The organism is uncultured Roseobacter sp. (assembly GCF_947501835.1).
Lineage (GTDB): Bacteria > Pseudomonadota > Alphaproteobacteria > Rhodobacterales > Rhodobacteraceae > Roseobacter.
Genome location: NZ_CANMXR010000012.1, coordinates 1 through 115343, shown reverse-complemented (window position 1 = coordinate 115343; position 115343 = coordinate 1). Strand labels below are relative to the sequence as shown.

The 115343-nt window shown below is 60.8% G+C and carries 113 protein-coding genes (1 of these 113 running past the window's edge); 68 read left to right on the top strand and 45 right to left on the bottom strand.

Features of this window, described 5'->3' with window-relative positions; genetic code table 11:
- From Q1A20_RS21355 to Q1A20_RS21295, 13 genes are all read left to right on the top strand, one after another.
- Positions 1-906, top strand: the 3' portion of a protein-coding gene (locus Q1A20_RS21355; RefSeq protein ID WP_299410163.1) for an aminotransferase class I/II-fold pyridoxal phosphate-dependent enzyme. The gene continues 1845 nt to the left of window position 1, outside the view; the window shows 906 of its 2751 coding nt (coding positions 1846-2751); the start codon falls outside the window, past its left edge; the stop codon is at positions 904-906.
- A gap of 23 nt (positions 907-929) precedes the next feature.
- Positions 930-2381, top strand: a complete 1452-nt coding sequence (locus Q1A20_RS21350; RefSeq protein ID WP_299410162.1) for a biotin carboxylase — start codon at positions 930-932, stop codon at positions 2379-2381.
- A gap of 21 nt (positions 2382-2402) precedes the next feature.
- On the top strand, positions 2403-3374 hold the full coding sequence (locus Q1A20_RS21345) for a C45 family peptidase (protein WP_299918597.1): 972 nt from the start codon (positions 2403-2405) through the stop codon (positions 3372-3374).
- A gap of 125 nt (positions 3375-3499) precedes the next feature.
- Positions 3500-5080, top strand: coding sequence for an ABC transporter substrate-binding protein (locus tag Q1A20_RS21340; protein ID WP_298975422.1), 1581 nt, complete (start codon positions 3500-3502; stop codon positions 5078-5080).
- A gap of 107 nt (positions 5081-5187) precedes the next feature.
- Positions 5188-6753, top strand: coding sequence for an ABC transporter substrate-binding protein (locus Q1A20_RS21335; RefSeq protein WP_299410158.1), 1566 nt, complete (start codon positions 5188-5190; stop codon positions 6751-6753).
- A 52-nt stretch (positions 6754-6805) separates the two neighbouring features.
- On the top strand, positions 6806-7786 hold the full coding sequence (locus tag Q1A20_RS21330) for an ABC transporter permease (RefSeq protein WP_298975418.1): 981 nt from the start codon (positions 6806-6808) through the stop codon (positions 7784-7786).
- Positions 7786-8742 carry an ABC transporter permease gene (locus Q1A20_RS21325; protein ID WP_298975417.1) on the top strand — a complete coding sequence of 319 codons (957 nt, stop codon included), beginning with the start codon at positions 7786-7788 and terminating at the stop codon, positions 8740-8742. The genes Q1A20_RS21330 and Q1A20_RS21325 overlap by 1 nt, the downstream gene beginning before the upstream one ends.
- Before the next feature lie 11 nt (positions 8743-8753).
- Complete coding sequence (locus tag Q1A20_RS21320) at positions 8754-9209, top strand: DUF2059 domain-containing protein (protein WP_298975416.1); 456 nt, start codon at positions 8754-8756, stop codon at positions 9207-9209.
- Positions 9210-9211: 2 nt separating this feature from the next.
- Positions 9212-10192, top strand: coding sequence for an ABC transporter ATP-binding protein (locus Q1A20_RS21315; RefSeq protein ID WP_299410156.1), 981 nt, complete (start codon positions 9212-9214; stop codon positions 10190-10192).
- Positions 10192-11154, top strand: a complete 963-nt coding sequence (locus Q1A20_RS21310; RefSeq protein WP_298975414.1) for an ABC transporter ATP-binding protein — start codon at positions 10192-10194, stop codon at positions 11152-11154. Before Q1A20_RS21315 ends, Q1A20_RS21310 begins: the two co-directional genes overlap by 1 nt.
- Positions 11151-12269, top strand: a complete 1119-nt coding sequence (locus tag Q1A20_RS21305) for a CaiB/BaiF CoA-transferase family protein (RefSeq protein WP_299918594.1) — start codon at positions 11151-11153, stop codon at positions 12267-12269. Before Q1A20_RS21310 ends, Q1A20_RS21305 begins: the two co-directional genes overlap by 4 nt.
- A complete protein-coding gene (locus Q1A20_RS21300; RefSeq protein WP_299918592.1) occupies positions 12266-13519 on the top strand; it encodes a flavin-dependent oxidoreductase in 1254 nt (417 codons plus the stop codon). Before Q1A20_RS21305 ends, Q1A20_RS21300 begins: the two co-directional genes overlap by 4 nt.
- Positions 13520-13585: 66 nt before the next feature.
- Positions 13586-14308 (top strand): SDR family NAD(P)-dependent oxidoreductase, encoded by a 723-nt coding sequence (locus Q1A20_RS21295; protein ID WP_298975410.1) that lies wholly within the window; start codon positions 13586-13588, stop codon positions 14306-14308.
- Here the strand turns inward: Q1A20_RS21295 and Q1A20_RS21290 are convergent.
- A complete protein-coding gene (locus Q1A20_RS21290) occupies positions 14305-15057 on the bottom strand; it encodes an MBL fold metallo-hydrolase (RefSeq protein ID WP_299918591.1) in 753 nt (250 codons plus the stop codon). The genes Q1A20_RS21295 and Q1A20_RS21290 overlap by 4 nt on opposite strands.
- A 49-nt stretch (positions 15058-15106) precedes the next feature.
- Here Q1A20_RS21290 and Q1A20_RS21285 point away from each other — a divergent pair, with 49 nt between their 5' ends.
- Positions 15107-16234 carry a pyridoxal phosphate-dependent aminotransferase gene (locus tag Q1A20_RS21285; RefSeq protein ID WP_299918588.1) on the top strand — a complete coding sequence of 376 codons (1128 nt, stop codon included), beginning with the start codon at positions 15107-15109 and terminating at the stop codon, positions 16232-16234.
- Between the two features lie 3 nt (positions 16235-16237).
- On the opposite strand, the gene Q1A20_RS21280 is transcribed toward Q1A20_RS21285, so the two are convergent.
- From Q1A20_RS21280 to Q1A20_RS21250, 7 genes are all read right to left on the bottom strand, one after another.
- Positions 16238-16801: an ABC-type transport auxiliary lipoprotein family protein gene (locus tag Q1A20_RS21280; protein WP_299918586.1), complete on the bottom strand. Its 564-nt coding sequence runs from the start codon at positions 16799-16801 to the stop codon at positions 16238-16240.
- A 1-nt stretch (position 16802) separates the two neighbouring features.
- Positions 16803-18887 (bottom strand): MlaD family protein, encoded by a 2085-nt coding sequence (locus Q1A20_RS21275; RefSeq protein ID WP_299918584.1) that lies wholly within the window; start codon positions 18885-18887, stop codon positions 16803-16805.
- Complete coding sequence (locus tag Q1A20_RS21270) at positions 18871-19485, bottom strand: paraquat-inducible protein A (protein WP_299918615.1); 615 nt, start codon at positions 19483-19485, stop codon at positions 18871-18873. The genes Q1A20_RS21275 and Q1A20_RS21270 overlap by 17 nt, the downstream gene beginning before the upstream one ends.
- Before the next feature lie 11 nt (positions 19486-19496).
- The gene (locus Q1A20_RS21265; RefSeq protein ID WP_299918582.1) at positions 19497-20129 is read right to left on the bottom strand and encodes a paraquat-inducible protein A; all 633 of its coding nucleotides are present in this window, start codon (positions 20127-20129) and stop codon (positions 19497-19499) included.
- Positions 20130-20188: 59 nt separating this feature from the next.
- Entirely contained in the window at positions 20189-21583 is a 1395-nt protein-coding gene (gene gndA, locus Q1A20_RS21260; RefSeq protein WP_299918579.1) for an NADP-dependent phosphogluconate dehydrogenase, read from the bottom strand.
- Positions 21580-22476, bottom strand: a complete 897-nt coding sequence (locus tag Q1A20_RS21255; protein WP_299918577.1) for an SMP-30/gluconolactonase/LRE family protein — start codon at positions 22474-22476, stop codon at positions 21580-21582. The genes gndA and Q1A20_RS21255 overlap by 4 nt, the downstream gene beginning before the upstream one ends.
- Before the next feature lie 87 nt (positions 22477-22563).
- Entirely contained in the window at positions 22564-23595 is a 1032-nt protein-coding gene (locus Q1A20_RS21250; protein WP_299918575.1) for an L-idonate 5-dehydrogenase, read from the bottom strand.
- Positions 23596-23705: 110 nt separating this feature from the next.
- Between Q1A20_RS21250 and Q1A20_RS21245 the strand changes: the two genes are divergently transcribed.
- From Q1A20_RS21245 to bchJ, 4 genes are all read left to right on the top strand, one after another.
- Positions 23706-24464: an SDR family oxidoreductase gene (locus Q1A20_RS21245; protein WP_299740157.1), complete on the top strand. Its 759-nt coding sequence runs from the start codon at positions 23706-23708 to the stop codon at positions 24462-24464.
- Between the two features lie 94 nt (positions 24465-24558).
- Positions 24559-25911: an oxygen-independent coproporphyrinogen III oxidase gene (gene hemN, locus Q1A20_RS21240; protein WP_299918573.1), complete on the top strand. Its 1353-nt coding sequence runs from the start codon at positions 24559-24561 to the stop codon at positions 25909-25911.
- A 105-nt stretch (positions 25912-26016) separates the two neighbouring features.
- Entirely contained in the window at positions 26017-27642 is a 1626-nt protein-coding gene (bchE, locus tag Q1A20_RS21235) for a magnesium-protoporphyrin IX monomethyl ester anaerobic oxidative cyclase (protein WP_299410140.1), read from the top strand.
- Entirely contained in the window at positions 27635-28231 is a 597-nt protein-coding gene (gene bchJ, locus Q1A20_RS21230; RefSeq protein WP_299410139.1) for a bacteriochlorophyll 4-vinyl reductase, read from the top strand. Before bchE ends, bchJ begins: the two co-directional genes overlap by 8 nt.
- Before the next feature lie 40 nt (positions 28232-28271).
- Here the strand turns inward: bchJ and Q1A20_RS21225 are convergent, their stop codons facing one another.
- The 8 genes from Q1A20_RS21225 to Q1A20_RS21190 form a co-directional block, all read right to left on the bottom strand.
- Positions 28272-28838: a TetR/AcrR family transcriptional regulator gene (locus Q1A20_RS21225; RefSeq protein ID WP_299410137.1), complete on the bottom strand. Its 567-nt coding sequence runs from the start codon at positions 28836-28838 to the stop codon at positions 28272-28274.
- A 15-nt stretch (positions 28839-28853) separates the two neighbouring features.
- Positions 28854-29900, bottom strand: coding sequence for an FAD-dependent oxidoreductase (locus tag Q1A20_RS21220; protein ID WP_299410135.1), 1047 nt, complete (start codon positions 29898-29900; stop codon positions 28854-28856).
- Positions 29901-29993: 93 nt separating this feature from the next.
- Positions 29994-30662, bottom strand: a complete 669-nt coding sequence (locus Q1A20_RS21215; protein ID WP_299410134.1) for a cupin domain-containing protein — start codon at positions 30660-30662, stop codon at positions 29994-29996.
- Between the two features lie 33 nt (positions 30663-30695).
- On the bottom strand, positions 30696-31316 hold the full coding sequence (locus Q1A20_RS21210; protein ID WP_299410132.1) for a glutathione S-transferase: 621 nt from the start codon (positions 31314-31316) through the stop codon (positions 30696-30698).
- A 273-nt stretch (positions 31317-31589) separates the two neighbouring features.
- Positions 31590-32039, bottom strand: coding sequence for a YeeE/YedE family protein (locus Q1A20_RS21205; RefSeq protein ID WP_299410131.1), 450 nt, complete (start codon positions 32037-32039; stop codon positions 31590-31592).
- A gap of 3 nt (positions 32040-32042) precedes the next feature.
- A complete protein-coding gene (locus tag Q1A20_RS21200; RefSeq protein WP_299410129.1) occupies positions 32043-32474 on the bottom strand; it encodes a YeeE/YedE thiosulfate transporter family protein in 432 nt (143 codons plus the stop codon).
- Positions 32475-32477: 3 nt separating this feature from the next.
- Entirely contained in the window at positions 32478-32690 is a 213-nt protein-coding gene (locus Q1A20_RS21195; protein WP_299410128.1) for a DUF2892 domain-containing protein, read from the bottom strand.
- Positions 32691-32774: 84 nt separating this feature from the next.
- Positions 32775-33443 (bottom strand): Crp/Fnr family transcriptional regulator, encoded by a 669-nt coding sequence (locus Q1A20_RS21190; RefSeq protein ID WP_299410127.1) that lies wholly within the window; start codon positions 33441-33443, stop codon positions 32775-32777.
- Positions 33444-33561: 118 nt separating this feature from the next.
- Between Q1A20_RS21190 and Q1A20_RS21185 the strand changes: the two genes are divergently transcribed.
- From Q1A20_RS21185 to Q1A20_RS21165, 5 genes are read left to right on the top strand one after another with little or no spacing between them, the layout of a single operon-like run.
- Positions 33562-34074 carry a hypothetical protein gene (locus Q1A20_RS21185; protein WP_298975384.1) on the top strand — a complete coding sequence of 171 codons (513 nt, stop codon included), beginning with the start codon at positions 33562-33564 and terminating at the stop codon, positions 34072-34074.
- Positions 34075-34131: 57 nt separating this feature from the next.
- The gene (locus tag Q1A20_RS21180) at positions 34132-34839 is read left to right on the top strand and encodes an ABC transporter ATP-binding protein (RefSeq protein WP_299410123.1); all 708 of its coding nucleotides are present in this window, start codon (positions 34132-34134) and stop codon (positions 34837-34839) included.
- Between the two features lie 6 nt (positions 34840-34845).
- Positions 34846-37209, top strand: coding sequence for an FtsX-like permease family protein (locus tag Q1A20_RS21175; protein WP_299410121.1), 2364 nt, complete (start codon positions 34846-34848; stop codon positions 37207-37209).
- A 3-nt stretch (positions 37210-37212) separates the two neighbouring features.
- Positions 37213-38424: an HlyD family efflux transporter periplasmic adaptor subunit gene (locus Q1A20_RS21170; RefSeq protein WP_299410120.1), complete on the top strand. Its 1212-nt coding sequence runs from the start codon at positions 37213-37215 to the stop codon at positions 38422-38424.
- Positions 38421-40073, top strand: a complete 1653-nt coding sequence (locus Q1A20_RS21165) for an alpha/beta fold hydrolase (protein WP_299410118.1) — start codon at positions 38421-38423, stop codon at positions 40071-40073. Before Q1A20_RS21170 ends, Q1A20_RS21165 begins: the two co-directional genes overlap by 4 nt.
- Here Q1A20_RS21165 and Q1A20_RS21160 read toward each other — a convergent pair.
- Positions 40070-40423 carry a phasin family protein gene (locus tag Q1A20_RS21160; RefSeq protein WP_299410117.1) on the bottom strand — a complete coding sequence of 118 codons (354 nt, stop codon included), beginning with the start codon at positions 40421-40423 and terminating at the stop codon, positions 40070-40072. The genes Q1A20_RS21165 and Q1A20_RS21160 overlap by 4 nt on opposite strands.
- Before the next feature lie 131 nt (positions 40424-40554).
- Here Q1A20_RS21160 and Q1A20_RS21155 point away from each other — a divergent pair, with 131 nt between their 5' ends.
- Entirely contained in the window at positions 40555-43131 is a 2577-nt protein-coding gene (locus tag Q1A20_RS21155) for an HAD-IC family P-type ATPase (RefSeq protein ID WP_299410116.1), read from the top strand.
- On the opposite strand, the gene Q1A20_RS21150 is transcribed toward Q1A20_RS21155, so the two are convergent.
- The 3 genes from Q1A20_RS21150 to Q1A20_RS21140 form a co-directional block, all read right to left on the bottom strand.
- The gene (locus Q1A20_RS21150) at positions 43119-44156 is read right to left on the bottom strand and encodes a hypothetical protein (protein WP_299918566.1); all 1038 of its coding nucleotides are present in this window, start codon (positions 44154-44156) and stop codon (positions 43119-43121) included. The genes Q1A20_RS21155 and Q1A20_RS21150 overlap by 13 nt on opposite strands.
- Positions 44157-44230: 74 nt before the next feature.
- Positions 44231-44677: a universal stress protein gene (locus Q1A20_RS21145; protein ID WP_299918564.1), complete on the bottom strand. Its 447-nt coding sequence runs from the start codon at positions 44675-44677 to the stop codon at positions 44231-44233.
- A 37-nt stretch (positions 44678-44714) separates the two neighbouring features.
- On the bottom strand, positions 44715-45152 hold the full coding sequence (locus Q1A20_RS21140) for a host attachment protein (RefSeq protein WP_299918562.1): 438 nt from the start codon (positions 45150-45152) through the stop codon (positions 44715-44717).
- Between the two features lie 129 nt (positions 45153-45281).
- Between Q1A20_RS21140 and Q1A20_RS21135 the strand changes: the two genes are divergently transcribed.
- On the top strand, positions 45282-46835 hold the full coding sequence (locus tag Q1A20_RS21135; RefSeq protein WP_298975372.1) for a PAS domain S-box protein: 1554 nt from the start codon (positions 45282-45284) through the stop codon (positions 46833-46835).
- On the opposite strand, the gene Q1A20_RS21130 is transcribed toward Q1A20_RS21135, so the two are convergent.
- Positions 46802-47575, bottom strand: a complete 774-nt coding sequence (locus tag Q1A20_RS21130) for a response regulator transcription factor (protein WP_299918560.1) — start codon at positions 47573-47575, stop codon at positions 46802-46804. The genes Q1A20_RS21135 and Q1A20_RS21130 overlap by 34 nt on opposite strands.
- 172 nt (positions 47576-47747) lie before the next feature.
- On the opposite strand from Q1A20_RS21130, the gene Q1A20_RS21125 reads away from it, so the two are divergent.
- The 3 genes from Q1A20_RS21125 (at position 47748) to Q1A20_RS21115 (ending at position 49966) form a co-directional block, all read left to right on the top strand.
- A complete protein-coding gene (locus Q1A20_RS21125) occupies positions 47748-48422 on the top strand; it encodes a helix-turn-helix domain-containing protein (RefSeq protein ID WP_299410109.1) in 675 nt (224 codons plus the stop codon).
- A gap of 162 nt (positions 48423-48584) precedes the next feature.
- Positions 48585-49070, top strand: a complete 486-nt coding sequence (locus Q1A20_RS21120) for an Hsp20/alpha crystallin family protein (RefSeq protein WP_299410108.1) — start codon at positions 48585-48587, stop codon at positions 49068-49070.
- 56 nt (positions 49071-49126) lie between these two features.
- A complete protein-coding gene (locus Q1A20_RS21115) occupies positions 49127-49966 on the top strand; it encodes a universal stress protein (protein ID WP_299410106.1) in 840 nt (279 codons plus the stop codon).
- On the opposite strand, the gene Q1A20_RS21110 is transcribed toward Q1A20_RS21115, so the two are convergent.
- Entirely contained in the window at positions 49956-50666 is a 711-nt protein-coding gene (locus tag Q1A20_RS21110) for an endonuclease/exonuclease/phosphatase family protein (protein WP_299410105.1), read from the bottom strand. The two genes, Q1A20_RS21115 and Q1A20_RS21110, sit on opposite strands and share 11 nt — an antisense overlap.
- 53 nt (positions 50667-50719) lie before the next feature.
- Here Q1A20_RS21110 and Q1A20_RS21105 point away from each other — a divergent pair, with 53 nt between their 5' ends.
- From Q1A20_RS21105 to Q1A20_RS21085, 5 genes are all read left to right on the top strand, one after another.
- Complete coding sequence (locus Q1A20_RS21105; RefSeq protein WP_299918556.1) at positions 50720-51376, top strand: hypothetical protein; 657 nt, start codon at positions 50720-50722, stop codon at positions 51374-51376.
- A gap of 100 nt (positions 51377-51476) precedes the next feature.
- Complete coding sequence (locus tag Q1A20_RS21100; RefSeq protein ID WP_299918554.1) at positions 51477-52919, top strand: YfcC family protein; 1443 nt, start codon at positions 51477-51479, stop codon at positions 52917-52919.
- On the top strand, positions 52916-54139 hold the full coding sequence (locus tag Q1A20_RS21095) for an arginine deiminase (RefSeq protein WP_299740178.1): 1224 nt from the start codon (positions 52916-52918) through the stop codon (positions 54137-54139). The genes Q1A20_RS21100 and Q1A20_RS21095 overlap by 4 nt, the downstream gene beginning before the upstream one ends.
- A gap of 4 nt (positions 54140-54143) precedes the next feature.
- On the top strand, positions 54144-55145 hold the full coding sequence (gene argF, locus Q1A20_RS21090) for an ornithine carbamoyltransferase (protein WP_299918552.1): 1002 nt from the start codon (positions 54144-54146) through the stop codon (positions 55143-55145).
- Positions 55146-56090 (top strand): carbamate kinase, encoded by a 945-nt coding sequence (locus Q1A20_RS21085; protein ID WP_299918550.1) that lies wholly within the window; start codon positions 55146-55148, stop codon positions 56088-56090.
- Positions 56091-56104: 14 nt separating this feature from the next.
- Here Q1A20_RS21085 and Q1A20_RS21080 read toward each other — a convergent pair whose 3' ends face one another.
- From Q1A20_RS21080 to Q1A20_RS21050, 7 genes are all read right to left on the bottom strand, one after another.
- Positions 56105-56404, bottom strand: coding sequence for a chaperone modulator CbpM (locus Q1A20_RS21080; protein WP_298975356.1), 300 nt, complete (start codon positions 56402-56404; stop codon positions 56105-56107).
- Between the two features lie 316 nt (positions 56405-56720).
- Complete coding sequence (idi, locus tag Q1A20_RS21075; protein WP_299918547.1) at positions 56721-57260, bottom strand: isopentenyl-diphosphate Delta-isomerase; 540 nt, start codon at positions 57258-57260, stop codon at positions 56721-56723.
- The gene (locus Q1A20_RS21070) at positions 57257-58435 is read right to left on the bottom strand and encodes a geranylgeranyl diphosphate reductase (RefSeq protein ID WP_299918545.1); all 1179 of its coding nucleotides are present in this window, start codon (positions 58433-58435) and stop codon (positions 57257-57259) included. The genes idi and Q1A20_RS21070 overlap by 4 nt, the downstream gene beginning before the upstream one ends.
- A gap of 3 nt (positions 58436-58438) precedes the next feature.
- Complete coding sequence (locus Q1A20_RS21065; RefSeq protein ID WP_299918542.1) at positions 58439-59728, bottom strand: BCD family MFS transporter; 1290 nt, start codon at positions 59726-59728, stop codon at positions 58439-58441.
- Positions 59725-60633 (bottom strand): chlorophyll synthase ChlG, encoded by a 909-nt coding sequence (gene chlG / locus Q1A20_RS21060; RefSeq protein ID WP_299918539.1) that lies wholly within the window; start codon positions 60631-60633, stop codon positions 59725-59727. The genes Q1A20_RS21065 and chlG overlap by 4 nt, the downstream gene beginning before the upstream one ends.
- A 63-nt stretch (positions 60634-60696) precedes the next feature.
- A complete protein-coding gene (gene ppsR, locus Q1A20_RS21055; RefSeq protein ID WP_299854991.1) occupies positions 60697-62055 on the bottom strand; it encodes a transcriptional regulator PpsR in 1359 nt (452 codons plus the stop codon).
- Between the two features lie 59 nt (positions 62056-62114).
- On the bottom strand, positions 62115-62894 hold the full coding sequence (locus Q1A20_RS21050) for a B12-binding domain-containing protein (protein WP_299410091.1): 780 nt from the start codon (positions 62892-62894) through the stop codon (positions 62115-62117).
- 315 nt (positions 62895-63209) lie between these two features.
- On the opposite strand from Q1A20_RS21050, the gene bchF reads away from it, so the two are divergent.
- The 15 genes from bchF to Q1A20_RS20975 all read left to right on the top strand — a co-directional run bounded on the left by bchF (position 63210) and on the right by Q1A20_RS20975 (position 79436).
- Positions 63210-63722 carry a 2-vinyl bacteriochlorophyllide hydratase gene (bchF, locus tag Q1A20_RS21045; protein ID WP_299918536.1) on the top strand — a complete coding sequence of 171 codons (513 nt, stop codon included), beginning with the start codon at positions 63210-63212 and terminating at the stop codon, positions 63720-63722.
- Positions 63719-65005: a ferredoxin:protochlorophyllide reductase (ATP-dependent) subunit N gene (locus tag Q1A20_RS21040; RefSeq protein ID WP_299410088.1), complete on the top strand. Its 1287-nt coding sequence runs from the start codon at positions 63719-63721 to the stop codon at positions 65003-65005. The genes bchF and Q1A20_RS21040 overlap by 4 nt, the downstream gene beginning before the upstream one ends.
- A complete protein-coding gene (bchB, locus tag Q1A20_RS21035) occupies positions 65002-66564 on the top strand; it encodes a ferredoxin:protochlorophyllide reductase (ATP-dependent) subunit B (RefSeq protein ID WP_299918534.1) in 1563 nt (520 codons plus the stop codon). Before Q1A20_RS21040 ends, bchB begins: the two co-directional genes overlap by 4 nt.
- On the top strand, positions 66554-70126 hold the full coding sequence (locus Q1A20_RS21030) for a magnesium chelatase subunit H (RefSeq protein ID WP_299918532.1): 3573 nt from the start codon (positions 66554-66556) through the stop codon (positions 70124-70126). Before bchB ends, Q1A20_RS21030 begins: the two co-directional genes overlap by 11 nt.
- A gap of 94 nt (positions 70127-70220) precedes the next feature.
- Complete coding sequence (bchL, locus tag Q1A20_RS21025) at positions 70221-71120, top strand: ferredoxin:protochlorophyllide reductase (ATP-dependent) iron-sulfur ATP-binding protein (RefSeq protein WP_298975341.1); 900 nt, start codon at positions 70221-70223, stop codon at positions 71118-71120.
- Complete coding sequence (gene bchM / locus Q1A20_RS21020; protein ID WP_299410083.1) at positions 71120-71863, top strand: magnesium protoporphyrin IX methyltransferase; 744 nt, start codon at positions 71120-71122, stop codon at positions 71861-71863. The genes bchL and bchM overlap by 1 nt, the downstream gene beginning before the upstream one ends.
- Positions 71860-73302 carry a PucC family protein gene (locus Q1A20_RS21015; protein WP_299410082.1) on the top strand — a complete coding sequence of 481 codons (1443 nt, stop codon included), beginning with the start codon at positions 71860-71862 and terminating at the stop codon, positions 73300-73302. Before bchM ends, Q1A20_RS21015 begins: the two co-directional genes overlap by 4 nt.
- Before the next feature lie 22 nt (positions 73303-73324).
- On the top strand, positions 73325-74092 hold the full coding sequence (gene puhA, locus Q1A20_RS21010) for a photosynthetic reaction center subunit H (RefSeq protein ID WP_298975335.1): 768 nt from the start codon (positions 73325-73327) through the stop codon (positions 74090-74092).
- Positions 74093-74165: 73 nt separating this feature from the next.
- Positions 74166-74825, top strand: a complete 660-nt coding sequence (puhB, locus tag Q1A20_RS21005; RefSeq protein WP_299410081.1) for a photosynthetic complex putative assembly protein PuhB — start codon at positions 74166-74168, stop codon at positions 74823-74825.
- A gap of 6 nt (positions 74826-74831) precedes the next feature.
- On the top strand, positions 74832-75299 hold the full coding sequence (gene puhC, locus Q1A20_RS21000; RefSeq protein ID WP_299410079.1) for a photosynthetic complex assembly protein PuhC: 468 nt from the start codon (positions 74832-74834) through the stop codon (positions 75297-75299).
- A gap of 19 nt (positions 75300-75318) precedes the next feature.
- Positions 75319-75615 carry a hypothetical protein gene (locus Q1A20_RS20995; protein WP_298975331.1) on the top strand — a complete coding sequence of 99 codons (297 nt, stop codon included), beginning with the start codon at positions 75319-75321 and terminating at the stop codon, positions 75613-75615.
- Positions 75612-76760: a magnesium-protoporphyrin IX monomethyl ester (oxidative) cyclase gene (gene acsF / locus Q1A20_RS20990; RefSeq protein WP_299410078.1), complete on the top strand. Its 1149-nt coding sequence runs from the start codon at positions 75612-75614 to the stop codon at positions 76758-76760. The genes Q1A20_RS20995 and acsF overlap by 4 nt, the downstream gene beginning before the upstream one ends.
- 163 nt (positions 76761-76923) lie before the next feature.
- Complete coding sequence (gene puhE / locus Q1A20_RS20985) at positions 76924-77745, top strand: putative photosynthetic complex assembly protein PuhE (RefSeq protein WP_299918527.1); 822 nt, start codon at positions 76924-76926, stop codon at positions 77743-77745.
- Positions 77735-78949 (top strand): 5-aminolevulinate synthase, encoded by a 1215-nt coding sequence (hemA, locus tag Q1A20_RS20980; protein WP_299410074.1) that lies wholly within the window; start codon positions 77735-77737, stop codon positions 78947-78949. The genes puhE and hemA overlap by 11 nt, the downstream gene beginning before the upstream one ends.
- A 73-nt stretch (positions 78950-79022) precedes the next feature.
- Positions 79023-79436, top strand: a complete 414-nt coding sequence (locus Q1A20_RS20975) for a c-type cytochrome (RefSeq protein ID WP_298975325.1) — start codon at positions 79023-79025, stop codon at positions 79434-79436.
- Between the two features lie 159 nt (positions 79437-79595).
- On the opposite strand, the gene Q1A20_RS20970 is transcribed toward Q1A20_RS20975, so the two are convergent.
- On the bottom strand, positions 79596-80054 hold the full coding sequence (locus Q1A20_RS20970; RefSeq protein WP_299918525.1) for a type II toxin-antitoxin system death-on-curing family toxin: 459 nt from the start codon (positions 80052-80054) through the stop codon (positions 79596-79598).
- Positions 80055-80309: 255 nt separating this feature from the next.
- Positions 80310-80990, bottom strand: coding sequence for a hypothetical protein (locus tag Q1A20_RS20965; RefSeq protein ID WP_299918523.1), 681 nt, complete (start codon positions 80988-80990; stop codon positions 80310-80312).
- A gap of 516 nt (positions 80991-81506) precedes the next feature.
- On the opposite strand from Q1A20_RS20965, the gene Q1A20_RS20960 reads away from it, so the two are divergent.
- Positions 81507-82811: an AAA family ATPase gene (locus Q1A20_RS20960; protein ID WP_299918522.1), complete on the top strand. Its 1305-nt coding sequence runs from the start codon at positions 81507-81509 to the stop codon at positions 82809-82811.
- A complete protein-coding gene (locus Q1A20_RS20955; RefSeq protein WP_299918519.1) occupies positions 82808-83866 on the top strand; it encodes a ParB N-terminal domain-containing protein in 1059 nt (352 codons plus the stop codon). Before Q1A20_RS20960 ends, Q1A20_RS20955 begins: the two co-directional genes overlap by 4 nt.
- Here Q1A20_RS20955 and bchO read toward each other — a convergent pair.
- The 4 genes from bchO to crtA are packed head-to-tail and all read right to left on the bottom strand — an operon-like array spanning position 83863 to position 88098.
- Positions 83863-84726 carry an alpha/beta fold hydrolase BchO gene (bchO, locus tag Q1A20_RS20950; RefSeq protein ID WP_299918517.1) on the bottom strand — a complete coding sequence of 288 codons (864 nt, stop codon included), beginning with the start codon at positions 84724-84726 and terminating at the stop codon, positions 83863-83865. The genes Q1A20_RS20955 and bchO overlap by 4 nt on opposite strands.
- Positions 84727-84731: 5 nt before the next feature.
- On the bottom strand, positions 84732-86384 hold the full coding sequence (locus tag Q1A20_RS20945) for a magnesium chelatase subunit D (protein WP_299918513.1): 1653 nt from the start codon (positions 86382-86384) through the stop codon (positions 84732-84734).
- A complete protein-coding gene (gene bchI, locus Q1A20_RS20940; protein ID WP_299918511.1) occupies positions 86381-87385 on the bottom strand; it encodes a magnesium chelatase ATPase subunit I in 1005 nt (334 codons plus the stop codon). Before bchI ends, Q1A20_RS20945 begins: the two co-directional genes overlap by 4 nt.
- Positions 87382-88098, bottom strand: coding sequence for a spheroidene monooxygenase (gene crtA / locus Q1A20_RS20935; protein ID WP_299505751.1), 717 nt, complete (start codon positions 88096-88098; stop codon positions 87382-87384). The genes bchI and crtA overlap by 4 nt, the downstream gene beginning before the upstream one ends.
- A 106-nt stretch (positions 88099-88204) precedes the next feature.
- Between crtA and Q1A20_RS20930 the strand changes: the two genes are divergently transcribed.
- The 3 genes from Q1A20_RS20930 to Q1A20_RS20920 are packed head-to-tail and all read left to right on the top strand — an operon-like array spanning position 88205 to position 91271.
- A complete protein-coding gene (locus Q1A20_RS20930) occupies positions 88205-89749 on the top strand; it encodes a phytoene desaturase (RefSeq protein WP_299918508.1) in 1545 nt (514 codons plus the stop codon).
- Positions 89746-90783, top strand: a complete 1038-nt coding sequence (gene crtB, locus Q1A20_RS20925; protein ID WP_299918506.1) for a 15-cis-phytoene synthase — start codon at positions 89746-89748, stop codon at positions 90781-90783. The genes Q1A20_RS20930 and crtB overlap by 4 nt, the downstream gene beginning before the upstream one ends.
- Positions 90784-90788: 5 nt before the next feature.
- Positions 90789-91271: a TspO/MBR family protein gene (locus Q1A20_RS20920; RefSeq protein ID WP_299410190.1), complete on the top strand. Its 483-nt coding sequence runs from the start codon at positions 90789-90791 to the stop codon at positions 91269-91271.
- 1 nt (position 91272) lies between these two features.
- Here the strand turns inward: Q1A20_RS20920 and crtC are convergent, their stop codons facing one another.
- Entirely contained in the window at positions 91273-92145 is an 873-nt protein-coding gene (gene crtC / locus Q1A20_RS20915; RefSeq protein WP_299410188.1) for a carotenoid 1,2-hydratase, read from the bottom strand.
- Positions 92142-93692 carry a 1-hydroxycarotenoid 3,4-desaturase CrtD gene (crtD, locus tag Q1A20_RS20910; RefSeq protein WP_299410058.1) on the bottom strand — a complete coding sequence of 517 codons (1551 nt, stop codon included), beginning with the start codon at positions 93690-93692 and terminating at the stop codon, positions 92142-92144. Before crtD ends, crtC begins: the two co-directional genes overlap by 4 nt.
- Positions 93693-93786: 94 nt before the next feature.
- Between crtD and Q1A20_RS20905 the strand changes: the two genes are divergently transcribed.
- From Q1A20_RS20905 to dxs, 14 genes are all read left to right on the top strand, one after another.
- Positions 93787-94671, top strand: coding sequence for a polyprenyl synthetase family protein (locus tag Q1A20_RS20905; RefSeq protein ID WP_299410056.1), 885 nt, complete (start codon positions 93787-93789; stop codon positions 94669-94671).
- Positions 94664-95785, top strand: coding sequence for a methyltransferase (locus Q1A20_RS20900; protein ID WP_299410055.1), 1122 nt, complete (start codon positions 94664-94666; stop codon positions 95783-95785). Before Q1A20_RS20905 ends, Q1A20_RS20900 begins: the two co-directional genes overlap by 8 nt.
- Positions 95786-95918: 133 nt before the next feature.
- Positions 95919-96860: a chlorophyll synthesis pathway protein BchC gene (bchC, locus tag Q1A20_RS20895; protein WP_299918503.1), complete on the top strand. Its 942-nt coding sequence runs from the start codon at positions 95919-95921 to the stop codon at positions 96858-96860.
- A complete protein-coding gene (locus tag Q1A20_RS20890) occupies positions 96857-97891 on the top strand; it encodes a chlorophyllide a reductase iron protein subunit X (RefSeq protein WP_299410052.1) in 1035 nt (344 codons plus the stop codon). Before bchC ends, Q1A20_RS20890 begins: the two co-directional genes overlap by 4 nt.
- Before the next feature lie 16 nt (positions 97892-97907).
- A complete protein-coding gene (locus Q1A20_RS20885) occupies positions 97908-98039 on the top strand; it encodes a hypothetical protein (protein ID WP_298975305.1) in 132 nt (43 codons plus the stop codon).
- A 141-nt stretch (positions 98040-98180) separates the two neighbouring features.
- Positions 98181-99692: a chlorophyllide a reductase subunit Y gene (bchY, locus tag Q1A20_RS20880; RefSeq protein ID WP_299410187.1), complete on the top strand. Its 1512-nt coding sequence runs from the start codon at positions 98181-98183 to the stop codon at positions 99690-99692.
- Positions 99693-99888: 196 nt separating this feature from the next.
- A complete protein-coding gene (gene bchZ, locus Q1A20_RS20875; RefSeq protein ID WP_298975302.1) occupies positions 99889-101364 on the top strand; it encodes a chlorophyllide a reductase subunit Z in 1476 nt (491 codons plus the stop codon).
- Positions 101361-101606 (top strand): cytochrome PufQ, encoded by a 246-nt coding sequence (gene pufQ / locus Q1A20_RS20870; RefSeq protein ID WP_366142092.1) that lies wholly within the window; start codon positions 101361-101363, stop codon positions 101604-101606. Before bchZ ends, pufQ begins: the two co-directional genes overlap by 4 nt.
- A 182-nt stretch (positions 101607-101788) precedes the next feature.
- On the top strand, positions 101789-101941 hold the full coding sequence (gene pufB / locus Q1A20_RS20865) for a light-harvesting antenna LH1, beta subunit (protein WP_195822146.1): 153 nt from the start codon (positions 101789-101791) through the stop codon (positions 101939-101941).
- 12 nt (positions 101942-101953) lie between these two features.
- Complete coding sequence (pufA, locus tag Q1A20_RS20860; protein WP_013984575.1) at positions 101954-102112, top strand: light-harvesting antenna LH1, alpha subunit; 159 nt, start codon at positions 101954-101956, stop codon at positions 102110-102112.
- Between the two features lie 260 nt (positions 102113-102372).
- Positions 102373-103221 carry a photosynthetic reaction center subunit L gene (gene pufL, locus Q1A20_RS20855; protein WP_298975301.1) on the top strand — a complete coding sequence of 283 codons (849 nt, stop codon included), beginning with the start codon at positions 102373-102375 and terminating at the stop codon, positions 103219-103221.
- Between the two features lie 2 nt (positions 103222-103223).
- Entirely contained in the window at positions 103224-104216 is a 993-nt protein-coding gene (gene pufM, locus Q1A20_RS20850) for a photosynthetic reaction center subunit M (protein ID WP_299410049.1), read from the top strand.
- 3 nt (positions 104217-104219) lie between these two features.
- A complete protein-coding gene (gene pufC, locus Q1A20_RS20845; protein ID WP_298975299.1) occupies positions 104220-105335 on the top strand; it encodes a photosynthetic reaction center cytochrome PufC in 1116 nt (371 codons plus the stop codon).
- Between the two features lie 228 nt (positions 105336-105563).
- Positions 105564-107510 carry a 1-deoxy-D-xylulose-5-phosphate synthase gene (gene dxs, locus Q1A20_RS20840; protein WP_299410048.1) on the top strand — a complete coding sequence of 649 codons (1947 nt, stop codon included), beginning with the start codon at positions 105564-105566 and terminating at the stop codon, positions 107508-107510.
- Positions 107511-107519: 9 nt separating this feature from the next.
- On the opposite strand, the gene Q1A20_RS20835 is transcribed toward dxs, so the two are convergent.
- From Q1A20_RS20835 to Q1A20_RS20800, 8 genes are all read right to left on the bottom strand, one after another.
- Positions 107520-108314, bottom strand: a complete 795-nt coding sequence (locus tag Q1A20_RS20835) for an alpha/beta fold hydrolase (protein ID WP_299918499.1) — start codon at positions 108312-108314, stop codon at positions 107520-107522.
- Complete coding sequence (locus Q1A20_RS20830; protein ID WP_299918496.1) at positions 108307-109296, bottom strand: P1 family peptidase; 990 nt, start codon at positions 109294-109296, stop codon at positions 108307-108309. Before Q1A20_RS20830 ends, Q1A20_RS20835 begins: the two co-directional genes overlap by 8 nt.
- A 69-nt stretch (positions 109297-109365) precedes the next feature.
- Positions 109366-109716 (bottom strand): cupin domain-containing protein, encoded by a 351-nt coding sequence (locus Q1A20_RS20825; RefSeq protein ID WP_299918493.1) that lies wholly within the window; start codon positions 109714-109716, stop codon positions 109366-109368.
- Positions 109713-110459, bottom strand: coding sequence for an SDR family oxidoreductase (locus Q1A20_RS20820; RefSeq protein WP_299918490.1), 747 nt, complete (start codon positions 110457-110459; stop codon positions 109713-109715). Before Q1A20_RS20820 ends, Q1A20_RS20825 begins: the two co-directional genes overlap by 4 nt.
- 12 nt (positions 110460-110471) lie before the next feature.
- Positions 110472-110969: an N-acetyltransferase gene (locus Q1A20_RS20815; protein WP_299918487.1), complete on the bottom strand. Its 498-nt coding sequence runs from the start codon at positions 110967-110969 to the stop codon at positions 110472-110474.
- Positions 110962-112575, bottom strand: a complete 1614-nt coding sequence (locus tag Q1A20_RS20810) for an ABC transporter ATP-binding protein (RefSeq protein ID WP_299918484.1) — start codon at positions 112573-112575, stop codon at positions 110962-110964. Before Q1A20_RS20810 ends, Q1A20_RS20815 begins: the two co-directional genes overlap by 8 nt.
- A complete protein-coding gene (locus tag Q1A20_RS20805) occupies positions 112572-113387 on the bottom strand; it encodes an ABC transporter permease (protein ID WP_299410027.1) in 816 nt (271 codons plus the stop codon). Before Q1A20_RS20805 ends, Q1A20_RS20810 begins: the two co-directional genes overlap by 4 nt.
- Positions 113384-114331 carry an ABC transporter permease gene (locus Q1A20_RS20800; RefSeq protein WP_299410185.1) on the bottom strand — a complete coding sequence of 316 codons (948 nt, stop codon included), beginning with the start codon at positions 114329-114331 and terminating at the stop codon, positions 113384-113386. Before Q1A20_RS20800 ends, Q1A20_RS20805 begins: the two co-directional genes overlap by 4 nt.
- A gap of 77 nt (positions 114332-114408) precedes the next feature.
- Between Q1A20_RS20800 and Q1A20_RS20795 the strand changes: the two genes are divergently transcribed.
- The coding region (locus Q1A20_RS20795) for an acetoin utilization protein AcuC (protein WP_299410025.1) at positions 114409-115343 on the top strand (935 nt) is incomplete at its 3' end.

The following is a 115343-nucleotide window of genomic DNA, read 5'->3' as shown; positions in this document are numbered from 1 at the left end:
GTTGGTCGTCGGCAGGTTGAGCTGGAAGGCTATGAATTCGTGCAGCGCCAGATTGAGGCCGCCATGTCGATGCGGCGCGCAATCATGACCCATCCGCTCTTGAAGAAGTATTTCAAGGTTTTGACGGCGGGCGACATGATCCCGGATTTTCACCGTCAATCCGGGGTGACCAGCTATTATGATGCGGAGCAGGGCTGGACCGATATGTGGGATTGCTGGGAGCAGGACGATTTCGTGCTCGATGCGACCCGTGTGACGCTCTGCGTTGGCGGTACCGGTTGGGATGGCGATACCTTCAAGACCGATATCCTCATGGATAAATACGGCATCCAGATCAACAAGACGTCGCGCAATACCGTGCTCTTCATGACCAACATCGGGACAACCCGGTCGTCTGTGGCCTATCTGATCGAAGTGCTGGTGGAGATTGCCAAATCGCTGGATGAACGGCTTGACGATGCCAGCCGGATGGAGCGTTTGTCGTTTGATCGGCGCATTCAGAACCTGATGGAAGACCTGCCGCCTTTGCCCGATTTCAGCCGGTTCCACGATGCGTTCCGGCAATGCGACGTGACGGGCGAAGGGGATATCCGGTCCGCCTTCTTTCTCGCCTATGACGAAGAGAAATGCGACTACCTCGACATCAACGGATCGCTTGGCGCGGCGCTGGAGGCAGGCGAGGAGGTCGTCTCCGCCAGTTTCATCATACCCTATCCGCCGGGTTTTCCGATCCTGGTGCCCGGTCAGGTGGTCAGCAAAGAAATTCTCGCTTTCATGCTGGCGCTCGATGTCAGCGAAATCCACGGCTACCGGCCCGATCTGGGCCTGCGGGTTTTCACCCAGGAAGCGCTGCAAGCGCTTGTCGATTCAAAAACCGATACAAAACTGGCCCCTGCGGCCGAATAAAACCAACAGAGAGGACATAAGACATGGCTGCTACGGTTCTGAAGAACATCTCGGAGATCCGCCGCTATTTCCACCGCAACGAGGACCCGGTCTATTTCATCTCGGCCACGAATTTCAATCTGTTGGGGCTGGACGAATGGGTGAAGAATTTCAAATACATCTGCTACATTGATTGCTACGGCGGCAAGCACCCGAATGTGTTCTGCCCCTCCGAGCAGCCGCATGCGGAATTCCAGTCCATCGAGGACATCAACAACTACCTGCTGCAGCACAAGGAGGTGATTGATTTCATCAAGCGGCGCGGCGGCAAGCCGAAATTCGTCTTCCTGATGTTCGATGCGGAGACGGAGCGGCTGTCGAAGGAGTTGGGGGCGGATGTCTGGTTCCCCAAGGCCAAGCTGCGCACCAAGATGGACAACAAGATCGAAACAGTACGGATTGGCAACAAGGCGGGTGTGCCGTCGGTGCCGAATGTTCTGGCGGAAGTGAAAGACTATGAAGACCTGAAGAAGACCTGCGAAAAGGCCAAGATCGGGCATGATCTGGTGCTGCAATCGGCCTTTGGCGATAGTGGCCACACGACGTTCTTCATCAAGTCCGAGGCCGACTTCCGGCGGCATGAGCATGAAATCGTCGGCGAAGGCGAAATCAAGATCATGAAGCGGATCGATTGCCGCGGATCAGCCATTGAGGCCTGCGCCACCAAGGAAGGCACCATCGTTGGCCCGCTGATGACGGAATTGGTGGGCTTCAAGGAGCTGACACCCTATCGCGGCGGCTGGTGTGGCAACGAGATCCTGTCGACCGCCTTCCCGCCGAAAGTGCGTCAGAAGGCGCGTGATCTGACCTTCAAATTCGGCGAGCAACTGCGCAAGGAAGGGTACCGTGGCTATTTCGAGCTCGATTTCCTGATCGACAAGAAGACCGGCGATCTGTGGCTGGGTGAACTCAACCCGCGGATCACGGGCGCGTCCTCCATGACCAATCACGCGGCCTTTGCCCATGCGGATGCGCCGCTTTTCCTGTTCCACCTGCTGGAATTCTCGAAAAAGAAATTCAACCTGGATGTAGATGAGCTGAATGCCCGCTGGGCCGACAGTGCCAACATCGATTCATGGTCACAGATGGTGATCAAACATACCGATGATAGTGTGGACATCTGCACTGGCAGCCCGGAGACCGGCATTTACAAGATGCTGGAGGATGGTCGCGTGGTCTATGACCGTTTCGATTATCACCGTCGGGCGGTGGAAAGCGAGAACGAAGCGTTTTTCCTGCGCATCCTGCAACCGGGTGATTATCGCTATGAAGGAGCAGACATCGGCATTCTTGTCACGCGGGGACGGTCGATGACCAAGAATTTCCGGTTGAATGAACGGGCTAAAAAGTGGATCCACGGGATCAAGCAAACTGTGACGGCAAAACCGCTGCCCACCGCGACGGCTTTGGCTGATCCGGCGTTCAAAATCCTCTGACCGGAAAGGACCGCGCACCCCATGTTATGGCGCGCCGTAAGTGAAGAAACGCCCGGGCCGAAATGGTCCGGGCTTTTCGCCGAATACTGGCCGGATTATAAACGCTGGTGGTTGAAGGAGGGCGAGACCGCGCGCCCGACCTATGCGGAATCTCACCGTGCGCTCAAGCAGCACATGCGGGAAATCGTACCGCTCTACGAAGAGCTCTGCGAATTGGCGGGCGGCAGCGATCTGGCTGCTCGGTTCCTGTCATTTTATTGCCCGCCGCCGTATCTGGCGGGGTGTAGCCAGGCGATCTGGACCGGCAAACAGCCGGTAATGGTGCGCAATTATGACTACAATCCCAATGCCTTCGACAGTCTTGTGCTGCACAGCAATTGGCAGGGGCGTCAGGTCATGGGCACCTCTGACGGGCTGTGGGGGCTGGTCGATGGGGTGAATGACGCAGGCCTTAGCATTTCACTGACGTTTGGCGGCAGGCGGGTGGTGGGCGACGGGTTCGGCGTGCCCCTGATCCTGCGATATGTGCTGCAGACCTGCGATACGGCCGAAGAAGCTGGCGATGTGCTGGCGCGGGTGCCGACGCATATGAGCTACAACGTGACCGTGCTGGACAAAAAACGTCGCTATCTGACGGCTATGATGGCGCCCGACCGGCCCGCCTTGATCACCCACGCGGCGGTGGCCACCAACCATCAGGAAAACGTGGAATGGGTCAGCCATGCGCGGTTCACGGCAACGGTGGAACGCGAAAGGTTTTTATTACAAAGACTTGCACTGCACCGTGACCCCGAAGAGAAGTTCATCAGTGCCTTTCTAAAACCGCCGCTTTACTCGACCGCGTTCAACGCGGGCTTCGGGACACTCTATACGGCTGTCTACCGCCCGCGACGGTTGGAGATGGAGTTGCGTTGGCCAGGCACGGTCTGGCCGCTGTCGATGAAAGCCTTTGAAGAAGGCGGGCGGCAGATTCTGATCCCGGGCGCTGCCTGAATTCTAAGCATCGTTAAATTTTTCCCAATAGTATCAATAACATTCCCGTTTAGATTGCAGAAGGGGCTTGCCAAATGCAGCCCCGTCCCAAAGATTGGCACCAGAAAAAAACAGGGGAGATCACCATGAAAATTACGACCTCACTTTTGTCCGTCGCCCTGCTGCTGTCGAGTACGGCACTGGCCAGCGCAGAGACGCTGCGTTGGGCGCGCGCGGGCGATTCACTGACACTTGATCCACATGCTCAAAACGAAGGGCCAACATCGACGCTGGCCCATCAGATCATGGAACCACTCGTTCACCGCGATCATGCGGGCACGATTGTGCCAGCGCTGGCCACCGAATGGGCGCCGTCCGAAGACGACCCGAACGTCTGGACCTTCACGCTGCGCGAAGGCGTTACGTTCCATGACGGCTCAGCCTTTGACAGCTCCGATGTCAAATTCAGCCTCGAACGCGCGATGACGGAAGATTCCGACTATAAGGAACTGCTGGCTTCTGTTGCGGAAGTGCGTGCGCCGGACGCCTACACCATCGAGATCGTGACCAATGGTCCGAACCCGATCATGCCCAACAACCTGACCAACATGTTCATCATGGACAAAGACTGGGCCGAGGCGAATAACGCCGTCAAAGTTCAGGACTATGAGGGAGGCGAAGATACTTTTGCTGCCAAAAACGCCAACGGCACAGGGCCTTACAGGGTGGTCAGCCGCGAGCCGGATGTGAAAACCGTACTGGCGCTGAACGAAAACTACTGGGGCATTGGTGAATTTCCGCTGGAAGTGACCGAGATCATCTACACGCCAATCCAGAACGCAGCGACCCGTGTCGCGGCACTGCTGTCGGGCGAGGTGGACTTCATCCAGGACGTGCCGGTGCAGGATCTGGGCAGGGTGGCAGAAACCGATGGTCTGGATGTACGCACGGCACCGCAGAACCGTGTCATCTTCTTTGGCATGAACGTGGGCGATGAAGACCTCGCCAATGACAGCGTCGATGGTGCAAATCCTCTGGCGGATGTGCGCGTGCGCGAAGCCATGAACCTTGCGATCAACCGTGATGCCATCCAGCAAGTGGTGATGCGCGGGCAGTCCGCGCCTGCGGGCATGATCGCGCCGCCCTTCGTGAACGGCTGGGATGAGACGATGGACGCGTCTTCCACGACCGATCTCGATAAGGCCAAGACCTTGATGGGCGAGGCTGGCTATGGCGACGGCTTCTCGATCCAGCTCGACTGCCCGAATGACCGCTACATCAACGACGAAGCGATCTGTCAGGCGGCTGTTGGTATGTTGGCGCAAATTGGGGTCACCGTGAACCTTGACGCCAAGCCCAAGGCGCAACACTTCCCGCTGCTGAGCAATCTGGAGACGGATTTCTACATGCTGGGCTGGGGTGTGCCGACCTACGATTCCGAATACATCTTCAACTTCCTCGTACATGGTCGTGACGACAAATACGGATCGTGGAATGCGACGCGCTACACCAACGATGATCTGAACGCGAAAATCCAAAGCCTCGCCTCCAATACCGATCTGGAAGCGCGGGACGCGGATATCGCGGCAATCTGGCAGGTCGTTCAGGATGAAAAACTGTACATCCCGATCCACCACCAGGTGCTGAACTGGGGCATGAAATCCAATGTCGACACGGTTGTCGAGGCGGAAGATTCCCCGAAAATCAAGTACTTCAAGCTGAACTAAGAGATATGCGCCCGATCTTTGGGCGCGATCTCTTCAAAATCATGGCGCAGGCTCGCGTGGCCTGCGCCGCCCCGCTTTTCTGACACAATATCGCAAAGGGTCCCGTCATGCTCCGCTCTGTTCGAATTGCCGCTGCTGCTCTCGCACTTGCTTCTGTCGCCAATGCCGAAGAATTCACCTGGGCAGAGACAACGGATCCTCAGACCATGGACCCGCATGCGGTAAACTCGGCGCCGGTACTGGGGTTTTTGAACAACGTCTACGAAGGTCTGGTCAGGCGCGGCAAGGACATGAGTATCGAGCCCGCGTTGGCGACGGCCTGGGAACCCATCGGTGCCGGTGAGGGCTGGCGCTTCACCCTGCGGGAAGGCGTCACCTTCCACGATGGCAGCACATTTGACGCGCAGGACGTTCTTTTTTCCTACGAACGGGCCTCTGATGAAGGCTCCGATACCCGCAGCTGGTTTGCGCCCGTGTCCGAAGTGCGCGTGGTGGACGACTATACTGTCGACATTCTGACCAGCGCGCCAAATCCGATCTTTCCCGACAGCATCGCGAACTGGATGATTCTCGATTCCGGCTGGGCGGAGGCCAACAATGCGGTGCGACCCGACAAGGACAATGGCAACTATGCCACCCTGAACACAAATGGCACGGGTGCTTTCAAGGTGGTCGCGCGCGAGCCCGGTTTGCGCACCGTTCTGGAACCCTTTGACGGTTGGTGGGACGAGGCGACGCATAATGTGACGCGCGCGGAACTGACGCCGATCCAGAACCCGGCGACAGCCGTTGCCGCGCTGCTCTCAGGGGATGTGGATTTCATCAATCCGGTGCCCATTCAGGATACCGCGCGACTGGCCTCGAACGAAAAGGTGAAGGTCATCCAGGGGATTGAGGCACGCGTCATCATGCTGGGGTTTCCGCATGAGGCCGAGGCGCTGAAGTATTCGGGCGAAACCTCGGATGCCAACCCCTTTGCCGATGTGCGGGTCCGTCAGGCCGTGGCCCATGCGGTCAACGTGCCTGCGATCCTGCAAACGATCATGCGCGGTAATGCTGAAGAGGTGAGCCAATTGGTCAGCCCGGCGATGCGTGGCTATAGCGCGTCGATGGCAGACCGTCCTGCCTACGATCCGGAAAAGGCGCGCGCGCTGCTCGCCGAGGCGGGGTATGCCGACGGGTTCTCGCTGGGTCTGAAATGCCCCAACGATCGCTATCTGAATGACGAGGCCGTGTGTCAGGCGGTCACCGGCATGTTGGCGCAGGTCGGCATCAAGGCGACGCTGGATGCGATGCCGGTTCAGAACTACTGGCCCGAATTGCGGGCCGACAACTATGATATGTACCTCTTGGGCTGGTCGCCCGGCACCTTCGATGCAGAGCACCCGATCCGTTTCCTGGCCAGCACACCCAATGAGGAAAAGAAGCTGGGGTCGTGGAACTTTGGCGGGTTTTCCAATGCGCGGATTGACGAGCTGTTGCCGATGATCCAGTCGGAGATCGATGACAGCAAGCGCCAGGCCATGCTGGACGAAAGCACCAAGATCCTTCAGGATGAGGTCGCTTATGTGCCGCTCTACGTGCAGCCCCTGGTCTGGGGAACACAAGCGAACATCGACCTGACGCAACGCCCGGACAACTTCTTCATCCTGCGGTGGGTTACCGTCAATTGAAACCTGCAGGCCCTGACCTTGACCTAAGCCGCAACGGGACACAAAAGAACCTATGCTAGCCTACGTCATCCAACGCGTGTTTCAATCGGCCATCGTTTTGTTGGTTGTGGGGCTCGTTGCATTCTCCATGTTTCGGTTTGTGGGTGACCCGGTCGACAATATGCTGGGGCAGGAACGCACGCAGGCTGATATCGAACGGCTGCGCTCCCAGCTTGGGCTCGATCAACCCTTTGCCGTGCAGTATTTCAAATTCCTGCAGGGTGCGGCACAGGGCAATTTTGGGGTCAGCTATCGGCAGGGCCGTCCGGTCTCCGACATCCTGATCGAACGCGCACCCGCAACGCTGGAACTGGCTGCGGTTTCGGGGTTTCTTGCGATCAGCATCGGTATCGCGCTGGGGGTTTTCACGGCGATCAGGCGCAACGGCTTTGCTGCCAATGCGATCATGTCCGTGTCGCTGATCGGAGTATCCCTGCCGACGTTTCTGATCGGGATATTGCTGATCTACCTCTTCTCGGTGGAGCTGGGCTGGCTGCCCAGTTTCGGGCGCGGGGATACGGTGATGCTGGGCGGATGGTCTACCGGGTTTCTGACCGAGTCCGGGTTAAAAGCGCTTATTTTACCGTCCATTACGCTGGGACTTTACCAGATGACTTTAATTATGCGGCTGGTACGTTCAGAGATGCTCGAAGTGCTGCGGCAGGACTATATCCGCTTTGCCCGGGCCCGGGGATTGCGCGAACGCGCCGTGAACTTCCGGCACGCGCTGAAAAACACGCTGGTGCCGGTCATTACGGTCACCGGATTGCAGCTTGGGTCGATCATTGCCTTCGCGATCATCACCGAAACCGTCTTTCAGTGGCCCGGTGTTGGCCTGCTGTTCATCAACGCGATCCAGTTTGTCGATATTCCGGTGATGGCGGCCTACCTGATGCTGATCTCTGTCATGTTTGTGGGCATCAATCTCATCGTCGACCTGCTCTATTTTGCAATTGATCCGCGCTTGCGTGTGGACAGAACGGCGGCGCACTGATGGCGGATACCTCTTTGAACACCCCCGCCAAACCGCAGGAACGCTCCCGTCTGCGCGTCGCGCTTGAAAGCGATTTTGCCTATCAGTTCAAGAAATCGCCGGTTGCGATCGTATCCGCGCTGGTGGTGTTCTTCATGGTGTTCTGCGCCGTCTTTGCACCACTCATCGCACCCTACAATCCTTTTGACCCGGGCTCGCTCAACCTGATGAATGGGTTCTCCAGGCCGATGGAGCCGAATGCCTTTACCGGCGATGTTTTCTGGTTGGGGACAGATGATCAGGGGCGCGATGTCTTCTCCACCATCCTTTACGGCATGCGAATATCGCTCTTTGTGGGGGCGGCGGCGGTGCTCTTTGCCATGGTGCTGGGCGTCACGCTCGGGCTGCTTGCGGGGTATCTTGGTGGCTGGACAGAGACCATCATCATGCGGGTCGCCGATGTGCAGCTGACCTTCCCCGCGATCCTTGTGGCGATGCTGATTTTCGGCGTGGCCAAGGGGATTACGCCGGTCGAATATCGCGATCAGATGGCGATTTGGGTCTTGATCATCGCCATCGGACTGAGCGATTGGGTGCAGTTTGCCCGTGTTGTGCGGGGCGCGACGCTGGTCGAGAAAAACAAGGAATATGTGCAGGCCGCGCGGCTGATCGGGCGGGGGTCCGGCGCGATCATGCTGCGCCATATCCTGCCGAACGTGCTTTCCCCGGTGCTGGTGATTGCGACGATCTCGCTGGCGCTGGCAATCATCGCCGAAGCAACGCTCAGTTTTCTTGGTGTTGGCGCGCCGCCGACACAACCCAGCCTCGGCACGCTGATCCGGATCGGGCAGGGGTTCCTCTTCTCCGGCGAATGGTGGATTTTGCTCTTCCCCGCGGTGACGCTTCTGGCGCTTGCCCTCTCCGTCAATCTTCTGGGCGATTGGTTGCGCGATGCCCTTAACCCGCGCCTCAGATAAAGGTGGACCACATGCGTATTCTTACATTTCTCATCACGGTGTTTCTGGCTTCAAGTGTTCTGGCAGAAGACGCGGAACGCCTCGAAGCCGCTGAAGCCTATGTAAACAGCAAGGGTCAACAGGGCCTGATGGATGACATGCTGTCGCCAGAAGGGGTTATGGCGCAGATGGGCCTGATCGGCGGCAGCCTTCCGGCTGACAAGCAGGCAACAGTGGCCAAAATTGTATCCGAGGAACTCGCCAGCATCCGCCCGGCGATGGAGAGCGCGATCATTTCCGGCATGGCAGAAACCTTCACCCTGGCAGAGATCAAAGCGTTGGCGGCATTTTATTCCTCCGAGGAGGGAGCATCGGCGATGAAAAAGATGAACCCCTTCATGGCGCAGACAATGCAGAGCATCGGCCCCGCCTTTCAGCAGATGCAAGCAAATCTGGCGCGACGTGTCCAAGCAGAATTGAGCGAGTAAGTATGAGTGCGGCGGTTCTGTCCATCCGTGACCTGACGGTCGAAATCCCCACACGCCACGGTATTTTGCGGCCGGTAAACGGGGTGAGCTACGACATCGCGGCGGGCGAGGTTTTGGGCGTTGTGGGCGAATCCGGCGCCGGAAAATCCATGGCTGGCAATGCGGTCATCGGGCTCTTGAGCCCGCCCGCGCATATCGCGCAAGGCGAGATCTGGGTCGGTGGCACGCGGGTGGATCAATTGGTCGGCGAAGACATGCGCCGATTGCGGGGCAAAGAGATTGGCATGGTCTTTCAGGACCCGCTGACCTCGCTCAACCCGCTGCTCCGGATCGGGGATCAATTGACCGAAACCATGCTGGCGCATCTCGATATCTCGCGGGCTGAGGCCGAAAAACGGGCGGTTGCGGCACTCGAAGAGGTTGGCATTCCCGGTGCTGCCGAACGGGTGGGTAGCTTTCCACATGAGTTTTCCGGCGGCATGCGCCAGCGCGTTGTGATTGCCCTGGCGCTCTGTGCCGAACCCTCGCTGATCATCGCGGATGAGCCGACCACGGCGCTTGATGTCTCAGTGCAGGCGCAGATCATCGCCCTTTTGAAAAAGCTCTGCCGGGAGCGGGGCACGGCGGTGATGCTGATCACCCACGACATGGGTGTGATTGCTGAGGCCGCAGACCGCGTCGCCGTTATGTACGCGGGGCAATTGGCCGAACTGGGGCCGGTGCGCGATGTGCTGACCGCCCCCCATCACCCCTATACCGACGGTCTGATGGGCTCCACCCCGCTGGCCTCGCGCGGGAAGGACCGGTTGCACCAGATCCCCGGGGCGATGCCACGTCTGGACGCGTTGCCCGAGGGATGCGCCTTTCACCCACGTTGCCCCTGCGCGCAGGATCGATGCCGGGCGTCGCCCGGTCCCCGCATTGAAGACGGGTCAGGGCGCGTGGCCTGCTGGTTCCCGATGGTACGAGAGGCGGTGGCCTGATGGCGCTGGTCGATATTCGCAACCTGACCCGCATCTTTGATGTCTCCAAACCCTGGCTGAACCGCGTGGTCGAACGGCGCGAGAAAGCCTACCTGACGGCTGTTTCGGACGTCAGTTTCGAGATCGCGGAGCGCACAGTCTATGCGCTGGTGGGCGAAAGCGGGTCGGGCAAATCCACCATTGGCAAGATGCTGGTGGGCCTGCTGGGCCCGTCCAAGGGGGCCGTCGAAATCCGCGGCACCGATCTGGCGCGCGAAACGGATGCCGCCAAGGTGGATGCGGTGCGGCGCGACATCCAGATGATCTTTCAGGACCCCTTTGCCTCACTGAACCCGCGCTGGCGCGTGCGGGATATTATTGTCGAACCGGTTGCCGCGCGGGGTGGTGATACCGAAGGCATGGCGGAACGCCTGTTGGAACAGGTCGGGCTGTCGGCGCGGGACGCAGGCAAATTCCCGCATGAGTTTTCGGGCGGGCAACGCCAGCGCATCTGTATTGCGCGTGCGCTGGCCTCGGAACCCAAACTGATTGTCTGTGATGAGCCGACCTCGGCGCTGGATGTGTCGGTGCAGGCGCAGGTGCTGAACCTGATGAGCGACCTCAAGGATGAGTTTGGTCTCACCTATCTTTTTATCAGCCACGACCTGACTGTTGTGCAGCATATGGCCGACCGCATCGGTGTGCTCTATCTGGGCCGTCTGGTGGAAGAGGCCGGGCCGGACGCGCTTTTTGACGATCCCAAACACCCTTATACGCAGATGCTGCTCGCCGCCGCACCGCAACTGGGCAATTTCGGACGGGAGGTGCCACCTCCCACGGGCGAAATCCCCGATCCCATCAATCCGCCAACCGGCTGCGCCTATCACCCCCGGTGCCCGTTGGCCGCAGATATCTGCAGTCAGACCCGCCCGGAAATGCGCGATCTACGCGGGGCGCGGGTGGCCTGTCACATGGCAGAATGAGTGGCCCGCTTACAACGCTGAAGGTCATTGAATTTTCAGGGCTTGGCCCTGCGCCGCTGGCGGGCCAGTTGCTGGCCGATCTGGGCGCAGATGTGATCACCGTTGATCGCGCCTCGGCCCCTGCGGATCCCACGGACGTCAACCGGCGGGGTAAGCGCAGCGTGGCGCTGAACCTCAAATCCGACGATGGGTTGACGGCTGCCAAGGCGCTGATTGCCCGTGCGGATATTCTGATCGAAGGGTTTCGACCAGGCGTGATGGAGCGATTGGGCCTTGGCCCAGAGGTATGCCCGGACACTCTGATCTATGGGCGCATGACCGGCTGGGGGCAAACCGGTCCCTGGTCGCACACCGCGGGTCATGACATCAATTATCTGGCGATGACCGGTGCCCTGCACGCCATTGGTCCCGCAGATCATCCTCCGGTCGCACCGCTCAATCTGGTGGCGGACTTTGGCGGTGGATCGATGTTCCTGCTCTTTGGGCTGCTGGCTGCGGTGATTGAGCGTGGCGTTTCGGGCAAGGGTCAGGTTGTCGATGCCGCTATGGTCGATGGTGTTCCGGCGATGATGGGCTTGCTGCACGGGATGATGGCGCAGGGCAAATGGACCACGACCCGCGAAGCCAACTGGCTGGATGGCGGCGCGCCTTTTTACCGATGTTACGAATGTGCGGATGGAAAATACATCTCCGTCGGTGCGCTGGAACCGCAATTCTTTGCCGAACTGATCCAACGGGCGGAAATCCCGCATGAAGGCGGCGGGGCGCAAAATGACGCCACCCGCTGGCCAGAGGATCGTGCGCAATTCGCGAAGATCTTCAAGACCAGAACGCGTGATAAGTGGGCGACCCTGTTTGAGGGCTCCGATGCCTGTGTCGCCCCGGTTCTGGACTTTACCGAAGCGCCCCAGCACCCCCAGAACGCGGATCGAGAGGTTTTCTACCAGGAAAACAGTGTCACACAAGCCAGCCCGGCGCCGCGGTTCAGTCGCAGCGCGCCGTATCATCCGGACCCGCCAAGAGCTGTCGGCGCGGATACCGACGCGATTTTACAAGGTTTGGGATATGATGCGGCGCAATTGGCCAGGATGCGCGATGCGGGAGCCATCACATGACCGTGCTGATTGCCGGGGCCGGGATCGCCGGGTTATCGCTGGGCCTGACCTTACATCAGATCGGCGTGCCGTTTCAGATTTTTGAGGCCGTGCGCAGCCTGCGCCCCATGGGCGTCGGGATCAATCTGCAGCCCAACGCGGTGCGCGAACTCTTTGACCTCGGGCTTGAAAGTGACCTGCGAGAGATTGGCATTTCCACGCAGTCGGTGGGGTTTTACGCCAAAACGGGGCGTGAGATCTGGACCGAACCGCGCGGCACCGCAGCGGGCTATCACTGGCCGCAAATCTCCGTGCATCGCGGGCGTCTGCAGATGCTGTTGTTTGATACGCTGTGCCGTCGCGCGGGTGCGGCCTGTGTCGTCACGGAGTGCCGCGCAACCGGGTTTTCAAGCGACGTTCAGAAGGCTGAATTGCGGGTCAACGGGCCAGATGGACCAGAGGTGAAAACCGGGAGCCTGATCATTGCCGCGGATGGGATTCACTCGGCCTTACGTCAGCAGATGTACCCAGACGAAGGATCACCCATCTGGGGCGGCGCGATCCTGTGGCGCGGGACGACACAGGCGCCACCGTTTCTGGGTGGCGCTGATATGGTCCTCGCCGGGCATGATACGCAACGGCTTGTGGCCTATCCGATCACGGCGCCCGATCCCGCAACAGGTGAGGCGACACTCAACTGGATTGCTGAGCGCCGCGTTGACCCTGCGCAGGGCTGGCGCAAGGAGGATTGGAACCGCCGCGCATCGCTTGATGATTTTCTGCCTGACTTTGAAGACTGGCGGTTTGACTGGCTGGATGTGCCCGCGCTTATGCGCGCGGCGACAGCGGTTTTTGAATACCCGATGGTGGATCGCGACCCGGTGCCCAACTGGACACAAGGCCGCGTCACGCTCATGGGGGATGCCGCGCATCCGACCTATCCGGTTGGCTCCAACGGGGCGAGCCAGGCCATCGTTGACGCGCGCATGCTTGGGGCGGCAGTGCAGACACACGGCCTAACCCCGGACGCGTTAGAGGCCTATGAGGCGATCGTGCGACCGCGCACAACCGGCGTGACGCTTGCCAACCGCGGCAGCGGTCCAGACGCCATTTTGCAGGTGGTCGAGGACCGGTGCAGCGGCGTGTTCGACGATATCGAAACCGTAATGCCGCGCGCGGAACTTGCAGCACATGCCACGAAATACAAAAAGCTGGCGGGCTTCGACGTGGAAGCGCTGAATGCGCAGCCCGCTCTGATCGGGCCGGTTTGAGCTTCGAGACTGGTCAAATGCCCACGCCTCTTTCATAGTCCGCCAAACTCGGGGAGAGGAGCGAAGATGACACGCGTTGCTGTGGTGACAGGGGCTGCCGGTGGGTTGGGTCGCGCCATTGTGGATCGATTGATCGCAGATGGCCTGCATGTGATTGGGTTTGATATCGATGCGCGCCGCCTGTCGGAAATGGCATGCGCGGGCTTTGAGGGGCAGATTGTCGATCTGACCAAACCTACCGCGATTTCAGGTGCTTTTTCGGATATACATGCGGCACACGGCGGGATCGACGCTCTGGTCAATAATGCGGGCACCTGTTTGATGTCCGATTTTCCGAATATCCCGGCAGATGAGTTTGAGCGCCAGATGGCGTTGAATTTCACCGGGGCGTTCCATTGTTGTCAGGAGGCCGTGCGCCTGATGAACGGGCGCGCAGGCGTGCGCAAGATCGTCAATATCTCCTCCAACGGCGCCTATAATTTCGACGCTTTTGATCCGCCGCATTACCGGGCCTCCAAGGCCGCTCTTGATACATTGACTAAGGATCTTGCGCGCCGCTATGCCACCGAAAAGATCGCGGTGAATTCCATTGCGCCCGCGATGACCGAAACGCCCCTCTTCAACGTGGTGAGTGACGAGGTCCTGGCCAATGCCATCGCGCAGATGCCGCACGGCCGGGCGATGCAACCCTCAGAGATTGCCGCATGGGTCGGGTTCCTGATCTCACCCGCAGGGGACATCAGCAGCGGCAATGTGATCATTCTCAACCAGGGGCGCGATGTGCGCTAGTCGTACCACGCTGGGGCCTTGCGCAGGGTCGGCCATTGTTCAGGCGAATGGCCAAAGATCACCTTGGCCTTCTGTTCCGCCGCCATGTCCATCAGCCGTGCGCCGTTTTCGATCGCGCGCGTTTCATCCCAGGACCCTGCGAATTTCTCGTCAATCTCCGCCGCGCGGCTGATCGCGTCCGAAGTCAGCAAGACCGCACCGGTTTCCGGCAAGCTCACCATGAAGGCCAATTGCCCCGGTGCGTGACCGGGCACAAGGAACACGTCAAATCCCGCGCCGATCTCGATGTCACTGTGGATTTCAATGTATTTCCGATCCGGCCAGCCCATGGGTTGCTTTCCCGACCAGTAGAGCGGGCGGGGCAGGGCGCGTTCCGCCGCTGCAATCAGAATGGGGGTGTTTGGAAAGGCATCCATGAAACCAACGTGGTCGATATGCGTATGGCTTTGGATCATTAGGTCGATATCTGAGGTCGACAAGCCCAGCAGCGCCAGTTGCGCAGGCGCCAGGTTTTGATGGGTGAGAGAGAGCACGCGCCCGAAACTACCCAGTTCATCCTCTGCGGTCGCGGCCTCGGCATCATCGGCATATTTCGCTGGAAACCCTGTGTCGATCAGGACGTTTTCACTTGCATCTGTCTGGATGAGAAACCCACATATCCCAATGATCCGACCATTGGCATGTACCTGAAACAACCCGTAGTCCAGCACTGCCAACCGGTGTGGGCGACCTTTCAGAAGGGGTTGCATATTGCGGGTCTCACCTTTCTTGTTGGGGGAACTAGACGAGGCCGGGGCCATGAAAGTCAAGATACATACCTTGTTTCAATACCTTCTGGAAACGACCGAGGCGGAGCCCGAAGCCATCGTCGGATTTTCACTGTCGCAATCGCCAAAACTGGGCGATTTTCTGGATGATCTTGATCCGGAGCTATCCCTAGATTGGAACAATCGCGATTTTCGCGGGCTGCCGGAACTGCGCGGGCATGTGCTGGCGCAGGCCGGGCTGGAGGGTGTCTGCACCGCGCAGGATGTGTTGATCACCGCAGGGGCTGCCGAGGCAAATTATCTGGCGATCATGCAATTGCTGCAGCCCGGAGATGAGATCGTGGTCGAAACCCCCGGTTGGCCGCAGGCGGAGGTTCTGGCGCGCGCCGTGGGGGCGAAGATCGTCAAGATCACCCGGCACGAAGCGGACGCCTGGCGGCTGCCGTTGGATATGCTGGCGGACGCGGTAACCCCGCGCACACGGATGATTTTCCTGAGCAATCCCAACAACCCCACGGGTCAGTTGCTGGACCGCGCGGATGTGGAAGAGATCGTGCGCATCGCTGACCAGGTTGGCGCGTGGTTGCTGGTGGATGAGGTCTACGCGGGCCTGGAATGGCAGGGCCCACGCGCGCCCTCGGTCGCCGGGCTCTATGCACGCGGCATCACGACCGGTTCTGTCTCCAAGGCGCTTGGGCTGCAGGGCCTGCGCACCGGTTGGCTGATCTGTTCGGATGCGGACATGGTGATGGATGCCGTTATCTTGCGGGAGAATGCATCCGAGATCATGAACATCATGGGCGAGGTCATTGCCAAGATCGCGTTGCGCCCGGAACGCCTTGCGCCTGCGATGCAGGACGCGCGCAGGGCCGGGGCGGCAAACCTGGCGCGCATGAACGCATGGCTCGAAACCCAACCCGGCCTGTCCTGGGTCCCGCCGCAGGCGGGGTTGATCGGGCTTGGCCGCCTGCCCGCAGGGATCGACAGCGACAGGTTTGCAAAACGGTTGCTGGCCCCGCCTTATCGCACATTTCTATTGCCGGGCAGCGCCTACGGCCAACCCAACCACATTCGGCTCGGCGTTGGCGGCGGGGCGGAGGTCAATCTGGAGAAGGGCTTGTCACGCCTTGCACAGGCGCTGGCCGATTGGCCCGCGTGAGGACTAGCGCAAGCCGTTGGCCGCCAGATAGCGGGCGAGATCCAGAATGATCTGTCCACGCGCCGCGGCGATGGCCTGCGGACCACCGGTTGGATCAAAGGGAACGGCGAGACTGAAAAGCCCGGATCGTTCCCGCCCGTTTTCCACGGCGACGAAGTATTGACCGTTGGTCCTGAATTGCCCGTCTTCCCCCGCGATCAGGCTTTCGAAACGCAGCTCCAATCGGGCATCGGCAAAGGTTTCGAACGGCCAGGGCTCGGAGGCAACGCGCGCGCCGGTAAGACGCGACAGATGGCGCGACAGTTCAAGCGCCACGGCGCGCTCAGGGGTATCCGCCCACAGCAGGCCGCCATCACTGATCACCCTGCCATCTGCACCTTGTTGGGCTATTTCATCTGAGGCGGCGTAGGCGGGCAGTGAAATCTTGCGGATTTCAACAGATCGAAAGGCGATCCGCTGTTGGTCGGCGATCTGGGGGGTGGGGATGACGTAGCGATCCGGCGCGGCGGCGCAGGCGGTCAGGGCCAATGTGCCCAAAACGATCCAGATGGGTGTCGGTAAGGTCATGCTATCGCCCCCTGAGAAGTGCACTTGGATTACGCTCCAGCAAGCGCGCAAGGGCGGTCAAAGCATCCGCCGCCTGCGAGATATCGCGCAGCGCCGCACGGGCATCGCGACTAATCACATCACCCTGGTTATAGCCCTCGATGGTCCGGCTCGCCTGATCAAAGACTTCAGTGATCCGTTCCACCAGCGCGGGCAAATCCTGGCTGGACAGGGCAACGGCATCCGCAGCTTCGCGAGCGGAATCAAGGGTGGCGTTGACATTGCGCACCGCCCCGCCTTCGCGCAATTCGGTCAACGTCGCGTTCAACTCATCCAGCGCTGCCCCCAGCGAGGCGGGCAATTCCTGCGCCGCAGGCGTGCCCAGGATCGCATCCGCCGAGGCCAGCAGGTCGGTGAGCTGCGTGGTCAGGTCTTCCAGCGGCATCGCTTCGGCCTTGGCGGCAACGCTGCTGAGATTATCGATCAGCTCCGGCACCCCGGCGACCGAAGCGGAGACAGATGTAGCGGCATTGGTGGTCGCATCGATGGCCGCCACGATGCGGTCCACAGCCTGACCATTTTCGATCTGGCCCAGCAATGTTTCCACCCGCGCCAGTGCGGCGTTAAGCGTGACGGGTATATCCTTGACGTCCTGCGAGGTTACGATCCCGCGCAGGTCACCCAGCAAGGCCCGGACCTCCTGCGGGGTTTCACGCAAATCCTCGCTTGTCATGAAGGCCTGCGCACTTTGTAAAAATCCGATGGCGCTGTTGAGTAATTCTTCGATGGGCAGGCTGTTGATGCGGGTGAAAACGCCCTCCACGGTCGCGGCGGCATCGGCGATTTCGCTTGCGGTGGTGGGCAGCGTGGCAATCTCATCCGGGCGCATGATGATTTGCGCGGGTGGCGCGCCTTCGACCTGAACAAGTTCCACTTTGAGCCCGCCGGTCAAAAGGCTGGCTGAGGCAAGCCGGGCCCGCAGTCCTTCCTGCACGCGCGCGTTGAGAAAATCGAGTGCCGCCTCCGGGCTGGCATCGCCTTGCAGGCCCAACCGTGCGGGCTGAATGCCGATCACCACGTCAAGACGCACCCGGCTGTCGCCGAAGGTCTCTGCATCGACAATGCCAGAGAGGCTCTGCACCGACCCAATGCGCAGCCCGCTGAATTCAACAGGCGCGCCGATCGCCAGCCCAGAGATGTTCTCGTCGAAGATAACCCGCAGTTCGATCAACTCGACTTCGGAAGCATTGAAGACGCTGTTCCGGGCACTGACCTCATCGCCGTAGACTTCGAAGACCGCGCCATCGGTGATCGGGCGCCCGCCCGAGACAAAGGTATCAAAGCTCAACCCACCGCCGATGAGCGTGGCCAGAGAGGAGAAATCGACCTCGGCACCGGTCGGCCCGATGGAGACGCTGAACCCCGATGTATCCCAGAACCGCGTGGCCGCGGTGATCAGGCGCCCGTGCGGTTCGTAGATAATCGCCTCTGCAATGGCAAAGCTGCCCTCCCGCGAGATGCGCGCCGGGCCCACGCGGCCCACTTCAATACCGCGATACAGGATCGGGCTGTTGTCGGTCAGTGATCCGCCGGGCGTTGTGCGCAAGGCAATCTGCAACCCTTCCTGGCCGGGGCGGAACAGCGGCGCGGTTTGCAGCCCCTTGAAGTTGGTGCGGATGGGGCCGATCTGGCTGTCCCAGGAGCCTTCGATGAAGATGCCGCTGATCACCGTATCAAGGCCAGATACGCCCTGCACGGAGAGTTCCGGGCGCACCACCCAGAACGACGCCCCGGCATCAACGAATTCTGCAACCTCTTTTTCAAGCCGCACCTGGGCCACGACACCGTCCAACCCTTCGGCAAAGGCCAGCCTCTCCACAACGCCGACTTTGACATCGCGAAACCGCAATTCGGTCCGGCCGGCGGCGATGCCCGCGCCATTTTCAAACTCGATGGAGATCAGCGGCCCCCGATCATTGTAGGACTGCCATGCGACCACCAGCGCGATCATCAGGGCAAAGACCGGGATCAACCAGACAATGGATGCCCGCCCAAAAAGAGATTCACGCGCCGGATCAATGGGCACCGGCTCAGGGGTGTTCGTCATTATTCACTTGTCCTTCACCCTGCTGCTGCGCGTCCCAGATCATGCGACTGTCGAAGGCCTGTGCGGAGAGCATAGTGAAAATCACGGACAGAGCAAAAAAAAGGCTGGCTGGACCGGGGTTAATGGCCACCAGAACATTGAGTTGCACCAATGATGACAGGATCGCAACAACAAATATGTCGATCATGGACCACCTGCCGATGTATTCCACGACCTCATACAGCAACTGTCGCTGGTTCTTCGAAACACTTGACGGGCGCGCAACCGAGACCGACAGAAATGCGATGGCTAGAAATTTCGCGATCGGGATCATCACGCTGGCGATCAGGATGATGATGGCGACGCCAATGCTGCCATATTCGATGAGTTCGATGGCGCCGCCCACAATGGTGTCCTGCTGGACGCTGAAAAACGTGCGCGTTTGCAACATGGGATAGAGATTGGCCGGGATGTAGCACATCAGACCGACCACCCAGAGCGCCCAGACCCGCTGCAGGCTCTTGATGTCACGCTGGACCAATCGATGCCCGCAGCGGTCGCATAATTCCACCTCCTGCGGCCAGACCTGCATGCAGCGTGTGCAGGCCACAACACCCATCTCCTTTGCGCTTATGACTTCTTTGGGTTGCTGAGCGCGTTCCATACCGACCATCTGCACAAAAAGTTATCCTGCACCACCACCAAAACCACCAGAATCGCGAAAAGCCAAAAGGCAGGGCCCAGGCTGACATCGGCCAACGAACTGATCTTGACCAGCGCGACGGCACAGCCAATCGCGAATATTTCTGCCATGGACCAGGGGCGCAGCGCTTCCGCCATGCGAAAAGCCGGCGCGGCCCCGGGGGCAGGGGGCTTGTCCATCACGATGGGGACCAACACGTAGAGCGACAGTAAAACACGCGCGAGCGGGACGAAAATGATCAGTGCCGCCGTCGCGAGGGAAAGGATCACCAGCGGGCCATCGCTGAAGGCCAGGGCTGCGTCCAACACCGACACCGAGTTATGCGCCCCAGCGACAGAGATCGACAGGAAAGGGAAAATGGCGGCCGCCGTGATCAGGATCACAATCGCAACCGACAGGGCGATGATCTGCAGGCCCGCTTTGCGGCGCGGCATGATCAACACGGTATCACAGCGATGACAGACCGCGCGCTCGCCATGACCGGGGCGGGCCAGAGTGTAGACCGCATCGCAATGCGGGCAGACGATCAGATCGTCGCGGGGTTGGGCGCGCGTCGGCATGGCCGCTAGCCTAGCGCGTTTCAGGCGCGGCTAAAATGGCCGTGTTCAACATCGCTCTATTATGCCCACGGCCCATGCTGATCACTTTTGCCATCGTCGAGCCGTACAAACCCGTGCAGGCCGAAATAGTCGCGTTGGCCCTGAATCATATTCGCCGTGCCCCGCTTGGTCCGCATCGCGTCAAAATACGCCAGGCCGGAGCCTAGTGCCGGGGCGGGCAGCCCGTGCAAGGCGGCCGCTGCGACAACCTGGCGGAGCGCGCCATGGGTGGTTTTCATCTGATCCGCAAAATAGGGCGCAAACATCAGGTTCTGCTCGGGATCGTCGGTGAGCGCATCCGCCATGTCGTTGAGCATATCGGACCGGATGATGCAGCCCTCACGCCAGACCCGCGCGATATCCGGCAGGGGCAGCGCCCAGCCAAAGGCCTCGGAGGCGGCGGAAATCATCGCAAAACCCTGAGCGTAGCAGAGGATCTTCCCGGCGATCAGCGCTTGTTCCAAGGTATCGATGGTCAGCGCATCTTCCACGAGCGGCTTGGGGGCCGCGCCGAACAGGTCTTCGCCAAGGGCACGAGTCTCCCGGCGGGACGAGAGATTTCGCGCCACAACCGCGGCCTCGATGGCCGGAACCGGGGAGGCGAGGTGCTGCGCCTCGATCACTGTCCAGCGTCCAGTGCCTTTTTGGCCCGCCGCATCCATGATTACATCCAGCAGTGGGCCGCCCGTTGCTGCGTCCTGGGCTGCTGCGACCTTCCCGGAGATTTCTACGAGATAGGAGCGCAATGCCCCATCATTCCAGGCATCAAATACCTTCGCCACAGCGAATGCATCATAGCCCATCCCGTCACGCAGAATGCCGTAGACCTCGGCGATCATTTGCATGTCGGCGTATTCTATCCCGTTATGCACCGCCTTGACGAAGTGCCCTGCGCCCTCTTCACCCATCCATGTCGCACAAGGCGTACCGTCGTATTTCGCGCTGATGGCGTCGAGAATATGCGCCACCCGGTCCCAATAGTCGCGTTTACCGCCGCCCATGATCGACGGGCCGTGCCGCGCACCTTCTTCGCCGCCCGAAACGCCGATGCCCAGAAACGGGCCCGTCGCCTCGCGCGCGCGGCGGTTGGTGTCGTGGAAATTGGCGTTGCCCGCATCGATGATCAGATCGTCAGGGCCGAGCAAGGGCCGCAGCGCTTCAATTTGCGCATCAACGATGTCGCCCGCCGGTACCATCAGAATGATCGCGCGCGGCACCTTGATGGCCTGAACAAAATCCTCAAGGCTGTCTGTCGGGGTGATGCGCGGGGCCAGATCACCCGCAGTGCCATGGAAATCCCGCGTCACCTGCGTGGTGCGGTTCCACACCGCGATGTCGAAACCTTTCTCCGCGATGTTCAGCGCCAGTGCCGCACCCATGGTGCCAAGACCGATCAGGCCGATCTCGCTGCTCATGGAAACTGCACGCCGGAACGGTTCAGGGTCACGCGGTAGATGCTGGTGGTTGCGGTGATATAGAGTTGGTGCTTGGCCCGTCCACCAAAGCAGATGTTTGAAACCAGTTCAGGCACAAGAATTTTCCCCAATAGTCGCCCATCCGGCGCGATGCAATGTACCCCATCCGCAGCCGATGACCACAAATTACCGTCGGTATCAATGCGCATCCCGTCTGCGGCACCCGGATCGATGGTGTGAAAATGTCTGCCGTTCTGAACCGCATTGCCGGTGACATCATAGACCCTGATGTGCTGCGCATCATCCGAAAACATCCGCCCCGTATCGGCCACATAAAGCAGGCTTTCGTCCGGGGAAAACGCCAGGCCGTTGGGACAATTCATATCGTCGACCACAACATCCAGCGCACCCGTTTCCGGATCGGCCCGGTAGACGACACAGGGATTTTCCTGTTGCCCTGTAAACCCTTCGTAGTTGGTCATGATGCCATAGTGCGGATCGCTGAACCAGATCGACCCGTCGGATTTCACCACAACATCGTTCGGGGAATTGAGCGGTTTGCCGTCATAGCTGTCTGCGATCACTGTAATGCTACCGTCCAGTTCCGTGCGGGTGACCCGGCGTGTGCCGTGTTCGCAGGACACCAGGCGCCCCACATTGTCGCGCGTGTGGCCATTGGCATAGTTGGACGGCGCACGATAGGTGGTGATGCCCACCTCAGGCGTCCAACGCAGGATGCGGTTGTTCGGAATGTCCGAGAACAACAGGCAACCGGCGTCGCCGAACCACACCGGCCCCTCAACCCAGTCGAAGCCGGTCGCCAGTTGTTTCACCGGCGCATTTCCCAACACGTATTGCCCAAAAACCGGGTCGTGTACTTCAAAGAATGACACTGCCGCGCCTCCTCATTTTGTCAGCCAAACGATAGCACCTGTGTGCCAAATCAAAAGGCCCGTTTGTCTCTGTTAAAGCCCGCGCCATCACCCGAAGGCAATCTGTGCCTTCATGGCTTGCGTGCGGTCGGCGGCCAGCTCAAAGGCCGCAACCGCATCCGCAAGATCAAGGGTTTGGGTGATCAGCGGTTTCACGTCGATCAACCCTTTGCGCATCAATGCGACACCGGTGAAAAACTCCTCATGGAACCGAAAAGACCCTCGCAATTGCAGCTCTTTGGCGGTGATCGCCTGAACCGGCACCTGCATATCCCCGCCAAGGCCCAGTTGCACGATGGTCCCGCGCGGGCGCAGTGCGGCAATGCCCGAAGCGAGGGCAGGGGCGACGCCGGTGCATTCAAAGAGCACGTCAAAGGTGCCCTTGTCCGCCTCGTATTCTTTCAGCGCTTCGGGCTCCTTGCCGGAGTTGATCACCCGGTCCGCACCGTTTTCGGCGGCCATTTTCAGGGTGAAATCCGTCAGATCCGTTGCCACGATTTCCGCAGCACCCGCGCGGCGCGCGGCCAGGATGCACAAAAGCCCAATGGGGCCGCAGCCGGTTACCAGAACGCGTTTGCCCAAAAGCTCCCCCGCCTGCCGCGCGCCATGCAGGCAAACGGCCAGCGGTTCTGCCATGGCCGCTTCGCCAGCTGTAAGCCCATCCGCAGGCGCGCATTGGGCCTGATCCGCCACCAGCACCTGACGAAACGCGCCCTGAATATGCGGGAAGGGCATGGCGGAGCCGTAAAAGCGCATGTTCAGGCAATGATTGAGTTTGCCCTCATGGCAATAGGCACAAGCGTAGCAGGGGCGCGAGGGCGACACCGCGACAAGCTGGCCAAGTTTCAATCCGGAAACCCCATCCCCCAGAGCCGTGATATGCCCGGATACCTCATGGCCCAGGATCATCGGCTCTTTCAGACGAATCGTACCGATGCCGCCATGCTGATAATAATGCAGGTCCGAACCACAAATCCCGCCGGTCGCAATCGCGACCTGTACCTCGCCCGGACCGGGCGTTTCCTCCGGGGTGTCTTCGATCCGCAGATCACGGGGGGCGTGGATCACCAGCGATTTCATCAGGTCTTCTCCCTGGCCGCACTTCGGCGACCTTCAGTTTGCTTGACTTCTTACGTTACCGGTAACATAACGAGCTTCGGAATTGACGTCGAGCGCAAAGAGAGACCCCTATGAGCCTTAAATTATTTGACCTCACCGGGCGGCGTGCCCTGATCACCGGGTCCTCGCAGGGCATCGGCTTTGCATTGGCCAAGGGCTTGCAGGCCGCAGGCGCCGAAGTGGTGCTGAACGGGCGGGACACGGGCAAGCTTGATGCCGCCGCCGCGCAATTCGAAGGCACCACCCATGTGCTGCCGTTTGATGCCACCGATCACGACGCTGTCCGCCGTGCCGTGGATGGCTTTGAAGCGGAAACGGGCGCGATCGACATCCTCGTCAACAACGCCGGTATGCAGCATCGCACGCCGCTCGAAGATTTCCCGGCGGATGCCTTTGAACGGCTGATGCAGACCAATATCGCCAGCGTCTTTCACGTCGGGCAGGCCTGCGCACGGCACATGATCGGCCGCGGGCAGGGCAAGATCATCAACATTGCATCCGTACAAACCGCACTCGCCCGGCCTGGGATCGCCCCCTATACGATGACCAAGGGGGCGGTGGCCAACCTGACCAAAGGGATGGCCACGGATTGGGCGAAGCACGGGTTGCAGTGTAACGGTCTGGCCCCGGGATATTTCGATACGCCCTTGAATGCGGCGCTTGTCGCCGATCCGGAATTCTCCGCCTGGCTGGAAAAACGCACGCCCGCCGGACGCTGGGGCAAGGTCGACGAATTGGTCGGGACCTGCATTTTCCTGGCATCTGACGCGTCATCCTTCGTGAATGGCACAACCGTTTTTGTCGATGGCGGGATCACGGCCTCGCTTTAAAACGCGCAGCTTTCCGTCTGGGCACACGCCACCGAAAATCTGCAGCTTGTCCTATGTCAAAGACGCCATGGCGCGCGGCGGTAAAGTCGCGCCCATGAAGAATGATCAACTCAGAGCCTTGGGCTTTTTTGACGCCCGGATACCTCGATACACGAGCTATCCCCCTGCCACCGTCTTCACCAAGGATGTGGGCGCCGGTTTCCAGACGCAATGCCTCAGCGCACTGGACCCGGATGTGCCGGTGTCCATCTACGTGCATATCCCGTTTTGTGAACGGCTCTGCTGGTTTTGCGCCTGCCGGACCCAAGGGACCCAGACGCTTGGCCCGGTCGAGCGATACCTGCACGTTGTGAAAGCGGAATTGGCGCTTTTGCGCGAAACGCTGCCCGAAGGCGTGCGCATGGGCAGGTTGCATTGGGGCGGCGGTACGCCCACCATTTTACAACCTGAGTGGATTCATCAACTGGCGGAAGACATCAGGGGCGTCATTCCCCCTGATGGTGATTTCGAGTTTTCGGTGGAAATCGATCCGACGATGGTCGACGCGGACAAGATCGCGGCACTTTCGGAGGTTGGCATGACCCGCGCCAGTATCGGCATTCAGGACTTTGCCGAAGATGTGCAGCAGGCCATTGGACGCCAGCAGAGTTTCGAGCAGACGCGCGATTGCGTCGATATGCTGCGCGATGTGGGCATTCATTCGCTGAACGCGGATCTGGTCTACGGGCTGCCCTTTCAGACGCTTGCAAAAATCGACGCCTCCATCGACAAAACGCTGCAGCTGGACCCGGACCGTATCGCGCTTTTTGGCTACGCACATGTGCCGCATATGTCCAAGCGCCAGAATCTGATCAAGGACGCCTCGCTGCCCGATGATGAAACCCGTCACGCGCTGTCGGAACTGGCCGCATCGAAGTTTCAGGGCGCGGGGATGGACGCGATTGGGATCGACCACTTCGCAAAACCGGATGACCGTCTGGCCATATCGGCCCGCACCGGGCATTTACGGCGTAATTTCCAAGGCTACACCGAAGACAGCTGCCAGACCCTGATCGGCATTGGGGCGTCATCGATTTCGCGGTTTGAGCAGGGGTATGTGCAAAACGCCTCTGCCACCGCCGCCTATATTCAGCGAATCCAGGAGGGGGCGCTGGCCGGGTTCCGCGGGCATGTGCATTCACCGGATGACATCATGCGCGCGCGCCTTGTCGAGATGATCATGTGCAATTTCAAAGCGGATCTGACAGAGTTGCGCGATACCTTTGGCACGCTGACGGAAACGCTCGATACCGATCACGACGCGGTATGTGAACGGTTCGGCGACCTTATCGCGCGCACGCCAGAGCAGCTTGCCTTGCGCTCGGACGGTCGACACCTGGCACGTCTGGTGGCCAATATGTACGACCACAGCAAGGTCGCATTGGGCATGTATTCCAAAGCGTCTTAGCACCTGTCGCCTTATTCCGGCCAAAATGACCTTTGTTGACTCAGGTCAAGTTAAAGTGATGGCAGAAGTGTAAACTAAATCTGACAGTATCAGGAGGTATGTCAGATGCGTATTCTATTCGTCCATCCAAATTACCGTTCCGGCGGGGCAGAGATTGCCGGCACCTGGCCCCCTGCCTGGGTCGCCTATCTGACCGGACACCTCCGACAAGCCGGTTTCGATGATGTGCATTTCATCGATGCGATGACCGACAACAAAACCGATGCGGATCTCGCGCAGGAAATGGAGGCGCTGAAACCGGATGTGGTTGGGGTCACCGCCATCACCCCCTCCATCTACAAGGCCGAAGATGTGTTGAAAATCGCGTCGCAGGTTATCCCCGATGCTGTACGGGTGATGGGCGGCGTGCATGCTACTTTCATGTACAAGCAAGTTTTGTCCGAAGCGCCCTGGATCGACGTGATCGTCCGTGGGGAAGGCGAGGAGATCTGCACAGAACTGATGCTGGCCATCGAGGACGGACGCTGGCCCGCGGAGCGGCGCAAGATCAAGGGCCTCGCCTTTGTCGATCAGGACGAGATCGTTGCAACGCAGGCGGCCTCCACGGTCAAGGATCTGGAAAAGATCAAACCCGATTGGACCGTTCTGGAATGGTCGAAATACATCTACATCCCGCTGGGGACCCGCGTGGCGATCCCGAATCTGGCGCGCGGATGTCCCTTTACCTGCTCCTTCTGCAGCCAATGGAAGTTCTGGCGCGATTACCGGGTAAGAGATCCCAAACATGTGGTCGATGAGATCGAAGACCTGGTGGACAACCACGGTGTCGGGTTTTTCATTCTGGCCGACGAGGAACCCACCATCAACAAGAAGAAATTCATCGCCTTCTGCGAGGAGCTGATCGCCCGCGACCTGCCGAAACGGGTCAAATGGGGCATCAATACGCGGGTGACGGACATCTACCGCGACAAGGACCTGCTTAAATTCTATCGCAAGGCCGGGTTGGTACACGTCAGTCTGGGCACCGAGGCTGCGGCGCAGATGAAGCTGGACGTGTTCAATAAGGAAACCAAGGTCGAAGAGAACAAGACCGCGATCAAACTGCTGCGCGACGCCGATATTCTGGTGGAGGCGCAGTTCATCGTCGGGCTGGACAATGAAACGCCTGAAACGCTGGAAGAAACCTACAAGATGGCCTGGGACTGGCAGCCCGATCTGGCGAATTGGTCGATGTATACGCCTTGGCCTTTCACGCCGTTGTTTCAGGAACTCAAGGACCAGGTCGAGATCTACGACTTCAGCAAATACAATTTTGTCACCCCGATCATGAAGCCCGCCCAGATGGAACGCGGCGAATTGCTGGACGGGGTGATGAACAATTACCGCCGGTTTTATTCGAAAAAAGCGCTGTTTCACTACCCATGGCGCGGCACGGGGTTCCGGCGGCGATACCTTCTGGGGTGCCTCTATGCCTTCCTCAAAGCGGGATACAAACGTACATTCTATGATCTCGGCAAGGCAGGTTATTGGGGCCCGCAGACCAAATCCAAGGTGGATTTTCATTTTGACGAAACCCGGGAACTGGCAGAAGCGCAACTGGATGATTGGGAGGCCGCAGCGGATCGTGCCGCCCAGGCGGCCGAGCGGCGCGAAGCGGTTCGCGCACAGATGAAGGAGCGGTCCGCCGCCCGTGCTTGCGGTGGCAGCACCGAACAAATGGGGGATGCCTGAGGATGGCGCCGACCAGACCGGTTTGATCGGTCCAAACGCAATATTGCAGCTGCTGCCCGTTGTTGAGGAATACGGCGGCAGGCGCAGAGTGACGGAATTGATGGCCAATGCCGGTCTGACAGGAGCACCCGACGGCAAGAGCATGATACCTGAGCGGGACGCCGCACGCTTGCACCGTCAGCTCCGCCATGAAGAGCCTGGCGCGGCCATCAGACTGTCAAAAATCGCCGGACAGAGGACCGCAGCCTATATCTTGAAACACCGCATTCCGCGACCGGTGCAAGTGGTGCTGAAAGCCTTGCCTGCCAGCCTCGCGGCCTACATCCTTGCACGCGCAATTTCGCAACATGCCTGGACCTTTGCGGGATCAGGGCGCTTTCGGGCACTCACGCCCTGGCATTTTCAAATCGAGAACAACCCTCTGATCCGGGGAGAAACGCACCGCGACGTGACGTGCCACTGGCATGTCGCCGTGTTCGAGCACCTCTACCGCGCGCTGGTCCACCGGCGCTGCCGTGCTGTTGAGACAAAGTGTGGCTGTCAGGGTCATGCCCGCTGCGAATTTGAAATCCGACTGGTTCGATCTTGAGGCGGCACGTCCCAGGTTAAGGGGTTTGGGGCGGCGCGCCTTAGCGCAGTCTTGCCCGCAAGAGCTGCAATGCAGTGTCGAATAGCGCCGGGTCTTCTTCCGCCCGCGCCGTCAGCTGCGCCCCTTCGAGCAAGGGCAATGCGGCAGATGCTTCAGCGGCGGACGTGACGACATCGCCAATCGTGCCGTCCATCCTACCCGTTTCAAACACGGTTTCCAGCCAGTTGATCATCATCAAACGAAAGCGGCGGATCTGGTCGATGACCTCCGGCGGCAGGCTCTCGCGACTGGTTGAAAATGACACGCAGAGGCACAGGCTCTTGCCGCCATTGAGCGCAGCGCGGTAGCGGTCAATCAATGCGCGCAGCCGCCCGGCCGCTGTCGGGACGGTTTCATCGATCTGGGCGCAGGCGCGTTCAAGGTCTTCAGAATACCGCTGCATCAGCGCGACAGACAGGGCCGCCTTGGTCGGGAAATGATGGTGGATGCTCGCTTTGCGAATGCCGACGTCCTGTGCCAGGTCAGCATAGCTGAAGCCGTCGAAACCACGCGTGCGTGCGGCCCGTTCTGCGGAATCCAGAAGTGCGGTTTTTGTGTCAGTCACCATGGTTTGGCCCATTCTTCAGCTGTCGAGCGTGCTTAATACGTTTTCGGCGGCTTCCAAAGCCCCTTCGAGGTAGCCGCCAAATTGCGGCGCCACTTCGGTACCGGCGAGGTGAAGCTTACCATCCCATACCCCCACCATGCTTTGCGGCATGGCATAGGTTGGATGCGCATGTATCGGTTTCCGGTCAGAAGCCGTTGCGGTGTGCGGATCAATCGCCCAGTCTTTGATGTAAAGGGCAACCGGGTTTTCTGCCGCTGCCCCAAAGAGGCGGCTCAGTTGCGATACCAGATGCTGGCGCAGGATCTTTTCTTCCCCACGATTTTCAGGCGGCACACCGATGAAACCAAACAATGCATAGGGTCCACCATGGGCAGGCGAGGCATCGTGAACTTCGACCATCGGCCCGAACCGGCTCATCGCGTCCCCTGATAATCCGGCCTCGCGCCAAAATGGCCTGTCATATATCGCCATCGCTTTCGCCTGACCTGCCATCCAGGTCGGCACAGATTTGAGCGCATGAAGGGCGTCCGCGGACAGGGCTGGGGTATAACCGATTTCGGCGGCCAGACGTGGGGGGAGGGCGAGCACAAGCCGATCAGCGGCAAATGTTTCCCCGCCCTTGGTTACTGCGGTCGCACCCTCAGCGGTCAGTTCAAGCTGCGTCACATGGGCATTCAAGCGTTTGCGCGCAGCGGGAAGCCTGTCGACAAGCCCTTGAGTGAGCGCGCCAAGCCCGTCCTTGAGACGCCAGGATCCTTGCATCGACGCAAACCCACGGTCGCGCTGAACCCGTCCGTTTTCATCCTCAAAGGTCAGGGCACCGTCAGAGAATTGGTCAAATTTTTCCAAACCCAAACGCTCTGTCAGCGCCAATAGGCGTGGCTGGCCCGGCCAGAACCATGCAGGCCCCATGTCAAAACCAACACCGTCATGATGTTCTATCTTGATGCGCCCGCCAAAACGCGCGCGCGCCTCCAGGAGCAGATAATCCTGACCCCGCGCCTCCAGCATCTCGGCGAGTGCAAGACCAGACAGGCCGCCCCCGATGATCAGAGTTCGCATGTGGTCAAACCTCTTGCGCAAAATTCCGCAAAAAGGAGCCGACACTGGTCCGCCCCTTTTTCGCAGCAAATCGGTGGGTTTTACCGTGGCCCATCAAACGGCAGGAGGCTGGGCGTGCGGCAAATGACCGGTTTTGATCCAGACTTTTGCACCTTCGCCCCCGGCGACGGCAGACAGCGTTGCGCCTTCCGGCAAGCGCAGCCATGCGCCTTTGCCAAGCGTATCGCCGCTCTCCACAACGGACCCGGCGATCACCAACATTTCGATGCCGCCTGCATCCGCATTTTCAAGTGTCGCACCGGCATCTATGTGGCTGTAGGTCACCGTCTCGCGTTCGTCGCGGTGCAGCTCAGCGGTCGCCACACCGTTCACAGGAGCCGACAGCTCTTCCGCCATATTCTTGCGAAACTGGGTGCGATCTTCCATGTCGAACTGCCACAGCTTCACGAAGATTATGCAGCCCGGTTCCGACCCTGGCGTATGCGAGGTCGTTGGCGGATTTCGCACATAAGTGCCTTCGGGGAAATCGCCATGTTCGTCCTGAAACACCCCTTCCAAGACGATGAATTCTTCGCCGCCCGTATGGGTATGCGCGGAAAACTTGCTGTTCGGTGCATAGCGCACGATGGTGGTTGCGCGGGCAACTTCAACGCCAATGCGGTCCAGCATGCGCCGGTCCACACCGGGCATCGGTGACGCATGCCAGTCAAGCTGATCGGAGTGAACAACCACACGTTCGTTAAAATTCGCATTCAGTTCCATTTGTCGTCCTTTCGACGTGAGTGGAAGTGTCGTTTACCCAGCGATACTGGGGCGGGCGGCGACCTTTTCGCGCCAGGCGATCAGGTTGGACAGGGTTTCAGGGATTTCTACCTTAGCAAGATCGGCAAACGCCAGTCCTGCAAAGGCCGTGATATCGGCAATCGAGAAGGCATTCCCTGCGAGATATTCGTTGTCGGCCAGAACCTCATCCAGGTAAGTCATGGTTTCGCCCGCCACTTCCTTCTGTTTGCTGCCCCATTCAGCGCATTGATAGGTTTCAAGATCAGGCCCCAGTCCTGGCGTTGCATGGTGAAAATAGGTACCAACGGCATTCAGCAAGCCGTTCTCAGCACGCAAATTCATCATGGAAATCTGCGCCCGTTCCTTTGGTGTTTCCCCGGTCAGCGAAGCGCCTTCGAAATGGCGGTCAATATACTCTGTGATTGCGGTGCATTGAGAAATGTGGCTCCCATCCGCCAGCTCAAGGCATGGAACACCCGCATCAGGGTTTTTGGCTTTGAAAGCGTCGGTGCGATGCTCACCGCCCATAACGTCAACCGGGACAAATTCCACTTTGTCTGTTGCACCTTTTTCCGCCAGCGCGATGCGCACCCGCGCCGGGTTCGGGAAGCCTTCGACGTCGTAGATTTTCATGGGAGTGTACTCCAGTAATGGTTTCAATAAATGACTACCTACTATTAGGTAGAAAAATGGTCAAGAAAATTTTGCCCGGTTTTTGACATCTCTGATTTGTGAATTTCATATTGGGCAAAAGACACCCGTAAACACGGCGATTGGCAGAAGGCTGGGACTGTTATCAACGCAATGGATACGAATGCTGATGAGAGAACTCACCGGACCGAACAGATCGATAAAACAATACACCTTCCATAAATATTTTACATAATGCGAATTATAACTCTTTCGCTATGACGTGCTTTGTTGCGCGTGGCGAGCGCGTAACAGCCGCCTGCCCAGAACCAAACGCGTGACCAGCATGCCAACAATCAACGCTGCGACGAAGAGGACCACACTTGCGTTAAACGTCCCCAATGCTGGTAAAGCACCCCCTGGGCAAAAACCAGCAATCCCCCAGCCGATACCGAACAGACCCGCACCCAAAATCAGCCGTGGATCAAGCGCATGCTGCTTGGGCATCTCAAATCTCGGCTCGAATACGGGCGCCGACCGTTTCAGCACAATCTGATAGCCGAGAAACGTGACACACACAGCGCCGCCCATGACGAATGCGAGACTGGGGTCCCATGTACCAGCGACATCAAAGAAGTTCAGAACCTTGGCCGGGTTCGCCATGCCCGATAGGGCTATCCCGGTCCCAAAGAGAACGCCAATCAGGAATGTCAGAAAGTTGCGCATGTGCTATGCCCCCAACATGTGCCGCACCACATAGACCGTGATGCCGGTGGTCAGCATGAAGGTTCCGGTCGCAGCCATGGATCTGGGTGATAAACGCGCCAATCCACAGACACCATGCCCGGAGGTGCACCCGCTTCCCAGCGTCACGCCAACGCCCACGATAAACCCGCCCAGCATCAGCGGGCCGGTGGGTACCTGCACATTGATCTCTGGCAGCTGCCCGGTGATGGCAAAATAAACCCAAGGGCCGCACAGCATACCGGCCAGCAACATCACCCGCCAAATCCAATCATCAAGGTTGTTCGGCATAAGCGCCCCGGCAAGGATGCCTGTTGCGCCCATGATCCGACCGCGCAGCCACATCAGCAGCACGGCAGCCAGGCCAATCATCAACCCACCGCTGAGCGACAAGAATGGTGTAAACGACGTCTCCATCCCTCAGAGCTTGCAGGTTGAGACGCCAAGCAACCGGTAAAGCGGGCAGAACCGGAAAAAGGCGGTTGCGACAAAGACAACACCAGCCGCCATACTGACATAGGCCAGAATGCTGCTGGACCAGATGGCGGGCACATTGAGCAAGGGCGCAATGAAAAGCGCCAGCCCGAGGATTACGCGGGCGACACGATCCAGATTTCCCAAATTTGCAGTCATTTCCATCTCCATCACTGATTGCTTTTGACCACCATGCACCTTCTGGTCGGGGTGCGTCGGTGATAAAGTCACACGGCGGATGCATCAGGGTGTTTGGGCAAGACGTCCAAGCGCGACCGCGTCCAGCAGTTCAATGACACCGCGGCCCAGGCCAAGCCAGCCCCGGCGCTCGAACTCTTTGAGTTGGCGCGAGATCACCTCCCGGGCTGTCCCCAATTCGATGGCCAGCTGTTGGTGCGTAAGATGCAATGTGTTTTGCGCGCCCTTCAGTTCCAGCAGCTTTTGCGCAACGCGAATGTCCAGTCGCTTGAAGGCAATCTCTTCGATCACCAGAAAGAGATCGGTAATCCGCTTGGAATAGGCCTCGAAGACAAAGGCGCGGAAATCTTTGGACACCGCCATCAACTCATCGAAGGCATCGCGTGGGATCAGAATGGCCTCGACATCGGTTTCCGCGATCCCTTCAGCGGAATAATCCTCGAAGGCGAGAAGACAGGCCGTCGTCAGCACACAGCTTTCCCCGGAATGCACACGGTACAGGACGATCTCCCGCCCCGCTTCCGACAACTGCTGAACCCGCACCGTCCCGGACATCAGCAACAGCAGGTTTTCAGCAGGATTACCCGGCCCGAAAATCACCGTGCCCTGTTTCAACTGGATGGCCTGTGCCCGTTTATCCAAAAGACGCGAGACATCCTCGGATATTCCCGCAAGCCCGGGAAAACTCGCTCTCCATGATGGTACTGTCAGCATCTGCCTTGTCCATTTTCCGGTTCTGATACGCCTGTTTTCACGCTGCGTGTTTGACATTTATCAACATATACGCGGCGCAGCCTGCCAGAAGTACCCTAATCTCACTGGAGGACTTCGCATGGATCAAGACCTGCCCAAAACCGGTGTCGTTTTCTATTCACGATCCGGACATACCAAACGTATTGCATCCAAGCTGGCACAGGCGCTGCACAGCGATCTGCTGGAGATCGGGGCGCCAGCCTATGCAAATGGCGTTTTCGGCTACATGCGGGCAGGGTTCGACAGCCTGATGCAAAACCACCGTCTGGCACCACAGGCGTTCACGTCTCTTGCCGGGTTTGACCGGATCATCCTATGCGGGCCGGTTTGGACGTCCTTTCCCGCGACACCGCTCCGGGCGCTGCTCAAAGGCGACATCGACTTGCCCGACACCGTCGCGCTTTTCCTGACCAACGCCGCACATTCACCCCCTGCCAAGGCCTATGCGGCCGGATCAAAGGATTTGGGCCGCAGTTTTGCAGCAACCGCCTGTGTTGCGAATTCTCTGGAGGATACCGAACAGGAAGGCCGTATTATCGAACGGTTTCTGAAAGATCTGGCAGAGGTCCAAACTTCCTCGGTCGCGAATTGAGATCGATCAATCGCCGCACATCGCCATCCTGTAGCACGCAAAAAGCAGGAGACATGCGTGCCCGAGATCATTTTCAGAACCGAAGACATCACCAAGGTTTATGACACCGGCGAGGTGAAGGTTTATGCGCTGGATGGCGTCAGCCTTGAGCTCTACAAGAGTGAGCTGGCGGTCCTGCTCGGCCCTTCGGGCAGTGGCAAATCCACGCTGCTCAACATCCTGGGCGGTCTCGATCATGCGACGGATGGCCGGGTGTGGTTTGCGGATACGGAACTGACCGATATGTCCGATCGTGGTCTTACCAGATACCGCCGCGATCATGTGGGGTTTGTCTTTCAGTTCTACAACCTGGTCCCCAGCCTGACCGCCCGCGAAAACGTGCAGCTGGTCACGGATGTGGCCCCTGATCCGATGCCCGCCGCCGAAGCCCTGGACCTTGTGGGCCTGGGCAAACGCATGGATCACTTCCCCTCCGAGATGTCGGGCGGCGAACAGCAACGCGTGGCCATTGCGCGTGCCATCGCCAAACGCCCGCAGATATTGCTGTGCGATGAACCCACCGGTGCGCTGGACAGCACCACCGGCGTTCAGGTGCTCGAGGTATTGCGCGACATCAACGAGCGGTTCGCCACCACAACGGTTGTCATCACCCATAACGCCGAAATCCAGCGCATGGCGCACCGGGTGATCTTTTTCCAGGACGGCAAGATCAGCGAAACCCGGGTCAACACCGAGCGGCTTGCGCCCTCCGAGATTGCGTGGTGACCGACGGTGCAGGCAATCGACAAGAAGCTGCTACGTGATTTCAAACGCTTGTGGATACAGGCGGTGGCCATCGCTTTGGTCCTGGCCTGTGGTGTCGCGATCCTGCTGACCTCCGTGGGAATGTACACAGCCTTGTCAGAGACGCGCACGGCCTACTACGAACGCAACAGGTTTGCGGATGTCTTTGTGCATGCCACCCGTGCGCCGCTCTCACTGCTTTCGGAAATTACGCGCATTGACGGTGTGCTGAGCGTCGAAGCACGGGTGGCGGGTTATGCAATTCTGGACATTCCGGCGCAGACCAAGATCGCGGTAGGACGGATCCTGTCTTACCCGGAAAACGCCGATCCGGTCCTGAATGTGCCGCTGCTGGTTCAGGGCAGATTTCCCGATCCCGTGGTGACCAGCGAGGTTGTGGTGAATGCGCCCTTTGCGCAGGCCAACGGCTTTCAGCTTGGTGACCGCTTCAGTGCCAATCTCAAGGGTCAGAAACGCGAGTTGACCATCGTCGGCACGGCGCTGTCGCCGGAGTTTGTCTATACCATCGGGCCCGGTGCCCTGATGCCGGACAATGTTTCCTTCGGGATCATCTGGATGTCTGAACGCGCCGCCGCCGCCGCATTCGATATGGAGGGCGCCTTCAATGACGTGGCCATCGCCTTGGCCGTCGGCACGTCCGCCGAGCCCGTGATGGATGCTCTCGACGATCTGCTGGAACCCTATGGCGGGCTGGGTGCCTATGACCGCACCACCCATCAATCCGATGCGTTTCTTGATGCCGAAATCAACCAGTTGAAGGGGATGGCGGCCATCCTCCCGCCGATCTTCTTTGGCATTTCTGGGTTCTTGGTCAGCATGGTGATGAGCCGGATCATTGCGCTGGAACGCAGCGAAATCGGGCTGCTGAAGGCCATAGGCTACTCCAAGACAGAAGTTTGCCTGCATTACCTGATGCTGGCGGGTCTGATCGCGGTGGTCGGCGTCATTCTGGGCTGGATCGCAGGCACGGCGCTGGCCCGTACGACCGCCTTGCAATACGCGGAATTCTTCAATTTCCCCTTCGTGATTTTTCGCGTGTCCTACTGGGTCTATGCCGCCGCTGGTCTGGCCGGGTTGGCCACCACATGCCTTGGGGCTGCACAGGCCGCCCTCAAGGCGGCAAAGCTCGCGCCTGCAATTGCAATGCAGCCCCCTGCCCCGCCACGGTTCAAACGGTCCCTGATCGATGAGGCGATGGTCAGCTTGCGACTGACCCAGCCAACGATCATGATCCTGCGCAGCCTGCTGCGATGGCCCCTGCGCAGCTTTCTGACGTCGCTGGGGCTGGCGCTGGCGGTTGCCTCGGTCATCGCCTCCATCTTCATCAATGACGCTCTGGATGAGATCGTTGACCTGGCCTTCTATCAGACCAACCGGCAGGACGCGATGTTGATCTTCGATGAGGATCTGCCCGAAGCAACCCTGGAAGATATACGCAGGCTGCCCGGCGTGCTGCAGGCCGAAAGCCAGCAATTCCATACGGCTGTGCTGCGTCATGGGCACCGGTCAAAACGCCTGGCCGTCGAAGCCCGCCGCCCCGGCACCGATCTCAGTCGTGTGCTGGATGCGCAAGGACAACCCATTGCCGCGCCCCCGGGTGGCATTCTGCTCTCCGAACGGCTGGCCAGACAACTTGACGTGCGAAGCGGTGACACCATCGGCGCGGAATTCCTCAGCGGTCGACGCGGCACCTATCCGCTGCTGGTCACCGGGCTGGTGGAGCAGCATTTTGGCCTAGGGGCCTACATGGATCTGGAATTCCTCAACGCCCTCTTTCGCCAGGCGCCACGCATCTCGACCGCGAACATGACCCTGGACGACCGATACACCGCGGCATTGCACCTAGAAATCAAGGAGATACCCGGCATTACCGGGATCATCGAAATGAATGAAAACCGCCGGTCGTTTGAAGAAACGGTCGACCGGAACGTCACGGTGATGAATTCAATCTACATCGCCATCGCCGTGCTGATCACAATTGGCGTCACCTACAACGCCGCGCGTATTCAGCTTTCAGAGCGCGCGCGCGAGCTTGCCAGCCTGCGCATCCTTGGGTTTGACCGTGGCGAGGTTTCCTACATCCTCGTCGGTGAGATGATGCTGATCGCCCTTATGGCCCAGCCCGTTGGCTGGCTGATCGGCGCATGGATCGCCAACGCCATGACAAACGCCTTTACCAGCGACCTTTACGCGATCCCGCTGGTGCTGAAACCCGACACATTTGCGCTCGGCAGCCTCGTCGTGCTCTGCGCCGCCTTTGCCTCGGCGATGATCGTGCGCCGTCGCTTGGACCGATTGAACCTCGTCGCTGTCATGAAGACACGGGAATGAACCATGGCCTATTCTACACGTACCACCCTTTTGCTTGGATTTGGCGTCGCTGTTGTCGCCGGGCTGGCCTATGTCAGTTTTCGCGAAGACCCCGTTCCGGTTGATCTGGCAGAGGTCACGCGCGGCCCGCTTGAGATCACCATCAATGCGGATGGCGAAACCGAGGTGCGCGATCTTTACGAGGTGGCCTCCCCCATCGCGGGCACTGCGCTGCGGTCTCCGGTGGAGGTGGGCGATGCTGTCCGCGCAGGCGAGACGGTTGTTGCCGTCGTTCAACCCTCCTCCTCTGCGCTCTTGGATACGCGGTCGCGCCTGCAGGCCGAGGCGGCATTGCAGGAGGCCCTCGCCTCACGCCACGTGGCACAGGCCGATCTGAAGCAGGCGGAGGAAACCAAACGATTTGCCCAATCCCAGTTTGACCGCACCAAGGCACTGGTGGCCCGCGGTGTGTCCTCAATCACCCAGTTGGAAGACAACAGCCAGAGGCTCGCCGTCGCAATTGCAACCGTTGACGCGGCGCAGGCGCGCATTGACATGGCCGAAGGGGTGATCGGACGCGCCAGAGCGAGCCTTCTGGACCCCGAAGCCACGGCAAGCGCGCGATCAAACTGTTGTATTGAGCTGACATCGCCGGCGGACGGGGTCATTCTCTCCGTCTCCGCCATGAGCGAACGCCCGGTTACCATCGGTGCGCCGCTGGTCAGCATCGGAGATCCGGATGACCTGGAACTTGTCGCCGACATCCTGTCGAACGATGCCGTCCGGCTGGAACCCGGTGCGCTGGCTTATGTGGAACGCTGGGGCGGGCCCAATGTCCTGCAGGCCAAACTTGATAGAATTGAGCCCAAGGCGCGCACCAAGGTTTCAGCTCTGGGCATCGAGGAACAGCGCGTGGACGCCTATTTCACACTGACAAGCCCGCAGGAGGAGCGGTCCAATCTCGGCGATGGGTTCTCGGTTTTCCTCCGGATTGTCGAGTGGCACGCAGAGGACGTTTTGCAGGTGCCCCTCAGCGCCGTGTTCCGGGATGGCACGGCGTGGGCGGTCTTTGTCGCGCGCGATGGCATTGCCGAAATGCGCAACGTCACACTCGGGCGGCGCAATGGGCAGATGACCGAGGTGCAGGCCGGTCTGGAACCGGGCGAGCGTGTGGTGACCCACCCCAGCGACGCGATTTCCGCCGGTGTCAGCCTTGTTGAAAGATCACAGCTATGAGCGGAACAGAAACCAAAGAGCGCGGCCTTGATCCGCGGTGGCACGCGGCCTTGGGCCAGTGGACGGGAGGGCTGTCCCCTGCGGCCCTCGCAACGGCCTACCTCGATTGGTCTTTGCATCTGCTGGCCTCCCCCGACAAACAGACAGAATTGCTGAAGCTGGGCCTGACAAACTTCCCTGACCTTGATCCGGCAACGGACCCGCGTTTCGCCGATCCCGCCTGGGCCACCTATCCCTATAACCTCTTTGCTCAGGCAAGCATGGCGGCGCAAAACTGGTGCGACGCGGCCACAACCAACATGCCAGGGGTTGATCCCAAACACGCCCAGATCGTCAATTTCGCAATGCGGCAATGGATCGACATGTGGTCGCCGGCGAACTTTCTGGCCACAAATCCGCAGGTACAGGAGCGCACGCGTGAGGAGCTGGGCCAAAACCTGATCCGTGGGGCGCGGTATTGGATCGAAGACTTCAACCGGTTGATATCGAAGTCCCCGCGCCGCGCGAGCACCTTCTGCGTTGCCGAAGACCTCGCCACCACGCCGGGCGATGTCATCATGCGCAACGAATTGATGGAGCTGATCCGGTACCGCCCGACGACCGCGCAGGTGCACCCGGAACCGATCCTGATCGTGCCCGCCTGGATCATGAAATACTATATTCTGGACTTGACCGCCCAAAGGTCATTGGTGGCCTATTTGCGCGATCAGGGCTTTGAGGTCTTCATCATGTCGTGGAAAAACCCGGATGATACGGACGCCGCGCTTTCCATGCAGGACTATGTCGATATTGGTGTCCGGGCGGCCATGGCCCGGATCAAATCCCTTGGCGCGGAACATATTCATGCGGTCGGCTACTGCCTTGGCGGCACCTTGTTGTCGATCGTAGCCGCAGCAATGGCGCGCGATGGCGACACCAGCCTGCGCACTGTCAACTTGCTGGCGTCACAGGTGGATTTCTCTGATCCCGGCGAGCTTGGTCTTTTCATCAACGAAAGCCAGGTCGCCTTCCTTGAGGATATGATGGCCATGCGTGGCTATCTCAAAGCGGACCAGATGGCGGGGGCGTTTCAGCTCTTGCGCTCCAACGACCTGATCTGGAGCCGCGTCATCCGGCACTACCTATTGGGCGAACGCACGGCGGACAACCCGCTGATGGCATGGAACGCCGATGCCACCCGCATGCCTGCCAGGATGCATTCGGAATACCTGCGACACCTGTTTTTGAAAAACGACCTCGCAAAGGGGCGGTTTCAGGTGGATGGATCCTCTGTCGCGCTGACGGATATCCGCTGTCCGATCTACTGCGTTGCGACCGAAACCGATCATGTCTCCCCCTGGACATCGGTCTACAAGCTGTCGCTGCTGACCGATACGGATGTCACATTCGTTTTGACCAACGGCGGGCACAACGGCGGCATTCTGTCAGAGCCCGGCCATTCCGGCAGGCATTTCCGGTGCGGCCACAAGACAGAGGGGGACACCCACATCACGGCACAAGACTGGTTTGACCGACAAACACCGCAGGACGGCTCCTGGTGGACCCATTGGAGCGACTGGCTGAAAAGCAAAAGTGGCGATCCGAAGGACCACCACCCGTCGCTTGTGCAAACCTTGGACGCAGCGCCGGGGCGCTACGTCTTTGGCTAGGACTTCTTCTTTTCGCCGTTGGCCTCGGGCGCAAAGGCCTTTGTGCTCATCTCGACCAGCTTGCCGGTTTCGGCCTGATACTGATCGATTGCTTTCTGGATGAACTCACCCTGAATGTGCTGAAGCTCGCCAACGTTCTTGCAATGCAGCATCTTGTGCTGCGTCTTCACATCTTCCTTGATCCGCTCGGCAATAAAGCCAGCCACTTCCGCACCCATGTCACCCATCGCTTCCATCCAGGCAGTGCTCATGCCAACCATATTGCCGAAGCCAGCTTCCTGAAGCTGCGCCAGCGCGCCAAATGGGGCTGCGTCCTTTGTCGATGTCTGCGTCTCGGATTTGTTCGCCATGTCTCATCCTTTGCTATCTGGGATATGCGTCGAGTATAGGCTGAATTTCTCCAACTCTCTTTGACATTGCTCAATATCGAACCGCGCCGGAGCAGGATACCAGAGCCAGTGTTTTCTGCTGGAGGTTCGTTTTGTCTGACATCACCCAAGCAGCCGGGCTGACCCGGGATCAGGTCCTGGCAGCGCGCCAAATCTCTGGATGGAACGAATTGCCCGCCGCGGCGAGCATCGGCCCCTTCCGGGTCTTCTTGCGGCAGTTTTCCAGTTTCCTCGTGGTCATTCTGATCATCGCGGCGGCAGTGGCGCTCGCCTTGGGAGAAAGAATTGACGCCGCAACCATTGGCCTTGTTGTCCTGCTCAACGCGATCCTGGGGTTTGTGCAGGAATGGAAGGCCGAAACCGCCCTGACCTCTCTGCGCAAGCTGCTGTCCCCACAGGCCATGGTCGTGCGGGACGGTCAGGAACAACTGATCCCGGCACGAGAGATCGTGCCCGGCGACATCCTTGTTCTGTCCCCCGGGGCGCGCGTGGCCGCAGATGCCACGCTGATCCGTGTTTCTGACCTGACGGTCGATGAAAGCATTCTGACCGGTGAATCGATGCCGGTGACAAAGTCACTTGCGGAGGAGGCCAGCATCGTCTTTGCAGGCACATCCGTAACCGCCGGCCGTGCTGAAGCGCGTGTGACCGCGACAGGTGCCGGCACCGAATTCGGGCGGATTGCGCACCTGACGGGCTCGGTCGGGACCAAAACCACCAACCTCCAGAACAAGCTGGGCCATCTGGCGCGCCAGCTGGGCCTTGCCGCTCTTCTGGTGGCTGCCGCCGTGGCCGGGCTTGGCATCGCGCTTGGCCGCGAACTGGTCGAAATGGTCATGACGGGGCTGTCGCTGTCGGTGGCAATGGTCCCCGAGGGCCTGCCCGCCGTTGTCACCATCACGCTCGCTCTGGGCGCCACCGCCATGGTGCGCCAGAATGCCCTGGCACGGCGATTGCAGGCCGTCGAAACGCTGGGCGCGGCCTCGGTCATCTGTACCGACAAGACCGGTACCTTGACGGAAAACAAGATGACGGCCACGCAGATCTGGACCATCGACCGGACCTATGACGTCACCGGCACAGGTTACGATCCCGCGGGTCATATCGAAACAGGGGGCGAAAGGCTGCGCGCGACGGACGACCCCGTTTTGGGCGCACTCTTGCAGACCGGGCTTACCTGCAGCCACGCCCGCCTCAATCAGACCGGGACCACCTGGACGATGGTTGGGGAGCCCACCGAGGGTGCGCTGATCACACTGGCCTATAAGGGTTGGTGCGCGCTGCCCCACGAGCGGGGCGTGATCGCTGAAATTCCATTCAGCAGTGCGCGCAAACGCATGAGCGTACTCTACCAATCGCCCACCGGTACGGCGGTGCTGACCAAAGGCGCGCCGGAACAGATACTGGAAATCTGTAGCGACATCATCACTCACGATGGGGCGCGCGCCATGCAGGAGGCGGATCATGACGCCATCACGCAGGCCTATGCCGATATGGCCAGTCGCGGGCTGCGCGTCATCGCGCTGGCGCGCCGCGATGCCCCCGATCAGCAACTGACCGAAAGCAACCTGACCTTCCTGGGTCTGGTCGGTCTGATCGATCCACCGCGTGCGGAAGTCCGGGACGCGATTGCCGCGGCAAAGTCGGCGGGCATTCACATCACCATGATCACCGGGGACAGCCCGATTACGGCCCGCGCCATTGCGGATCAGCTGTCGCTCAAGGTCACGCGGCACCTCACTGGTGCGGAACTGGATGCGCTTGATGACAAGGTGCTGCGCGACATTTTGCGCGGCGATGTGCTTTTTGCCCGCACCAAGCCTGAGCAAAAGATGCGGATCGTCGCGGCCCTGCAGTCCGAGCAACAGATCGTTGCCATGACCGGCGATGGGGTCAATGATGCCCCTGCCCTCAAGCAGGCCGATATCGGTGTGTCGATGGGGATCAGGGGCACGGACGTGGCCCGCGATGCCTCTGACCTGGTGCTGCTGGATGACAATTTCGCCACCATCGTGCGCGCCATCGGCGAAGGTCGGCGACAGTTTTCCAACGTCCAGAAGTTCGTTCGCTACCTGTTGTCATCCAACGCCGGTGAGGTCATCGCCCTGGTGGTCAATATCGCCATTGGGGGCCCGCTGGTCTTTCTTGCAACGCAAATCCTGTGGATGAACCTGGTCACGGACGGCGTCACCGCAGTGGCGCTGGGTCTGGAGAAGGCGGAGCCCGATCAGATGCAACAGCCACCGCGGGACAAACACACCGCGATCCTTGGTTTGAGCGGCGTGGCCACCATCATCCTGCTTGGGCTTTACACCGGTCTGTCCAGTTTATGGATATTCTTTCACCTGCTGGATCAGGGGGTGGAGCTGGCCCGCACCACGGCTTTCACCGCGATGGTTGTTTTCGAGAAAATCAGTGTCTTTGCCTTCCGGTCCATACGCCTGAGCTGTTGGCGCATCGGCTGGTTCAGCAATCCGTTTCTCTTGGCCGCCCTGGCACTGACCCTTGGCGCGCAGATCGTAGCAGTCTACTGGCCACCCCTGCAGGTTCTGCTGCGCACGGTCCCCATCGGCGCGGCGGAATGGCAGTGGATCGCCATTTTTGCCCTGCCGATACTGATTGTTCCCGAAGCGCTGAAACTACTGTTGGCGCGGGGTCAGCGCACGTAATAATAGGCGGCCATGCTGGCCAGAAACGTGAGCAGAACGAGGATTGAATCAAGGCCGACGAAACCCAGTTTCGGCTTGCGACGCACGATCAGTCCAATGAGGTAGATCGCGGTAACGGCGATGCCGAAGGACAACGCCAGACTGACCATCGGCGGTGTCCCCTGCAGGATCGGACCCGCGCGGAAGAGGATGTCGGCGGGGAAAACCAGCACCAGCATGATCAGATTGCTACCAAAGATATTTGAAATCGCCATGGTATAGGCCCCAATCCGCACTGCAGTGATGCTGGTGGTCAGCTCCGGCAATGAGGTGGCCGCCGCCAAAAGCGTGACGCCCACAAACCCGGTGCCCAGCCCCGACTGATCCGCAATGCGCTGTGCAAAGACGACGATCAGCAGACCAAACAGCAAAATCGCGGCGCAAGCGGCGAGGGATTGCCAAATCAAGGAAGCATTCCCGGACTCGGCCAGACCGGAAGGCGCTGGAAAAGGCAATGGGTCGGGATCCGGTAAATCCACCGGCACCCAATCGCTGCTGGCGTCATAGCGGCGCAGCAGCCAGATCGCCGCAACATAAAGCAATGCGATCAGACAGCTGCCCAACCCGACGCCCCACAGCACGAAGGTCTCGCCCAGATTGACGATGATCAGGGCCACGGAGAGCAAGAACACCAATAAGGTGGCTTCCAAAGCGTGGTTGGCCTTGCGCGGATAACTGGTGATGGCCCCGCGCGCCCAGAAATCCGACATGGCCAGAATGGCGGTCTGCAGCGCGATGCCGCCGAAGAGGTTGTTCAAAACCAGATCTCTGGACTGCTGTATGGCCGCACTCAAGGTCGTTGCGACCTCCGGCAAGGACGTGGCCAGTGACAGCACGAGCAGCCCCATCAACGATTTGGCCATTTTGAAGCGGTCCGCCAGATCATCGACCAGATAGGCAAGGCGCGCCCCTGAGAACCAGACAATGGCGGCGCAAAAAGCGAAACAGAAAATACTCTGGGTCAGGGTGGTGGCCGGGATGTGCATACTTGGTGCCTAAATCCGGAAGGTGAACTGGCAGGAACAATGGGTATCAGGTGGCGGTGCGCCGGGGTCCGATCTCAGGCCACTGACAAGCAGGCACATTTCGCCAGGCGATTGATTTTCTGTGTGGTACTGCCAAGGATCAGGCTGGAAATACCACTTAACCCGCGCCTGCCGGTGACGATCAGATCGGCACCAATCTCATCCGCGTGCAGCAGGATTTCGGTTGCTGCGTCGCCGTGTGGCATGTGTGTCTGAACAGATTTGCACCCGATATCCGACGCAATTTTCAGGCCCTCATCCAGAATCTGCTGCCCTGCCTTTTCAATCTCTGCAAAATTCGGATGCGACACCGCCGCGTGATACCCCGCAACCTCGCCGACGATGAAGGCTGCGGATTCAGCATGCGGCACGTGGATCAATGTCACATTGCCTGCGTAGTGCTTTGCCAGATCGCAGGCAATTTGCGCCGACTTTTTGGCTTTCTCCGAACCGTCGAGACCGACGATGATTTGTCTGAACATTCAATCACTTCCTTTCGCGGAATTTGCCGGGGCGGCGTTAGACAACGATGATCTCCCCAAGATGCGTTTCGACGACATCCAGGGGCAGTGCTGACAGGTCCTTGGCAATCTCACCGGTCACACTGGCGCGAACCCGATGATCGAGGCTGCTGCGCATCAACCCCATCATCCGAGGCCCGGCAACAATGACCAGCCTGTCGAACTTCTTGGCCGTGAACGCTTTTGACAGTTTTTCAGATACGATTTGTGCGAACCTCTTGTCGGCGTGAATTTGCGGATCGCTTTGTTCAACGGCCGAGATACCCGGTCCCGCGCTGCTGTGCCCGACACCCGCCCTGTCACGCGGCACCGTAGCTGGCTCAGCCAGCCAATTCATGCCGTTCAGATCCACCAGCCCTTTGCCGGGGCCGCGGTTTTCAAGCGCACGCGCAGCCCGTGCGTTGGCCAGAACAACCCATGTCACCACTGGCTTCATCACTGTCTCCCAAACACCTCTCACAGCACTTTTTTGCAGATCGAAGGCGGAGATCTTTGACGAATATCAATTGAGGCTTGCGCCGATCGATAACCATTTGGCAGGCTCGCGTTTGGGAAATGAGTGATTATGGACAGCAAAGCTCAAGACAGCGCCCTTTTACACGCCATCCTGGAGGCGGCGGTTGATGCCATGATCATCTCGGATGACGCCGGTATCATCGTGCGGGTCAATCCAGCGGCGTGTCGGCTTTTCCAGTATGAGGCCTCTGAACTGATTGGCCAAAGCGTCAACATCCTGATGCCACAGGCGCTCGCCTCACTGCACGACGATTTCATGGCGCATTATCTGGACACCGGCGAAAAGCGCATCATCGGTGTCGGGCGGGATGTCGAGGGCCAGCGTAAGGATAAATCGGTCTTCCCGCTGCACATCTCGGTCGGGTCAGCGGAGGTTGAGGGCAAACAAAGGTTCATCGGCATTCTGCACGATCTGACCTATCGCTCGGCCACCCAGGATGCCCTGGCCAGATCCCAGCGGTTGGATGCCATCGGCCAGATGACCGGCGGCATCGCCCATGATTTCAACAATCTGCTGACGGTCGTCATTGGCAACCTGGAATTGCTGGAAATGCGCGGGGCAAACGACCGGCAGGCCTCGCTGATCCGGGACGCACTGGAGTCAGCACAACTGGGGGCGGATCTCACCGAACGGTTGATGATTTTTGCGCGGCGCAGCAACCTCAAACCGATCAAGGCGGACCTGCGGGAGCTTTGTGAAGACACGCTGTCGATCCTGAAACGGACGCTTGGGGCTACCTACCGCATCAAAACCGACTTTGCCAAGGAACTGAACGCCGTGATGATCGACCCGGTGCAGCTCCAATCCGCGCTGATGAACCTGGCGCTGAACGCTCGGGACGCTATGGGAGCAAAGGGCGAATTGCTCGTATCGGTTGCCAACGTCACCATCGACGACACCTATATGGCGCAGGAAACCGACATCCAACACGGCAACTACGTCAGGCTGTCGGTGAGCGATGATGGGGCGGGCATGACCGTCGAAGCGCAAAAAAGAGCGTTTGAACCCTTTTTCACGACCAAGGCTGCCAGTGGCGGCACCGGCCTTGGGCTGGCCATGGTTTACGGATTTGTCCGGCAATCCGGAGGCCATATCACGCTTTATAGCGAGCTTGGCCATGGCACCAGTTTCGGCCTCTATTTCCCGGCGCTTTCCAACACCAAGACCGAAAAAGATGGGCAGGAGGCGGCGGAACGAGACGATGCGCTATCCCCGCGCGGCCGCGGCGAGACCGTATTGGTCGTCGAAGACAATCCGAAAGTGCGCAAACTGTCGGTGGAGCGTATTCGCGATCTGGGGTTTGAAACAGCCGAAGCCAGCAATGGCGATGAAGCCTACCGGATGCTGAAAAACGGGATGCGCGCGGATGTTCTGTTCTCGGATCTGGTCATGCCAGGCACATTAAACGGATACGATCTTGCCGCCAAAGTGAATGCGGAATTCCCCAAGCTCAAGGTATTGCTGACCTCAGGCTATGCCAGCGATGTGGTCACAGACGCCATGGCGCACGGGCGGATTTATGACATCCTGCACAAGCCCTATCGCCAGACCGATTTGGCGATCAGGCTTCAGGCGCTTTTGGCCGGCGGATCGGATGGCTGAACGGTCTGCACGTCGCAGGCAAATGTATAACCGACGCCGCGGACGGTTTTGATCAGTTTGGGATCGGACGGGTCACGTTCGATCTTCTTGCGCAGACGGGCGACCTGATTGTCGATCGTGCGATCCAACGGGCTCCACTCCGCACCGCCGGTCAGATCCATCAACTGGTCCCGCGACAGCACCCGCTTGGGGCGCTGCAAAAACACCGACAAAAGTTTGAAATCACCGCTGGTCAGACGGCAATCCAGACCCTTGCGATCGAGCACTTCAAGGCGGTCGGGAAAGGCTGTCATGCCATCAAACCGAAAATGCGTACCCCCTGCCGCATCATGGGTTCCGGGCGCATGTGCGTCCTGACGTGCCGCTGATTTATCCCCTGCCCGGCGCAAAACACTTCTGATCCGCGCAATCACTTCGCGGACGTGAAACGGCTTGGTGATGTAGTCATCTGCCCCGACTTCAAGACCGACGACGCGGTCTATCACATCGCCCTTGCCGGTCAGCATGATGATCGAAATATCCGAGATGCGCCGAATTTCCTTGGCCAGTTCGAGACCATTCTCAGAGCCCAGATGAATGTCGAGCGTGATCAGATCGATTCGCGTCGATTTGATCGTCTCCAGCACATCCACGGCGGAATCCGCCTCAAGCACAGAATACCCTTCGTCTTCCATCACGTTGCGCAAAAGAGTTCTGATTTTGCTGTCGTCTTCAACGACGAGGATTGTTTGATCTGTCATTACAGGCGTCTCCGGCTCCGGTCGAGCCGCCCTCTATTCACAACAATTTCATGCGCATGTTCAATGCCAGATCGTGCTTCATACAAAATGATACAAAACCGTGCAGACACAGAGTAAGTTAAATTACACAGCCTGTCCAAGTTGCCCGCTCAGTCATTAGGGGCTTAGACGGATGTACGTGACGATTCCAACTCAACCATCCGCAAATGCCGACGTCACCCCGCTCCGAAATGCCCATACAATTCCCGCTGAGGCGCGCCTGAAAGCCGGTTCATACCTCTATTTCGAAGGCGACAGCGTGGTGTGGCTCTATCAGGTCATTACCGGCGTCCTGCGTCTTACTCGGATGCTGGAAGACGGTCGCCGTCAGGTCATTTCGTTCGGGTACCCCGGCGATATCGTTGGATTTCCCTCCGATGGACTGCATCACACCGATTGCGACGTGCTGGTCACCGCGCGCCTGCAGCCATACCGCCGATCCAGCCTGGAATGCGGTGATGGCGATCCGGAGCTGCATCAGAAACTGCTGCAGGCCGCATTGCGCGAAATCAGCGCCATGCAAGACCACTTCATGATGCTGGGGCGCAAATCGGCCATTGAAAAGGTCGCCTCTTTCATCTGTGTTCTCTCGGACCGTGTTGGCCGGGACTGCGGCGCATACCGACATGTCGAGCTGCCCATGAGCCGCACCGACATTGCCGATTTCCTGGGTCTGACAACGGAGACGGTCAGCCGTACGTTCACCCAGTTGCGCAAAAGCAAGATCATCGCGATCGACAACATCCACACGGTTATCATCCTGCGACCCACCGCATTGCTGGCGCTGTCTCTCGGAGATCGCGAGTAGCGGGCACACCTTTAAAATAGGAGAACCCCGCGTATGAGGCTGGACGCATCATGGGTCGAGGATTCGCTGGCTGATTGATCGGAATCAATGCCGCCCAGACAACGGTTTGCTAGGACATCGACGACACAAATCCGTGTCGGGTTTTCAGAAAGGAGACTTGTGATGTCACGCCAATTCCTGCCCGAGCTGCGCTCTGACGCAGACGGGTCCTCCCTCTTTCCGTCTTTCCAAAAGGAAGTGAACCGCCTGTTTGACCAGTTTCGCACGGGCTTCCCGATGCCGGACACCGGGGCGCAGGCCACATTCGCGGCATCGGTTTTCCCCGCCATCGATGTGGTGGAAAAGAAGGACGCGGTTGAAATCAGCGCCGAAATCCCGGGCGTCAAGGAGGAAGACCTTGATGCATCCATCACCGGCGATGTGCTGACGCTCAAGGGTGAAAAAAGCGCCGATCACGAGGTGACCGAAGACAATTATCACCTCATCGAGCGCCGATATGGCAGTTTCCGCCGTCAGATCCCGCTCGGGTTTTCGCCCGAAAACGGCGCGGTAGAGGCGAAATTCACGGATGGCATTCTGAAACTGCGCATCGCCAAACCAGCAGCTGCCAAGGCCGATTTCCACAAAATCGATATCAAGAAGACCTGAAACTGGCAGGGGCGTCCCCCGGCGCCCCTGCCCTAAAGAACCAAAGGATGAATACAATGGGCCTCAAGACACTTCTCGTTTGCCTGACAACAACCGCCCACGCGGAAACGCTGATGAAACTGGCCGTTCCCCTGGCGCGCAAGCACAATGCGCATCTGATCGGGCTACACACTGTCGAGGCTTTGGTGGTCTATCCCGGGATCGCAATTCACATTCCTGAACCTGCCTTTGCCGCCTTCAACGAAAGTCAGAAAAAGGAAGCCGAAGCGATCAAGGCAACCTTCGCCCAGCACACGGAGAACGAGGATTTTCAAAGCGAATTCCGTCTGGTGCGGGCCGAAGCCGTCTCCGCCAATGAGCGCATGGTCGAAAGTGCCCGTGCCGCCGATCTGGTGATCATGGCGCATGAAGACGACGAAGCAGACAGATACGATCAGCGCAAGGCACAAACGCAGGTCATTCGCGAAAGCGGGCGGCCGGTCATTGTTGTGCCACTGGGCTATGACGGACCGGCCATCGGGGCGAACCTCCTGCTCGGATGGAGCGATACGCGCGAAGCCGCTCGTGCGGCGCACGATCTGCTGGCCGTTGCTGATGAGGGCGCGCCCCTGACTGTGTTACGTGTCGGAGATGTGTCGCAAGATCCCATGGCGGATGCGGATGGGATCGATGTGGCAGAGATGTTCTCACGACATGGGCTGAAACCAACGCTGGAGCACCGCGAAACAGGGGGCGAAGGCATTGCAGCCGTGCTCAACCAGGTGGCGTTTGAGAAAGGGGCCGACCTGATCGTCACCGGTGCGTTTGGTCACTCGAAGGCCTATGATTTCGTGATCGGGGCGACGACCTATGCGCTGCTGCGCTATTCGCGATTGCCGGTGATGTTCAGCAAGTAGCCGCGGCTGACGGGACTGCGATATCGGACCAGATGGGCAGATGATCGGATGCCCGTCTGGCCAGATCACCTTGCTCCACACCGGCGTCACGCAGCTCTATCCCTTTGCTGAGCGCTATGCGGTCAAGCGCCGCCAGCGGCCGACGCGCGTGAAATGTTCGACCCGGCGCGTAGGTGTCAAATCTTCCCTGCAATGGCTCCAGCCCCCGGCGATGTGACCACTCGTTGAAATCCCCGGCGATCACGGTATGCGCGCTATCTCTTGATGCGTCACACAGCGTGCCCAGCTGGGCGCGACGGTCCCGGCGGCGCAGCCCTAGATGCGCGGCAATCATGCTGACGCCGGAACCGACATCCAGATCCACACGGACGGCCCCGCGCGGCTCCAACCCGGGAAAGGACAACCGCGCGACATTCAACACCTTTGTGGCATCGCGCACCAGAACGGCATTGCCGTGCCAGCCCAGGCTGACGCCATTTGTGCTGGCCTCTGCGATGGTGAAATCCGTTTCCGCCGCGATCAGCGCCCGGGGGATGGCCGGTTTGCGCATGCCCATCCGCCGGTCCGCTTCCTGCAGCACGACGATATCGGCATCCAGCTGGTTGATCACCTTCAGGGTTCTCTCCGGGCACCGCTTCTGGTCGAGGCCACGCGCCTTGCGAATATTGTAACTGGCGATGCGTATTACGGTTTCCGTCATCGTGCATATATAGGGATCGGGGAGCGGATTTTTAACGTCGGGGACGCAAGGTCATGATACGAGACCGGAAAAATTTCACACCAGTCATGCTGACCATCTGGGCCATGTTGCTGCTCGCAGTCTTTGTCGCTCTTGGCCTTGCGCGGTGGTCATTGGCTTTTGTCACCCTGGCAACACTGGCGCTGTCACTGGTGCCCCCGACGCTCGCCTCCCGGTGGTCGCTGACGCTGCCGGTGCCCTTCCTGCTCGCAACAACCGTCTTTTTCTTTGCCTCCATTTTCCTTGGGGAGGCGTTTGATTTCTACGAACGGCTGTGGTGGTGGGATCTGGCCTTGCACGCTTTCTCCGCCATTGGTTTTGGTCTGACCGGGTTCCTCTTTGTTTTCATGCTGTTTGAAGGCGACCGGTTTGCCGCCCCGCCCTCGGCCGTTGCATTCGTGACCTTTTGCGTTGCCATGATGATCGGCGCGGTCTGGGAAATCTTCGAGTATCTGATGGACCAGACTTTCGGCCTGAACATGCAGAAATCCGGGCTGGATGACACCATGGGCGATCTGATGATCAACGCCGTAGGCAGCGCCATTGCGAGCATCACCGGCTATCTCTACCTGCTGCGCAAACCCACCGGCTTGCTGGGCCGCAGCCTTGGGCAGTTCATCGAGCTTAACAAACGCCTCTATCGAAAATCCCGGGATCGCATGAAAAAATGATCTGAAACCGGGCGCGGGATTGATCAATCTCAATCGCTGTGCGCGGGTCTGACCCATCCTCCTCACAGGTTGAAACGGCAACCGTCGAGAGGATTTTCATGTGACCCTGACCTCGCAGAGCGATTCAACCGAACACCCGTCTATCGGCTGGTTCCCCACGGCCTATACGATCCTCTTTGCCCTGATCGGTGTCATGGCGGTGCTGACCTGGATTGTGCCTGCGGGCGAATATGAGCGCGCCGCCAACGCGCTTTTGGGAAAAGACGTGCCGGTGCCGGGCACCTATCAGTTGGTCGAAGCCGCACCGCAAAACCTCATCAGCGTGGTGATGGCCCCCATCGCCGGCTTTTATGACCCCGCGACCTATGAGGCCAATGCCATCGATGTCTCGCTCTTTGTCTTGATCGTTGGCGGGTTTCTCGGCGTTGTCACCGCGACCGGTGCCATTGATACCGGCATTTCCCTGGCCATGCGTAGGCTCGCCGGGCGCGAAAAATGGATGATCCCGATCATGATGGCGCTGTTTGCAGCGGGCGGAACGACCTATGGCATGGCCGAAGAAACGCTGGCCTTTTACCTGTTGCTGATCCCGATCATGATCGCGGCCGGATATGACGCGCTGACCGGTGTGGCGGTGATCATGCTGGGCGCCGGTGTGGGTGTGATCGGCTCCACGATCAATCCGTTTTCGACCGCAATCGCCTCTGATGCGGCGGGCGTTGCCTTCACCGAAGGCATCCTGCTGCGCTTTGCCATTCTCGGCCTGTCCTGGCTGGCTGCGGTCGTATTTGTGATGCGCTATGCCGAACGCGTCCGGCGCGACCCGTCGCGATCACTTGTTGCAGACATGAAAGCCGCGAATGAGGCGCATTTCCTGCAGCGCCGGGATACTGCCGCACCGGACAAGCTGACCGAGGTTCAGATCATTGTCCTTGTGCTCTTTGTGGCCACCTTCGCAACCATGATCTGGGGCGTGGCTTCGCAAGGATGGTGGATGGCGGAGATGTCGGCCCTGTTTCTGGGTGCGGCCATCGTGACCGGCACAGTGGCCTGGATGGGCGAAAAACCCGTGGTGAACGCCTTCATTGACGGCGCGCGCGATCTACTGGGCGTGGCCCTGATCATCGGCCTCGCGCGCGGCATCGTGATCATCATGCATCAGGGCCATATCACGGATACGTTTCTGCATACCTTTGAGGGCTGGATTTCGGGCATGTCCGAGGTCACCTTCATCACCGCCCTCTTTGGCATCGAGGCGTTGATGAGCTTTCTGGTGCCCTCGACCTCCGGCCTCGCCGTGCTCACGATGCCGATCCTGGCCCCGCTGTCGGATTTCGCCGGGGTCAGCCGTGACCTTGCCGTCACCGCCTTTCAGACGGCCATCGGGATCACGAACCTTGTGGCCCCCACCTATGCGGTTGTTGTTGGCGGGCTGGCCATCGGGCGGGTGCCCTACAACAAGTGGCTGCGGTTCATCTGGCCGCTTCTGATCATCCTGTCGCTCATTTCAACCGGACTGCTCAGCGCGGCGGTGCTGCTGTGATTGTCCCCCTTGGTGTCCACTCGGAGGTTGGAAAATTGCGCACCGTAATGGTGTCGCGGCCCGGTCTGGCGCATGAAAGGCTCACGCCCAGCAATTGCGACGCGCTACTCTTTGACGATGTGTTCTGGGTCGAAGAAGCGCGCAAAGATCACTTTACCCTCTGCGACAAGATGCGGGATCGCGACATCGAGGTGCTCGACCAGCACGATTTGCTGACCGATATTCTGAGCGACCTCGAAGCACGCCGCTGGCTGCTGGATCGCAAGATCACCGAAGATCATATTGGCGTCGGCATGCTGGATGATCTGCGTGCCTGGCTGGACGAGATGCCCGCGCTTGGGCTGACGCGGTTTCTGACCGGCGGCATCGCCGTGCATGAGCTGCCATTTGAGCCCACAAGTATGTTTGGCAGGTTTCTGGGCCCGGATGGTTTTGTCCTGCCGCCCCTGCCCAATCTCATCTTCACCCGTGACACCAGCAGCTGGATCTATGACGGCGTCACGCTGAATCCGATGCACTGGCCCGCGCGCCAGCAGGAGACCCTCATCGCCGCGGCCATCTACAGGTTCCATCCCCGTTTTGCCGGCAAGACAAACATCTGGTGGGGCAATCCCGATCAGGACTACGGGCCCGCCACCCTCGAAGGCGGCGATGTCATGCCCATCGGCAACAAATGCGTGCTGATCGGCATGGGGGAACGCACCACTCCGCAGGCGGTGGGCCAGCTGGCGGTATCGCTGTTCAAACATGGTGCGGCGGAGCAGGTCATCGCCTGCCAAATGCCCGCGTCCCGGGCCGCCATGCATCTCGATACGGTCTTCTCCTTCTGTGACCGCGATCTGGTGACCAGTTTCACCCGGGTGGCGGACAAGATCAGATGCTATGCCCTCTACCCCGACGACAAACGCGGCCTGCGCGTCAAGGAAGACCCGGGCAACATCTTCGATATGGTCGAAGAGGCACTGGGGCTCAAATCGCTGCGCACCATTGCAACCGGCGGCGATCGTTTCGAGCAGGAACGGGAACAGTGGGACGACGGCAACAACGTCGTCGCCTTGGAGCCCGGCGTGGTGCTGGCCTATGACCGCAACGTGCATACCAACACCCTGCTGCGCAAGGCCGGGGTCGAGGTTATCACCATTCGGGGCGCTGAACTGGGCCGGGGGCGCGGTGGTGGCCATTGCATGACCTGTCCCATCGCCCGCGATCCTGTGGAGTAGACCTATGGCGTATAACCTCAAAAACCGTTCGTTCCTGAGCCTGCGAGATTTCAGCGGCACGGAAATCCGGTTTCTGCTGAAGCTTGCCGCCGACCTGAAAGCCGCAAAATACGCCGGGACCGAACAACAGATGCTGAAGGGGCGCGAAATCGCGCTGATCTTCGAGAAAAACTCGACCCGCACCCGCGTTGGCTTCGAAGTGGCCGCCCATGATCAGGGGGCCCATGTCACCTATCTGGGCCCCACAGGCAGCCATATCGGCAAGAAGGAAAGCATCAAGGACACGGCGCGGGTTCTGGGGCGGATGTATGACGCCATCGAATACCGCGGCTTCGGTCAGGTGGTTGTCGAAACAATGGCGGAATGGTCCGGCGTACCGGTCTATAATGGTCTCACCGATGAATTCCACCCGACGCAGATCCTGGCGGATGTGCTGACCATGACCGAGCACGTCGACAAGCCGCTCGGCCAGATTGCATTCTGCTTTCTGGGGGACGCTGGCAACAACATGGGCGACAGCCTGTTGATCGGGGCTGCGAAACTGGGGATGGACGTGCGGCTCTGCGGACCTAAATCGCTCTGGCCGGAGAAAGCCATCGTCAACCTGGCACTGGCGGAGGCCAAGAGCACCGGCGCGCGCATTTTGCTGACCGAGGACGTGCAACAGGGTGTCAGCGAATGCGATGTTCTATATACCGACGTCTGGGTTTCCATGGGGGAGCCGGAAAGCGCCTGGGCCAACAGGATCAAGCTGTTGATGCCCTATCAGGTGACACCGGACGTCATGGCGATGACTGGCAACCCCCAGACAAAATTCATGCATTGTCTGCCGGCGTTTCATAATAGTGACACGGAGATCGGTGCACATATTCGCGAGGTCTTCGGTCTGGACGCGATGGAAGTGACCGAGGACGTGTTTGAAAGTGCCGCGTCCATCGTTTTTGATCAGGCTGAAAACCGCATGCACACGATCAAGGCGGTTCTCGTCGCAACTTTGGGGTCCTGAATGCGTATTGTTGTTGCTTTGGGCGGAAACGCCCTGTCCATCCGCGGTGAAACACTGACCGGCGACAGCCAGCGCGCCAGCATCCGCGTCGCCGCCAAAGCGCTGGCACAGCTTCTGGAGGCCGGGCACGAGGTGGTGATCACCCACGGGAACGGCCCGCAGGTCGGCTATCTGGCCTTGCAGGGTGCGGCCTTTCCGCTCGATGTGCTCGGGGCCGAAACGGATGGCATGATCGGCTATGTCCTGCAGCAGGAGTTGGACAATGCCTATAGGCCGGAGGCCAAATACGCGACATTGCTGACCCAGATCGAGGTTGACCCGGACGATCCCGCCTTTCAGGCCCCGACCAAATTCATCGGCGCCATCTACACCGAAGAGGAAGCCGCAGCACTCGGGGCGGAGCGAGGCTGGACCATTGGTCAGGATGGTGCGCATTTTCGCCGGACCGTGCCATCACCGCGCCCCAAACGCATTCTGGAAATCGACGTGATCCGGATCTTGCTGGGTCAGGGCGTGGTGATCATCTGCGCGGGCGGGGGCGGCATTCCGGTGGTTCAGAAGGATGATGGGACGATGATCGGCGTGGAGGCTGTGATCGACAAGGATCACGCCAGTGGGCTTCTGGCCCGCGATCTGGAGGCGGATGCATTTCTGATGCTGACAGATGTGAAAGGTGTCTTTACCGGTTGGGGCACGCCGGAGCAGGCCCTCATCACCCATGCAACCCCGGACCAAATGGCGGCATTCTCATTTCCGAACGGGTCGATGGGGCCAAAGGTTGATGCGGCCTGCGAATTCGCCAGGGCGACGGGAGGGTTTGCCGCCATTGGCAATCTGGCGGATACCATGCAGCTGATCGACGGGACCACCGGCACCCGGGTCAGTCTTGCAGAAGACGCCGAAACAGGCGCATCCGATCAATCAGCGGCGTATCAACGGGCCTGAAACCAGCTTCGCGATCAAAGCACGTTACTGCGTGCAAGCTCCCGCAGGATCTTCGCCCGTTCTTCGAGCAAATCCAGCACCATCGCCACCCCGGCGGTGTTGATCCCGTGGTCGCGGTTCAACCGCCGCGCCTTTTTCGCACGCACGATGCTGACGGAGCAGAATTGCCAGTTTTCAACCGATGATCCCTGGGGGGCCAGAACACCGTGTTCCACCAGATCAACCACCCAGGCTTCATCCGCCCGGCAAAAACGGCATAGATCCGCGAGGGAAAGGGTATCGACAAAGTCGTTGCGCAGGGTTGCCTTTTTCATCGCGCTATCCTCCGAGATGATCGCCAAGGGCAAAGGATATCTCGCTTGCCCTGTTCAGAGGCGGCACGTCTGGGCAGGCGCCGTATCCCCAACCCTGTCGCCGCTCAAGGCGCAGTTTGGCAACGCTTTCGGGTGCATCTGGGTCTGTCAGAAATCTACCAGCGCGCATATCGCCCGCGGCGCCATTGTCCGTCTTGAAGTTCATCGAGTCTTTTTCCGTGTTTTCACTGGCCGGAAAAATAGTCAAATTTAATGGGGTATTATTGATTCATGTCAGTCGACCACGCGCCGTCACAAATCCCACGAGCGGTTCGTCTCAGGACGCGGATGCCAGAGCCAAATCGCCAAAAATCGTCTGCCCATGATCTCGCAGATAGATGCGCAGCCACGGCGTGAACCGTTCCGGGGTCTCGTCCACCTGACGCTTGAGATCGGCAAAGCGAACCCATTCCACAGCCATGACCTCATCCGGATTGCACGTGACCGACAAATCGGCGTTGGCCTGTGCCACGTAAACATCGACGACTTCGTGCTCGGTCAATCCACCGCCGACGTCTGCACGATATTCTAGATGGTGGCGGTGTTCGGGCTGCACGCCAGTCACGCCGATCTCTTCGTTCAAGCGGCGTATGGCGCAGTCCAGCGGCGTCTCGTCCCACTCGGGATGCGTACAGCAGGTATTCGTCCAAAGCCCCGGCGTATGGTATTTACACATCGCACGCTGCTGCATCAGCACCGCGTCGCCATTGAGCACAAAGACCGACACCGCCTTGTGGCGCAGCCCCTTCAAGTGCGCCTCAAGCTTTTCCACCGGTGTCAATGTGCCGTCTACCCAGGCCGGGATCATGATCGTCATACGCGCGTCGGTGCCACAAGTCCGGTCAGATGTGCAAGGTTCTTGATGCCGATTTTCAGGTGCGCCATGGGCCGCGCTTTGACCAGCTTCTTGTTCATATAGGCCTCAAAGGTCAGCCGCTGCACGTCAATATCATGGCACAGGGACACAAACCGTTCGCGCCGTTCGTCGCTGCGGTAATAGGCGTTCTGCATCGAACCCAGCACGCGGAATACGGTTTTATGCTCTTTCATGAAGAGGCTGCGCGCCAGCCGCAGGTCCTTCACCCGACCCGAGGCCAGCGTTGCGGCACAGGCGGTGGCGGCCACACGCCCCCCCACCATCGCATAATAAATCCCCTCGCCTGACGAGGGTGCAACGACGCCGGCGGCATCGCCTGCCAGCACGACATCCTTGCCGTTGTCCCAGCGGTCAAGCGGTTTCAGTGGAATGGGGGCCCCTTCCCGACGCAGGGTCTCGCAATCGGTCAAACCGGCGCTGTCACGCAGCGCGGCGGTGGCCTGCTTGAGATCGACAGAAGAAATCTCAGTACCCATGCCGACACTCGCGCTGTCGCCGTGCGGGAAAATCCAGCCGTAAAAATCGGGCGAAATCTCCCCATCATAAATCACGTCACAGCGCTTGGGGTCATAGACCTCGGACTTCGGCGGGGCCTTGATGATCTCGTGATAGGCCAGCACGTAAGGGATTGTATCGCCGCCGGGCACTTCCGCGCGCCCCACTTTGGAGCGCGCGCCATCCGCACCGATCACCAGCTTGCAGGCCAGGGCATGCTCGGACCCGTCCACCTTGTCGCGGTAAATCACCGATGGCCCCTGCGCATCCCGTTCGATCCGCACGAAGGTGCCTGTGATGTAATCCGCACCAGCCGCCGCCGCCCGGGACCGCAGGAAGGGGTCAAAATCCTTGCGGTCCACCATACCGACAAAGCCGTTTTCAATCGGAATATCCACATGACGCCCAGTGGGCGAAATCATCCGCGCGGTGTTCACCTTGGCCAGCAGTTGATCCTCGGTGATGTGGAAATCCTGCATCAGGCGGGGGGGGATCGCGCCGCCGCAGGGTTTGATCCGCCCTTCCCGGTCCAGCAGCGCCACCTTGTGGCCCGACTGCACCAGATCAAGTGCTGCTGTGGCCCCCGAGGGGCCGCCGCCAACGACAACGACATCATACATGGCTCATTCTCCCGGAACCAAAGACCCGTTCGGCACGGCGGGGCGTTCCATCACCCGCAGTGCCATATATGCAGCCGCCACAAAGAGCGCTGCCTCGATCAGAAATACCGTGCCGAAGGCTGTGGCGTCGGTGCCCATGACCGCCGCCCGCATCACGTCAACCAATGCGGCCCCCAGCAACCCGCCAAACCCGGCGGCCAGCGCTTGTGCGGCACCCCAAAGGCCCATCCGGGTCCCCTCGCGCGCCTCGCGGCCCTGCCCGGCCAGTGCCATCATCGATCCGATGGCGGCGACGGCAAAGACGCCGTTGAAAAATCCAAGGCCCACAACGGCGGGCATCAGCGGCGCGCCCACGCCGATCTGGCCCATCAGCGTCAACCCGACCAGCATCGCAGCAGACCCGATGCAGCCGCCGATCACCCAAGCGCGCAGGCTGCCCAGTTTGAAACCGGTGCACATGATGCCAACCAGCACCATGCCCAGAAAGACACCCCCGTTTTGCGCGCCCGAAAGCGAAGTGGATTGACCGGGCGTGAAGCCAAAGACCAGACCCGCATAGGGTTCCAGGATCAGCTCCTGCATGAAGTAAGCGGTCATCGACAGAAAAACGAACAGGGTGAAATTGCGCGCCTTGCGTTCGGCCCAGACCTCGGCCAGCCCCTCGCGGAAGGGCATCGGTGTGGCTACCGGTGCCGCCTCCACCCGCGCTTCAATGCCCCAGACTGCTAGACAGGTCAGCAGGAAGGCACCCCCCGTCACCACGGCCACGATCTTCAAAAGCAAGCTCACCGAATAGGGGTCAAGCTGCGCGCCAACCACGCCCGCTGTGACAGCAATACCCGCGATCATCATCAGCCAGGTGATGGTTGCCGCAGCCGCCCGGCGTGCGGGCGCCGTCGCTGTTGCAAGCAGCGCCAGAAGCGATGTGCCCGACGCGCCGACCCCCAGACCAATGAGCGCATAAGCAACGACCGAGAGCAGCAGACCAAGGGCAAACTGAGCCTCCATCACCGCGACACCATAGGCGGCCAGCATCGCCCCAAGGGCCAGCGCCGCCATACCACGGATGATCCAGCGGGTACGATTGCCGCCGGTGTCGGACAGAAACCCCCAGTTCGGGCGGGTGATCTGGATGCCGTAATGCAGCGCCACCAGCAGGCCGGGCAGCACCGCGGGTAAGGCCAGTTCCACCACCATCAGGCGGTTCAGGGTCGAGGTAGTCAGCACCACAATCGCCCCGAGGCACATCTGCACCAATCCCAGCCTGACAATCGCGATCCAGCTGAGCCTCATAGTGCACCCCCCAGGCTGCGCACGGCGAAGGCCGTGATCATCATGCCGCTGACATAGAGCAAGACGCCGGTGCCGTTGTACCAGGGCGCCTTGGCCTTGGGATCCTTGAACATCACGGTCATGGCCCAGAACTGCGCGCAAAGCAAAGCGGCAACACCCAGGGCGTGCAGGGGCTTGTCCCAGAAGAGCAACAGCGCCACGACAATGACCTGCGGCACCGCAATGACGGTGCAGGCCACCTTGGCCGCGCGCTCGGGGCCAAGCGTCACTGGCAGGGATTGCACGCCGGTTTGCCGGTCGCCTTCAAGGGCCTTGAAATCATTCAGCGTCATGATGCCATGCGCGCCAATGCCATAGAGCAGCGCAACAGTGATCACGTAAATCGACGGTGCGCCCGCGCTCAACACCGCAGCGCCGGTAAACCAGGGCAGGCTTTCATAGCTCAGACCAACCAGCCCCGGCCCCCAGATGCCCGACCGTTTGAGCCGCACCGGCTCTGCGGAATAGGCCCAGGCCGCCAGCACGCCCACGACGGTGGCGCCAAAACCCCAAGGGCCCAATTGCCAGCCGACAAAAAGGGACAGAACGGACATCGCCAAAGCGATCCACAAACCCCACTTGCCCGGGATACGCCCGGAGGGGATTGGACGGTCCGGTTCATTGATGGCGTCCACATGCCGGTCGCACCAGTCATTGGCCGCTTGGCTCATGCCGCAGACGATGGGCCCAGCGAGGACAACACCTAAAATAACGACGCCCCAGTGACCGGCGGGCGCGACACCTGAGGAAATCACGCCACAGATATAGGCCCACATTGGCGGGAACCATGTGATGGGTTTGATGAGTCGCAGCGCTGCTGCTGGTTCAGGATAACGGCGCGACTGTATGACCTGAGTGACAGACATGTGTAAACTATGGCTGACACTTTGAGTCGGCGCAAGAGGGACCGAAAGGCTACGCAGACAGATTTAGCCGTTTTTGCTGAGCAACCCGTATTTGCGGAGTTTCACGTAGAGGCTTTGCCGGGACAGCCCCAACATCTCGGCCGCCGCCACGCGGTTGTTGCCGGTCAGTTCGACTGCGGTTTCGATGCACATCTTCTCAACCACATCCGTGGTTTCAGCCACGATATCCTTGAGCGAGGCCGACCCGACAAGATCCATCACATTGCGCGCGGATTCAGGGGCCATGGGGCTGGGAACACTGGACTGCGGACGGGCGGCTTCGACGCGGCTGACATCGCGGATCACACAGCCGATCACAACGTCATTGGCCTCTTCCAGATGGGTCGCCGAAATCTCGACCGTCAGACGCGCGCCCAGATCATTGATCAACTTGGTCGCGTAGATGCGCATCTGCCCGCCCTTTTTCGGGTGATCCGTCAAAACGCTCAGGTCGATCTGACCGCGCCCAAGAAAATCGGCAAAACTGCGCCCGACCACATCAGACAGATGGGCAGCACCAATGACATCCAGGAAGCTTTCATTCACCGAGGTGATGACGCCCTTGCCGGTCATGAAGATCATTGCATCACTGCCCGTGCGGAACAGATCCAGCGCCTGGGCCGCCGCGACATCGGGCGACTTCTCTGTCCCCTCGTCGCTGGCAATACGGCAAAGCAGAACGCGCTGACCGCCCGCGCGGAACACCACCGGCTTGACAACAAGCGTCTGGCGGCCCCGGCTGGCCTTCAAGGTCACGCGCCCGCCCTCTTCGGACAAGGTCGCGTTCATCAGGCTCTCGGTCAGTTCCACGTTGGAGCGATCCGCGAAGTGCTGTGCAAAACTGCTGCCCTTCAACGACTCCAGCTTGACGCCAAGCAGATTTGCAGCCGCCTCATTGGCATCATCTACCCGGCCAGACCGGACAGAGACAAAAACGGTCGCCTCATCGGAATTGGCCAGCAGCACGCGAAAGCGCGCATCAAATTCCCGCCGCGCTTCATAGCCCTGCTCCAGCGCAATCTGCGCCTGCACCAATTGTTGCTGCGTCTCCGCGATGGGTCGCAGATCGCGGCCCAGCAACAGCGCGGCATTTTCCTGCCCGAAACGGTGGAACGTATAGCGCACGGGATATTGCCAGACGGCATTGTCGCTGTGGTTCAGCTCCAGTGGTTTGCGCGGCACCTCGCCCGCCATATAGGCTTCATGGGCGGTCTCGAATTTCGGCACACATTCACGCGTCAGAAAGTCGACGACCGGGCGCCCTTCCCAATGCTTGAGATTGCCGAAAGAGTCGCTCTGCGCGTTCAGAACAACGGAAAGGATGATACCCTCGGCGGAAACGACAAGCGCGATGTCCGAGGCAGCCCCGATGATACTGCTCAAGAACTCCGGCTCTATCAAGGGAACAGCGCCGCTGCTCCAGAACGTATTTCCGTCGGTTGTCATAATCGGGAGAGCGCATGTGCGCGTTTTGAACAGAACGCAACGGCGTCCTTCGCAGTACCAGTCACTATGTCAACGCCCGTACGTTCCTTCAAATCGTCGGTATCCAACATCACCGCGCCGCCCAAAGCGATCATCGGCCCCATTGGCACCTGCCGGATTACTTGCACCGTCTCCTTGATGGTTTCAAGGGTCTCGCGGCGCGAACAGGAGATCAACACCATATCGGGTTGCTCTTCGATCACCCGGGCACTGAGCGCGTCCAGGCATTCATCAAAGGAAACCGACACCTCGCAGCCCATGCGGCGCAGTTGGGCCGCCACGACGCTCACACCCAGAAAATGCTGCTCCCCGCGCGGCAGAACCACAATGGCGCGCAGGCGTGCATCATTGGTGACAAGCTCTAGCCGTGACTGTGCGGAAGCTTCCTCCAGCAATGCCTGCAACCGCAAGGCCCCAACTGTGACATCGGCAAAGGTAATGTCATCATCGACCCAGCTTTGACCCAGGCAGCAGGCCGCGCGCGGAATATAGAGGTCTATGACGGCATCAACGGTCAGACGATGGCCGCGCAGCTCTTCAAACAGCTGCGCCGGATCACAGTCACCAGGTGTCAGAATGGCGCGAACCAGATGATCCAGCACGAATTGGCGAACCCCATCGCTGCAGACAACCTGACGCTCGCGCAATGCCGAGATGACGCGGGTCGCAAAAACGCCCACTTCATTTGGCCGGCTCTGTTGCAGGCCTCGCGTGTCTGACTGGTCATCTTGCGACATAGTACCACCTGAGCGAACAGTATAATTTGGATTTGAAAGAGCAAAAGCCCAATTGAAGTCGCTATTGGCATCAAATCTCTGCCCTGAACACCATAATGTCAAATCAAATTGACATTTTCACCTTGGATTTGGGCCATAAATATAGGGTAAATCCAGCTATTTCGTTAAGATTTAAAGGCCTATACGCATATTTGTGCCGAAAGACCGTCTGAGCGATGTGTAAATCAGACGCGTCACATGTGTAAGTTATAGTTGACACTTTTCCGACAAAAAAGCTACCGTTGAGGGTAGAAAACGGGAGAGGTGATCCGCGCGATGCAAAGCCACAAGGCTCCAAAATCCGCACCGGCAGGTCTGTACACGGCAGAAGAGCGCATACGGCGTGATGAGACGGTTTGGACGGTGATCCAGGGCATCCTGGCGCCGCTTCAGTTTGTCGTTTTTCTGGTCTCTCTTGTGCTTGTATTGCGGTATCTCTGGAGCGGTTTGGGCTATGAGGCCGCGACCCTCTCGATCGTGCTGAAAACCGCCGTTCTTTACCTGATCATGATCACCGGCGCGATTTGGGAAAAAATCGTTTTCGGTCAATACCTTTTCGCCCCCGCATTCTTCTGGGAAGACGTGTTTTCCTTTGCCGTGATCGCGCTGCACACCGGCTACCTCTGGGCGCTGTTCACGGACGCGCTGCCCCCCGTATCGCTCATGTTCTTGGCGCTCGCGGCCTACGCCGCCTACGTCATCAATGCAGCACAGTTTTTGCTGAAGCTGCGGGCGGCCAGATTGCAGGCACAATCCGACCTTAACCGGCCGCAGGAGGCGAGCGCATGACCGAACTGCCACGCCTCGCCGCCTCTGGCGGATGTCGCGAAGAACCGATTCTGAAGCAGCGGGGCCAGCGTGAGGTTTTTTGTGGCCTGACAGGAATCATCTGGCTGCATCGCAAGATGCAGGACGCGTTTTTTCTCGTTGTGGGCAGCAGAACCTGCGCCCACTTGCTGCAATCCGCCGCCGGTGTGATGATTTTCGCCGAACCGCGCTTTGGCACAGCGATTCTCGAAGAAACCGACCTTGCAGGCCTCGCCGATGCGCAGACCGAGCTTGATAAGGTGGTGGATCAGCTGCTGGCCCGCCGTACCGATATCAACCAGCTTTTCCTTGTCGGCTCCTGCCCCTCGGAGGTGATCAAGCTGGATCTTGCCCGCGCCGCGGAGCGGATGACCGAGAAATATGCACCTTCCGTGCGGGTGCTGAATTTCTCCGGGTCCGGCATCGAGACAACCTTCACCCAGGGCGAAGACGCCTGTCTGGCTTCCATGGTCCCGGTGCTGCCCAAGACGGAAACGCGACAGTTGCTGCTCGTCGGGGCGCTGCCTGATGTGGTCGAGGAACAGGCGGTTTCCCTGCTCTCAGAGATGGGCATCGGCCCGATCAAGGTACTGCCGGCCCCCCGCGCCGATACCGATCTGGGGGTTGGCGACAACACCGTTTTCGCCCTCACGCAACCCTTCCTCGGGGATACCCACGCCGCGCTTGAAAGCCGGGGCGCCCGCCACCTGGCCGCACCCTTCCCCTTCGGTGAAGAAGGCACAACGGCCTGGCTGCGCGTGATCGCCGATGAATTCGGTGTGGATGCGGAGACCTTCGACAGGGTGACAGCGGCCCCCCGCGCACGGGCCCGCAAGGCCATTGCGCAGGCCTCAGAAGCGCTGCGCGGCAAGTCGATCTTTTTCTTCCCCGACAGCCAGCTGGAAATCCCGCTCGCCCGTTTCCTGACCCGCGAATGCGGGATGGAGGCGTTGGAGGTTGGCGCGCCCTTCATTCACAAGGGCATCGTTGGCCCCGATCTCGATATGCTGGCCCAGGGACCCACCCTTTCCGAAGGGCAGGACGTTGATCTGCAGCTTGACCGTTGCCGGAACGCCCGCCCCGATCTGACGGTCTGCGGCCTTGGTCTTGCCAATCCGCTGGAAGCGGACGGGCTGGCCACGAAATGGGCCATCGAGCTGGTGTTCACGCCCGTGCACTTCTACGAACAGGCTGGTGATCTCGCCGGGCTTTTCTCCCGCCCGGTGCGCCGCGCGGACCTCCTGAAGCTGGAGGCCAGTGCATGAAGCTGACGGTCTGGACATATGAAGGCCCGCCGCATGTTGGCGCGATGCGCGTGGCCACCGGCATGAAAGGTCTGCACTACGTTTTGCACGCGCCGCAGGGCGATACCTATGCCGATCTGCTCTTTACCATGATCGAACGGCGCGACCACCGCCCGCCCGTCACCTATACGACCTTTCAGGCGCGCGATCTGGGATCTGACACAGCCAACCTCTTCAAAACTTCGCTGCAGGATGCCTATGCCCGGTTCGAACCCGAAGCCCTGATTGTCGGTGCCTCCTGCACCGCAGAACTCATTCAGGACGACCCGGGTGGCATGGCCGAAACCATGGACATCCCCGTGCCTGTCATCCCGCTGGAACTGCCGAGCTACCAGCGCAAGGAGAACTTCGGCGCGGATGAGACCTTTTTCCAGATCGTGCGGGCGCTGGCCAAACCGATGGACCGCACGGCGCAGATCAGCTGCAATCTGATCGGGCCGACCGCTCTGGGGTTCCGGCATCGCGATGACATCACCGAAATCACCTCGCTGCTCTCCGATATGGGCATCAGCGTGAATGTGGTGGCCCCGATGACGTCCTCGCCATCTGACATTGCCCGGATGGGAGCTGCACATTTCAACGTTTTGATGTACCCCGAGACCGCTGAATCTGCGGCCCGATGGATGGAACGGGAGCTGGATCAACCCTACACCAAGATCGTGCCCATCGGGGTCGGCGCCACCCGCGATTTCGTGCGCGAGGTGGCTGAGATCACCGGCGTGAAACCCTATCTGGATGACAGCCGCCTGCGTCTGCCCTGGTATTCGAAATCCGTGGACAGCACCTATCTGACCGGCAAACGCGTGTTCCTTTTCGGCGACGGCACACATGTGGCCGCCGCTGCCCGCATCGCGCGGGATGAGATGGGTTTCGAAGTGGTGGGCATGGGCTGTTACAACCGCGAAATGGCCCGACCGATCCGTGCGTTGGCCAAGGAATATGGCGTCGAAGCCACGATCACCGACGACTACCTCGAGGTCGAGCGCGTGATCGAAGCGCTGCAACCCGAGATGATCCTCGGCACCCAGATGGAGCGCCATATCGGCAAGCGTCTTGGCATTCCCTGTGCCGTCATCTCCGCCCCCGTACACGTGCAGGACTTCCCGGCGCGCTATTCGCCGCAGATGGGGATCGAAGGCGCCAATGTGATCTTTGACACCTGGGTGCATCCGCTGGTCATGGGACTGGAAGAGCATCTGCTGCACATGTTCCGCGATGATTTCGAATTCCACGATGCGGCGGGACCGTCACACCACGGTGGCCATGCGCCGAAACCGGATGTGGCGGGGGGGCCAGCCCCCCAGGCTGCGCCTTCCCCCCGGGATATTTCCGGCCAAGAGAATGCAACACCGACATCGAACGTGATCTGGCTGGACGATGCGGAACGGGAGCTGAAGAAGATCCCCTTCTTCGTGCGCGGCAAGGCGCGCCGGAATACCGAGGCCTTTGCCACGGAACGCGGCGTATCCGAGATCAGCATCGACACGCTTTACGAGGCAAAGGCCCATTATGCGCGATGACCGGGGCATAAACGGGCGTCTGCCCGGGTATCGCGTCGTGATCCTGACGCTGGACAGCCATGCGGCGGGTCCGGCGATGCGCGCGATGGACCGGCTGAGCACGGATTATCCCGGGCTGTCGCTGTCGATCCATGCGGCGGCAGAATGGGGTGAGACGCCGGGCGCCTTCGAAGCGGCAAAAGAAGCGGTGGAGACCGGGGATATCATCATTGCCAACCTGCTCTTTCTCGAAGAACATATTTCGCGCATCCTGCCCAGCCTGCAAGGCCGTCGTGACCATTGCGATGCGATGATCGGCGTGATTGCCGATGCGGCGATTGTGAAGCTGACCCGGATGGGCGCGCTCGACATGATGGCACCGCAATCCGGCACCATGAAGCTGATGAAGCGGTTGCGCGGGTCGTCCAAACCGTCGAGTTCGTCGGGCGCGCAGAAGATGGCGCTGCTGCGCCGCCTGCCGAAAATCCTCAAGTATATCCCGGGCAAGAGCCAGGACCTGCGGGCATGGTTCTTGACCATGCAATACTGGCTGGGTGGGTCAGACGACAACGTCGAGGCGATGGTGCGTTTTCTGCTGGGGCGCTACGCAAAAGACGCCGGTTGGAAAGCGGCGCCTGATGCGGCAGCGCCCATCGAATACCCGGATGCGGGTCTCTACCATCCCGACCTGCCCGGGCGCATCACCACGGATGCCACCGCCGTTCCGGCCCCAAAGGCCGCGCAGTTGACGGTTGGGTTGCTGATGATGCGCTCTTACGTGCTGTCCTCTGATACGGCCCATTATGACGCGGTGATCCGGGGTTTCGAGGCGCGGGGTATCCGCGTTCTGGCCGCCTTTGCCGGAGGTCTGGACGGGCGCCCGGCGATTGATGCCTATTTCCGCGACGCACAGGGCGTGAAGATTGACGCGCTGGTGTCGCTGACGGGGTTCTCACTGGTTGGCGGCCCGGCCTACAATGACAACGTGGCGGCGATTGACGTGCTCAAAGCGCTGGACGTGCCCTACATCGCCGCGCACCCGCTGGAATTCCAAACGCTCGACCAGTGGTCGGCTTCCGCGCAAGGGCTGGGACCGATCGAGACCACCATGCTAATCGCACTGCCCGAGCTCGACGGGGCCACGACGCCCACCGTCTTTGCCGGGCGCCACGGTCAGAACGGATGCCACGGTTGTAATCGGAGTTGCGATTGCACCGAGCAGGCCAAGGCGATGGCCCCCTGCCCGGAGCGGGTTGAGGCTTTGGTTGCGCGCACGGAACGTCAGGCCAAACTGCGTCGGTCGGAAACCTTTGATCGCACGGTCGGGATCGTGCTTTTTGGCTTCCCGCCCAATGCGGGGGCTGCTGGCACTGCCGCTTATCTCAGTGTTTTTGAAAGTCTTTTCAATACGTTAAACCGTTTGAAGGCTGAAGGATACGATGTTGAAGTCCCGGCTTCTGTCGACGCTCTGCGGGCCGAGGTTCTGGAAGGTACCGCCGCGCAATACGGGCAGGAAGCAAATGTGGCGGCCCATGTCAGCGCCGATGAAATAGTCGCAAACACCCCCTGGCTGAACGAGATCGAAGCGCAATGGGGTCCCGCGCCGGGCCGTGTGCAATCGGACGGGCGTGGTGTTTTTGTCCTTGGCAAGCAGTTCGGCAAGGTCTTTGTCGGGCTGCAGCCCGGGTTTGGCTATGAAGGCGACCCGATGCGGTTGCTCTTTGAGCGCGGCTTTGCACCGACGCATGCTTTTGCGAGCTTCTATCTCTGGTTGAAAAACACGTTGAAGGCCGATGTGCTGCTGCATTTCGGGATGCATGGCGCGCTGGAATTCATGCCCGGCAAGCAGGCGGGACCGTCAGGCGCGGATTGGCCGGACCGGCTGATCGGCGACATGCCGAACGTCTATCTTTATGCGGCCAACAACCCGTCTGAAGCGACGCTGGCCAAGCGGCGCAGCAATGCGGTGACCATCAGCCACCTGACGCCGCCGCTGGCGACGGCGGGGCTTTACAAAGGACTTGCGGAGCTCAAGGACAGCCTGACCCGCTGGCGCAGCACGGCACCCGACGCGGTCGAACGCGACGAGTTGGAAGCGCTGATCGCTGAGCAGGCCGCCGCCGTCGATATGGACGGGGTGCCTGCCGAGAAACTCTGGATCAAGCTGCTGGAAACTGAGGACGCGCTGATCCCCGAGGGCCTGCATGTGGTGGGCGAGCGGCTCAGCGATGCGGAACGGGCCGAGTATCTGCGCATTCTGCCGGATGTGGATGAGGAGACGCGGGCACGCGTTGATCACCTGTTGCAGCAGGAAACCGAGCTTGACGCGCTGATGGCAGCGCTCGCCGGGCATTTCACGGCGCCTGTGGCGGGCGGTGATCTGATCCGGTCGCCTGAAATCCTGCCCACGGGCCGCAATATCCACGCTTTTGATCCCTTCCGGATGCCCACGGCCTTTGCCTGTCAGGACGGCGCAAAGCAGGCACAACTGCTGCTGGAGACACATGACAGCCTGCCGCGCACGGTGGCGCTGGTGCTCTGGGGCAGCGACAACATCAAATCCGACGGCGGCCCGATTGCGCAGGCGCTGGCATTGATGGGGTGCACTCCGCGCTTTGACAGCTTCGGGCGGATTTCCGGCGCTGATCTCATTCCGCTGGAAGACCTCGGGCGCCCGCGCATTGACGTGATCATGACCCTCTCGGGCATCTTCCGCGATCTGCTGCCCTTGCAGACGCGCATGCTAGCCGAAGCAGCGCTGAAGTGCGCCACAGCGGAGGAGCCGCTGGAGCAGAATTACATCCGCGCCCACGCGCTGGCCTACGCAGAGAAAACCGGCTGCGCGATGGAAGAGGCCGCCCTGCGCGTCTTCTCCAACGCCGAAGGGGCTTATGGCTCGAACGTGAACGGGCTGGTGGACAGCTCGGCCTTTGGCGATGAGGACGAATTGGCCGATGCCTATGAAGCGCGCAAGAGTTTTGCCTATGGCACCGACGGTAAGGCAGCGGCCAATGCGGCATTGCTGCAATCGACCCTCGCGGAAGTGGATGTGGCCTATCAGAACCTGGAATCGGTTGAGTTGGGGGTCACCACGGTTGATCACTACTTCGACACGCTTGGCGGGATCGCCCGCGCGGTGAAACGCGCCAAAGGGTCGGATGCCGCCGTTTATATCGGGGATCAGACCCGCGGCGCGGGCAAGGTCCGCACGCTGAAAGATCAGGTCGCGCTGGAGACCCGCGCGCGCAGCCTCAATCCGAAGTTCTTTGAGGGGCTGTTGAAGCACGGGCCCGAAGGCGTGCGCCAGATCGAGGCGCATGTGACCAATACTCTGGGCTGGTCCGCCACCACCGGGCAGGTGGACGATTGGGTCTACCAGCGGATTTCAGAAACCTTCGTGCTGGATGCCGAGATGCGCCAGCGGCTTGCCGATCTGAACCCCACCGCTTCCAGCCGCATGGCCAACCGTCTGCTGGAAGCCCACGACCGCAATTACTGGTCCCCGGATGCCGAAACGCTGGCCGCGCTGCAAGACGCGGCTGACGCGCTGGAGGACCAACTCGAAGGGATCGCTGCGCAATGAGCGATTCTTGGAAAATCAACCGTCGGAGCCTCCGGCGGGGATATTTTAAGCCAGAAGAAGCAGGGGGTGTGCGCCCCTTTGAAAGGACATGGACATGAGCCCACTGGATAGAACACCGCCCAACCTGCGGGGTCAGGATGGCGAAGGGTCGGTGCAGGTGCATCAGGACGAAAGCGCCAAGATCGAGGGCGCCAAGGTCTTTTCCGTCTATGGCAAGGGCGGGATCGGCAAATCGACGACCTCTTCCAACCTGTCGGCGGCGTTCTCGATGCTGGGCAAGCGGGTGTTGCAGATCGGGTGTGACCCGAAGCATGACAGCACGTTCACCCTTACAGGTTCGCTGGTGCCGACGGTGATCGATATTCTCAAGGAGGTGGATTTCCACCCCGAAGAACTGCGGGCGGAGGATTTCGTGTTCGACGGGTTCAACGGTGTGAAATGCGTCGAGGCGGGGGGACCGCCCGCAGGAACCGGCTGTGGTGGCTATGTGGTTGGCCAGACGGTCAAGCTGCTAAAACAGCATCATCTGCTGGAAGACACCGATGTGGTGATCTTCGACGTGCTGGGCGATGTGGTTTGCGGGGGATTTGCAGCTCCGTTGCAGCATGCCGACCGGGCGCTGATCGTCACGGCCAATGATTTCGACAGCATCTATGCGATGAACCGGATCATCGCCGCCGTGCAGGCGAAATCGGCCAACTATAAGGTACGTCTGGCGGGCTGCGTGGCCAACCGGTCCCGCGAAACTGACGAGGTCGACCGCTATTGCAAGACCGTGGGCTTCAACCGGATCGCGCATATGCCGGATCTGGATGCGATCCGCCGGTCCCGCCTGAAGAAGAAGACGCTCTTCGAGATGCCGGATGATGAGGAGATCGTGCAGGTGCGCAAGGAATACATCCGCCTCGCAGAAACGCTGTGGAACGGTACTGAGCCGCTGGCCCCTGCCCCGCTGCCGGACCGCGATATCTTTGAGCTGCTGGGATTTGATTGATGCGCGACCTCGTTCCCTTCCCGTCACAGCCCGCTGCGCCCGAGCCCGCCACAAAGGCGCGGCCCGGCTATGATGCGACACGTGACCGGGTAGAGACCTATTTTGACAAGACCGCGACCAAGACCTGGGAGCGGTTGACCTCGGACGCGCCGGTGTCGAAAATCCGCGAAACCGTGCGACGCGGGCGCGACCAGATGCGCGCGCTGATGCTGAGCCGGTTGCCAGCGGACCTCTCCGGCCAGCGGGTGCTGGATGCGGGCTGCGGTGCCGGGCAAATGACCGCGGAATTGGCCGCGCGGGGGGCCGAGGTGACGGCCATCGACATCTCACCACAGCTGGTGGACATCGCAGAGCTGCGCCTGCCGCCGGAGTATCGCAAACAGGTGATCTTCACCTCGGGTGATATGCTGAGCGCCTCGCTGGGCCGCTTCGATCACGTGGTCGCGATGGACAGCCTGATCTACTACGATGCAGCCGACATCGGCACGGCGCTGGCCGGGTTGGAAAAACGCACCAACCGCACGATTGTCTTTACCGTCGCCCCGCGCACACGGATGCTGATGGCGATGTGGTATGCGGGCAAGCTCTTCCCGCGGTCGGATCGCAGCCCGGTCATGGTCCCGCACGCACATCAACCGCTGGCGCAGGCCGCCAGAGCGCAGGGCGTGCGCGGCTTGGTCCGCCCGGTGGAGCGGGTCTCCTCCGGATTTTACATCTCTCAGGCGATGGAGGTGCGGGCATGAAGGGCAGCGTCGCCCCTCGGCTGAAGCAACTGTCGATGAACGCGCTGCCGTTTTCTGACGTCGCGAGTGCTGATCTGCCGTTGGGCCAACTGCTGCGCCTGTCGCTGTTTCAAATCTCGGTTGGCATGGCCGCGGTACTGCTGCTGGGTACGCTCAACCGGGTGATGATTGTCGAATTGAGCGTCGCGGCGATGATCGTCGCCGTGATGATCGCCCTGCCAGTTCTGATTGCCCCGTTCCGCACGTTGCTGGGGTTCCGCTCGGATACCTACCGCTCTGCCATCGGGTGGAAACGCGTGCCCTACATCTGGTTCGGCTCGCTGTGGCAGTTCGGGGGGCTGGCGATCATGCCGTCCGCGCTGCTGGTGCTGGGCGGTGATGTCTACATCGAAGTGCCCTTTGCAGGCGAAGTGCTCGCCGCGCTCGCCTTCCTGATGACCGGACTGGGCATGCATATGACCCAAACGGCGGGTCTGGCGCTGGCTTCCGACCGGGCAACGGATGAAACGCGGCCCCGGGTCGTGGCGCTGCTCTATGTCATGTTCCTGGTGGGCATGGGCATCTCCTCCCTGATCATCGGGTTTCTGCTGCGCGATTTCACCTCGATCAAGCTCATTCAGGTGGTGCAGGCCACCGCTGTGGTCACCATCGTGCTGAACCTGATCGCCCTCTGGAAGCAGGAGAGCCTGCAACCGATGAGCCGCGAAGAGCGCGCAGCCCCGCGCCCCAAATTCTCCGATGCCTGGACCGATTTCATCAGCGGCGGACAGGCCGGGCGCCTGCTGGCCTGCATCTTTGTCGGCACCATGGCCTTCAACATGCAGGATGTGCTGCTGGAGCCCTACGGCGGAGAAATCCTTGGATTATCAGTATCTTCCACGACCCTACTGACCGCCATGTGGTCGCTGGGCGCGCTGGCGGGCTTTGCGCTGGCGGGCAAACGTCTGGCCGCAGGGTCCAATTCCTTCCGGCTTGCAGGCGCGGGTATTCTGGCGGGCATCTGGGCCTTCTCCATCGTCATTTTCGCGGCCCCGATGAACTCGCCCGAGCTCTTTTTCGCGGGCGCAGGGCTCATTGGCTTTGGCGGCGGGCTCTTTGCCGTTGCCACGCTGACCGCCTGCATGACCCTGCCCGAAACCGGGACCTCGGGGCGCGGATTGGCGCTCGGGGCCTGGGGGGCCGCACAGGCGACAGCCGCAGGGCTCTCTATCGCCATCGGTGGGTCATTGCGTGACTGGATTGATTCCATCGCCATGTCCGGCGTCCTGGGCGAAGGTCTGGTGTCCCCCGCGACCGGCTATTCCTTTGTGTACCACGTCGAGATCGGCCTTTTGTTCGTCACCCTCGTGATCCTGGGACCGCTTGTCCGCCGCAGCGGCCCCCTGACCCAACCAGAACCCGCGCAACGCCCCCTGGGCCTTGCCGATTTCCCAACATGACCCCGTTTCAGGAGGAAAAAACATGACTGGAACATTCTTTGGCGAATTTGATCTGGCGAGCCTGTCGCTCTGGCTCTTTTACATCTTCTTCGCGATCCTGATCATCTGGATCCAGCGTGAAAACATGCGCGAAGGCTATCCTCTGGAAGACGATGAGGGCAACAAGTCGTCCAACCCCAGCATGTGGCCCCTGCCCGAGGACAAGACCTTCAAACTGCCGCACGGACGCGGTGAGGTGACCGTACCCAGCGGACAGGCGCCCGAACGCGAGGATATTGCGCTGAAACGGACCGGTCCCGGCAATGGCTACCCGCTGGAGCCCACCGGCGATCCGATGCTGGATGGGGTCGGCCCCGCGTCCTGGGCGCCGCGCAAGGATCATCCTGAACTCGACGGCCACGGTCATCCGAAGATTGTGCCGATGTCCGGCGCCGAAGGTTTTCACGTCGCTGCCGGGCGCGATCCGCGCGGATTGCCGGTTGTTGCCGGGGACGGGGAGATCGTCGGTAAGATCGTCGACATGTGGCTGGATGAGCCGGAGCAGCTCGTCCGCTATCTGGAAATGGAACTTGATAGCAAATGGGGGTCCGGCAATCGTCTGATGCCAATCACTTTTGCCAAGATCAAATCCAACCGGGTCGCGGTGCACGCGCTTTATGGCAAGCACTTCGCCACGATCCCGACGATTGCCAGCCCGCGTCAGGTGACCCTGCTCGAGGAAGACAAGATCTCCGGCTACTATGGCGGCGGCAAGCTCTTTGCCGGTGACCGCGCCGAGCCCAAGCTCTGAACCACGTTGAACCGCGCCTGGGGCTTGCCTAGCCCCGCGCGCTGACCGAAACCGCATCAAGGAGATACTCGCCATGTCTCATACGCCATCACCGCCCACCCATGGGCACGACGATTTCGAGATCGAACCCATCGAGGGGCTGCCCGAAGAGCCGCCCAAGGGGGAGCAGATTCTCTGGCAGGGTCGTCCCGACTGGTGGGCGCTGAGCATCGAATCCCTGAACCTCAAATGGGTTGCCGGGTACTTCGCCCTGCTGGCGATCTGGCGTTTTACGTCGGTGGTGGATCTGCTGCCGATGGGTCAGGCGATTGGCTCTGCCGTGCCCTTCCTGCTGCTGGGGGTCGTGGTCTGCGGCCTGCTGATGCTGGTGGCCTATGTTCAGGCGCGCGCCACCATGTACACGGTCACCGATGCCCGCGTGGTGATGCGCATCGGCGCCGCCCTCACGGTCACGCTGAACCTGCCCTACACCCAGGTCAGCAATGCGATGCTCGATCTGCGCAAGCGTGGCACCGGCACCATCGCGCTGGAAACCATGGGAGAGACCCGGCTCAGCTATCTGGTCTGCTGGCCCCATGTCCGCCCCTGGCACATCAAACGCACACAGCCCGCCTTGCGCTGCATTCCGGAGGCTGAAAAGGTCGCCGCCCTGCTGGCCGAAGCCGCAGAGGCACGCATCGCCGTGCCGAAAGTGGCGCGGGTCCTGCCCCAAACGGCCGTTGCGGCGGAGTAGCGGGCCATGAACACACAAACGCACCCCCGCATTCACGCCAAACCGGACGAATTGGTCCCGCGCATCCTGGTGCGTGTCATGTTTGGCCTTGTCGCCTGCGTTCTGATGATCGTCAGCCTGGCCACCCTCACCGGCCGCCCGGTGCAGAACACGCCCCCGGTCGCGGCCATCATCAAGGAACGCGCCATTCACCTGTCGGGCGATGCCTCCGGGGCGGCCCGGGTGCTGGATGCCCATGGCACGATGATCGCCGACTTTCCCTCCGACAAGGGGGGGTTTGTCGCCGGTGTGGAACGTGTCATCGCCCGCGAACGCGGCAAGATCGGCGCGGATATGAGCGCGCCCGTTCTACTACAACTCCGGGAGGGCAATCGCCTCTCCCTTTTCGACCCCGTCACCGGATGGTCTGCCGAGCTCATGGGCTTCGGCGCATCCAATTCCCGCGTCTTCGCCAGACTGCTGGACCAACCCTAACCCGAGGAGGAAGCCACTCATGGGACTACTGACAAAGGATTTCGAACGTGCCCCCTGCACCGTCGAAATCAGCCACAAATTCGAAAGCCTGCATGCGCATGTCCGTTTCAACAACGGTGCCGTCATCTATCCAGGTGACGAGGTACAGGTGCACGGCGGCGAAATCATGGCCCCCTTCGGTGAGATCGTCACCGAGGAGCGCGAAGCCACGATCATCCGCGCCAGCAAGCTTGAGCAGCTCTGGACCCGCCTGACGGGCGACTTCGAGGTCATGGAGCTGTGTGAATTTTCCTTCTCCGAGGAGGTCACGCTATGAACGTCCAAACCCCACGCGCCGCCGACGCGCCGAAAGCCACCGCCAAACATACCTCCGAGATCACGGACGCCGAAGAGAGCCTGAAGCTGCAGGAAGCGCAATCCGTTCTCGACAGCAAATCGGCCACCGAGGTTGCGATGCAGAATACGCTGCTGACCCCGCGGTTCTACACCACCGACTTTGACGAGATGGATGCGATTGACGTCTCCCCGGTCCGCGAGGACTGGGACAAGCTGATCGCCCAGATGGTCTCTGACCCCAACAAGGGCCACTTCAAGAAAAACGAAGACTGGGACCACGTGGATTGGGACGGCATGGAGCCCGGCCTGAAAAAGGAATTCATCGATTTCCTGATCAGTTCCTGCACCGCCGAGTTTTCAGGCTGCGTTTTGTACAAAGAGATGAAGCGGCGCGGCAACAACAAGGACATCACACAACTCTTCCAGCTGATGGCGCGGGATGAGGCGCGGCATGCCGGTTTCATCAACGATGCGCTGCGCGAAGCGGGTGTGGCGGTGAACCTCGGGTTCCTGACGCAGAAGAAGAAATACACCTACTTCAGACCAAAGTTCATCTACTACGCGACCTACCTCTCTGAGAAGATCGGCTATGCGCGTTACATCACCATCTTCCGGCATCTGGAGAAGCACCCCGAACACCGGTTCCACCCGATCTTCAAGTGGTTCCAGGAATGGTGCAATGATGAGTTCAGCCACGGCGAGGCCTTCGCGCTGCTGATGAAAACGGAACCCAAACTGACCCAGGGCATGAATGTCTACTGGATCAAGTTCTTCCTCACGGCGGTCTATTCCACGATGTATGTGCGCGACCACCAGCGCCCGGCCTTCCATGAAGCATTGGGCGTCGATCCCGACTGGTACGCGCATGAGGTCTTCACCAAGACCTCCAAGCTCAGCGAACAGATCTTCCCGATCACGCTGGACATCGACCATCCGCGCTGGCAGCGCGGGTTGGAGAAAATGCAAAAGGCCAATGCCGATCTGGCGAAAGCCTCTGAGGAGGGCCGTTTCTTCGCCAAGATCGGCGCGCAGGTGCGGGCGGTGAGCGCCTTTGTCTCGTTGATCACGATCCCGGCAAAAAAGCACCAGGTGCCCGCCTCCACCCGGCTGGAGCCGGCCTATTGAAACGACACCGCGGCATAAGGTTGCGCACCTTTGGGGCACGCGGGCGCTTGGGCCATACGAGGCCCTGCGCGCCCGTGACCATCGATTGCACGCAATCGATGGTCTGCCGCATATCGCACGCGGCGGTTTCCCCAAGACCGGCCAACATGGGGAGAGCGGCGCTGTGAGCTTCTGGACCCCTGCCCTTTTCGCCCTTTTCATCTGGTGGTTTTCCACCGGGGCGATCCTGTGGGTGGTGAAATCGGCAGACCGGGGCGGGCTGGCGGCGCGCAAACGCGCTGTGCTCTTCGCGCTGCCGTTTCTGGGGCTGGGGGTCTGGGGCTACTGGGCCTCGCTGCACGACACATCAACCTTCGGCGCCTATCTGGGCTTTGTCTCGGCGCTGGCCATCTGGGGGTGGGTGGAACTGGCGTTTCTGACCGGCATCATCACCGGCCCGAACGCGCACCCGCTGCCGAAATTCGTCCCTGAATGGGAGCGGTTCATCCGCGCCTGGGGTACGCTCGCCTATCACGAGATGCTGCTGGTCGCGACGCTGATCATCATGTTCCTGATCGACTGGAACCTCGGCGCCGCCAATCAATTCGCCACCTGGACCTTTGCGGTGCTGTTCTTTGCCCGCATCTCGGCCAAGCTGAACCTGTTTTTCGGGGTGCCCAAGATCAACATCGACTTCCTGCCCGAAGCGCTGTCGCATCTGCCCAGCCACTTTCGCCACCGCGCGATGAACTGGCTGTTCCCGGTCTCGGTCTCGGCGCTGACCTTTGCCACCGCCTGTTGGCTGGAACGGCTTTATGTCGCCGACGGACCCGGCGCGATTGTGGGCTTTTCCCTGCTGACCGCCATCACCGCGCTGGCGTTGCTGGAGCACTGGATGATGGTGCTGCCGATCCCGGATGAAAAACTCTGGCGCTGGATGCTTCCCGCGCCCAAACCGACACAGAAAACACCACAACACCACCAAGGGGGACATCATGGACTTTGATGCACTGTTCCAATCGCAACTCGACGCGCTGAAGGACGACGGAAATTACCGGATTTTTGCGGAACTAGAGCGCAAGGCGGGGGCTTTCCCTGCCGCGAAATGCCATGACGCAGACAGCCCCGATCAGGTCACCGTGTGGTGTTCGAACGACTATCTGGGCATGGGTCAGCATCCGGCGGTCACGCAGGCCATGAAGGACGCGATCGACAATTGTGGCGCCGGGGCTGGCGGGACGCGGAATATCTCCGGCACCAACCACAATCACAAGCTGCTGGAGGCGGAACTCGCCGATCTGCATGGCAAGGAACAGGCGCTGCTCTTCACCTCGGGCTATGTGTCCAACTGGGCCGCGCTGAGCACGCTGGGCGCCCGCATCCCCGATTGCGTGATCCTCAGCGATGAGCTGAACCACGCCTCCATGATCGAAGGCATCCGCCACTCGCGCGCCAACAAGGTGCTGTGGCGGCACAATGATCCCGAGGATCTCGACCGCAAACTGGCCGCCCTGCCCGCCAATGCGCCCAAGATCGTCGCCTTCGAGAGCGTCTATTCCATGGATGGTGACATCTGCCCGATGAAGGAGATCGTCGAGGTCGCCGAAAAGCACGGTGCGATGACCTATCTGGACGAAGTGCACGCGGTGGGCCTCTACGGGCCCCGTGGCGGCGGCATTTCAGAGCGTGAGGGGCTGGCAGACCGCATCACCCTGATCGAAGGGACCCTGGGCAAGGCCTACGGCGTCGTAGGCGGCTATATCACGGGCTCTGAGGCGCTTTGCGACTTCATCCGCTCCTTTGCCTCCGGTTTCATCTTTACCACCGCCCTGCCCCCCGCTGTGGCCGCTGCGGCGCAAACCTCGATCCAGCACCTCAAAGGGTCCAGCGTCGAGCGCAAGCTGCAACGCGAACGCGTCGCCTATCTGCGCAAGCGGCTGGATCAGGAGGGGATCCCGCATATGGACAATCCCAGCCACATCATCCCGGTGATGATCAAGGACCCGGTCAAATGCCGGATGATCGCGGATTACCTGATGCAGCAATACGGCATCTACGTGCAGCCGATCAATTATCCGACCGTCCCAAAGGGCACGGAAAGGCTGCGGTTTACGCCCTCGCCGCTGCACAGCATCGACGACATTGAACATCTGGTGCTCGCGCTCAAAGAGCTCTGGAAGCAATGCGCGATTTCCCACGCGGTCGCCTAAACTAGCGACAATGTGACTGTTGACTCTTGTCGCTATCTCCTACGTTGTATCCCAAGCAACTAAGGAGATAACGATGACACGTACCTTTGCAGCCATCATAGCACTCAGCTTCGCAGCACCTGCCTTCGCAGAAGGCGATGCGGCAGAGGGTGAGAAAACATTCAACAAGTGCAAATCATGCCACATGATCGTGGCCGATGATGGCACAGAGATCGTAAAGGGCGGCAAAACCGGCCCCAATCTCTACGGTGTCATCGGCCGCACGGCTGGCACGGCTGACTTCAAATACGGTGACGATCTGGCCGCAGCCGGCGAAGCCGGGCTGGTCTGGGACGAAGCGAACCTGGCAGAATACACCGCAGACCCGCGCGCCTTCCTGCGCACCTATCTGGACGACTCCAAAGCCAAATCGCGGATGTCGTTCAAGCTGAAGAAGGGTGGCGAAGACGTCGCGGCCTACCTTGCGTCGGTTGGCCCGCAAAGCTGATCCAACGTTAAGCGATCAGGCCGCCGCTCCGTCACGGGGTGGCGGCTTTTTTTACGTCCAGTCTTTCGTCTTGGCCACCGTTGTCCGGATGAGCAGACGACGCACGGCAAGAGCTGGTGTGCCAGCAAGCGGGGCCGCGGGGCTAAACCGACGCCCGGCCTAGGCACTCTCCCTCGAAAGACGCGCCTTGAACCATTTTTCCAGGTCGGCCTGCGACATGGCACCTGTCACCACATCGACAACCACATCGTCAATCCGGTCCTCGGCGCGCAGCGTCAGACGATATGCGCTGTTCCAACAGAGAACCTCTGCCGCCAGCCAGGCGGTACGCTTGTTGGCGTCATTGAACCCGTGTGAGGTCGCGATGCCATGCAGCAGTGCCGCAGCCTTGGCATGGATCGTGTGGTGATAGCCGTGGTATGGCCTACCAATGGCGCCCAGAATGCTGTCCAGATTGCAGATACCGGACAGACCGCCGAAAGCTTCCAGCGATTGCTCATGCGCTTCAAGAACGTCACCGAGCTTGATCCGATAGTGCCGCTTAGCGATTTGCCAACCGCTTGAGCGCGTCCTTGTTCCGGCTGATGGAGGAGCTGACCGTCCTTGGTGTTTTCTCACCAGACGCATGCACGGAGATGTCGCCACTTTCCTTGCGGACGGTGAATTTGCCAGCACTGGCGTTGCGTTTGACAGTGGCGCTGTTGTTCTTCGGCATTGCGACGGTCTCCTTTCCCAGTCAGAAATGCACATCATCGCCGCATATATCAAGCTTTAGTAAATCAACTGTGCTCTGATCATGCGATACCAGCGGATGCCGCGAGGCAGTAGGCATAGGAGACGTACCTGTGACGCAGAGGCCAAATAGCCCTTTCTTCACGTGACAATGCGCACTTCGGCAACATCCGCATCCACATCCTGACAGGCTGCCAGCACCCGACGCTCCAGATGCGACTGCACGTAGCCTGCATGAAACCGTGATGGGGCACGCAGCGTCAACCGCCCCCCTGCCCTTTCAACGCGTTCCAGCGCCGCGATCCAACTGGCATAGGTCCCGGCGTCCTCCGCATGCAGCAGAGCCTGTGCCAGCGCCCACTCCGTGCCGGTCGAGACATCCGGGGCGGCAACCGTCCCGCGCACTGGCAGCGGCACAACGGCAGGCGGCGCATCTCCCTGCCCCATCCTAATCTCGAAATCGGAGCCGACACAGCCCCATGTCGGTTCGCTGTCGGCCAGAATGCGGTCGATGCCCAATCCGTATTGCGTCACCCTGCCCCGCGCGCCCTGCCGCTTGACGACCAGCCAGCCGTTGGATCGCAAAAGTGCCATCTCGCGTTTGACCGTGCGTTCGTCCACCGACCACAGGCGCGCGATTTCGCGTTGCCCGACGGCCAGCTCATCACGCGCCCAATTGTAGCGCGCGGTAATCAATGTCATCAGTCGGAGTGCTCTGCGTTGATCGTGTTTGCCCTGCGCAAGGGCAAATGCCCCCAACGCGGTCAACAGATCATATTTACGTGCAGACGCCCCACGACCCACCGGTTTCGTGGAAAGCATATATCCTGCCCTCATGTGATAGATGCGTAAGTCTGATGAGAGTTACGCTGCCTCGGAGTTGGGTTGATGGATCAACCTCTTGCAACGGCTTGGATCAGTGTTTCAGCCGCTTTTCAGTAACGTACCCTGATTTGCGTCCGATTGTCCGATTCTGTCAAGCCTTCAGTGGAAATTGCGCTGGATCAAATCCAAATCCAATTTGGAAATATAGGTTTAATGGTATTGGGGGACATTCAAGATGACCCCTAATTGCCTTGTTTTGTCACCCCATAGGCTGTGGCTGTCTAAAAGTTGACCCCCTATATTTAGGTCACCTTTGCGCCAAAGCCCTTCTACTATCGATTTCATGCGAATCGCGCGCTCCCATCAAAAGCCTTTGAAATTCCAATATCTGCGACCTTGGCGAATATTTGCATTCAAAGCATATTCTCTTTTGCTTTTTTTACCAAATCCGCGTAAATCTGGAAAAAACAAGAATTAGCGTCCCCGCGGGGACATGAGCATGACAGGCATTCCATGTTTACACATACCGATCTGGCACGGCTGCAGGCGCAATCCCTCAAAATGCAGGGCTTCATCCGACAGCAGACCTATAGTCCTCAGAATGAAAAGACGCTGCGGCGGTTTTCCAGCTGGGAAGTGGCGGAGCTCATCTTCAAGGTGAACCAATCGACAATGCGCGGTCGCCTGGCGGCGGACCCTACCCTGCCGCAAGGCACGGTCGAGGCCGATGGCCGCCAGCATTGGTATGCGCTGGAAGAGATCAACGAGTTGCGCCGCAGGCTCAAGGTGAACCGCAGATCGCTGATGCCTTGCCGGCCTGCTGGCAAACGGGCGATGCGCGCGGCGATTGCGAATTTCAAAGGCGGTGCCGGTAAATCCACCGTCGCGCTGCACTTCGCCCATGCCGCAGCACTCGATGGCTACCGCGTGCTCTGCGTTGACTTTGACCCACAGGCGACCCTCAGCCACTCCATGGGCCTCAGCGATGTGGCCGAGGAATATACCGTCTGGGGGATCATGGCACGCGATCTGGCCGCCGAAACCGAGCGCATGAACCGCGCGTCGCAGGGGGCTGAAAGCGGCACCTCCCTGCCCCAGCGGCGCCTGCCAGCCTCCATCACCGACATGGGGCTTGCCGATCTGCGCGCCGCTGATTTCATCAAGCCGACGAACTGGCCGACCATCGATATCGTGCCGTCCTGTGCCAATGCCGCCTTTGTGGAGTTTGCCTCCGCCCAGTACCGGCACCTCAATCCGGAATGGTCATTCTTTGCCGCCGTGTCGCGGTTCCTCGATCAACTGCCTGCGGATGCGTACGACCTGATCCTGTTCGATTGCCCCCCCGCCATCGGGTATCAGTCCATGAACGCGGTCTTTGCCGCTGACATGCTCTATATCCCCTCCGGGCCGGGCTATTGGGAATATGATTCCACCACCTCCTTCATCGGGCAGCTCTCCGAAGCCTTGGAAGATCTCAGCCGCTTCAACGGGCTTGTCCCCGCGGGGACAATGAACCTGCCCAAGGCCTTTCTGGATCTGCGGTTTCTGTTGACGCGGTTTGAACCCAACAACGACCTGCACCGCGCGATGCAGCAGGCCTTTGTGAAGGTCTTCGGCGATAGGGTCACCGAACACCCGATCGAGATGACCCGCGCGGTGGAGCAATCGGGGCGCTTCCTGTCCTCGATTTACGAGATCGACTACCGCGACATGACCCGTGAAACCTGGCGGCGCGCCCGCGCGTCGTTTGATCAGGCCTATGCGGAATTCCGAACCCACCTCTGCGCGGCGTGGGACCAGCTGGAGGATGAGAGATGAGCAAACGGCGCGTCTTTGATATCGACTTTGACGATGACGCTGTCCCCGCGGGGACAGAAAATGAGGCCCCTGCCCGTCGTGGCCCGATGGCGGCGGCGATCACCGAGAATGCGGAGGCCCTGAGCGTGCGACAGGCCGCCGAGGCTGATATCAGAGCGGAAAATGATCGGCTCGCCCATGAATATGTCGCCTTGAAAAAGAATGGCCAGATTGTGGGTCTGGTGCCCCTGGATGACATCCGCATGACCAAGCTGGTGCGGGACCGGGCGGCGGACCGTGATCCGGATCTGGACGAGTTGAAGGCCTCGATCCGCGCGGTGGGTCTGTCCAACCCGATCCATGTCGAAGAGGTTGAAGGTGGCTATGAGCTGATCCAGGGATTTCGGCGTCTCAGCGCGTTCCGTGAGTTGCTCAAGGAAACCGGGGATGCGCGGTTCGCCAGCATCCCCGCGACGCTGCAGGCCCGGGGCGCGCAGCTGGATCATCTCTACCGTCGGATGGTCGATGAAAACCTTGTCCGTCGCGACATTTCCTTTGCCGAGATGGCGCAGTTGGCGATGTCCTACGCCAGTCGCAGCAGTCAGAGCGTTGCCGCCGCGATTGAGGCGCTTTATGCCTCCGCTGGACGTCAGAAGCGCAGCTATATCCGGCATTTCGCGCAGCTCTTGACCGTGTTGGGTTCCGATCTGAAATTCCCCGAAGCCATCCCGCGCGCGACCGGGTTGAGCCTGGTGAAGCTGCTGGAGGAAAACCCGCGTTTTACCGGACAGGTGCGCGCCGTTTTGAACAGCCAGCCCGCGCGTGACGCCGCCCTGGAGCTGTCGCTCTTGCGCAGCGCCGTGACCGGTGGGCAGGCCAAACCCAAAACCAGCAAACCGACACCTGCAAAGACCTCTGCCCGGACGACAATCAAGCTGAACCGGCCCGAAGGTGTCGCCAAGTGCACGGCGTCTGCGGGGAAATTCGAGGTCACACTGGACCATGATTTCGGCGCCATTGAGCCGCGCAAGCTCGAAGCGGCGGCGCGGGCCTTTCTGGATCGGTTGAAGGACTAGCCGTTCAGGAAATCCAGTATTGTCTCTGCGATTTCCTGGGGGATTTCCTCATGGACCAAATGACCCTTGCCAGCGATCTCGATGAGTTTGGCGTTGCGAATGCGCTCAGCAGCGACCCTTGCCACTTTGGGCGGTACGGCGCTGTCCTGATCACCGGTGATGAACAGCGTTGCGGCCGTCAGCTCTGGGAGGTCCCGGGTCAGTTTTTCCAAGGACCATTGCGCCATCATCAAAAGCGTCGCATCCACATGGTCGCGATCCGCAACAAGGCGTCGATACAATTCCAGCCCCTCCGGATCCAAAATGGAGCCTGTACCCCTTATTAGGGCCTGTATTCGGCTTGGTGTCGCGGAGGTGGCCGAGAAGATTGTGGCGCTGAACGGGATGGCTGCCAGCATCTTCGCGATGGCTGGAAACAGAACCCCGGCAATGCCGTCGAACATGTCCAGCGCCGGATTGATTCCAACGATATGTGGCGGCTGTCCCCGCGGGGACAGCACTGTCTGGGATAGTTGCAGGGCAAGTGCGCTGCCCGCGGAATGACCGACGATGGCCGCAGGGTGCCAGCCTTCGCGCTGGCAGAGGGTTTCAATGTCCTTTGCCATCGTATCCAGCCCGCAACGATGGCGCGCGCCCAGCTGGGTAAAGCCCTGACCCGGCAGATCAATCGCGACGACGTGGTGGGTTTCGGCAAGGATCGGGAGCATCGCTCGAAAGGAATGCGTGCTGCCCCCGGCACCATGCAGCAGCAGCAGCATCGGGCCCTGTCCGGTCTCCTGTACGTGCCAGCGATGCGGTGCTGCCAGCACTTGCCGCGAGAACGCCACGTTGGGCCAATCCGAAGGGGGTGGCCAGCGCATATCGCTCAGACGCTCAGAGCGGCGCTCACAGCGCCTGTGAGCGACCGTGCGTCCGCACGTGGCAATGCCAGGTAAGGCCCGTCAAAATGGCCCGCCAGCGTTTTGAGGCTTGCCTGTGGCCGTGCGGACATGTCGATGACCAGCGTCAGAAACCCTTGTGACCGGATCAGGCGCGCCATTTTGTCCGCATCTTCGGCGGCGCGGGCGCGATCTGTGCTGCCGTCGAGGGCCACATTGGCGCGTCCGTCCGTCAACACAACAATCGTTGGCGTCAGGCCTTTGCTCTGGCTTTGCGTGGCCAGCAGGGCCGCCTGCTGCAGCCCGGTCGCAAGGGGCGTGCCGCCGCCACCGGGCAAGCTGGCCAGACGCCGTTTTGTCTGCACAAGCGAGCGTGTTGGTGGCAGCAGGATTTCGCCCTCGGTGCCCCGGAATGAAATCAGCGCCACGTGATCCCGCGCGGCGTAAGCTTCGGCGAGCAGCAGCTCGACGGCACCCTTCGCTTCGTTCAGGCGCGACACGGCGGCGGATCCTGAGGCGTCCACTGCAAAGATCAGCAAGCGATCAGACTGCTCCTGATAGCGCTTGAGGCGAATGTCGGCGGGTCGGATCAACAGGCCGGTGGTGTCGGGCTGTGCCTGCCTGCGGATCGGCTGCCAGGGCGCCGCGGCGCGCAGGGTGGCGACAAGATCGATGCGGCTGCGACCATCCAGACGTCCGGGACGCGAGGGCAGGGGCCGTCCGCGCCGGTTACCCTTGCGTTTCTGGCCCGCGCCTTCACCGCCTGTCCGGCGCGATGTCCCCGCGGGGACAAGGCCTGCCAAGATGTCGGGAGGAAGCAAGGCGCGGACGGCGTCGACCAACATATCCCCGTTGGGCAATTCCAACGGCTCCCGTGGGCCGCTGTCTGTCTCGGCTTCCGGTTCCGGCGGCGGAGGCGTGCTTTCGGCTTCGGCTTCCTGCGGAACCCGTGTCGCCCGGTGGGGGAAAACCAGGCTGGCCGCTGTTTCCAGGTCGTCACGCGCAATGATCGTGCGGGCGTGAAAGGCCGCATGCGCACGCGCGACGCGCAACGCGAGGAGCGGCGCGCGCAGGCTGTCGATGCCGAATTGCGCGGCGAGGACGGTCAAGGCGGTCAAGTCATCCGCGTCGCTGGTCACGGTTGCGGGATCAACCGTGGATGTCCCCGCGGGTACAGGCGCCCAATCCGCAGGTATCCGGCCCTCGGGGGCGATGTGAAAGGGGAGGCGTTCGGAAAGGGCAGGGGGCGTGGCCTCGTCCTGCTCGGCGCCTTCATCCAATGCGACGATGCAATGGCCGATGTCGCGGTCCAGCTGATGCGCCAATTTGGCCGCAAGGTCAGAGGGGCAGCGTTCTGCCATCGCCAGAGCGGCGGAGCAAGGATTCTCAAAAATACCTTTATTTTCAATAAGTTGATTTGAATTCAGCGTCGCGGCAAGGTCCAACCCGCCAAACAACTGCTCATCGGAGATGGTCGGGTGGAGGCGCCGCATTCGAAGCGGTTGGAGGGCTGAACTCACCGCATCCCGCTGTGGGCTCGCGCGCATTCGGATAGTGGCGCCGCCGAGGTATCCGGGCGCGAAACGCAGCAGGGCGATGCACAGCGCGGCGCGATCCCAGCTGTCGGTCTGTGCGCTCACCCCAGCACCTCCGCCACCGTGCGCATCACGCGGGTGCCGGAGCCTGCTTCGTCCAGCGGATCACGGCGCAGGCGGTGTGAGAGGGCGGAGGGGGCAACCTCCCGCAGATGATCCCGGCTGAGTTTTCTTTTGCCTTGATAGGCGGCCAGCGCGCGCGCGGTGCGCAACAGGGTCAATTCGCCGCGCAGCCCATCAGAGCCGAGCGCGATGCAGAGCGTGGCGCAGTCTTCCAGTATGGAGGCGGGTGTGCTGATTTTCGGCAGGCGCTTGCGCGCTTTCAGAATGGTCTCGCGCACCTTGGCATCCTCGGCCTCGTAATGCGCCATGAAGGCTGCGTGATCGCTCTCGAACGCATCGCGCCGCTTGATGACCTCGACCCGCTCGGCCACGTCATTTGGCGAGCGCACCTCCACCGAAAGCCCGAAGCGGTCGAGCAATTGCGGGCGCAATTCACCCTCTTCGGGGTTGCCGGAACCGACCAGCACGAAACGCGCCGGGTGCCGGATCGAGAGGCCCTCGCGTTCCACGACGTTTTCCCCGGATTGCGCGACGTCCAACAGCAGATCCACGATGTGATCTTCCAGCAGGTTGACCTCATCGATGTAGAGATAGCCGCGGTTGGCGCGCGCCAGCAACCCTGGCTCAAACGCCTTTTCGCCCCGTGTCAGCGCGCGTTCGATGTCCAAAGCGCCCACAACCCGGTCTTCGGTCGCCCCCAGCGGCAGATCGATCACCGGGGTGGGGCGCGAGACCAGTTTTTTAGAGCCTAACTCGGCCCAATCGGGGCAATCTGCGCTTTTGGGCGAGTTCACCGGGCAGGTTTCGACCATGCGAATGGGCGGCAGCAGGGCGGCAAGCGCACGCACGGCAGTGGACTTGCCCGTGCCACGATCGCCAAAGACCAGAACGCCACCGATGCCGGGGTCCACCGCCGTCAGGATCATCGCCTGCTTCATCGCGTGCTGACCGACAATGGCGGAGAAAGGGAAGGGGGTCTTCATGCGGTCAGATCCAATGCGTCGAGGGGGCTCTTTCCGCCCCAGGATCCCGATTCTCCCAGAATGGCGAAGCGGGCATAGAGTTCTTCGGAAAACCAGTTGCCCTCGCGCACCGCCTGGATGGCGGCGGCATGCGGGCCGTTGGTGCGGGCAAATCCGGCCATCGCGGCAGCATTTGGCCAGATCGAAAACGTAATCTGGTGCAGCAGGGGCACCTCGCCGATGCCGATTTTGAACGCCACATTCCGATCCGATCCGATCATGCGGCTGATGTCCGGCACCCGTTTCCAGAATTTGACGGCGACGGATGGTTTGACCGTCGCGCGCGTCAGGGCGGCCAGGGGTCCCTGCGGTGACTTGTCGGTGGCATGGAAAGGCATCCGCCCGGACCAGTTGCCGCGCGCGGATGTGGTCTCCAGATAGATCGTCCAATCCTCGACAGCCCGCGCGCGGTAGCGGTTGTATATCCTGGCCTCGGTGGTTTGCTGTCGCGCCGTTGGTTCATCGGGCCAACTTGCCAGGATCGCATAGACGCCCGTATTGGGCAGGGGGGTGAAGCCCTCGCCCGTGCCGGAGCCGCAAAGCTTCCAGAAACCGATGCCCGGCACCTTTGGCAGGGCGAAGCGCGCTGCACCCATCATCGCCAAAGCCCACAGCCGCGCCGTGGGGCGGGCAAAGCGAAAAAAGCTCAAAGATACAACGGGTGTCTCGGTCATTGCGCACGGATGTGTTCTAAAGTGTCAATTAAGTCTGACATGCAAATCACCGAATGGAAAGAACACAATTGTCAAGTGAACTGGACACATCTACTGTACGAAATTGATGACACGTGTGGATCCTATCGAATCTGTCGGCACCGGTGACGGGCAGCGCAATCGGGCGATCGTAATTGGCGCCGGGCTGGGCGGTCTGGCGGCCGCGATGCGGTTGGGCGCGAAGGGTTACCGGGTGACGGTGATCGACAAGCTTGACGTGCCCGGCGGGCGCGGCTCGGCCATCTGGCAGGACGGCCACCGGTTTGATCTGGGCCCCACAATCGTGACGGTGCCGCAGCTTTATCGGGAGCTTTGGGCCGCCTGCGGGCGTGATTTTGATGCGGATGTGACGCTGAAGGCGCTTGATCCCTTCTACGAAATCCGGTGGCCCGACGGGACCAAATTCGTGGCCCAGCAGGACACCGAAAAGCTGCGTGCGGAGGTGGCTAGGCTGGCACCGAGGGACGTGGCGGGCTTTGACAAATTCCTCGACGACAGTTCCAAGCGCTACTGGTTCGGGTTCGAGGATCTGGGCCGTCGGTCGATGCATCAGCTTTGGGAGCTGATCAAGGTGCTGCCGACCTTTGCGATGCTGCGCGCGGACCGGTCGGTCTACGCCCATGCCGCGGCCCGTGTGAAAGACGAAAAACTGCGGATGGCGCTGAGTTTTCACCCGCTGTTCATTGGCGGTGACCCGCTACACGTAACCTCGATGTATATCCTGGTCGCCTATCTCGAAAAGGAATTCGGCGTGCACTATGCCATGGGCGGTCTGGCCGGCATGGCGCGCGCGATGGCGGATGTGATTGAGGATCAGGGTGGTGCGCTTTTGATGGACACGGAAGTCGATGAAATCGTCGTGCACAAGGGGGCCGTGACCGGTGTGAAACTGGCCTCCGGTCTGGAGATGGGCGCGGATATGGTCGTGTCCAATGCGGATTCGGGCCATACCTACAACACGCTGCTGCGCAACCATCAGCGGCGGCGCTGGACGCCCAAAAGACTGGCGCGCACACGGTATTCGATGAGCCTCTTTGTCTGGTATTTCGGCACCAAGGGCACAGCGCACGAGTGGCCGGACGCGGGGCATCACACCATCCTGAACGGGCCGCGCTACACCGGATTGCTCAAGGATATCTTCATCAAGGGCAAGCTGTGTGACGATATGAGCCTCTATGTGCACCGGCCCTCCGTCACGGACCCCTCCGTCGCGCCGGAGGGGGATGACAGTTTCTACGTGCTGAGCCCGGTGCCGCATCTGGGTCACGACAACGGGGTCGATTGGGCGGTGGAAGAGCCACGCTATAAAGCCAAGATGCTACAGGTGCTGGAGGGCCAGCTGCTGCCCGGATTGGGCGAGAAAATCAGCACCGAGGTCGTGTTTACGCCCGAAACCTTCCGCGACCGGTACCTCAGCCCCTATGGGTCTGGATTTTCCATCGAACCGCGCATTCTGCAAAGTGCCTGGTTCCGGCCGCATAATGTCTCCGAAGAGGCGAAGGGTCTTTACCTTGTGGGGGCGGGCACCCATCCCGGGGCGGGTGTGCCGGGGGTGATTTCAACGGCGGAAGTTCTGAGCACGCTGGTGCCGGACGTGGAGGGCGTGAGATGATAGCCGCGGATGATCTGGAGCATTGTCGTGAAGCGATCCGTCATGGCTCCCTGTCCTTTCATGCGGCGTCAAAGCTGCTGCCCGCGCGGGTGCGTGACCCGGCGCTGGCGCTTTATGCATTTTGCCGTCTGGCGGATGACGAAGTGGATCTGAAAGCTGAAAAGGCCGAAGCGGTGCTGCGCCTGCGCGACCGGCTGGATGCGGTCTATGCCGGACGTCCCAAGGACGCCGCACCAGACCGGGCCTTTGCTGCCATTGTCGAGGATTTCGAGATGCCCCGCGCGCTACCGGATGCGTTGCTGGAAGGGCTCGCCTGGGACGCCGAGGGGCGGCGCTATCAGACGCTTTCAGGCGTGCGGGACTATTCCGCCCGTGTTGCCTCGGCGGTGGGCGCGATGATGTGTGTGCTGATGCGGGTCCGCGATGCGGATGCGCTGGCGCGGGCCTGCGATCTGGGGGTCGCCATGCAGTTGACCAATATTGCGCGGGATGTCGGCGAGGACGCCTTGGAAAAACGCATCTATCTGCCGCTCGACTGGCTGGAAGAGGCAGGCATCGATGTCGAGGCGTTTTTGGAAAACCCGAAACCGACCAAGGCCATCCGGATGATGGTCAAACGCCTCGTGATGGAGGCGAACAGGCTCTATATCCGGTCCGAGGCCGGTGTCGGTGCCTTGCCGCGTCGCTGCCGTCCCGGCATCTATGGCGCGCGTTTCATTTATGCAGGAATTGGCGGGCAACTGACGGCGATGGGATACGATTCCATTTCCGCCCGCGCGCGTACCAGCAAGGTGCAAAAGATCGGATGGCTGGGGCAATCGATGCTGCTGAGCGCGGCCAGCATGATCATGCCAAGGTCTGCGGTGCTTTATGCACAACCCCTGACGGAGGTGCAGTTTCTGGTCGATGCCGCCGCTGCCGGTCCTGTCAAATCCTCGCGCAGTGATGCCCTGATTTCGGTTCTGAGCACGCTGGAGCAACGGCGGCAGGAGCAGCGGGCACAGCGCACCGGGCAACGGGTGGAGATGTCGTAATGCCAATGTTCTGGCTTTTGTTCTGTGTGTTTTTCGCGGCCTGCCTTGCAGCCGGTGTCACGGGCGGTCTTTTCGCGCCGGGGTCCTGGTACCGCGCGCTCAACAAACCCTGGTTCACGCCACCTGACTGGGTTTTTCCGGTCACATGGATGGTGCTTTACGTATGCATGTCCATTGCCGGGGCCCGGATTGCCATGCTGGCGGGCAACGGCATCGCCATGGCGTTCTGGGCGTTCCAGATATCGCTGAACGGCCTCTGGACCCCGGTTTTCTTTGGCCTGAAAAACATCCGGCTTGGTATGGCCGTGGTGTCATTCCTCTGGCTCGCCGTGCTCAGCGCAATGCTGTCGATGTGGCAATTGGATTGGCTCGCGGGCCTGCTCTTTGTGCCCTATCTGCTCTGGGTCACCATTGCGGCGGCGTTGAACGCGGGCGTCTGGTGGTTGAACCCCGACGTGGCGCGGCACCCGCCCCCGGCACCGTCCTAGATCAGTCGAACTGCCAGGTCTTGCGCCGCGGCACTCGCACGGCCAGCATCGGTTTCAACAGCGGATTGCGGAAGCGGCGCAGGTCCAATGCTTCATGCACACCGGTGACCGTTTCACCGTCCAACTGCGTTTCCACTGCCGACCTGGAATAGAACGGCGCGTCCAACATGTTGAGCTTTTGGCGGGGCCTGAAGCCCGCATCAGCCCGCGTTTCCCGCTTCACCGCCCAGAGGCTGCGGGGCAGCCGTGCTTTGGGGGGCAGGGGGATCGCGCGCGCGTTTCCCCGTCCGTCAAACTGGAAGGCTGCGGCAAGCTCCGAACCATCCAGCCGTGTGGCGTCGTAGAAACAGGTCGCGCCCGATTTAGTATGAAACCGCCCCCATGTCCAATAGCTGAAGTCTTCTTCCAGCGCGCGCGTGCCGAAATTGGCGTCAAAATAGCCCGCGCCCTCCCATTGCCCTCCCGGCCGGTCGATGGCGACCTCAATCCGGGAGGTCGGCGCGAAGGGGCGCCAGATATGCGCATTGTCTTCGGTCAGGGGCAGTTCGACATTGGTCAGCGCGGAGGGGATGACCCTGATCTGCCCTCGTATGCGATTGATCAGCGGTGGCCCGGACACCTCGTCGATGTCGATGATCAGATTTGCGCCGTCCCATCGCATCATCGAAGGACCGACCTCAAACCGCGAATTGGTCTGGCGCAGCGCGGAGGCGCCCCGATCGGTCATGGTGAACCGACCGCCGGGGCCATAGGTCGCGACATTGATGCACACATGGTCCTGCGGGTTCTTGCGCCCGGACCAGCGGTACCAGGGTGAAAAGACCGAGCCGATGAACCCGATGACGGAGACCGCGCGGGTGCCGCAATCGCTCAGGCCGTCGACATACCACCACGCATAGCCGTTCGGGCCGACGTGGATGTCGAAGTTTGGCCGCTCAAGATCGCCTCTGCCGCGTGCCGGGCGGAGAGGGTCGCCATCGGCACGCCCGCCCCCGGATGCGTTCCGCCGCCCGCCAGCCATAGGCCCTTTATCGGGGTCCGCGCCGTTGGCCGCTTGAGGGAGGCCGTCAGCCCGTGCGGGCTTTGGCCGTAGAGCGCGCCCTGGGTTTCGGGAAACATCGCGGCGAAGTGTTGCGGTGTCGTTATTGTCGAGAGGGTGGGGGTCGGCGACATAGTCACCCGAAAATCCGCCATCCTCTGCATGATCTGATGATGCCATCTGTCCAAATCCATTGGGGGGGTGTGGGTTTCGGTCGGGGGTGCGTTCGAGATCATCTCGAAGCGTTCCAGTTTGGGTTTCGGGGTGCCTTGTCCACGGTCCTTGGCACAAAGATACAAGGTGGGATCGCGCGGCATGCGATCCGCCACAAGATCGTCGAATTCAGAGCGCTGTGCATCGGCGAAAAACACGTTGTGATGCGCCAGTTCCGGCCCGGATGGCGTCGCCGCAAAGCTGTGGACGCGTGCGGAGAACGAGCGGGGCAGCGTCGCCGTTTGCGGTGCCACGACCTTTAGATCGTCGCCCATGCTGCCGGTGGCCAGCGCGCGGGGATCCCCCGCATATAGGATCGTATCCGCCGACATCGTGGTGCCATGGTCCATCTCGACACCCGCCGCCGCGCCATTTTTAACGATGATCCTGTCGACATGCGTGTTTGTGCGCAGGGAAACGCCTTGATCCATCGCCAGTTGCGTAAGCGCCTCGGTCAGCTTGTGCATCCCGCCCTTCACCACCCAGACCCCGGCGGCTTCGGCCTGCCAGATCAGCGACAGGAGTGCCGGGCTGAGGTGCGGCGCCCCGCCGACATAGGTGGCGTAGCGGCCGAAGAGCTGCGCCAGCCGGGGATCGCTGAACTGCCGTTCCAACATGCGTGACAGGGTTGAGAGGGGGGCCATGGCGGGGATCAGACCGGGCTGGCGCAACACATGGCCCACCAGCTCTGTCATCCGCGGCGTTGCGGCCTGCATCATCGGCGCGTCAAAGGCACGAAACAACCGATCTGTGCGCGCGTTGAACTGGCGGAATTCATCCGCTGCCTTGTCACCGGCGAAATCGGAAATGGCCGCTACGCTGGCATCGAGATCTGCATAGAGGTCCAGTTGCCCGCCATCGGACCAGAAGTGCCGCGCGAGGATGTCCTGCTTGATCAATGTGACATGATCGTCGAGCCGCGCGCCGGCGGCTGCAAAGAGATCATCGAAAACATGGCGCATGGTCAGGACGGTCGGCCCCGCGTCGACTGGTCCCGCAGGGCTGTCAACTGTTCTGATCTTGCCGCCGGTGTGGGCGTGGCGTTCCAGCACTGTCACTTTCATACCGCCCCGCGCCAACCGCAGGGCAGCGGCCAACCCGGCAATGCCTGCGCCAATCACGATGGCGGAGGGTCGCCGAGGTCTATGTGCAGGGTTTGCAATCGCCATATGGGATTGTTGACTCGAAGCGGCAAACTGTCCAGTATGATTTACACTTTGATGTCGGAAATTTATGACACATTGCTGGTGAAAGGAGCCTCGCATGGGCATGAGCACCCGAATTGAGACAGCAATTTCATCGGCAGTGGCCGTCGGGCAGGGCAGGGGGGCGGTGCCGCCGCGGCTGGCCTCGGCACTGGGTTATGCGACCGCACCGGGCGGCGCCCGCATTCGCCCCACCATCCTGATGTCGGTCGCCATGGCGTGCCGTGATGACCAGCCGAAGCTGTCGGATGCGGCGGCCTCGGCGCTGGAAATGATCCACTGCGCCAGTCTTGTCCATGACGATCTGCCCTGTTTTGACGACGCGGAGATCAGGCGCGGCAAGCCCTCCGTGCATAGGGCCTATTCCGAGCCATTGGCCGTGTTGACGGGGGACAGCCTGATCGTGCTGGCCTTTGAGACACTGGCGCGGCAGTCCGCCCTGGCACCTGACCGAGTAGCGCAGTTGATCATGATACTGGCGCAGCGCACCGGCATGCCCGGTGGGATCTGTGCGGGGCAGGGCTGGGAAAGCGAAACGGAGATCGATCTTTCCGCCTACCATCAGGCCAAGACCGGCGCGCTCTTCATCGCCGCCACGCAGATGGGTGCGGTATCGGCGGGCCAGGAGGCCGAGCCGTGGTTTGAACTGGGTGCGCGCATCGGCGAGGCCTTTCAGGTGGCCGATGATCTGCGCGATGCGCTCTATGATGCAGAAACGCTGGGCAAGCCGGTGGGTCAGGACGACCTGCACGGGCGCCCCAATGCGGTGTCGCTGTTGGGCGTGCAGGGGGCGATTTCCCGGCTCAAGGACATTCTGGGCGGCGCAATTGCCTCGATCCCGTCCTGTCCGGGCGAGGCACAGCTGGCCGCGATGGTCCGCACCTACGCCGAACGTCTGACCCCCGTCGCGCCAAATGTCAGCGCGACCCGCAGCAATGTCTGACGCCACCAGCGAGGTGTCGAAATGGCGCGGTGGCTGGCTGAACCAGTTGGTCGCGCGCCCCGGTTTCCAAAGCTGGGCCAGCAAATTCCCCCTCACACGCGGTCAGGCCCGCAAGGATGGCGCCGCACTTTTTGATGTGGTGCAGGGCTTTGTGCAGAGCCAGGTGCTGATGGCTTTGGTGGAGCTCGACATCTTCCGACGCCTGCGCGCTGGCCCTCAATCGGCGGAGACACTGGCGCGCGCTACGGATGTCCCGGCAGAGCGGATGCAGGTCCTGCTGCAGGCGGCGGCGGCGCTGAAACTCCTCAAACGGGACCGCTTGGGGCGCTTTGGCCTTGCGCGCAAGGGGGCCGCTTTGATGGGCGTGCCGGGGCTGGAGGCGATGATCCGGCATCACCGTGCGTTTTATGCCGATCTGGCTGATCCGGTTGGATTGCTGCGCGGACCGGCGCGGACCGAACTCTCTGAATTCTGGCCCTATGTGTTTGGCGCGCGCGGCGAGATTGATCCGGGTGTGGCGGAAACCTATTCCGACCTGATGGCGCAGAGCCAACGGTTGGTGGCCGAGGATACGCTGCGCGCGGTATCGTTCAAGGATGTGCACCACCTGATGGACATCGGCGGCGGCACCGGCGCGTTTCTGGAGGCGGTGGGTCGGGCGACACCGGAGTTGCGCATGACCCTTTTCGATTTGCCGCAGGTCACGCCCTCGGCGCAGGCACGTTTTGCGGCGGCAGGGATGGGTGACCGCGTGACAATCCACCCCGGCTCGTTTCGCGATGATGCGCTACCTGAGGGCGCCGATGCGATTTCCCTGATCCGTGTGCTTTATGATCACGCGGATGACACCGTGGCGGATCTGCTGAGCGCGGTCTATGCGGCATTGCCCAAGGGCGGGCGCCTGATCATTTCCGAACCCATGGGCGGCGGTGCCAGGCCGGATGCCGCCGGGGATGTCTACTTTGCCTTCTACACGCTGGCGATGCAGACCGGGCGCGCGCGGTCGGCGGATGAGATTGGCAGTCTCTGCGCGGCGGCTGGGTTTGAGGGCATCCACAGCCCGGCCCCCGCGCGCAATTACGTCACGCGGGTTCTGACCGCGCGCAAGCCCTGATCTCCAGACATCCAAAAAGTGTCTAATCTAGTTGACACAAAAATATGTCAGCTTAAACTGACAGAGAGATAACAGTCTGTGTAATGAGTCTCTGACACTGATCGGGGTCCGCAGCGCAGGTGAGGAGAGAGACTTGGATACCACCGCAGTTCTTCTGAAAGGTCCGCGTGATCTGGACGTAGATTGCCTCACGCTGACAGCGCCGGGGTCGGATGATCTGGTGGTCGACATTCAGCATTCCGGGATTTCCACGGGCACCGAAAAACTCTTCTGGTCCGGTGAAATGCCACCCTTCCCCGGCATGGGATATCCGCTGGTGCCCGGCTATGAAGCCGTGGGCGAAGTGATCGAAGCGGCCCCCACATCAGGCTATCGCCCGGGCGATCATGTCTTTGTTCCCGGGGCGAATTGCTACGATGGCGCGTTCGGGCTGTTTGGCGGCGCGGCTTCCCGGGTGGTGACAGCCCCGGACCGGGTCACGCGAATCGATGCGGGCCTCGGTGCGCAGGGCGCCTTGCTGGCGCTGGCCGCAACCGCGCGCCACACGATGGCCGGTCTGAACAAATGCATGCCGGACCTCATCGTCGGTCACGGCGTCTTGGGGCGCTTGCTCGCACGGCTGACAATTGCCGCCGGTGCACCCGCCCCCACGGTCTGGGAAATCGATCCGACCCGCCGGGATGGCGCGCAAGGATACACGGTGATGTCCCCCGAAGAGGACGCGCGCCGCGACTACATGTCGATCTATGACGTCTCCGGCAGTGTCGAGGTGTTGAATGATCTGGTTGGACGTATCGGCAAGGGCGGCGAGATCGTGCTGGCCGGTTTCTACACGACCCCGATCAGCTTTGCCTTTCCGCCCGCCTTTATGAAAGAGGCGCGGTTCCGCGTTGCTGCGGAATGGACGCGCGAAGATCTTGCGGCGACCCGCGCTCTGGTGGAGAGCGGCACGCTCAGCCTGGAGGGGCTGATCACCCATACCTCTCCTGCCTCGGAGGCCCCGGCGGCCTATGCGCAGGCCTTCTCTGATCCGGCCTGCCTGAAAATGATTCTGAACTGGAAGGACGCGGCGTGAAAGATGGTATTGACGAAAAGCGCCCGGCGTCGGGCGATGTGCCAAATCTGAAAGAGTTCGACAAACGTCTGCGCGACGAGGCATCGGCGGAGCCGACGCTGGAAGTGCCGCAGGGCGAGCCCACGTCCAAGACCCAGATCATCGCGATCTACGGCAAGGGCGGGATCGGCAAATCCTTCACGCTGGCCAACCTCAGCCACATGATGGCGGAGCAGGGCAAACGCGTGCTGCTGATCGGCTGCGACCCGAAGTCCGATACCACCTCGCTGCTCTTTGGCGGCAAGGCCTGCCCGACGATCATCGAAACCTCGACCCGCAAGAAGCTGGCCGGTGAAGAGGTGAAGATCGGCGATGTCTGTTTCAAGCGGGGTGGCGTCTTTGCCATGGAGCTTGGCGGGCCAGAGGTCGGACGTGGCTGTGGCGGGCGCGGCATCATCCACGGATTTGAGCTGCTGGAGAAGCTGGGCTTCCATGATTGGGATTTCGACTACGTGCTGCTCGATTTCCTTGGCGACGTGGTCTGCGGCGGGTTTGGCCTGCCGATCGCCCGCGACATGGCGCAGAAGGTGATCCTTGTGGCGAGCAACGATTTGCAGTCGCTCTATGTGGCCAACAACGTCTGCTCGGCGGTGGAGTATTTCCGCAAGCTCGGCGGCAATGTCGGCGTCGCGGGTCTGGTCATCAACAAGGATGATGGCACCGGCGAGGCGGCGGCTTTTGCCGAGGCGGTCGACATCCCGATCCTTGCGGCGATCCCGCAGGATGATGACCTGCGCAAGAAGTCCGCAAACTACCAGATTGTCGGCACCGACAAATCCCAATGGGGATCGCTCTTTGCCGAGCTGGGAGAAAACGTGGCCGAAGCGCCGCCGATGCGGCCCACGCCGCTGGATCAGGATGGTCTGCTGGGTCTGTTCGATGCCTCCGAGACGGGGGGCGACATCGTGCTGGAACCGGCGACGGACATGGACATGCGCGGCAAGAATGCAGCGCCTAAGCCGTCACTGGAGGTTGTCTACGATGAAGCATGAGCATCAGGACCATTTCTTGAAAAGCGAGATCGATCAGAAACTGCGCACCGCGCGGGCTGATCAGATCAAGCGGCTGCTGAAAGATATCGGTTTCCTGCCGCGGACGGCAGAGCCCAGCACGGTGGGGAATCCGAATGAAGAGCATTGATCCGTTTGCCATCTCACAACCGGCGATCAAGCGCGGCCATTTCAGTGGCGCGGTTTTCTGGAGCATGACGGCGTGAACAAGGAAGTCACATATGACGAGGCCGCCGAGGTGGAGGTGATCAAGGGTCACCCCCATGGCGACGTGTCACGTGTGGCGGGCGAGGTCCCCGATATCGCGCCGGACGGCATGGGATGTCATTCCGGCGGCGATATGGCCGAGGCGGCCAGGCTTGCAGGCGGGTCTGACCTGCTCGATAAATTCAAGGCCGACTATCCGATGGGTCCACATGACAAACCCCAATCGATGTGTCCGGCTTTTGGCTCGCTGCGCGTGGGTCTGCGGATGAAGCGGGTGGCGACGATGCTGTCGGGCTCGGCCTGCTGCGTCTATGGGCTGACATTCGTGTCGCATTTCTATGGTGCGCGCCGGTCGGTGGGCTATGTGCCGTTCAATTCCGAGACGCTGGTCACCGGCAAGCTCTTTGAGGATATTCGCGAAAGCGTGCATGAGTTGGCGGATCCGGATCGCTATGATGCGATTGTGGTCACCAACCTCTGTGTGCCGACCGCCTCCGGTGTGCCGCTGCGGTTGCTGCCGGAAGAGATCAACGGTGTGCGCATTGTCGGCATCGACGTGCCGGGGTTCGGTGTGCCGACCCATGCCGAGGCCAAGGATGTACTGGCCGGGGCGATGCTGGAATACGCCCGCAAGGAGATCGAGGCTGGACCTGTGGCGCGGCCGCAGGGGGGCAAGCATGATCGCCCGACGGTTGCCATGCTGGGCGAGATGTTCCCGGCGGATCCGATGATGATTGGTCAGATGCTTGCCCCCATGGGCTTGGCGGCAGGACCGGTCGTGCCCTGCCGCGAGTGGCGCGAGCTATATGCGGCGCTCGATTGTGGCGTGGTGGCCGCGATCCATCCTTTCTACACCGATGCCGTGCGCCAGTTTCAGGCAGCGGGCCGCACCGTTGTCGGCTCTGCACCGGTGGGTCACGACGGAACGGCGGAGTGGTTGGCGGGTATCGGCGCGGCCTACGGTGTTTCGCCTGAGAAGATTGCAGCGGCGCAAAACGCGGTTCTGCCTGCCATCAAGGGCGCGCTTGCGGGCAAGCCCATCACGGGCACGATCACGCTCTCGGGCTATGAAGGCTCCGAGTTGCTGGTGGCGCGTCTGCTGATCGAAAGCGGTGCGACGGTGCCCTATGTGGGGACCGCTTGTGCGAAGTCGCCTTGGTCTGAAGCGGATGCTGCATGGCTGGAAGCAAAAGGCACCAAAGTGCAGTTCAGAGCCTCATTGGAAGATGATTGTGCGGCGATGGAAGCGGTGCAGCCGGATCTAGCCATCGGGACAACCCCGGTGGTGCAGAAGGCTAAGGAGCTGGGCATTCCCGGACTCTATTTCACCAACCTGATTTCAGCGCGGCCCCTGATGGGCGTTGCCGGTGCGGGGTCACTGGCCGAGGTGATCAATGCCGCCATCGGCAACAAGGACCGCATGGCGCATATGAAAGCCTTCTTCGAAGATGTCGGCGAAGGCGACACCGCGGGTGTTTGGGAAGGCAGTCCAAATCTGCGCCCCGACTTCCGCGCGCAACATCAGAAGAAGCTCGAAAAACAAGCAAGGGCGGCGAAAGCCGCGCAGATGGTTTAGTGCGCGAATATGAAACATATTCGCGCAACAGTGCGCAGCAGCGGGCTTCTCCAGAAACCTGCGTGCGCACCGGGTTGCTATCTGCGGAATGGGGCTCTGCCCCGTTCGGGCCGGAAACGCTCCTTCCGAGCGTTTCCGAGACGGCCCTCACCCCCCGGGATATTTATGGCCAGAAGAAGCAGCGGGGGTTCTGCTGATGCTAGTCACCGATCATGATCGCGCGGGCGGCTATTGGGGGGCGGTCTATGCCTTCTGCGCGGTGAAGGGCTTGCAGGTGGTGATCGACGGGCCGGTGGGCTGCGAGAACCTGCCAGTAACGTCTGTGCTGCATTACACCGACGCGCTGCCGCCGCATGAGTTACCGATTGTGGTGACGGGTCTTGGCGAAGGCGAGATGGGCGCGGGCACCGAAGAGTCCATGAAGCGGGCGTGGGATACGCTCGACCCGGCGCTGCCCGCGGTGGTTGTGACGGGGTCGATTGCCGAGATGATCGGCGGGGGCGTCACGCCACAGGGGACAAATATTCAGCGGTTCCTGCCGCGGACGATTGATGAGGATCAGTGGGAGGCCGCCGACCGGGCGATGACCTGGATCTTCACTGAGTTCGGCATGACCAAAGGGCGGATGCCGCCCGAGAAGAAACGCGAGGAAGGTGCGCGTCCTCGCGTGAATATCCTCGGTCCGATGTATGGCACGTTCAACATGCCATCCGATCTGGCCGAGATCCGCAGGCTGGTCGAAGGGATCGGCTGCGAGGTCAACATGGTGCTGCCCCTGGGTGCCCATGTGGCCGAAATGCGTAATCTGGTAAATGCGGATGTGAATATCTGCATGTACCGCGAGTTCGGGCGCGGGTTGAGCGAGCTTCTTGCCAAGCCGTATCTACAAGCCCCGATAGGGATCGAGAGCACGACCAAATTCCTGCGCGCACTGGGGAATTTGGTGGGCCTCGATCCCGAACCTTTTATCCGCCGTGAGAAACACTCGACCATCAAACCGGTCTGGGATCTCTGGCGCTCCGTCACCCAGGATTTCTTTGCCACCGCAAGCTTTGCGATTGTGGCGAATGAAACCTATTCCCGCGGCATCCGCCTTTTCCTGGAAGACGATCTGGGCCTGCCCTGCGCCTTTGCGGTGGCGCGGGTGGCGGGCAAGAAGACCAACAACGAAGAAGTGCGCGCCCTGATGGGGCAAAAGCGGCCCCTGATCGTGATGGGCTCGATCAACGAGAAAATGTATCTCGCGGAACTTAAGGGCGGGCACGGGCCGTCGCCTGCGTTCATCCCGGCGAGCTTCCCGGGTGCGGCGATCCGCAGGCACACCGGCACGCCCTTCATGGGCTATGCGGGGGCGACCTATCTGGTGCAGGAGATTTGCAACGGGCTCTTTGACGCGCTCTTCCACATCCTGCCGCTGGGTACGGAGATGGATGCGACCGATGCGACCCTGACGCCGCTGCGCCGGGATTTCCCGTGGGATGCGGACGCGCAGGCGATGCTCGATCGGATTGTCGAGACACATCCGATACTGACACGAATTTCGGCCGCGAAAACATTGCGTGACGCGGCAGAGAAAGCAGCTTTGGCTGCGGGCGACGAGAGGGTGGTGCTGGATACCATCCGCGCGCTGGACCCGGCAATTGCCGGCATGAACCAGGAGGATCAGACATGAGCGACATGACATCTGACATGATTGAAACAGCGGTGGAGACACCACACGAAGGCCCGAGCCGGAAGGCCGTGAAGACCGAGTTCATGGTCTATTTCGCGATCATCTTTCTGGCGACTTTGCCGCTGGCGACCCTGACCTGGGCGCTGTCGGCGATCCGGACCCGCAGCTTTACCGAGAAAGGCCCCATGGCGCGCGCCTGGACCCAGGCTCGCATCATCACCCCGATGATCTTCTCGGCATGAACCCTATCGCACATGAGGCGGCAAGGCCGAGTGTGCGACCCGACCTCTCGACTGTTGTGCGCCTGTCGAGGTGAAAGACTGACCGCCCCTCAAAAAGGCGGACAGACCCCCGAGGGGGGCAACCCCCAAAGGACCCGGCCGCGGGGTGCGCGGCGTCAGCATAACGTTCCGGAGGAATATTTATGGCTGATAACACCGACCTGTCCTTCACAGGTCTTACAGACGAACAGGCGCAAGAACTGCATTCTGTCTACATGAGCGGCCTCTGGCTGTTTTCGGCAGTTGCTGTGGTCGCACATTTGGCGACTTACATCTGGCGTCCCTGGTTCGGTTAGGGAGAGATAGAGATGGCAAAGTTCTACAAGATCTGGCTGATCTTCGACCCACGTCGCGTTTTTGTGGCGCAGGGCGTTTTCCTCTTCCTGCTGGCTGCAATGATCCACCTGGTGGTTCTGAGCAGCGGGCTGAACTGGTTCGAAGCGGCAGCTGCCGCTGGCGGTCAATAACCCAAAAGGCGTGCGGCAAGGCGCGTCTTTGGCAGACCGACGAAGAAAAGGCTGCGGGCGGAAAGATGTGCGTGCCTGCCCGCGGCGAACCCAGAACAAAGGATAGCGTTTTCGGAAAGATCTGCAGCACTTAACGTTGCCTGAAATCAAAGATTTCAACACGTTAAGCGACAATGGATTTATCAGGTATTCCGAGAAACGTTTAAATCTGACGGCCGCCGCCCGATGACAGGCGCGCCGCACATACGCGGAGAATGAAGATGGCATTGCTCAGCTTCGAAAGAAAATATCGCGTCCGCGGAGGGACGCTGGTTGGGGGCGATCTGTTCGACTTCTGGGTGGGGCCTTTTTACGTCGGCTTCTTCGGTGTCACGACAGCGTTCTTCGCCCTGTTAGGGACAATTCTGATATTCTGGGGCGCCAGCCAGCAGGGAACTTTCAATCCCTGGCTGATCAACATCGCCCCGCCGGATCTGAGCTATGGGCTTGGCCTGGCACCGCTGCTGGAGGGTGGCCTGTGGCAGATCATCACGATCTGCGCGACGGGCGCGTTCATTTCCTGGGCGCTGCGCGAGGTGGAGATCTGCCGCAAGCTGGGCATGGGCTATCACGTGCCCGTCGGCTTTGCCTTTGCGATCCTGGCTTACGTTACGCTGGTTATTTTCCGCCCGCTGCTGATGGGGGCCTGGGGGCATGGGTTCCCGTATGGGATCTTCAGCCACCTCGATTGGGTCAGCAACACCGGCTACGCCTATCTGCACTTCCACTATAACCCCGCGCATATGCTGGCGGTGACGCTCTTTTTCACCACCACGCTGGCGCTGGCGTTGCACGGCGGGTTGATCCTGTCGGCGGCCAATCCCGAGAAGGGCGAAGAGGCCAAGACGCCGGACGACGAAGACACATTCTTCCGCGATTTCATCGGCTATTCCATCGGGACGCTGGGCATTCACCGTCTGGGGTATCTGTTGGCCATAAACGCGGTCTTCTTCTCTGCCGTCTGCATCATCATCTCCGGTCCGGTCTGGACGGCCGGCTGGCCCGAATGGTGGAACTGGTGGCTTGACCTGCCGATCTGGGGTGAACCCATCGCCGTGGGAGGGATGTGATCATGTGGACACCTGAGTATCAGAACATCTTCACCCAAGTGCAGGTCCAGGGCACGCCCGAATGGGGCATGGACAACGAAAACAACATGATGGACGAACGGGTCGGCAAGCCCTTCTTCAACACGCTTGCCGGTCTGGTGGGCAATGGTCAGATCGGCCCTTACTACTGGGGCTGGACCAGCATGGTCGCCTTTGCCACCGGGATCGCGTGGTTCGTGATCGTGGGGTTCAACATGCTGGCGCAGGTCGGCTGGTCGATCCCGCAGTTCATCCGGCAACTCTTCTGGCTGGCGCTGGAGCCGCCCTCGCCGGAATACGGGCTGACCATGCCGCCGCTGAACGACGGCGGCTGGTACATCATCGCCAGTTTCTTTCTGTTGGTGTCAGTGCTGACATGGCTCTTGCGGGCCTATCTGCTGGCGCAGCAGCACAAGATGGGCAAGCATATCTTCTGGGGCTTTGCCGCCGCCGTCTGGTTGTTCCTGGTGTTGGGTCTCTTCCGCCCGATCCTGATGGGATCCTGGTCGGAGGCGGTACCCTATGGCATCTTCCCGCACCTTGACTGGACCACGGCGTTTTCGATCCGCTACGGCAATCTCTACTACAACCCCTTCCACTGTCTCTCGATCGTGTTTCTTTATGGTTCTGTGCTGCTCTTCTGTATGCATGGCGGCACCATCCTGGCGGTCACCCGTTACGGCGGCGACCGCGAGCTGGAACAGATCTATGACCGCGGTACGGCCACGGAACGCGCCGCGCTCTTCTGGCGCTGGACCATGGGCTTCAACGCCACGATGGAGGGCATCCACCGCTGGGCCTGGTGGTTCGCGGTGCTGACCCCGATCACGGGAGGCATCGGAATTCTGCTGACCGGCACAGTGGTCGACAACTGGTTCATCTGGGCACAGGAGCACAACTTCGCGCCGATGTATGACGGATCATATGGCTACGCGGATTACGGTTCCTACGAAGCCTTTATTGGGAAGGAGGAGTAACCCATGTTTCCCAAGTGGTTTGACAAATGGAATGCGGATAACCCGACCAATATCTTTGGTCCGGCGATCCTGGTCGGCGCCATCGGCGGGGCGGTCTTTGCCGCTGCGTTGATTGTGACCGCGGGTAACCCGGCGCAAACGACCTCGCTGCAGACCGGGCCGCGGGGCACCGGCATGTCGGTGCCCGAGTTCGACGTTGTGCGCACGGTGCCCGACCCGACAATTGAGGATTACTACACCGAGGAGCCCTATGTGCCCGAAGGGGGCGAGGATCTGGCCAAGGACATCTACGAAAATGTCCAGGTGCTGGGCGATCTGACCGAAGACAACTTCAACCGGGTGATGAACGCCATGACCCAATGGGTCTCGCCCGAGGAAGGCTGCGTCTATTGCCACGGCGAGGGTGACCTTGAGACCTACGGCGAAGACACGCTTTATACCAAAGTGGTCGCGCGCCGGATGATCCAGATGACCCAGAACATCAACGAAAACTGGGACGGTCACGTGAACGCTGAAAAACAGGTCGGCGTGAATTGCTATACCTGCCACCGCGGCGAACACGTGCCCTCCGAGGTCTGGTTCAAGATCAGCCCGGTAAACCAGGCATCAGCGGGTTGGTCATCTAATCAGAACCGCGTCACCTCGCTGAGCCAATCCACGTCCCTGCCATCGGACGCGCTTGAAAAATACCTGCTGGACGGCGAAACCATCGCTGTGCACTCGCTGGAAAGCCGCGAGGCGGGCGTGCCGGGCGGTGAGGATTACGCCTCCATCCAGGATACCGAGCGCACCTATTCGCTGATGAATTACTTCGCCAACAGCCTCGGGGTGAACTGTGTCTTCTGTCACAACAGCCGCGCCTTCTATGACGGCACGGAGAACACGCCGCAGTGGGGCACCGCCTCGCTGGGCATCCTGATGGTACAAGAGCTGAACACCGACTATCTGGTGCCGCTCAAAGATACCTATCCTGCTGAACGCCTCGGCCCGATCTATGCCGATGCGCCGAAAGCAGCATGCAAGACCTGTCACAAAGGATACCAGCAGCCGATGCAGGGTCTGAATGTGATCGCAGACTGGCCTGAGCTCGCGACGACTGAGGCGCCGGTCTATGAATGAGCCTTTGGGCAGCGTAATGCGTTGCCCTAAGGCACAGCCGTGCACGGATCATTGGCTTCCTTGATCCGGGCAACGGGGTCTTAGGCACCCCGGTTCCCTTCCTGTTGGCTACAGGAACCTGGCGTCGCAACCGGTTTAGGCCGGATGCGACGCCTTTCTTTTTCCGGGGGGTGATCCCGAGGTTTTGGCAAGAGCTTCGCATCCTCCGACAAATCGGAGATGTGCGCCATGACCAAACCAGTGACCCCGACCCTTGACCGCGTGGCAGGCCCTGCGGACCTGCGAGAGATGTCCGACCGGGAGCTTTGCTCGGTTGCCGATGAGCTGCGCGCGGAAGTGATCGAAGCCGTCAGCCAGACCGGGGGGCATCTGGGATCCTCGCTGGGGGTGGTGGAGCTGTCGGTCGCCATTCACGCGGTTTTTGACACGCCCCGGGACAAGCTGATCTGGGATGTGGGGCACCAGTGCTACCCGCACAAGATCCTGACCGGCCGTCGTAACCGGATGCACACTCTGCGACAGGGTGGGGGTCTCAGCGGCTTTACCAAACGCAGCGAATCCGAATTCGACCCCTTTGGCGCGGCGCATTCCAGCACCTCCATCTCCGCCGCCCTGGGATTCACCGTCGGGCGCGACATGGGGCGGCCCACGGGCGATGCCGTTGCGGTGATTGGCGACGGATCGATCAGCGCGGGAATGGCCTATGAGGCGATGAACAACGCCGGCGCCGAAGGGCGGCGTCTCTTTGTCATCCTCAATGACAATGAGATGTCGATTGCGCCTCCGGTGGGTGCGATGTCATCCTATCTTTCGGGCCTTGCCGATCTCTCCCGCATCGGGCCGTTCGGCGGTCTGGCGGCCGTGGCCGAGGGCATGGAACAGCTGGCCCCGAAACCGGTGCGCGAAGGGGCGCGCCGGGCGCGTGAGATGGTCACCGGGCTGGAAAGCAAAGGTACCTTTTTCGAAGAGCTTGGGTTTGACTACATCGGGCCCATTGACGGTCACGACATGGGCCAATTGCTCAGCGTCTTGCGCAGCGCGCGGACACGGGCGACCGGCCCGGTGCTGATCCATTGCTGTACGGTCAAGGGCAAGGGCTATGCGCCCGCCGAGGGCTCCGCGGACAAATACCACGGGGTCAGCAAGTTTGACGTCGGCACTGGCGTCCAGGCCAAGGCCAAGGCGAATGCGCCCTCTTACACGGGCGTCTTTGGCGATGCGCTGACGGCGCTCGCCGCCGAAGACCCCAATATCGTTGCGGTCACCGCTGCAATGCCCAGCGGGACGGGCGTGGACCGCATGGCCAAACGGTTCCCGTCCCGCGTCTTCGATGTGGGAATCGCCGAACAACACGGCGTGACCTTTGCCGCCGGGATGGCGGCCAGCGGCCTCAAACCCTTCTGCGCGATCTATTCGACCTTCCTGCAACGCGGTTACGATCAGGTGGTGCATGATGTGGCGCTGCAGGGGTTGCCTGTACGTTTTGCCATTGACCGGGCCGGTCTGGTGGGGGCCGATGGGGCCACCCACGCCGGGGCCTTCGACATTGGCTATCTGAGCGCCTTGCCGGGCATGGTGGTGATGGCCGCCGCGGATGAGGCGGAACTGGTGCATATGGTCACCACGGCAGCGGCGCATGACACCGGCCCGATTGCCTTCCGCTACCCGCGCGGCAATGGCACGGGCGTGGCCTTGCCCGAGCGCGGCGAGGTGTTGGAGATTGGCAAGGGCAGGATCATCCGCGAAGGAGAGGGCGATGTCGCTTTGCTGTCGCTTGGCACGCTCCTGGGGGAATGCGAGGCCGCGGCGACGATGCTGGCGGGTGAAGGCATCAGTGCCACCATCGCCGATGCTCGTTTTGCCAAGCCATTGGATATGGCGCTCATCACGCAGCTTGCGGAAACCCACAGCGCAGTGATCACGGTCGAACAGGGGGCCAAAGGCGGGTTCGGCGCGTCGGTGCTGCAGGAAATGGCCGCCCACGGGATGCTGGACCACGGCTGCCGGGTGCGGACGCTGTGCCTGCCGGACCGGTTCGTTGATCAGGCAGCGCCGGTGGAAATGTATCGTGACGCCGGTGTCGATGCCGAAGGGATTGTCGCGATGGTTTTGGGTGCCCTGCAACAGGACCGCAAAGTCATCGATTTCCACAGCGCGCGGAGCGTGCGCGACTGACGCCGCGCTTCAGATGTCGTGCTGCAAGGCGAAGTCGCGCAGGTGCTGGGCGACCTTTTCTGGCGCTTCCCAATGCAGGGCGTGCCCACTGCCGGAAATGACCCGATGTTCAATACCGCTCAAGGCGTCTTTGGCGGCTTTAAAGGGAATGAGCAGGTCGTCTTCTGCCAGAATTGCCAGTGTTGGGACATCCGGCTCAGTTTGAAACGGGGCCGGGTCAGCGCTCAGCACGGCTTCCAGTTGATGCGCCATCGCCTCCACGGATTGTTGGTACGGATAGGCCAGCGCCTGTGCCAGGGCCGCATCGATCGCGCCGGGCATTTCATAGGTGTGCGGCGCAAAAATCCATGGGAAAAACACGCGGAGCCAGGCGTCGGGCGGTGCGTCGGAGCGGCGGATGGCGATCAGGGTTCGGAAGAGCTCGACATTGCGGCGCAGGTTGAGCGGGGCCGAAGCCAGCATGGTGTAGCTGGCCACGCGTGTCGGCGCCATTCTGGTCAAAACCCAGCCGATGTTGCCGCCCAGCGAATGACCCAGGACGTGGGCTTTCGAATGCCCGAGATGATCCAGCAACGCCAGTGCATCCTGCGCCCAGATCGTAGGGGAGGCGGGCGCATCAGCGGGGGTTGTGCGCCCCGTGGTGCGGTTGTCGGGGCGAATGAGCGTGAAATCTGCGCTGAGAAAAGGCAGTATCGGCTCCCAGCTGGCGCTGTCTGACAACATACCTGCGAGCATCAAAAGCGGCGGGCCGGTGCCGGAAACCTCGTAGTGCAGGGAAACGTCGGGCAGAGCGAGGTCAGGCATTCTGGCTCCGCCAGCTGGGCAGCAAATCGCTGGGGTCCGGGGTCGCCTCATAGATCGCGCGGGCAATCGCACGGGTCAGGCAAAGTGCCGCGGCATGGCCGATGAGACCCGGATTGCCGTCCGGCGCGGTGCCGGTGGAAAGGGCAAAGACCAGATCACCGTCACCGGGACTGTGCGCGGGCACACAGGCGCGCGCGATGCCGTCATGGGCGGCGACCGCGACCCGGTGGCACTGCGCTTTGCTCAGCCGGGCATCCGTGGCGACAATGGCGATGGTTGTATTCGATTGATCGGAGACCAGCGCGCGTTTTCGGCTGGTCAGGTCAAGTCCCTGCCCGGTGGTTGGATCAGGCCCCAATCCGCCGAATTCGGCGTCAATTTCAAAGGGCGCGGCGTGGAAGTACCGGTCGCCCGGGGTGGTGACGGACCCCATGGGATTGGCCGCCGCCAGCGCGCCTACCATTGTGCCATCCTCCAGTTGTAGCGATGCCGAGCCAAGCCCGCCTTTCAGCATCGCCGAAAGCGCCCCGGTCCCTGCGCCCGCCGTGCCCAGATCGAAGGTTGTGCTCGCAGCCTCAAAGGCCGTTCGGCCGAGGGCACGATAAGGATTTTCGGTCCAGTTTTTGTCACCGCCGCTGAGTAAGTCAAAGAGGATCGCACCGGGGACAATCGGGACAATCGCGGGTCCCACCCTGTACCCGCGCTGCCTTGCGCGCAGAGCATCCACGACGCCGGAACAGGCGTCGAGGCCAAAGGCTGATCCTCCCGCCAGCACCAGCGCGTCCACTTCCGAGACGGTCTTGTCGGGAGCCAGCAGGTCGGTCTCGCGGGTGCCTGGTGCACCCCCCATGACATGAACCGAGGCCACAAATGGTGTGTCCGCTGTCAGCACCGTGCAGCCAGATTTCAGACGATCATCCTGTGCGTTACCGACTTTGATTCCAGGGACATCGGTGATCAGGTTGCGCGGGCCGGGCGTCATGAGCGGCGGGGGTCCGGGCAAAAGAGATTTATGCCTCCGGCGGGGATATTTCGGGCCAGAAGAAACATCTTAGATGCGTGTTTTTGGGACGGCTGTGGCGGGATCGCCGGTATTTGGCTCGCCTTTGGGCTCGATCAGCAGAACCTTGCATTCCTGCTCTGCTCGGGGGCGGTGGGTCACCCCCTTGGGCACGATGAAGAGTTCACCAGCTGTCACAGGGTGAGAGCGGTCTTCGATGTCCATGACCATGTCGCCTTCCAGCACGAGGAAAAAGTCATCGGTCTCTTCGTGCAGGTGGAACGGAAATTCGCCCTGAAAGCGGACAACCATCACCTCATTATCATTGTAGTCAGCGATCACGTGCGGATCCCAGTGGCTGGTGAACTGCCCGAGCTTTTCCGCCAGATTGATCGTCTTCATATACAGCGCCCTCCGTCGATTTCCATGGCCACCCCGGTGATCATGGAAGCCTCATCCGAGCACAGAAAGCAAGCGGCATTGCCCATGTCCTGCGGCGTTGAAAACCGACCCAAAGGGATGGTGGCGAGGAATTTCGCGCGCATCTCTGGCGTGTCCTCGCCCATGAAGGATTTCAGCAGCGGGGTTTCGCCCGCTACCGGGTTCAGGGCGTTGACGCGGATGCCCGTGGGCGCCAGCTCAACGGCCATCGCTTTGGTCGCTGTGATCATCCAGCCTTTGGAGGCGTTGTACCAGTTGAGGCGGGGGCGGGGGGAGACACCGGCGGTGGAGGCGATGTTCAGAATGCACCCGGCGTCGCGGCTTTTCATATGCGGCACCAAGGCGCGGGCGGTCAGATAGACCGATTTCATGTTCACGGCCATGACCCGGTCGAAATCCTCTTCTGTCACCTCTTCCAAAGCTTGCGGCAAATGCGTGATGCCGGCGTTGTTCACCAGGATATCCACGTGGGTCCAGGCCTCGATGGCCGCCCGCGCCATGGCGGAAACGGAGGCGCCGTCGGCTACATCCACCGCGCAGGCCAGGGCATGATCGCCCATCTGATCGGCCAGGTCCTGAGCGGCAGAGTGATTGATATCCGCGATCATCACGCGCGCGCCTTCGGAGGTGAATTTGCGCACGATGCCCGCCCCGAAACCCGACGCGCCACCTGTTACAATGGCGGTTTTTCCTGTCAGTCGCATCTCGGTCTCTCCCTACAGCTGGTGTTTCAGAACCCACCGGTTGTGCCCGTCGCTTTCCGGCGTTGCCGGGGCGTATCGATGGGGCACAAAGCCTTCACGCGTCCAAAACGTCACAGCACGGGGGTTGGCCTCCAAAACCGACAGTTTCAGCATGGTTGCCCCCGCCCTGCGGGCTCTCTTCCTGAGCAAGTGTAGCACAGCCCGCCCGGTACCGCGCCCGCGAAACGCAGGATCCAGCAGCATCAGCCCAATCCACCAGTCGGTGGGTAGCTCGTAGCCTTCAGCGACGCAGACCATGCCCAGCATCGCCGTCTCTTGCATCACGGCAAAGGCATAGAGATTGTCCGTGGTCAGCCCCGGGGGCACCGCTTCGAAAAACTCGTTGATGTAGTCCATGTCCGGCGCCCGGCCAATCTCCAGCGTCACGTAGTCCGCCGCCCGCTCTGCAAGGTCGAGCGCATCTTCGGCATGATCGGCCTTGTTGATCAGCTTCAGCGTGATCTCAGTCATGGGGTGCTTGCCTTTGCAGGATCGACACATCTGGCAACGTTGGGGCCGCTGCGATCAACTTTTTCGTATAAGGATGTTGAGGGTTGGTAAATATCTGCTCCGTATCGCCTTCTTCGACGATCTCGCCAGCTTGCATCACCATGACCCGGTCGGTCACGGAGCGCACGACGCTGAGATCGTGGGAGACGAAGAGATAGGTCAGCCCATAGGCGCGGCAGAGATCTGCCAGCAGGTCGAGAATCTGCGCCCGGACAGAGACGTCGAGCGCGGAAACGGCTTCGTCAAACAGGATGAGTTCGGGGCGGATGATCAATGCGCGGGCAATGGCGATGCGTTGACGCTGGCCGCCGGAAAACTCGTGGATGTAGCGGGTGGCGTCCTCGGGTTTCAGCCCGACCGCGGTGAGCGCTTCGGCGATGGCCGTTTTGCGCACGGCCCCCTGTGGCGGATCGCTCAGCAAGTGGAAAGGTTCCGTGATCAGGCGCGCGACCCGGTGGCGCGGGTTGAAGCTGCCGAAAGGGTCCTGAAACACGACCTGCATGCGGCGCCGGACCTCAAGGTTGGAGCGACCCTGGGTTGTGACCGGCGCGCCGCCCAGCGTGATGGTGCCGGATTGCGGTTCGTCCAGCCCCAGGATGGCGCGGGTCAGCGTGGATTTTCCACAGCCGCTTTCGCCGACAAGCCCGAGCCGTTCGCCCCGCATGAGCGTGAAGGAGACCCCATTTACGGCATCGAAATGCCCGGGGGCCGCAAAGAGTTTGCGCCGGGGCAGCCGGTAGCTGCGGTGCAGGTCTGTCACCTGCAACAGCGGCTCTGGTGCGGGTGCGGCGGGCAGATCGACCCGGTGGGTTGAGGCCTCAAACAGCATGCGGGTGTAGGGGTGGCGCATATCGGCCAGCAGATCAGCAGTCGGCCCGGTTTCGACCACTTCGCCATGGCGCATGACGGCGATCTGGTCCGCCATATCCGCGACAACGGCGAGGTCATGGGTGATCATCACCAGCCCCATGCCGAAATCGGCCACCAACCCTTTGAGCAGGTCAAGGATTTGCGCTTGCGTCGTGACATCGAGCGCGGTGGTTGGTTCATCCGCAATCAGCAGTTTGGGACGCAACGCGATGGCCATGGCGATCACCACGCGCTGGCGCTGCCCGCCCGAAAGTTCATGCGGATATCGGCTGAGCGGAAAGCGGTCGGGTGGCAGGCCGACGCGGGTGAGCACTTCCGTTGCCCGGGTTTCGGCCTCTGCCTGCGAGGTATTGGTGTGGATGCGGATGGTTTCCGCCACCTGCCGCCCGATGGTGTGTACCGGATTGAGCGCGGTCATTGGTTCCTGAAAGATCATTCCAATGTCGTTGCCACGCAGGTCGCACATCTCTGCCTCTGGCAGGGTGGTCAGCTCTGTCCCGGCCAAGGTGATCTCACCGCGGCTCGCCGCACCCCGGGGCAGCAGCTGCATGATCCCCAGTGCCGTCATCGATTTACCGGATCCGCTTTCGCCGGTGATCGCGAGGATTTCACCCGGCGCCACGGAGAGGGTGACATCCTTCAGAATGGGCATCGTATGGATGTCGAGCGACAGGTTTCGGATCTCCAGCAGGCTCACGTGCGCACCCGTTGCAACCGGGGATCAAGCGCATCGCGCAGCCCGTCGCCCAGCAGGTTCAGCCCCAGCACGATCAGGATGATCGCAAGGCCGGGGAAGATGGCCAGATGCGGGGCAAATCCCACCATGGTCTGCGCATCGGCCAGCATCCGCCCTAGCGACGGGGTGGGGGGCTGCACGCCCAGACCCACAAAAGAAAGTGCTGCCTCTACCTGAATGCCCAGAGCGAATTGAATGGTGCCCTGAACGATCAGCAGGTTCAGCACATTGGGCAGGATGTGCTCGACGGAAATATGGGCGCGGCTTTTGCCCGCCACACGGGCGGCGAGGATGAATTCCCGCTCCCATAGGGGCAGCGCGCCGCCACGGGTCACGCGCGCAAAGACGGGGATGTTGAAGATGCCAAAGGCGATGATGGCATTGACGGCCGAAGGGCCAAAGACCGCGGTGATCAGAATGGCCATCACCAGCAACGGAAAGGCAAAGACGATGTCATTGCCGCGCATGATGAACTCATCGAGCCAGCTGCCCTTGTTTACTGCGGCGGCCAGCCCAAGGGGGACGCCGAAGCTCAGCCCGATGATGAGGGCGACCAACGCCACGCCGATGGAGGTGCGTGCGCCGACCATGATCATGCTGAAAATATCGCGCCCCAGATGATCTGTGCCAAGGACATGGAGGCCCCCCGGCGTTTGCAGTTTGTCGGGGATGTTGAGCGCAGTGTGATCGAACGGGGTCCAGATCAGCGAGAGCAGGGCCAGCGCGATGAACACAGCGGACAGGAGGGCCCCAAGGATCAGGGTCTTGCTCATGTCCGCGCCCTCAGACGCGGGTCCACCGCGGCATAGGCAAGATCGACCAGAAAGTTGATCACGATGACCCCAAAGACCACCAGCATCACCACGGATTCCACGACAATGAGGTCGCGCGCGGAGATGGACTGGAAAATCAGCCGCCCCAGGCCCGGCAGGTAGAAGACCTGTTCGATGATGATGGTGCCCGCAAAGAGAAACGAGAATTGCAGCCCGATGATCGTGAGCACGGGGATCAGCGCGTTGCGCAGCCCGTGCCGCCAGAGCGTCTGGCGCGCGGTGAGGCCTTTGGCTCGGGCGGTGCGCATGAAATCCTCGCCCAACACGTCCAGCAGCGCGGAACGCATCACCCGCGTGAGGATCGCGGCCTGCGGCAGGGCAAGGGCGATGGCGGGTAGGGTCAGGGATTTGAGCGCGGCAAAGACCCCCTCATCCCAGCCTGGAAAACCACCCGCAGAAAACCACCGCAGATGGATCGCAAAGATCAGCACCAGCATCATCGCAAACCAGAAATTGGGGACCGCGACGCCCAGCTGCGTGGCTCCGGTGACGCCCAGATCCCCCGCGCGGCCCCGGCGGGATGCTGCATAAAGCCCGGCGGGAAAGGCGATGACAACCGACAGCGTCAGCGCATAAAGCGCCAAGGGGATCGAGACGCCAATGCGCGCCGCCACCATTTCGGTTACCGGCGTTCGGTAGGTGTAGGAGGTGCCGAAATCCCCCGTCAGCATGCCGCCGACCCAGGCAAAATACCGCTGTATCTTGGGCACATCCAGACCCAGTTCCGCTCGTAGCGCGGCCAGTGTTTCAGGCTGTGCATTGATCCCGAGCATGAAGGACGCCGGATCGCCCGGGGCGATCTCGATCACGGTGAAAATGATCAGCGACGCAACAGCGAGGCTGAGAACAAGAGAAGCGAGGCGTTTGAGCACATAGCGCAGCATTGCGGCGAGGTTAGGCGGTGGGTCTGGCATGGTCCAGAGGGGTTGTTGCTGCGGGCCAATGGTCTAGGTCTGGTGCCATGGACAAGCCACGCTTTATCGGCGCGGAAATTTTCCGCCATTCCAGCTATGGGCGCTGGCATCCGTTGCGGGTGCCACGGGTCAGCACGGTCATGGATTTGTCGCGTGCCATGGGGTGGCTGCCGCCCGCGCAGTTCATCACCGCGCCGCGGGCCAAGCCCAAAGCGCTGACGGCGTGGCATACCCCCGACTACATCGCCGCCCTGCAACGGGTCGAGGCCGCGCAGACCGTGACCGCTGAAGACACCGCGCGGCATGATCTGGGATCGGTCACCAACCCCGTTTATCCGGAGATTTTCCGCCGCCCAGCCACTGCGGCGGGTGGGTCGCTGCTGGCTGGTGAGCTCTTGCGCGACGGTGGGGTGATCTACAATCCCCCTGGCGGCACGCATCACGGGATGCCGGATCGCGCTAATGGATTTTGCTATCTGAACGACCCGGTGCTGGCCATGCTCAGCCTGCGCCGCAATGGGGTCCGGCGCATCGCCTATGTCGATATTGATGCGCACCATTGCGACGGCGTGGCTGTCGGATTCCACGGTGACCCGGAGTGCCTGATGATCTCGGTGCATGAAGAACGGCTGTGGCCGCGTACCGGACCGATTGAGGATGACGCCGGTGGTGCGGCGGTGAACCTGCCAGTGCCCCGGGGCTTAAATGACAGCGAGATGGCGTTCATCCGGGAGGCGCTGATTGTCCCAAAGGTGACCGGGTTTCGGCCAGACGCCATCGTATTGCTTTGCGGTGCGGATGGTGTGGAGGAGGACCCGCTGGCGCATCTCAGCCTGTCCAACAATGCGCATTGGGCGGTGCTGCGCGCGCTGATGGGCGTGGCCCCGCGGTTGTTGGTGCTGGGCGGGGGTGGGTACAACCCGTGGTCGGTCGGGCGGCTCTGGACCGGTGTTTGGGCCACTCTCAACGGGTTTGATATCCC

Excerpts from the sequence above, each read along its gene's own strand:
- Q1A20_RS21110 (WP_299410105.1), bottom strand. The coding sequence starts at position 50,666 with ATGACGGAAACCGTAATACGCATCGCCAGTTACAATATTCGCAAGGCG.
- Q1A20_RS21080 (WP_298975356.1), bottom strand. The coding sequence starts at position 56,404 with ATGAAAAAGGCAACCCTGCGCAACGACTTTGTCGATACCCTTTCCCTC.
- Q1A20_RS20820 (WP_299918490.1), bottom strand. The coding sequence starts at position 110,459 with ATGCGACTGACAGGAAAAACCGCCATTGTAACAGGTGGCGCGTCGGGT.
- bchB (WP_299918534.1), top strand. The coding sequence starts at position 65,002 with ATGAAGCTGACGGTCTGGACATATGAAGGCCCGCCGCATGTTGGCGCG.
- crtA (WP_299505751.1), bottom strand. The coding sequence starts at position 88,098 with ATGACCGAGACACCCGTTGTATCTTTGAGCTTTTTTCGCTTTGCCCGC.
- Q1A20_RS21290 (WP_299918591.1), bottom strand. The coding sequence starts at position 15,057 with ATGCAACCCCTTCTGAAAGGTCGCCCACACCGGTTGGCAGTGCTGGAC.
- Q1A20_RS20955 (WP_299918519.1), top strand. The coding sequence starts at position 82,808 with ATGAGCAAACGGCGCGTCTTTGATATCGACTTTGACGATGACGCTGTC.
- Q1A20_RS21140 (WP_299918562.1), bottom strand. The coding sequence starts at position 45,152 with ATGAAGCCAGTGGTGACATGGGTTGTTCTGGCCAACGCACGGGCTGCG.
- Q1A20_RS21050 (WP_299410091.1), bottom strand. The coding sequence starts at position 62,894 with ATGTCGCAAGATGACCAGTCAGACACGCGAGGCCTGCAACAGAGCCGG.
- Q1A20_RS20835 (WP_299918499.1), bottom strand. The coding sequence starts at position 108,314 with ATGCCTGACCTCGCTCTGCCCGACGTTTCCCTGCACTACGAGGTTTCC.
- chlG (WP_299918539.1), bottom strand. The coding sequence starts at position 60,633 with ATGTCTGTCACTCAGGTCATACAGTCGCGCCGTTATCCTGAACCAGCA.
- bchI (WP_299918511.1), bottom strand. The coding sequence starts at position 87,385 with ATGAAGACCCCCTTCCCTTTCTCCGCCATTGTCGGTCAGCACGCGATG.
- Q1A20_RS21300 (WP_299918592.1), top strand. The coding sequence starts at position 12,266 with ATGACCGTGCTGATTGCCGGGGCCGGGATCGCCGGGTTATCGCTGGGC.
- bchF (WP_299918536.1), top strand. The coding sequence starts at position 63,210 with ATGCAAAGCCACAAGGCTCCAAAATCCGCACCGGCAGGTCTGTACACG.
- Q1A20_RS21215 (WP_299410134.1), bottom strand. The coding sequence starts at position 30,662 with ATGGAACTGAATGCGAATTTTAACGAACGTGTGGTTGTTCACTCCGAT.
- Q1A20_RS20995 (WP_298975331.1), top strand. The coding sequence starts at position 75,319 with ATGGGACTACTGACAAAGGATTTCGAACGTGCCCCCTGCACCGTCGAA.
- crtB (WP_299918506.1), top strand. The coding sequence starts at position 89,746 with ATGATAGCCGCGGATGATCTGGAGCATTGTCGTGAAGCGATCCGTCAT.
- dxs (WP_299410048.1), top strand. The coding sequence starts at position 105,564 with ATGACCAAACCAGTGACCCCGACCCTTGACCGCGTGGCAGGCCCTGCG.
- Q1A20_RS21150 (WP_299918566.1), bottom strand. The coding sequence starts at position 44,156 with ATGCACATCCCGGCCACCACCCTGACCCAGAGTATTTTCTGTTTCGCT.
- Q1A20_RS20825 (WP_299918493.1), bottom strand. The coding sequence starts at position 109,716 with ATGAAGACGATCAATCTGGCGGAAAAGCTCGGGCAGTTCACCAGCCAC.
- Q1A20_RS21345 (WP_299918597.1), top strand. The coding sequence starts at position 2,403 with ATGTTATGGCGCGCCGTAAGTGAAGAAACGCCCGGGCCGAAATGGTCC.
- argF (WP_299918552.1), top strand. The coding sequence starts at position 54,144 with ATGGCGTATAACCTCAAAAACCGTTCGTTCCTGAGCCTGCGAGATTTC.
- Q1A20_RS20965 (WP_299918523.1), bottom strand. The coding sequence starts at position 80,990 with ATGCTTTCCACGAAACCGGTGGGTCGTGGGGCGTCTGCACGTAAATAT.
- gndA (WP_299918579.1), bottom strand. The coding sequence starts at position 21,583 with ATGAGCAGCGAGATCGGCCTGATCGGTCTTGGCACCATGGGTGCGGCA.
- Q1A20_RS21160 (WP_299410117.1), bottom strand. The coding sequence starts at position 40,423 with ATGGCGAACAAATCCGAGACGCAGACATCGACAAAGGACGCAGCCCCA.
- bchL (WP_298975341.1), top strand. The coding sequence starts at position 70,221 with ATGAGCCCACTGGATAGAACACCGCCCAACCTGCGGGGTCAGGATGGC.
- Q1A20_RS21340 (WP_298975422.1), top strand. The coding sequence starts at position 3,500 with ATGAAAATTACGACCTCACTTTTGTCCGTCGCCCTGCTGCTGTCGAGT.
- Q1A20_RS21195 (WP_299410128.1), bottom strand. The coding sequence starts at position 32,690 with ATGACTGCAAATTTGGGAAATCTGGATCGTGTCGCCCGCGTAATCCTC.
- crtD (WP_299410058.1), bottom strand. The coding sequence starts at position 93,692 with ATGGCGATTGCAAACCCTGCACATAGACCTCGGCGACCCTCCGCCATC.
- Q1A20_RS21015 (WP_299410082.1), top strand. The coding sequence starts at position 71,860 with ATGAAGGGCAGCGTCGCCCCTCGGCTGAAGCAACTGTCGATGAACGCG.
- Q1A20_RS20830 (WP_299918496.1), bottom strand. The coding sequence starts at position 109,296 with ATGACGCCCGGCCCGCGCAACCTGATCACCGATGTCCCTGGAATCAAA.
- Q1A20_RS21330 (WP_298975418.1), top strand. The coding sequence starts at position 6,806 with ATGCTAGCCTACGTCATCCAACGCGTGTTTCAATCGGCCATCGTTTTG.
- Q1A20_RS21270 (WP_299918615.1), bottom strand. The coding sequence starts at position 19,485 with ATGGGTGTTGTGGCCTGCACACGCTGCATGCAGGTCTGGCCGCAGGAG.
- puhB (WP_299410081.1), top strand. The coding sequence starts at position 74,166 with ATGTCTCATACGCCATCACCGCCCACCCATGGGCACGACGATTTCGAG.
- Q1A20_RS21265 (WP_299918582.1), bottom strand. The coding sequence starts at position 20,129 with ATGCCGACGCGCGCCCAACCCCGCGACGATCTGATCGTCTGCCCGCAT.
- Q1A20_RS21165 (WP_299410118.1), top strand. The coding sequence starts at position 38,421 with ATGAGCGGAACAGAAACCAAAGAGCGCGGCCTTGATCCGCGGTGGCAC.
- Q1A20_RS21275 (WP_299918584.1), bottom strand. The coding sequence starts at position 18,887 with ATGACGAACACCCCTGAGCCGGTGCCCATTGATCCGGCGCGTGAATCT.
- Q1A20_RS21305 (WP_299918594.1), top strand. The coding sequence starts at position 11,151 with ATGAGTGGCCCGCTTACAACGCTGAAGGTCATTGAATTTTCAGGGCTT.
- pufQ (WP_366142092.1), top strand. The coding sequence starts at position 101,361 with ATGAGCGACATGACATCTGACATGATTGAAACAGCGGTGGAGACACCA.
- Q1A20_RS20905 (WP_299410056.1), top strand. The coding sequence starts at position 93,787 with ATGGGCATGAGCACCCGAATTGAGACAGCAATTTCATCGGCAGTGGCC.
- puhA (WP_298975335.1), top strand. The coding sequence starts at position 73,325 with ATGACTGGAACATTCTTTGGCGAATTTGATCTGGCGAGCCTGTCGCTC.
- Q1A20_RS21325 (WP_298975417.1), top strand. The coding sequence starts at position 7,786 with ATGGCGGATACCTCTTTGAACACCCCCGCCAAACCGCAGGAACGCTCC.
- Q1A20_RS21105 (WP_299918556.1), top strand. The coding sequence starts at position 50,720 with ATGATACGAGACCGGAAAAATTTCACACCAGTCATGCTGACCATCTGG.
- Q1A20_RS20800 (WP_299410185.1), bottom strand. The coding sequence starts at position 114,331 with ATGCTGCGCTATGTGCTCAAACGCCTCGCTTCTCTTGTTCTCAGCCTC.
- Q1A20_RS21070 (WP_299918545.1), bottom strand. The coding sequence starts at position 58,435 with ATGTATGATGTCGTTGTCGTTGGCGGCGGCCCCTCGGGGGCCACAGCA.
- idi (WP_299918547.1), bottom strand. The coding sequence starts at position 57,260 with ATGACGATCATGATCCCGGCCTGGGTAGACGGCACATTGACACCGGTG.
- Q1A20_RS21030 (WP_299918532.1), top strand. The coding sequence starts at position 66,554 with ATGCGCGATGACCGGGGCATAAACGGGCGTCTGCCCGGGTATCGCGTC.
- Q1A20_RS21190 (WP_299410127.1), bottom strand. The coding sequence starts at position 33,443 with ATGCTGACAGTACCATCATGGAGAGCGAGTTTTCCCGGGCTTGCGGGA.
- pufA (WP_013984575.1), top strand. The coding sequence starts at position 101,954 with ATGGCAAAGTTCTACAAGATCTGGCTGATCTTCGACCCACGTCGCGTT.
- Q1A20_RS21170 (WP_299410120.1), top strand. The coding sequence starts at position 37,213 with ATGGCCTATTCTACACGTACCACCCTTTTGCTTGGATTTGGCGTCGCT.
- pufM (WP_299410049.1), top strand. The coding sequence starts at position 103,224 with ATGTGGACACCTGAGTATCAGAACATCTTCACCCAAGTGCAGGTCCAG.
- Q1A20_RS21115 (WP_299410106.1), top strand. The coding sequence starts at position 49,127 with ATGGGCCTCAAGACACTTCTCGTTTGCCTGACAACAACCGCCCACGCG.
- Q1A20_RS21295 (WP_298975410.1), top strand. The coding sequence starts at position 13,586 with ATGACACGCGTTGCTGTGGTGACAGGGGCTGCCGGTGGGTTGGGTCGC.
- Q1A20_RS21220 (WP_299410135.1), bottom strand. The coding sequence starts at position 29,900 with ATGCGAACTCTGATCATCGGGGGCGGCCTGTCTGGTCTTGCACTCGCC.
- hemA (WP_299410074.1), top strand. The coding sequence starts at position 77,735 with ATGGACTTTGATGCACTGTTCCAATCGCAACTCGACGCGCTGAAGGAC.
- pufC (WP_298975299.1), top strand. The coding sequence starts at position 104,220 with ATGTTTCCCAAGTGGTTTGACAAATGGAATGCGGATAACCCGACCAAT.
- Q1A20_RS20815 (WP_299918487.1), bottom strand. The coding sequence starts at position 110,969 with ATGACTGAGATCACGCTGAAGCTGATCAACAAGGCCGATCATGCCGAA.
- hemN (WP_299918573.1), top strand. The coding sequence starts at position 24,559 with ATGAAGAATGATCAACTCAGAGCCTTGGGCTTTTTTGACGCCCGGATA.
- bchZ (WP_298975302.1), top strand. The coding sequence starts at position 99,889 with ATGCTAGTCACCGATCATGATCGCGCGGGCGGCTATTGGGGGGCGGTC.
- Q1A20_RS21250 (WP_299918575.1), bottom strand. The coding sequence starts at position 23,595 with ATGAAATCGCTGGTGATCCACGCCCCCCGTGATCTGCGGATCGAAGAC.
- Q1A20_RS21280 (WP_299918586.1), bottom strand. The coding sequence starts at position 16,801 with ATGACCTTACCGACACCCATCTGGATCGTTTTGGGCACATTGGCCCTG.
- Q1A20_RS20900 (WP_299410055.1), top strand. The coding sequence starts at position 94,664 with ATGTCTGACGCCACCAGCGAGGTGTCGAAATGGCGCGGTGGCTGGCTG.
- Q1A20_RS21205 (WP_299410131.1), bottom strand. The coding sequence starts at position 32,039 with ATGCGCAACTTTCTGACATTCCTGATTGGCGTTCTCTTTGGGACCGGG.
- Q1A20_RS21225 (WP_299410137.1), bottom strand. The coding sequence starts at position 28,838 with ATGGTGACTGACACAAAAACCGCACTTCTGGATTCCGCAGAACGGGCC.
- Q1A20_RS21320 (WP_298975416.1), top strand. The coding sequence starts at position 8,754 with ATGCGTATTCTTACATTTCTCATCACGGTGTTTCTGGCTTCAAGTGTT.
- Q1A20_RS21145 (WP_299918564.1), bottom strand. The coding sequence starts at position 44,677 with ATGTTCAGACAAATCATCGTCGGTCTCGACGGTTCGGAGAAAGCCAAA.
- Q1A20_RS21065 (WP_299918542.1), bottom strand. The coding sequence starts at position 59,728 with ATGAGGCTCAGCTGGATCGCGATTGTCAGGCTGGGATTGGTGCAGATG.
- Q1A20_RS20960 (WP_299918522.1), top strand. The coding sequence starts at position 81,507 with ATGTTTACACATACCGATCTGGCACGGCTGCAGGCGCAATCCCTCAAA.
- bchM (WP_299410083.1), top strand. The coding sequence starts at position 71,120 with ATGCGCGACCTCGTTCCCTTCCCGTCACAGCCCGCTGCGCCCGAGCCC.
- Q1A20_RS21245 (WP_299740157.1), top strand. The coding sequence starts at position 23,706 with ATGAGCCTTAAATTATTTGACCTCACCGGGCGGCGTGCCCTGATCACC.
- Q1A20_RS21125 (WP_299410109.1), top strand. The coding sequence starts at position 47,748 with ATGTACGTGACGATTCCAACTCAACCATCCGCAAATGCCGACGTCACC.
- Q1A20_RS21350 (WP_299410162.1), top strand. The coding sequence starts at position 930 with ATGGCTGCTACGGTTCTGAAGAACATCTCGGAGATCCGCCGCTATTTC.
- Q1A20_RS21135 (WP_298975372.1), top strand. The coding sequence starts at position 45,282 with ATGGACAGCAAAGCTCAAGACAGCGCCCTTTTACACGCCATCCTGGAG.
- Q1A20_RS21120 (WP_299410108.1), top strand. The coding sequence starts at position 48,585 with ATGTCACGCCAATTCCTGCCCGAGCTGCGCTCTGACGCAGACGGGTCC.
- Q1A20_RS21310 (WP_298975414.1), top strand. The coding sequence starts at position 10,192 with ATGGCGCTGGTCGATATTCGCAACCTGACCCGCATCTTTGATGTCTCC.
- acsF (WP_299410078.1), top strand. The coding sequence starts at position 75,612 with ATGAACGTCCAAACCCCACGCGCCGCCGACGCGCCGAAAGCCACCGCC.
- bchE (WP_299410140.1), top strand. The coding sequence starts at position 26,017 with ATGCGTATTCTATTCGTCCATCCAAATTACCGTTCCGGCGGGGCAGAG.
- Q1A20_RS20805 (WP_299410027.1), bottom strand. The coding sequence starts at position 113,387 with ATGAGCAAGACCCTGATCCTTGGGGCCCTCCTGTCCGCTGTGTTCATC.
- pufL (WP_298975301.1), top strand. The coding sequence starts at position 102,373 with ATGGCATTGCTCAGCTTCGAAAGAAAATATCGCGTCCGCGGAGGGACG.
- Q1A20_RS20920 (WP_299410190.1), top strand. The coding sequence starts at position 90,789 with ATGTTCTGGCTTTTGTTCTGTGTGTTTTTCGCGGCCTGCCTTGCAGCC.
- Q1A20_RS21315 (WP_299410156.1), top strand. The coding sequence starts at position 9,212 with ATGAGTGCGGCGGTTCTGTCCATCCGTGACCTGACGGTCGAAATCCCC.
- Q1A20_RS21040 (WP_299410088.1), top strand. The coding sequence starts at position 63,719 with ATGACCGAACTGCCACGCCTCGCCGCCTCTGGCGGATGTCGCGAAGAA.
- Q1A20_RS20930 (WP_299918508.1), top strand. The coding sequence starts at position 88,205 with ATGACACGTGTGGATCCTATCGAATCTGTCGGCACCGGTGACGGGCAG.
- pufB (WP_195822146.1), top strand. The coding sequence starts at position 101,789 with ATGGCTGATAACACCGACCTGTCCTTCACAGGTCTTACAGACGAACAG.
- Q1A20_RS21185 (WP_298975384.1), top strand. The coding sequence starts at position 33,562 with ATGGATCAAGACCTGCCCAAAACCGGTGTCGTTTTCTATTCACGATCC.
- bchO (WP_299918517.1), bottom strand. The coding sequence starts at position 84,726 with ATGCGCTGGCCACCCCCTTCGGATTGGCCCAACGTGGCGTTCTCGCGG.
- Q1A20_RS20975 (WP_298975325.1), top strand. The coding sequence starts at position 79,023 with ATGACACGTACCTTTGCAGCCATCATAGCACTCAGCTTCGCAGCACCT.
- Q1A20_RS21335 (WP_299410158.1), top strand. The coding sequence starts at position 5,188 with ATGCTCCGCTCTGTTCGAATTGCCGCTGCTGCTCTCGCACTTGCTTCT.
- Q1A20_RS21085 (WP_299918550.1), top strand. The coding sequence starts at position 55,146 with ATGCGTATTGTTGTTGCTTTGGGCGGAAACGCCCTGTCCATCCGCGGT.
- Q1A20_RS21285 (WP_299918588.1), top strand. The coding sequence starts at position 15,107 with ATGAAAGTCAAGATACATACCTTGTTTCAATACCTTCTGGAAACGACC.
- Q1A20_RS21130 (WP_299918560.1), bottom strand. The coding sequence starts at position 47,575 with ATGACAGATCAAACAATCCTCGTCGTTGAAGACGACAGCAAAATCAGA.
- Q1A20_RS21200 (WP_299410129.1), bottom strand. The coding sequence starts at position 32,474 with ATGGAGACGTCGTTTACACCATTCTTGTCGCTCAGCGGTGGGTTGATG.
- bchJ (WP_299410139.1), top strand. The coding sequence starts at position 27,635 with ATGCCTGAGGATGGCGCCGACCAGACCGGTTTGATCGGTCCAAACGCA.
- puhC (WP_299410079.1), top strand. The coding sequence starts at position 74,832 with ATGAACACACAAACGCACCCCCGCATTCACGCCAAACCGGACGAATTG.
- Q1A20_RS21210 (WP_299410132.1), bottom strand. The coding sequence starts at position 31,316 with ATGAAAATCTACGACGTCGAAGGCTTCCCGAACCCGGCGCGGGTGCGC.